93 protein-coding genes, 2 tRNA genes and 1 other RNA gene are annotated in these 100,802 nt (G+C 40.8%); 50 read left to right on the forward strand and 46 right to left on the reverse strand.

Translation table 11 applies throughout. The features are described 5' to 3' along the window. Positions 1-88 precede the first annotated feature (88 nt). Positions 89-511 (forward strand): hypothetical protein, encoded by a 423-nt coding sequence (locus tag J0X13_RS14550; RefSeq protein ID WP_207072120.1) that lies wholly within the window; start codon positions 89-91, stop codon positions 509-511. 6 nt (positions 512-517) lie between these two features. On the opposite strand, the gene xerD is transcribed toward J0X13_RS14550, so the two are convergent. Further along, entirely contained in the window at positions 518-1,414 is an 897-nt protein-coding gene (gene xerD / locus J0X13_RS14555) for a site-specific tyrosine recombinase XerD (RefSeq protein ID WP_207072121.1), read from the reverse strand. A 229-nt stretch (positions 1,415-1,643) separates the two neighbouring features. Here xerD and J0X13_RS14560 point away from each other — a divergent pair, with 229 nt between their 5' ends. The 3 genes from J0X13_RS14560 (at position 1,644) to aroQ (ending at position 3,195) form a co-directional block, all read left to right on the forward strand. Beyond that, on the forward strand, positions 1,644-2,168 hold the full coding sequence (locus tag J0X13_RS14560) for a hypothetical protein (protein WP_207072122.1): 525 nt from the start codon (positions 1,644-1,646) through the stop codon (positions 2,166-2,168). A gap of 79 nt (positions 2,169-2,247) precedes the next feature. After that, positions 2,248-2,712, forward strand: coding sequence for a hypothetical protein (locus tag J0X13_RS14565; protein WP_207072123.1), 465 nt, complete (start codon positions 2,248-2,250; stop codon positions 2,710-2,712). A 66-nt stretch (positions 2,713-2,778) separates the two neighbouring features. Next, the gene (aroQ, locus tag J0X13_RS14570) at positions 2,779-3,195 is read left to right on the forward strand and encodes a type II 3-dehydroquinate dehydratase (protein ID WP_207072124.1); all 417 of its coding nucleotides are present in this window, start codon (positions 2,779-2,781) and stop codon (positions 3,193-3,195) included. Here aroQ and J0X13_RS14575 read toward each other — a convergent pair. The 5 genes from J0X13_RS14575 to J0X13_RS14595 form a co-directional block, all read right to left on the reverse strand. Beyond that, positions 3,187-3,468, reverse strand: a complete 282-nt coding sequence (locus J0X13_RS14575; RefSeq protein WP_207072125.1) for a DUF3817 domain-containing protein — start codon at positions 3,466-3,468, stop codon at positions 3,187-3,189. The genes aroQ and J0X13_RS14575 overlap by 9 nt on opposite strands. Positions 3,469-3,471: 3 nt before the next feature. Next, the gene (gene lpdA, locus J0X13_RS14580) at positions 3,472-4,863 is read right to left on the reverse strand and encodes a dihydrolipoyl dehydrogenase (protein WP_207025622.1); all 1,392 of its coding nucleotides are present in this window, start codon (positions 4,861-4,863) and stop codon (positions 3,472-3,474) included. A 165-nt stretch (positions 4,864-5,028) separates the two neighbouring features. Further along, the gene (gene msrB / locus J0X13_RS14585) at positions 5,029-5,433 is read right to left on the reverse strand and encodes a peptide-methionine (R)-S-oxide reductase MsrB (protein ID WP_207072126.1); all 405 of its coding nucleotides are present in this window, start codon (positions 5,431-5,433) and stop codon (positions 5,029-5,031) included. Positions 5,434-5,449: 16 nt separating this feature from the next. Beyond that, positions 5,450-5,938 carry a peptide-methionine (R)-S-oxide reductase MsrB gene (msrB, locus tag J0X13_RS14590; RefSeq protein WP_207072127.1) on the reverse strand — a complete coding sequence of 163 codons (489 nt, stop codon included), beginning with the start codon at positions 5,936-5,938 and terminating at the stop codon, positions 5,450-5,452. A gap of 113 nt (positions 5,939-6,051) precedes the next feature. After that, the gene (locus tag J0X13_RS14595; RefSeq protein WP_207072128.1) at positions 6,052-6,630 is read right to left on the reverse strand and encodes a collagen-like protein; all 579 of its coding nucleotides are present in this window, start codon (positions 6,628-6,630) and stop codon (positions 6,052-6,054) included. A 161-nt stretch (positions 6,631-6,791) separates the two neighbouring features. On the opposite strand from J0X13_RS14595, the gene glgB reads away from it, so the two are divergent. The 4 genes from glgB (at position 6,792) to J0X13_RS14615 (ending at position 13,471) form a co-directional block, all read left to right on the forward strand. Further along, the gene (gene glgB, locus J0X13_RS14600) at positions 6,792-8,687 is read left to right on the forward strand and encodes a 1,4-alpha-glucan branching protein GlgB (RefSeq protein WP_207072129.1); all 1,896 of its coding nucleotides are present in this window, start codon (positions 6,792-6,794) and stop codon (positions 8,685-8,687) included. A gap of 96 nt (positions 8,688-8,783) precedes the next feature. Continuing rightward, entirely contained in the window at positions 8,784-11,183 is a 2,400-nt protein-coding gene (locus J0X13_RS14605; protein ID WP_207072130.1) for a glycoside hydrolase family 31 protein, read from the forward strand. A gap of 40 nt (positions 11,184-11,223) precedes the next feature. Continuing rightward, a complete protein-coding gene (locus J0X13_RS14610; RefSeq protein WP_207072131.1) occupies positions 11,224-12,033 on the forward strand; it encodes a M48 family metallopeptidase in 810 nt (269 codons plus the stop codon). 106 nt (positions 12,034-12,139) lie between these two features. Continuing rightward, positions 12,140-13,471 carry an MFS transporter gene (locus J0X13_RS14615; RefSeq protein WP_207072132.1) on the forward strand — a complete coding sequence of 444 codons (1,332 nt, stop codon included), beginning with the start codon at positions 12,140-12,142 and terminating at the stop codon, positions 13,469-13,471. 63 nt (positions 13,472-13,534) lie between these two features. On the opposite strand, the gene J0X13_RS14620 is transcribed toward J0X13_RS14615, so the two are convergent. The 4 genes from J0X13_RS14620 to J0X13_RS14635 are packed head-to-tail and all read right to left on the reverse strand — an operon-like array spanning position 13,535 to position 16,491. After that, positions 13,535-14,260, reverse strand: a complete 726-nt coding sequence (locus J0X13_RS14620; protein WP_207072133.1) for a head GIN domain-containing protein — start codon at positions 14,258-14,260, stop codon at positions 13,535-13,537. A gap of 32 nt (positions 14,261-14,292) precedes the next feature. Next, entirely contained in the window at positions 14,293-15,390 is a 1,098-nt protein-coding gene (locus J0X13_RS14625) for a DUF4097 family beta strand repeat-containing protein (RefSeq protein ID WP_207072205.1), read from the reverse strand. Beyond that, the gene (locus tag J0X13_RS14630) at positions 15,371-15,931 is read right to left on the reverse strand and encodes a hypothetical protein (RefSeq protein WP_207072134.1); all 561 of its coding nucleotides are present in this window, start codon (positions 15,929-15,931) and stop codon (positions 15,371-15,373) included. The genes J0X13_RS14625 and J0X13_RS14630 overlap by 20 nt, the downstream gene beginning before the upstream one ends. Positions 15,932-15,933: 2 nt before the next feature. Beyond that, complete coding sequence (locus J0X13_RS14635) at positions 15,934-16,491, reverse strand: RNA polymerase sigma factor (RefSeq protein WP_207025643.1); 558 nt, start codon at positions 16,489-16,491, stop codon at positions 15,934-15,936. 217 nt (positions 16,492-16,708) lie between these two features. Between J0X13_RS14635 and lon the strand changes: the two genes are divergently transcribed. Together lon and cmk are read left to right on the forward strand one after the other, a co-directional pair. Beyond that, positions 16,709-19,159, forward strand: a complete 2,451-nt coding sequence (gene lon, locus J0X13_RS14640; protein WP_207072135.1) for an endopeptidase La — start codon at positions 16,709-16,711, stop codon at positions 19,157-19,159. 49 nt (positions 19,160-19,208) lie between these two features. Beyond that, positions 19,209-19,901, forward strand: coding sequence for a (d)CMP kinase (gene cmk, locus J0X13_RS14645; RefSeq protein WP_207072136.1), 693 nt, complete (start codon positions 19,209-19,211; stop codon positions 19,899-19,901). 59 nt (positions 19,902-19,960) lie between these two features. Here the strand turns inward: cmk and J0X13_RS14650 are convergent, their stop codons facing one another. The 3 genes from J0X13_RS14650 to J0X13_RS14660 all read right to left on the reverse strand — a co-directional run bounded on the left by J0X13_RS14650 (position 19,961) and on the right by J0X13_RS14660 (position 21,711). Further along, entirely contained in the window at positions 19,961-20,251 is a 291-nt protein-coding gene (locus J0X13_RS14650) for a hypothetical protein (protein ID WP_207072137.1), read from the reverse strand. Positions 20,252-20,352: 101 nt separating this feature from the next. Further along, positions 20,353-21,141 (reverse strand): DUF6090 family protein, encoded by a 789-nt coding sequence (locus J0X13_RS14655; protein WP_207072138.1) that lies wholly within the window; start codon positions 21,139-21,141, stop codon positions 20,353-20,355. A 189-nt stretch (positions 21,142-21,330) separates the two neighbouring features. Continuing rightward, positions 21,331-21,711 carry a LysM peptidoglycan-binding domain-containing protein gene (locus J0X13_RS14660; RefSeq protein WP_207072139.1) on the reverse strand — a complete coding sequence of 127 codons (381 nt, stop codon included), beginning with the start codon at positions 21,709-21,711 and terminating at the stop codon, positions 21,331-21,333. Between the two features lie 259 nt (positions 21,712-21,970). Here J0X13_RS14660 and rpsA point away from each other — a divergent pair, with 259 nt between their 5' ends. From rpsA to ppk1, 8 genes are all read left to right on the forward strand, one after another. Then, complete coding sequence (rpsA, locus tag J0X13_RS14665) at positions 21,971-23,803, forward strand: 30S ribosomal protein S1 (protein ID WP_207072140.1); 1,833 nt, start codon at positions 21,971-21,973, stop codon at positions 23,801-23,803. 115 nt (positions 23,804-23,918) lie between these two features. Beyond that, positions 23,919-24,455, forward strand: a complete 537-nt coding sequence (gene pyrR, locus J0X13_RS14670; RefSeq protein ID WP_207025651.1) for a bifunctional pyr operon transcriptional regulator/uracil phosphoribosyltransferase PyrR — start codon at positions 23,919-23,921, stop codon at positions 24,453-24,455. 6 nt (positions 24,456-24,461) lie between these two features. Continuing rightward, a complete protein-coding gene (locus tag J0X13_RS14675; RefSeq protein WP_207025652.1) occupies positions 24,462-25,388 on the forward strand; it encodes an aspartate carbamoyltransferase catalytic subunit in 927 nt (308 codons plus the stop codon). Positions 25,389-25,390: 2 nt separating this feature from the next. Beyond that, entirely contained in the window at positions 25,391-25,723 is a 333-nt protein-coding gene (locus J0X13_RS14680; RefSeq protein ID WP_207072141.1) for a ribonuclease Z, read from the forward strand. Further along, positions 25,720-26,631: a ribonuclease Z gene (locus J0X13_RS14685; protein WP_207072142.1), complete on the forward strand. Its 912-nt coding sequence runs from the start codon at positions 25,720-25,722 to the stop codon at positions 26,629-26,631. Before J0X13_RS14680 ends, J0X13_RS14685 begins: the two co-directional genes overlap by 4 nt. A 65-nt stretch (positions 26,632-26,696) precedes the next feature. Continuing rightward, positions 26,697-27,344 (forward strand): pyridoxamine 5'-phosphate oxidase, encoded by a 648-nt coding sequence (pdxH, locus tag J0X13_RS14690; protein WP_207072143.1) that lies wholly within the window; start codon positions 26,697-26,699, stop codon positions 27,342-27,344. Between the two features lie 11 nt (positions 27,345-27,355). Next, positions 27,356-27,844 carry a SixA phosphatase family protein gene (locus J0X13_RS14695; RefSeq protein ID WP_207072144.1) on the forward strand — a complete coding sequence of 163 codons (489 nt, stop codon included), beginning with the start codon at positions 27,356-27,358 and terminating at the stop codon, positions 27,842-27,844. After that, positions 27,845-29,920, forward strand: a complete 2,076-nt coding sequence (ppk1, locus tag J0X13_RS14700) for a polyphosphate kinase 1 (RefSeq protein WP_207072145.1) — start codon at positions 27,845-27,847, stop codon at positions 29,918-29,920. Here ppk1 and J0X13_RS14705 read toward each other — a convergent pair. Beyond that, on the reverse strand, positions 29,917-30,498 hold the full coding sequence (locus J0X13_RS14705; protein WP_207072146.1) for a MiaE family protein: 582 nt from the start codon (positions 30,496-30,498) through the stop codon (positions 29,917-29,919). The genes ppk1 and J0X13_RS14705 overlap by 4 nt on opposite strands. 54 nt (positions 30,499-30,552) lie before the next feature. Further along, a complete protein-coding gene (locus J0X13_RS14710; RefSeq protein ID WP_207072147.1) occupies positions 30,553-32,310 on the reverse strand; it encodes a DNA polymerase III subunit gamma/tau in 1,758 nt (585 codons plus the stop codon). 108 nt (positions 32,311-32,418) lie between these two features. Here J0X13_RS14710 and rnpB point away from each other — a divergent pair. Continuing rightward, an RNA gene (gene rnpB, locus J0X13_RS14715) (RNase P RNA component class A) lies at positions 32,419-32,720 on the forward strand. On the opposite strand, the gene J0X13_RS14720 is transcribed toward rnpB, so the two are convergent. From J0X13_RS14720 to J0X13_RS14730, 3 genes are read right to left on the reverse strand one after another with little or no spacing between them, the layout of a single operon-like run. Next, positions 32,716-33,255, reverse strand: a complete 540-nt coding sequence (locus J0X13_RS14720) for an RsmD family RNA methyltransferase (protein ID WP_207072148.1) — start codon at positions 33,253-33,255, stop codon at positions 32,716-32,718. The genes rnpB and J0X13_RS14720 overlap by 5 nt on opposite strands. After that, positions 33,256-34,014 (reverse strand): DUF3822 family protein, encoded by a 759-nt coding sequence (locus J0X13_RS14725; protein WP_242535751.1) that lies wholly within the window; start codon positions 34,012-34,014, stop codon positions 33,256-33,258. A 56-nt stretch (positions 34,015-34,070) separates the two neighbouring features. Further along, positions 34,071-34,808, reverse strand: a complete 738-nt coding sequence (locus J0X13_RS14730; protein WP_207072149.1) for a hypothetical protein — start codon at positions 34,806-34,808, stop codon at positions 34,071-34,073. 107 nt (positions 34,809-34,915) lie between these two features. Here J0X13_RS14730 and J0X13_RS14735 point away from each other — a divergent pair, with 107 nt between their 5' ends. The 6 genes from J0X13_RS14735 to J0X13_RS14760 are packed head-to-tail and all read left to right on the forward strand — an operon-like array spanning position 34,916 to position 40,099. Next, positions 34,916-36,349 (forward strand): ATP-dependent DNA helicase, encoded by a 1,434-nt coding sequence (locus J0X13_RS14735; protein ID WP_207072150.1) that lies wholly within the window; start codon positions 34,916-34,918, stop codon positions 36,347-36,349. A 24-nt stretch (positions 36,350-36,373) separates the two neighbouring features. Beyond that, positions 36,374-36,946, forward strand: coding sequence for a DUF4126 domain-containing protein (locus J0X13_RS14740; protein WP_237685845.1), 573 nt, complete (start codon positions 36,374-36,376; stop codon positions 36,944-36,946). Positions 36,947-36,984: 38 nt separating this feature from the next. Continuing rightward, positions 36,985-37,698, forward strand: a complete 714-nt coding sequence (gene kdsB, locus J0X13_RS14745) for a 3-deoxy-manno-octulosonate cytidylyltransferase (RefSeq protein ID WP_207072207.1) — start codon at positions 36,985-36,987, stop codon at positions 37,696-37,698. Beyond that, the gene (locus J0X13_RS14750) at positions 37,689-38,393 is read left to right on the forward strand and encodes an HAD family hydrolase (protein ID WP_207072151.1); all 705 of its coding nucleotides are present in this window, start codon (positions 37,689-37,691) and stop codon (positions 38,391-38,393) included. The genes kdsB and J0X13_RS14750 overlap by 10 nt, the downstream gene beginning before the upstream one ends. Continuing rightward, positions 38,393-39,520, forward strand: a complete 1,128-nt coding sequence (locus tag J0X13_RS14755) for an iron-containing alcohol dehydrogenase family protein (RefSeq protein WP_207072152.1) — start codon at positions 38,393-38,395, stop codon at positions 39,518-39,520. Before J0X13_RS14750 ends, J0X13_RS14755 begins: the two co-directional genes overlap by 1 nt. 36 nt (positions 39,521-39,556) lie before the next feature. After that, entirely contained in the window at positions 39,557-40,099 is a 543-nt protein-coding gene (locus J0X13_RS14760) for a 1-acyl-sn-glycerol-3-phosphate acyltransferase (protein WP_207072153.1), read from the forward strand. A 1-nt stretch (position 40,100) separates the two neighbouring features. On the opposite strand, the gene J0X13_RS14765 is transcribed toward J0X13_RS14760, so the two are convergent. The 4 genes from J0X13_RS14765 to gcvT form a co-directional block, all read right to left on the reverse strand. Then, on the reverse strand, positions 40,101-40,811 hold the full coding sequence (locus J0X13_RS14765; RefSeq protein ID WP_207072154.1) for a YebC/PmpR family DNA-binding transcriptional regulator: 711 nt from the start codon (positions 40,809-40,811) through the stop codon (positions 40,101-40,103). 66 nt (positions 40,812-40,877) lie between these two features. After that, on the reverse strand, positions 40,878-41,165 hold the full coding sequence (locus J0X13_RS14770) for a 4a-hydroxytetrahydrobiopterin dehydratase (protein WP_207072155.1): 288 nt from the start codon (positions 41,163-41,165) through the stop codon (positions 40,878-40,880). Between the two features lie 49 nt (positions 41,166-41,214). After that, entirely contained in the window at positions 41,215-42,033 is an 819-nt protein-coding gene (locus tag J0X13_RS14775; RefSeq protein WP_207072156.1) for a sugar nucleotide-binding protein, read from the reverse strand. Between the two features lie 7 nt (positions 42,034-42,040). Further along, positions 42,041-43,129 carry a glycine cleavage system aminomethyltransferase GcvT gene (gene gcvT / locus J0X13_RS14780; protein ID WP_207072157.1) on the reverse strand — a complete coding sequence of 363 codons (1,089 nt, stop codon included), beginning with the start codon at positions 43,127-43,129 and terminating at the stop codon, positions 42,041-42,043. Between the two features lie 188 nt (positions 43,130-43,317). On the opposite strand from gcvT, the gene J0X13_RS14785 reads away from it, so the two are divergent. Next, positions 43,318-44,886 (forward strand): aminopeptidase P family protein, encoded by a 1,569-nt coding sequence (locus J0X13_RS14785; RefSeq protein WP_242535752.1) that lies wholly within the window; start codon positions 43,318-43,320, stop codon positions 44,884-44,886. Here J0X13_RS14785 and thrC read toward each other — a convergent pair. From thrC to thrA, 3 genes are read right to left on the reverse strand one after another with little or no spacing between them, the layout of a single operon-like run. After that, a complete protein-coding gene (gene thrC, locus J0X13_RS14790) occupies positions 44,883-46,178 on the reverse strand; it encodes a threonine synthase (protein ID WP_207072159.1) in 1,296 nt (431 codons plus the stop codon). The two genes, J0X13_RS14785 and thrC, sit on opposite strands and share 4 nt — an antisense overlap. Before the next feature lie 3 nt (positions 46,179-46,181). Continuing rightward, positions 46,182-47,105: a homoserine kinase gene (locus tag J0X13_RS14795; protein WP_207072160.1), complete on the reverse strand. Its 924-nt coding sequence runs from the start codon at positions 47,103-47,105 to the stop codon at positions 46,182-46,184. 3 nt (positions 47,106-47,108) lie between these two features. Then, a complete protein-coding gene (gene thrA, locus J0X13_RS14800; RefSeq protein WP_207072161.1) occupies positions 47,109-49,553 on the reverse strand; it encodes a bifunctional aspartate kinase/homoserine dehydrogenase I in 2,445 nt (814 codons plus the stop codon). Positions 49,554-49,811: 258 nt separating this feature from the next. On the opposite strand from thrA, the gene J0X13_RS14805 reads away from it, so the two are divergent. After that, on the forward strand, positions 49,812-51,347 hold the full coding sequence (locus J0X13_RS14805; protein ID WP_207072162.1) for an NAD(P)H-hydrate dehydratase: 1,536 nt from the start codon (positions 49,812-49,814) through the stop codon (positions 51,345-51,347). Between the two features lie 4 nt (positions 51,348-51,351). Here the strand turns inward: J0X13_RS14805 and J0X13_RS14810 are convergent, their stop codons facing one another. Beyond that, positions 51,352-51,771, reverse strand: a complete 420-nt coding sequence (locus J0X13_RS14810) for an STAS/SEC14 domain-containing protein (protein WP_207072163.1) — start codon at positions 51,769-51,771, stop codon at positions 51,352-51,354. Positions 51,772-51,925: 154 nt separating this feature from the next. Beyond that, the gene (locus tag J0X13_RS14815) at positions 51,926-54,484 is read right to left on the reverse strand and encodes an ATP-dependent Clp protease ATP-binding subunit (RefSeq protein ID WP_207072164.1); all 2,559 of its coding nucleotides are present in this window, start codon (positions 54,482-54,484) and stop codon (positions 51,926-51,928) included. A gap of 261 nt (positions 54,485-54,745) precedes the next feature. Here J0X13_RS14815 and gyrA point away from each other — a divergent pair, with 261 nt between their 5' ends. Continuing rightward, on the forward strand, positions 54,746-57,274 hold the full coding sequence (gene gyrA, locus J0X13_RS14820) for a DNA gyrase subunit A (RefSeq protein WP_207072165.1): 2,529 nt from the start codon (positions 54,746-54,748) through the stop codon (positions 57,272-57,274). 52 nt (positions 57,275-57,326) lie between these two features. Continuing rightward, positions 57,327-58,589, forward strand: a complete 1,263-nt coding sequence (locus tag J0X13_RS14825; protein WP_207072166.1) for a tetratricopeptide repeat protein — start codon at positions 57,327-57,329, stop codon at positions 58,587-58,589. A gap of 48 nt (positions 58,590-58,637) precedes the next feature. On the opposite strand, the gene J0X13_RS14830 is transcribed toward J0X13_RS14825, so the two are convergent. After that, complete coding sequence (locus J0X13_RS14830; protein ID WP_207072167.1) at positions 58,638-59,390, reverse strand: C40 family peptidase; 753 nt, start codon at positions 59,388-59,390, stop codon at positions 58,638-58,640. A 20-nt stretch (positions 59,391-59,410) separates the two neighbouring features. Further along, positions 59,411-60,586: an acetyl-CoA C-acyltransferase gene (locus J0X13_RS14835; RefSeq protein ID WP_207072168.1), complete on the reverse strand. Its 1,176-nt coding sequence runs from the start codon at positions 60,584-60,586 to the stop codon at positions 59,411-59,413. 113 nt (positions 60,587-60,699) lie between these two features. Here J0X13_RS14835 and J0X13_RS14840 point away from each other — a divergent pair, with 113 nt between their 5' ends. The 3 genes from J0X13_RS14840 (at position 60,700) to J0X13_RS14850 (ending at position 63,025) form a co-directional block, all read left to right on the forward strand. Next, entirely contained in the window at positions 60,700-62,736 is a 2,037-nt protein-coding gene (locus J0X13_RS14840) for an HD family phosphohydrolase (RefSeq protein WP_207072169.1), read from the forward strand. A gap of 113 nt (positions 62,737-62,849) precedes the next feature. After that, positions 62,850-62,933: transfer RNA gene (locus tag J0X13_RS14845), tRNA-Ser, on the forward strand. A 17-nt stretch (positions 62,934-62,950) separates the two neighbouring features. Beyond that, positions 62,951-63,025 (forward strand) — tRNA-Pro (locus J0X13_RS14850). Positions 63,026-63,348: 323 nt separating this feature from the next. Here J0X13_RS14850 and J0X13_RS14855 read toward each other — a convergent pair. The 7 genes from J0X13_RS14855 to J0X13_RS14885 all read right to left on the reverse strand — a co-directional run bounded on the left by J0X13_RS14855 (position 63,349) and on the right by J0X13_RS14885 (position 71,141). After that, positions 63,349-64,272 (reverse strand): TolB-like translocation protein, encoded by a 924-nt coding sequence (locus J0X13_RS14855; RefSeq protein ID WP_207072170.1) that lies wholly within the window; start codon positions 64,270-64,272, stop codon positions 63,349-63,351. After that, positions 64,269-64,733 (reverse strand): GNAT family N-acetyltransferase, encoded by a 465-nt coding sequence (locus tag J0X13_RS14860; RefSeq protein ID WP_242535753.1) that lies wholly within the window; start codon positions 64,731-64,733, stop codon positions 64,269-64,271. The genes J0X13_RS14855 and J0X13_RS14860 overlap by 4 nt, the downstream gene beginning before the upstream one ends. A 76-nt stretch (positions 64,734-64,809) precedes the next feature. After that, the gene (locus J0X13_RS14865; RefSeq protein ID WP_207072171.1) at positions 64,810-65,733 is read right to left on the reverse strand and encodes a PD40 domain-containing protein; all 924 of its coding nucleotides are present in this window, start codon (positions 65,731-65,733) and stop codon (positions 64,810-64,812) included. A 5-nt stretch (positions 65,734-65,738) separates the two neighbouring features. Then, a complete protein-coding gene (locus tag J0X13_RS14870; protein ID WP_207072172.1) occupies positions 65,739-67,520 on the reverse strand; it encodes a TolB family protein in 1,782 nt (593 codons plus the stop codon). Positions 67,521-67,556: 36 nt separating this feature from the next. Then, positions 67,557-68,900 (reverse strand): serine hydrolase, encoded by a 1,344-nt coding sequence (locus tag J0X13_RS14875; protein WP_207072173.1) that lies wholly within the window; start codon positions 68,898-68,900, stop codon positions 67,557-67,559. A gap of 56 nt (positions 68,901-68,956) precedes the next feature. Continuing rightward, positions 68,957-69,871, reverse strand: coding sequence for a leucine-rich repeat domain-containing protein (locus tag J0X13_RS14880; RefSeq protein ID WP_207072174.1), 915 nt, complete (start codon positions 69,869-69,871; stop codon positions 68,957-68,959). A 67-nt stretch (positions 69,872-69,938) separates the two neighbouring features. Then, positions 69,939-71,141: an alpha/beta hydrolase-fold protein gene (locus J0X13_RS14885; RefSeq protein ID WP_207072175.1), complete on the reverse strand. Its 1,203-nt coding sequence runs from the start codon at positions 71,139-71,141 to the stop codon at positions 69,939-69,941. Between the two features lie 279 nt (positions 71,142-71,420). Between J0X13_RS14885 and J0X13_RS15705 the strand changes: the two genes are divergently transcribed. Beyond that, positions 71,421-73,247, forward strand: a complete 1,827-nt coding sequence (locus tag J0X13_RS15705) for a helix-turn-helix domain-containing protein (RefSeq protein WP_207072176.1) — start codon at positions 71,421-71,423, stop codon at positions 73,245-73,247. Positions 73,248-73,517: 270 nt separating this feature from the next. On the opposite strand, the gene J0X13_RS14895 is transcribed toward J0X13_RS15705, so the two are convergent. From J0X13_RS14895 to J0X13_RS14905, 3 genes are all read right to left on the reverse strand, one after another. Continuing rightward, positions 73,518-74,684, reverse strand: coding sequence for an alpha/beta hydrolase-fold protein (locus J0X13_RS14895; protein WP_207072177.1), 1,167 nt, complete (start codon positions 74,682-74,684; stop codon positions 73,518-73,520). Positions 74,685-74,743: 59 nt separating this feature from the next. After that, positions 74,744-75,679 (reverse strand): MBL fold metallo-hydrolase, encoded by a 936-nt coding sequence (locus J0X13_RS14900; RefSeq protein WP_207072178.1) that lies wholly within the window; start codon positions 75,677-75,679, stop codon positions 74,744-74,746. A gap of 505 nt (positions 75,680-76,184) precedes the next feature. Then, a complete protein-coding gene (locus J0X13_RS14905) occupies positions 76,185-76,847 on the reverse strand; it encodes an FMN-binding protein (RefSeq protein WP_207072179.1) in 663 nt (220 codons plus the stop codon). A 346-nt stretch (positions 76,848-77,193) separates the two neighbouring features. Between J0X13_RS14905 and J0X13_RS14910 the strand changes: the two genes are divergently transcribed. Then, a complete protein-coding gene (locus J0X13_RS14910) occupies positions 77,194-78,843 on the forward strand; it encodes an ABC1 kinase family protein (protein WP_207072180.1) in 1,650 nt (549 codons plus the stop codon). Between the two features lie 51 nt (positions 78,844-78,894). On the opposite strand, the gene J0X13_RS14915 is transcribed toward J0X13_RS14910, so the two are convergent. Continuing rightward, positions 78,895-79,659: an exodeoxyribonuclease III gene (locus J0X13_RS14915; protein WP_207072181.1), complete on the reverse strand. Its 765-nt coding sequence runs from the start codon at positions 79,657-79,659 to the stop codon at positions 78,895-78,897. 256 nt (positions 79,660-79,915) lie between these two features. On the opposite strand from J0X13_RS14915, the gene J0X13_RS14920 reads away from it, so the two are divergent. From J0X13_RS14920 to J0X13_RS14950, 7 genes are all read left to right on the forward strand, one after another. Then, positions 79,916-80,545 carry a hypothetical protein gene (locus tag J0X13_RS14920; RefSeq protein ID WP_207072182.1) on the forward strand — a complete coding sequence of 210 codons (630 nt, stop codon included), beginning with the start codon at positions 79,916-79,918 and terminating at the stop codon, positions 80,543-80,545. Between the two features lie 100 nt (positions 80,546-80,645). Further along, complete coding sequence (locus J0X13_RS14925) at positions 80,646-81,422, forward strand: sigma-70 family RNA polymerase sigma factor (RefSeq protein WP_207072183.1); 777 nt, start codon at positions 80,646-80,648, stop codon at positions 81,420-81,422. A 5-nt stretch (positions 81,423-81,427) separates the two neighbouring features. Beyond that, positions 81,428-81,826 carry a hypothetical protein gene (locus tag J0X13_RS14930; RefSeq protein ID WP_207072184.1) on the forward strand — a complete coding sequence of 133 codons (399 nt, stop codon included), beginning with the start codon at positions 81,428-81,430 and terminating at the stop codon, positions 81,824-81,826. Positions 81,827-82,052: 226 nt separating this feature from the next. Then, entirely contained in the window at positions 82,053-82,928 is an 876-nt protein-coding gene (locus J0X13_RS14935) for a universal stress protein (RefSeq protein WP_207072185.1), read from the forward strand. Between the two features lie 197 nt (positions 82,929-83,125). Continuing rightward, on the forward strand, positions 83,126-83,812 hold the full coding sequence (locus J0X13_RS14940) for a WG repeat-containing protein (protein WP_207072186.1): 687 nt from the start codon (positions 83,126-83,128) through the stop codon (positions 83,810-83,812). A 382-nt stretch (positions 83,813-84,194) separates the two neighbouring features. Continuing rightward, positions 84,195-84,647 (forward strand): DUF2267 domain-containing protein, encoded by a 453-nt coding sequence (locus J0X13_RS14945; protein ID WP_207072187.1) that lies wholly within the window; start codon positions 84,195-84,197, stop codon positions 84,645-84,647. Between the two features lie 95 nt (positions 84,648-84,742). Continuing rightward, positions 84,743-85,192 carry a hypothetical protein gene (locus J0X13_RS14950; RefSeq protein ID WP_207072188.1) on the forward strand — a complete coding sequence of 150 codons (450 nt, stop codon included), beginning with the start codon at positions 84,743-84,745 and terminating at the stop codon, positions 85,190-85,192. Between the two features lie 332 nt (positions 85,193-85,524). On the opposite strand, the gene ppsA is transcribed toward J0X13_RS14950, so the two are convergent. Further along, on the reverse strand, positions 85,525-87,924 hold the full coding sequence (gene ppsA, locus J0X13_RS14955; protein WP_207072189.1) for a phosphoenolpyruvate synthase: 2,400 nt from the start codon (positions 87,922-87,924) through the stop codon (positions 85,525-85,527). Positions 87,925-88,174: 250 nt separating this feature from the next. Here ppsA and J0X13_RS14960 point away from each other — a divergent pair, with 250 nt between their 5' ends. From J0X13_RS14960 to J0X13_RS14975, 4 genes are all read left to right on the forward strand, one after another. Then, the gene (locus J0X13_RS14960; RefSeq protein WP_207072190.1) at positions 88,175-88,684 is read left to right on the forward strand and encodes a nicotinate-nucleotide adenylyltransferase; all 510 of its coding nucleotides are present in this window, start codon (positions 88,175-88,177) and stop codon (positions 88,682-88,684) included. A gap of 46 nt (positions 88,685-88,730) precedes the next feature. Beyond that, positions 88,731-88,937, forward strand: a complete 207-nt coding sequence (locus J0X13_RS14965; protein WP_207072191.1) for a dodecin family protein — start codon at positions 88,731-88,733, stop codon at positions 88,935-88,937. Between the two features lie 166 nt (positions 88,938-89,103). Continuing rightward, positions 89,104-89,745, forward strand: a complete 642-nt coding sequence (locus tag J0X13_RS14970; protein WP_207072192.1) for a class I SAM-dependent methyltransferase — start codon at positions 89,104-89,106, stop codon at positions 89,743-89,745. After that, on the forward strand, positions 89,742-90,149 hold the full coding sequence (locus J0X13_RS14975; protein ID WP_207072193.1) for an archease: 408 nt from the start codon (positions 89,742-89,744) through the stop codon (positions 90,147-90,149). Before J0X13_RS14970 ends, J0X13_RS14975 begins: the two co-directional genes overlap by 4 nt. Positions 90,150-90,246: 97 nt before the next feature. On the opposite strand, the gene J0X13_RS14980 is transcribed toward J0X13_RS14975, so the two are convergent. Further along, positions 90,247-90,882, reverse strand: a complete 636-nt coding sequence (locus J0X13_RS14980; RefSeq protein WP_207072194.1) for a phosphoribosyltransferase — start codon at positions 90,880-90,882, stop codon at positions 90,247-90,249. Positions 90,883-91,171: 289 nt separating this feature from the next. Between J0X13_RS14980 and J0X13_RS14985 the strand changes: the two genes are divergently transcribed. Next, positions 91,172-92,011: a universal stress protein gene (locus J0X13_RS14985; protein WP_207072195.1), complete on the forward strand. Its 840-nt coding sequence runs from the start codon at positions 91,172-91,174 to the stop codon at positions 92,009-92,011. A gap of 113 nt (positions 92,012-92,124) precedes the next feature. Then, the gene (locus J0X13_RS14990) at positions 92,125-93,426 is read left to right on the forward strand and encodes an erythromycin esterase family protein (RefSeq protein ID WP_242535754.1); all 1,302 of its coding nucleotides are present in this window, start codon (positions 92,125-92,127) and stop codon (positions 93,424-93,426) included. A gap of 454 nt (positions 93,427-93,880) precedes the next feature. Here J0X13_RS14990 and J0X13_RS14995 read toward each other — a convergent pair whose 3' ends face one another. Together J0X13_RS14995 and J0X13_RS15000 are read right to left on the reverse strand one after the other, a co-directional pair. Next, positions 93,881-94,954, reverse strand: a complete 1,074-nt coding sequence (locus J0X13_RS14995; protein WP_207072197.1) for a response regulator — start codon at positions 94,952-94,954, stop codon at positions 93,881-93,883. Continuing rightward, a complete protein-coding gene (locus J0X13_RS15000) occupies positions 94,926-97,505 on the reverse strand; it encodes a PAS domain S-box protein (protein WP_207072198.1) in 2,580 nt (859 codons plus the stop codon). Before J0X13_RS15000 ends, J0X13_RS14995 begins: the two co-directional genes overlap by 29 nt. A 246-nt stretch (positions 97,506-97,751) precedes the next feature. Here J0X13_RS15000 and J0X13_RS15005 point away from each other — a divergent pair, with 246 nt between their 5' ends. Continuing rightward, positions 97,752-97,913 carry a hypothetical protein gene (locus J0X13_RS15005; RefSeq protein WP_207072199.1) on the forward strand — a complete coding sequence of 54 codons (162 nt, stop codon included), beginning with the start codon at positions 97,752-97,754 and terminating at the stop codon, positions 97,911-97,913. Between the two features lie 117 nt (positions 97,914-98,030). Here the strand turns inward: J0X13_RS15005 and J0X13_RS15010 are convergent, their stop codons facing one another. Continuing rightward, a complete protein-coding gene (locus J0X13_RS15010; protein WP_207072200.1) occupies positions 98,031-98,495 on the reverse strand; it encodes an Hsp20/alpha crystallin family protein in 465 nt (154 codons plus the stop codon). Between the two features lie 192 nt (positions 98,496-98,687). On the opposite strand from J0X13_RS15010, the gene J0X13_RS15015 reads away from it, so the two are divergent. After that, entirely contained in the window at positions 98,688-99,530 is an 843-nt protein-coding gene (locus tag J0X13_RS15015; RefSeq protein ID WP_207072201.1) for a universal stress protein, read from the forward strand. Between the two features lie 111 nt (positions 99,531-99,641). Beyond that, entirely contained in the window at positions 99,642-100,505 is an 864-nt protein-coding gene (locus tag J0X13_RS15020) for a universal stress protein (RefSeq protein ID WP_207072202.1), read from the forward strand. Between the two features lie 50 nt (positions 100,506-100,555). Here J0X13_RS15020 and J0X13_RS15025 read toward each other — a convergent pair. Then, positions 100,556-100,802 (reverse strand): hypothetical protein (locus J0X13_RS15025; protein ID WP_207072203.1); only part of this gene is annotated, 247 nt, incomplete at its 5' end.

A 100,802-nucleotide genomic window follows, 5' to 3' on the forward strand; every position in this document is an offset into this window, starting at 1 on the left:
CAAGCCAACTTTTTTACTCACACTATATAGTCTATTGTTTTCTGGTCTAATACTGCGGGCTCAGAACCAACCTGGTAATTCCAATCCAATGGAGTCACCTGTTTACATAGAAGGATTTAATTATCCCAAATTTGATAAATTATCCCATTATGGTTGGTTCAATGTTGGTTATGAAGTATTTGAGGGAACAGAGCTGCAAGTCATAGGGGAACACTATCGAAGATATGACGCGGATAGATTTAGTTTGGGCGCGCAGTTTAGACAAAAAATTTCGGAGAAGCTATACATAATTGGTGGATATCAAAAAGAATGGGACCTCTACAACAAGGGACGGGGATATCCAAATCGAATCCCACGTCAAGAAATCTTTTTTGGCACGGATTACCAAGTTCGGGAGAATATGTTTATGGAAGTAAAAATGGTGCATCCTATTAAAGAATCAGATTTTTACAGCATAGGGCTTGAGGGTGTGGGAACTCGACTCGAAATGGGAACCCGGGTAAAATTTTGAGCGTTTTCACTTTCTAGGATGAAATTCTTGAAGCACCTGGGTTAAATGCTTCCGGTTTACGTGCATGTACACCTCGGTAGTGGTAATACTTTCGTGGCCCAGCATTTGTTGTATGGCCCTAAGGTCGGCACCATTCTCCAGAAGATGGGTGGCAAAAGAATGCCGAAAGGTGTGCGGACTTATATTTTTATCCAGCCCAATTGCTTCGGCCAAACGTTTAACAATGGTAAAAATCATGGCACGTGTCAATTGTTTGCCCCTGCGATTTAGAAAAACAAAATCCTCATGCTCCTTTTTAATGGGCAAGTGTACACGAACCTCTTTCCAATAAATATTGATGTATTTCTGGTTGATGTTGCTGATGGGAACAAAGCGCTGTTTGTTTCCTTTACCGGTCACTTTTATAAAATCTTCATCAAAATATAGGTCCGATAGTTTTAGATTAATGAGTTCGGACACCCGAAGGCCACAACCGTACAAGGTTTCCAAAATCGCTCTGTTACGTTCACCTTCGGGTTTGGATAGGTCAATCGCAGCGATTAATTGGTTAATTTCTTTCTCAGAAAGTGTGTCTGGGAGCTTTCTTCCAATTTTTGGGGTTTCTATCAGGTCCATGGGATTGTTCTCCCTATAATCCTCAAACACCAAATAATTAAAAAATCCTTTCAAACCGGAAATAATACGCGCCTGTGTCCTTGGGTTAACGATTTTGGCTACGTCATATATGAACTGTTGAACCGTTTCCCGATCAATTTCAATGGGCTTTTCTTCAAGGGATTGTTCTTCGAGATAACTCACAAGTTTTTGAATATCCATGGAATAGTTTAAAATAGAATTTTGGGAAAGCCCACGCTCTATTTTCAAATAATCCTGATAATCTTTTATTGCCTGCTGCCAGTTCATACGTTCAAATATAGTGAGATAACATTTTCAAAATTCACCATAAGTGTGCATTGGTCAACTCAGAAAGCACTTTTGTCAAACAAGATGGTATGGGAATTAATGGTTTGTATAATTTTCCGGAACCATAGTTGTCTTTAAATGAGATGGATTCGTGCCTTTGGTCGGAAATTCAAGACTTTGAGTACTTTTTTTACGATGATGTCGTTCTGATGTTAGTAAAATTTTAACAATGAAAAAAAAGACATTTGTGTTGGTGATCATAGCGTTGGTTGCCCATAGTTTTTCGTCAATGGCTCAACGAGTGGACCGAACGAATTTTAAAGCAGGAATTCACGCTGGTGTACCATTTGGTGATATTTCAGATTTTTCAAATTTTGAACTAGGCCTTGATTTAGGATATCATTGGGGGGTTTCGGAACTCATAGATGCAGGTATCTCTACTGGATTTATGAATGCCTTCATAAATAACGATACACTGGATTTTGGCCCTTTGGAAGTGCAAGGCGACTTTCCCAACATCCAATATGTTCCTGTAGCTGGAGCATTCCGACTTTATCCGACCTACGATTTTAAATTGGGAGCGGATATAGGTTACGCTGTTGGAATAAATGATGGAAATTCTGGAGGTTTTTATGTCAGACCTATGGTCGGGGCCAACATAAGTAGTACAACGGAAATAAATATTTCGTATGTAAAAGTAAGTGATGATTATGATTTCTCAATGGCAGCTTTGGGAATCTTATTTTTGTTTTAAAAAAGAAGAAGTAACTGTTTTTAACCCCAAATCTTACAGTTAAAACCATGAATATTAACCATTAATTACACTTTGAAAAATGAAAAAATTACTTTCAGTTTTTGCGTTTATCATGCTGGGCAATTTGGCTGTAAAGGCACAAACCAATTATAGGGCTGCCCTGGGGTTGGGCATTGACCTTTACGACGAGGCTACTTTTGTTGGTGCTACGGGAAAATATTTCTTTTCCGATAACCATGTAGGCCAGGCGGACCTGGGATTTGAGGACAATGCAACTATGGTCACATTCCTTTATTCCTATCATAAGGAATTTGTGGGGGCAAGAGGTTTGCGCTGGTATGCGGGGGTAGGACCAAGTATTATTTTTGTTAGAAATACAGACAATGTTTTTGCCCTACGTCCACATATGGGACTCGACTTTAAGATAGACGGAGTTCCAATGGTGCTTAATTTTGATTGGAGACCTTCTGTGGTTCTCAGTGATGTTGGGGACAACCAAGTTGCCGCTTTTGGCTTTGGACTACAGTTCGCTATCAATAATTGATATGTATAAAATATGAAATGAGGGCGGGTTTTCCCGTCCTTTTCTTTTTATTGTATTTTTGATTGCATGAAACTAATCATCATTAACGGACCCAATTTGAACCTTTTGGGAAAGCGTGAGCCCGAAGTATACGGGAGCACTACTTTTGAAGACTATTTTGAACAACTCCGAAAAAAGTTTCCCGACACGGAGCTGGAATATTATCAATCCAATATCGAGGGTGAACTTATTGGAAAAATACAAGAAGTAGGTTTTGATTATGATGGCATCATTTTAAATGCAGCCGCCTATACCCATACTTCTGTTGGTATTGGTGATGCCGTAAAAGCTGTGGAAACCCCGGTTGTTGAAGTGCATATTTCCAATACGCACCAAAGAGAGGATTACCGACATGTTTCTTATATTTCCCCTGCAGCCAAAGGAGTTATCCTAGGGTTTGGCCTCCAAAGCTATGATTTGGCCATACAGAGTTTTTTAGTCTAAATTCCTCAAGTATTTTTTATCGGCGTAGAACGTTCCAAAGGGAAGAAGGGATGCTATAAAAAGAATTATAAATCTTTTGAGTTTCCATTTTCTTTCCCAACAAAAAATTACGGCCACCACTACATACAGAATAAACAATATTCCATGTGCCATACCAACGGTCTGGTTAGGTTCGGGAATATCTGCCCAATGCTTTAATGGCATGGTCATCCCAAAAAGGAGTAGATAGGAAATACCTTCTAAAATAGCAGTGGCCCTAAAAAGTTTCAACATACCTTATAGGTGGATTACTTCGTCATAAGCATCGGCAACGGCTTCCATTACAGCTTCGCTCATGGTTGGGTGAGGGTGTACCGCCTTTAATACTTCGTGACCCGTGGTCTCCAATTTTCTAGCAACAACAGCTTCGGCGATCATGTCGGTTACACCAACACCGATCATATGGCATCCTAACCACTCACCGTACTTGGCATCAAAAATCACTTTTACAAAACCATCAGGAGTTCCAGCAGCTTTTGCCTTACCACTCGCGGAGAAAGGAAACTTACCAATTTTAAGGTCGTACCCTTGTTCTTTGGCTTGCTTTTCGGTCAAACCAACAGAGGCTACCTCAGGGATACAGTACGTACATCCTGGAATGTTGCCGTAGTCTAGTGCCTCAACATGCATGCCAGCCAATTTTTCCACACAAAGTATTCCCTCGGCAGAAGCTACGTGCGCCAATGCCTGTCCGGGAGTTACGTCACCAATGGCAAAGTAACCTGGAATGTTGGTCTGATAGTAATCGTTCACCAATATTTTGTCCCTATCCGTTGCGATTCCAACATCTTCCAAACCAATGTTTTCAATGTTGGTTTTGATGCCCACGGCGGATAGTACGATATCTGCTTCCAATACCTCTTCGCCTTTTTTGGTCTTTACCGTGGCTTTTACCCCATCACCTGAAGTATCAACTTTGGTTACCTCGGCAGAAGTCTTGATTTTTACGCCAGACTTTTTAAAACTACGCTCCAATTGTTTTGAAATATCCTCGTCTTCCACTGGAACTATATTGGGCATGTACTCAACAACAGTTACCTCGGTTCCCATGGAATGGTAGAAATAAGCGAACTCCATTCCAATGGCGCCACTACCTACCACGATCATTTTCTTAGGTTGTTTTTTCAAGGACATGGCCTCGCGGTACCCAATTACCTTTTCTCCATCTTGTGGAAGGCTGGGCAGCTCGCGGCTACGGGCTCCTGTTGCGATGATGATATTATCGGCCGAATACTCGGTGGTTTCTCCGTTTTCAGCTTTTACTTCAACTTTTTTGCCTGGTTTTACCTTTCCATATCCATTGATGACCTCGATTTTGTTCTTCTTCATCAAGAATTGAACACCTTTGCTCATTCCCTCGGCAACACCACGGCTTCTTTTAACAACCGCATCAAAATCATGGTCCACGTCTTTCGCACTCAAACCGTAATCCTCGGCGTGCTTCAAATATTCGAAAACTTGAGCAGATTTAAGAAGGGCCTTTGTTGGGATACATCCCCAGTTAAGACATACACCTCCCAAACTTTCTTTTTCTATAATGGCTGTTTTGAAACCTAATTGTGATGCCCTTATGGCAGTAACGTATCCACCTGGACCACTTCCCAAAACAATTATATCGAACTTGCTCATTAGATTTTGATTTTAGTTGTTAGATTAAAAAAACTGCCTTTGATTGGCAGGTGCAAAAGTACGCAAATCAATCTCCATTTCCCAAGTCGAAAAAATTCAAATATGGATTAGTTTGTGAAATAGGTGAAAACGGGTGTTCGCAATAAAAAAATATGGGGGTAAACCTTATGTTTCAGGGTCAAAATCAATGCTCACCGAATTAATGCAATAACGTTGTCCCGTGGTCTCTTTGGGGCCGTCGTTAAAAACATGCCCTAAATGACTGCCACAATTTGCACAGACTGTCTCGGTACGTATCATACCATGGCTGGTATCGCGAATATATTCAATGGCCCCCTCAACCGCCTGGTCGAACGAAGGCCAACCACAACCACTTTCAAATTTGTGCTCACTTTCGAATAATTTTGCATTACAAGCTTTGCAATGGTAGTCCCCGTCTTCAAAATGAAGGTCGAATTTGCCGGTATAGGGTCGTTCGGTCCCTTTTTGTCGCAAAACATAGTATTCTTCAGCGGAGAGTTCTTTTTTCCACTCTTCTTCGGGTTTGTTTACGCTGTATTTTTTGTCCATTGGATTTTTGGGCAATTTATTGGTTGTCGGGGATAAAATCAAGGGCTGCACCGTTAATACAATGTCTTTTCCCCGTGGTATTGCTCGGCCCATCATTAAAAACATGCCCCAAATGGCCTCCGCAAACTGCACAATGTTCCTCGGTGCGTGCCACGCCTATTTTGTAGTCCGTATCAAAAGCCACATTTCCTTCGATTTCCCTGTCAAAACTGGGCCATCCCGTTCCGGATTTAAATTTGTGCTCACTTTTAAAAAGAGGGGTTCCACAACCTGCGCACACGTAGGTGCCTTTTTCCTTATTATCCAACAAATCGCTGGAAAATGCATTTTCCGTTGCAGCTTTTCGAAGTACGTAATACTCCATATCGGTCAGTTCCGCTTTCCACTCGGCATCTGTTTTGTTTACTTTAAAAGTTTCCTTTGCAGTTTCTTTTTTCTCTTCTTGTGACGTTCCCTTGCATCCGGCAAATATTACCAAGGCAAGCAATAGCATTCTTTTTCCCATTCTTTTGTCTTTTATCTGTTTGGACGTATTTCTATTGAAATCCTTTCACTATAATGTATAAAAAAAAGTCCCATTGATGACCAATGGGACTTAAAATACTCTTTTTCAATCGATTAATTGACATCCAAGGTTGTAATGTGTTCTTCATCAATATTAAGATGGGACATTACACTTTCAATGTTCGAGGCATCAAAGTCGGGAGATTCGGCATATTCACTTGGCACAAATACAATCCTGAACAGCTGATTATCGGTGAAATCGGTGCTCAATGTAGAAAGGTCGAAGTTACCGTCAATAAATAGTTCCACATCCACAAAGGTGTGGGCAAAAACATATTGGATGGTACCTTCGTTCAAAAAGTAATTTTGGGGTATTTGTGTCCAAGCATCTGCAGTGGTCCCATCGTTGAGGTCAATTATACCGTCGTGTCTGTATACCAAAACAGCATCTGATTCAAATACTTCGAAGTCGGTGACATCGGAAAATGTAATCAGGGTGCTAAAAAGATTGGCCTCGGCATCGTAGCCAAAGTTCACGCCTTCGACTTCTACAACCTGTCCTTGAATGCCATCTGCCCCATCCAGTCCGTCAAGTCCATCGAGTCCATCAAACCCCGGAGGTCCTTGGGGCCCTTCGCATGCCGCGAATACAAAAACAATAACTGCTCCTAAAATTGTACTAAATTTATTCATGATTTTTGGATTTTGATTTGTGTTCATTTCATCTGTTGATGCAATAAAATCAAAAAGCGTTCCATTTTTAAAAAAAATGTTGTTTAAAACACCAAACCTGTTGTTATAATCGTATTCTTGCTCAAAGATGCTTATTATTGTATATGACTAAACCATCAAATATGTCCAAGGTAGTTTCACACAGTTTTTTTACGGAGTTTGATATCAATCTTTTTAAAGGGGGGAAGCACTTTCGCCTCTATAACAAATTGGGGTCGCACCTTACCGAAGTAGACGGTGTTAAGGGAACCTACTTTGCCGTTTGGGCCCCAAGTGCGAAATCGGTCAGTGTTATTGGAGATTTTAATTATTGGACCGCCGGTGAACATGAATTGAACGTTCGTTGGGACAGTAGTGGAATTTGGGAAGGATTTATTCCCGGAGTGGACAAAGGAACCAAATACAAGTATAAGATTCACTCGAACAACAACGATATCTGGACCGAAAAAGCAGACCCCTTTGCTCGTTTTTGTGAGCAGCCCCCACAAACCGCCTCTTTGGTTTGGGAGGATAATCATAAATGGAAAGACGATACTTGGATGGATACCCGAGAGGCGAAAAATGGTCTGGATAGGCCTTATTCGGTATACGAGGTCCATTTAGGTTCTTGGAAGAAAAAAAATGGTTGGGAGTCCTTGAGTTACCTCGAGCTGGCGGAACAGTTGGCAGATTATGTTGAGGAGATGGGCTTTACACATGTAGAGTTTATGCCCGTTATGGAATATCCTTACGATCCATCTTGGGGATATCAAATTACGGGATATTTTGCACCTACCTCACGCTTTGGAAAACCGGAGGACTTTAAAGTTCTGGTGGATGCCTTGCACCAGCGTGGTGTCGGGGTTATTTTGGATTGGGTGCCTTCCCACTTTCCCGAAGATGCCCATGGACTTGGTTTTTTTGATGGATCGCATTTATATGAACATCCCGATAGAAGAAGAGGTTACCACCCTGATTGGAAAAGTCTCATTTTTAATTACGGAAGAAATGAAGTGCGGGCATTTTTGATCAGCAATGCCATTTTTTGGCTAGATCAATACCATGTGGATGGCTTACGGGTAGATGCCGTGGCATCTATGCTTTATTTGGATTACTCACGGGAAGATGGCGAGTGGGAGCCGAACATGTATGGCAACAACGAAAATTTGGAGGCCATGTCCTTTTTACGGGAAATGAACCAAGAGGTTTATGCCAGTTTTAAAGGAATACAGACCATTGCCGAGGAATCCACTGCATTTACAGGCGTTACCAAACCTGTGCATTATGGAGGACTGGGTTTCGGTATGAAATGGATGATGGGATGGATGCACGATACCTTGGAATTCTTTAAAAAGGACCCCATACACCGTTCGTACGATTTAAATATGATCAGTTTTAGTCTCACCTATGCATTTACCGAAAACTTTATGCTGCCTTTTTCGCATGATGAAGTGGTATATGGTAAACAATCTTTGCTTTACCGAATGCCGGGTGATGAATGGCAACGATTTGCGAATCTACGGTTGCTGTTCGGGTATATGTTCACGCATCCTGGAGGTAACCTGTTGTTTATGGGAGGAGAGTTTGGCCAGTCTTCCGAATGGAATTTTCAGGAAAGTTTGGATTGGCATCTAACGCAATATGATTTTCATTCGGGAATACAGGAGGTGATCAAGGATCTGAACAAGATGTACAAGACCAATCCTGCACTATATGAAAAACAGTTTAATCCGGATGGGTTCCAATGGATTGAATACAACGACCAAGAAAATACAGTGATATCGTATATCAGAAAAGGCAACGACCCCAAGGATGATCTGATCATTGTTTGCAATTTTACTCCTGTACCACGCGAAAACTATAGGCTGGGAGTTCCAAAAACGTCTACCTTAAAATTGGTCTTTAACAGCGACGATAAAAAATACTCAGGTAGCGGGATGGGCAAAAAAACGATGAAACCATCCAAAACATCTTGGAATGGGTACAAGCAGTCAGTTTTGATGAATCTTCCACCTTTGGGTGTTGTCGTGTACAAATAAAGATACAACTACAACGTTGTAGTTAATTGCTTTTCAAAACATATTTTTATTTATTCGGGCTTTTGTGTTTCTTTTGTGAGCCTCAATCAATTATAGATGATAACCAATACTGAAATTGCAAAAACAGGGAACCAGTTCCCAAACCATATAGTCGATTTTAAACAAGAAAACGACAAATTATATTTTACCACTCAGAACGGTGTTATTTTACAAGTAACCATTTTAAGGGATAGCGTGGTCCGTTTCAGGTATGCCACCGAATATGTTTTTGAACCGGATTTTTCTTATGCGATAAGCGAAGATGTTAACCTCGGGTACAATGAGCTTACTGTGGAAAATGAGATACCGGAATATGTAATTACGACATCAAAAATCAAGATTTATATCAATAAGACCAACCTTAAGGTGCAAATTGTTGATATGGACGATGTGATTCTGGCCGAGGATGAACTGGGATTTCATTGGGAGGAGAATTTTGATTACGGGGGCAATGTGGTGAAAATGAGCAAGATTTCCCATTCGGGAGAGAGTTATTACGGCATGGGGGATAAAGCCTCACACACAAACCTGAAAGGAAAAAGGGTGAACAATTGGGTGACCGACTCCTACGCATACGGAAAGGACCAAGAGCCACTTTATAAATCCATTCCATTTTATATTGGACTGAAGGAAAGCATAGCTTACGGAATATTTTTCGATAATTCGTTCAGCACTTATTTTGATTTTGCTGCGGAAAAAAGAAATGTCACAAGCTTTTGGGCAGATGGGGGCGAAATGAACTATTATTTCTTTTACGGTCCCGAAATGAAGGAAGTAGTGGAGTCCTATACCGATTTGACCGGTGTTCCAGAACTTCCGCCACTTTGGGCTCTGGGCTTTCATCAATCCAAATGGAGTTACTATCCAGAGAAAAAAGTAAAGGATATTGCCAATACCTTTAGAAAATTGAACATTCCATGTGATGCCATTTACCTGGATATTGATTACATGGAAGGATTTAGATGCTTTACATGGGATAACAAAAAGTTCCCCAAACCTAAAAAAATGATTGAGGAACTCGAAGAAGATGGCTTTAAGACCATTACCATGATCGATCCCGGTATTAAGATAGATCGCGATTATTGGGTGTATCAACAGGCCATGGACAATGGTTTCTTTTGCCGAAGGGCGGATGGACCCCATTTTAAGGGAAAAGTATGGCCAGGGGAATGTAAGTTCCCGGATTTCACCAATCCTGAAGTGCGTGAGTGGTGGGCTGAACTATATAAGGAAATGATTGCCGATATGGGCGTTAGCGGTGTTTGGAACGATATGAACGAACCCGCCATCATGGAAGTTCCCACAAAAACGGCAAATTTGGATGTAAGGCACGATTATGACGGTCATCCTTGCAGTCATAGAAAAGCACACAATGTTTATGGGATGCAAATGGTACGGGCCACCTACGAGGGCGTTAAAAAGTTTATGTTTCCGCGTAGACCCTTTGTCCTAACAAGGGCAGCATATGCCGGAACCCAGCGCTATTGTGCCACATGGACGGGAGATAACGTGGCCACATGGGAGCATTTGTGGATTGCCAATGTACAGATGCAACGTATGTGCATGAGTGGATATTCCTTTGTAGGTTCCGATATTGGTGGATTTGCGGAACAACCCAATGGTGAATTGTTTGCCCGTTGGATGCAATTGGCTGTTTTCCATCCATTTTGTCGAGTGCATTCCAGCGGTGACCACGGTGACCAAGAACCCTGGTCTTTCGGCGATGAGATCACGGATATTGTAAGAGACTTTATTGAACTAAGGTACCAACTAATGCCTTACCTATATACGATGTTCTACAATTACATCAAGGAAGGCTTTCCAATGCTCCAATCATTGGTTTTTTATGATCAAGAAGATCCGCAGACACATTTCCGAACAGATGAATTCATATTTGGCAAACAAATGTTGGTTTGCCCTGTGCAAGAACCCAATGCCCAAGGTAGAAGAATGTATTTCCCTAAAGGGAACTGGTACAACTATTGGACCGATGAACTGACCGAGGGAGGAGTGGAACGTTGGGTGCCTGCCGAAATCCATCGGGTGCCTTTGTTTGTTAAAGAAGGAGCCATGATTCCCAAATATCCCGTACAGCAATATATTGGTGAAAAAGAAATAGAAAAGCTGGGGATTGATGTTTACTTTAAGGAGGGAACAGAAAATTCGAAGGTCTACGAAGACCAGCAAGAGGGCTATGATTATAAAAAAGGAAGGTATAGTCTGCGCCGTTTCAAATTAACGGGAAAAGAAAACGAACTTATCATCCAACAGTTCAAGGATGGTAACTTTATTACCCCTTACGATAATTTCAAAATGACATTCCATGGGCTTCCGTTTACCATAGAAACCGTGGAACTGGACAACGAAGAAGTTGATTTAAAGGATATCAAACTAAATGGTAATAACTCCATTGAAGTAAGCAAAGATTTCACGGAGCTCCATATTTTCGGAAAATAAAATTTTGTAATTTTCATAGGACAAAAACACGATTTACCATATGAAAAAGCTGAGTCTTACTTTGTTGGTGTTTATGGCTGTAATGGCCTGCAAAACCAATCCGTTTACAGGCAAAAGTACGTTGAACTTTTATGATAACAGTCAGATGTTTCCAATGGCGTTTTCCCAATACGATCAGTTTTTGAAAGAAAACAAGGTGATTACCGGGACTTCCGATGCACAAACTATCACAAGGGTGGGGCAGCGGATAGCTACAGCTGCAGAACGTTGGTTGGATGCCAATGGATACCCAGGATACTTGAAAGATTATCAGTGGGAATATAATTTGGTCGAGGATGAGGCGGTAAATGCATGGTGTATGCCAGGCGGTAAGATCGTTTTTTATACAGGTATTTTGCCGATAGCACAAAACGAGGCGGGCATAGCCGTTGTAATGGGGCACGAGGTAGCACACGCATTGGCCGATCATGGTGCCCAGCGTATGAGTGCAGGGACCTTGCAACAGATTGGGGCCGTAGCGGGAAATGTAGCTATTAAAGATGACAAGACAAGGGGCTTGTTTAACCAAGCTTATGGTGTTGGTTCAACAGTTGGGGTAATGTTGCCCTTTAGTCGAAACCATGAAACCGAAGCAGATAGAATTGGACTTCAGATTATGGCGATTGCCGGATATAACCCTGATGAAGCAGCTAAACTTTGGCAACGAATGAAAGCTAAGTCTGGAGGGCAGGCACCACCAGAATTTTTGAGTACACACCCGTCCAACGATACAAGAATCAGTAACTTGACCGCATGGGCCCCAGCCGCAAAACAAGAGGCACGAAAATTTGGGGTAACATCGTTTAAATAAAAGAACAACAACGTAAGAATGTCACTTTGAGCCAAATGAGAAATCCTATGAATGCGAAAGGGTTTTTCCATGGCATGCGAAGTGACATTTTTTCTTAATAAATAGCATGGCTCAAACACTGGCATTAAAAGGAAGCAAGAAACTGTTGAACGCCTGGGCATTTTACGATTGGGCCAATTCTGTGTATAGCTTAGTGATTTCATCTGCCATATTTCCCCTTTTTTATGGCTTGTTGTTCCGAACTGCTGGAATTGAGCAGATCACAATTTTTGGCGGTGAAATAGCTAGGGCACCCTTGATCAGCTATGTTACTTCTTTGGCCTTTGTTTTTATCGCCATTGTAACCCCACTTGTTTCTGGCGTGGCGGATTATTTGGGCAACAAAAAAGTGTTCCTCAAATTCTTTTGCTATTTGGGTGCAGCTTCCTGTATTGGATTATATTGGTTCTCGTTGGAACATATTTATTTTGGCCTCGCATGCTATTTCTTTGGCCTTGTGGGCTTTTGGGTGAGTTTTGCCATCAATAACTCCTACTTGCCGGATATTGCCTATCCAGAACAACAAGACCGTATTAGTGCCAAAGGTTTTTCTCTCGGTTATATAGGTAGCGTGATTTTATTGGTTTTCAATTTAGCCATGGTAATGAAACCAGATGTTTTTGGCATTACCGACAATGGTGGGGAAATCGCAGAATTAAAGGCCATGAAATATTCTTTTATTACTGTAGGTATATGGTGGGCACTATTCAGTCAATATACCTTTAAGCATTTGCCCAAAGGGTACAAACGTGAAGGAAAACGGGACCATATTATCCTGAATGGCTTTAAGGAATTAAAACTGGTCTGGCACCAACTTGGCGAGAATAGAAAACTGAAACGGTATTTAGGCGCCTTTTTCACCTATAGCATGGCAGTGCAGACCATTATGCTGATCGCCACCTATTTTGGAGAGGAAGAAATAGCATGGGGCTCCGATACGGAGCGAACCACTGGGTTGATTGTAAGTATTTTGTTGATACAAATTGTTGCTATTTTGGGGGCAACGGTCACCGCATGGGCTTCCAAAGCTTTTGGAAATATCAGAACCTTGGTGGTGATCAACGTAATTTGGGCATGTCTCTGTGTGTATGCCTATTTTCTTCAAACCCCAATGGACTTTTATCTTGCGGCCGGACTGGTCGGTATTGTGATGGGAGGAATTCAAGCCTTATCACGCTCCACATATTCTAAGTTTTTGCCGGAGACAACGGATACCACATCGTTTTTCAGTTTTTATGACGTGGCAGAAAAAATAGGGATCATTATCGGCACTTTTATGTATGGAATTGTTTCCCAGCTCACGGGTAGCATGCGTAACAGTACCATCTTTTTAGGACTGTTTTTTTTGATGGGAATATTTTTATTGCTCCGTGTAAATAAGGTGCAAACATCAAAATAACACATAAAAAAGCCCTGAGAATATCAGGGCTTTTTCAGTCTTTGATTGATGATAAACTCTAAATTATCCTTTGGTTATGTCTCCAGAACCAGAGGTTTTGGAGTTTATTTTTTTAGGATTTCCACGGTAATGGATATCACCAGAACCGGATACCCTCGCTTCAAGGGATTGGTTGGCGGTAACCTTGATGTCGGCAGAGCCCGAAACGGTTGCCTTTACAAAGTCAGCTTCTAAATCGTAAGCTTTAATATCTCCAGAACCGGAAACCGTAACGGTAAAGTCGGTTGCCCTACCGGATAGGTTGATGTCGCCTGAACCCGATAATGTAGCGTTCAACTCATCGGCGTCTACCATTAGCGTAACATCGCCGGATCCCGACATTGCGGTGCTGAAGTGGTCAGCTTTAATGGTTGTTTTTCCGACCAAGTCACCAGATCCTGAAAGGCTTACCGAATGCACTGATTCCACAGGTACTGTTACACGAATACCGTTTTTCCAGTTGGAAGACTTCAAATTGACGCCTTTTTCCTTTTTAATGACCAATTTTCCGTTTTTCACCTCGGTTATAATATATTCCAACAAGTTGGATTCTCCTGTTAAGGTAATTTCCCCTTCGGTACCCGATACCAGTTCCACATCGAACCATCCTGCCATGGCAATCTCGTCATAGTCGCTCACCGAACGTTCAATGGTAACTACATCTCCATTGCCCTTAATTCTTTTTCCCCATTGGGCATTGGTACAGGCCAACATTCCCAATGCCAGCGTAAGCGTGATAAATTTTTTCATGATTCTGTGTTTAAATTGTTTTTGATTTGATGTTAATTCTGATAAAATGATATGCCACCGTAGTCACTGGTAATGTTCACCCTGTTTCCGGAATTTGCTTGTCCGTAATAACCACTATAATATTTTTCATTGGATTTTTCTTCGCTGATATTAATTTCAAAATCGTCCTTGCCACTTACTCCGGCATATTCTGTTGAGATTTCAAAATCAAAATGATAACCGGTATCATAACCAATTTTTATTCCTGTGTAATCTGAACGTATTTCCAAATTACCGGCATCGGCTGCCATGCGGTCAATTCTTATAGAACCGTAGTCGCTCGTAAGGGATACATTGCCATGGACATTGCCCAATTTTACACCGATATAGTCGCCTTTACCGTCTACATTTTTTACATTTTTCACATCAATGGAACCGTAGTCACTGGAATATTGAAGGTTTTCCATTTCTTCTATGGTGGCATTGGTGTAGTCGGCCCTAATGTTTAGGTTGCCCGCTTTTTCAATGGTGAAACCAGAGTAGTCCGCTACAATTTCAGCACTGTTTACATAATCAAAAGTGGATCGAGAGGTATAGTCGAACCTGAGTTCGTTATTGCGTCCACGAAGTTCGCCTATTTCCAATTTACCGTAATCGCAGCTAATTTTGGCATGGCCATCAATACGGTCCAAGATAATGCTTCCGTAGTCGTTGCTTAGGTTAACACTGTTTTTTACGGGCAATTTAATCGTATAATTCACCTGTACGCTGACTTTTTTGCGTTTTCCCCAGCTCCATCCCCAGCTATTGCTGCGGTTTCCAAAATCGGTTTTGGCCGATACCATGCTGGCACTGTTCTCAAAATCCACATTGATTTCGTCCAATCGTTCTTTTACACGGTCTTCATCGTTGCCGTTGGTTTTTATATGCACCTCGATTACAACCCGGTTTTCGTTCCAAGAAGTTATGTTGAGGTTACCGTAGCTATTGTCAACCTTTAATAAAGCATCGGAATTAACATTGTATTCCTTTTTAATGGTTTTTTCCTTGGTATACCTGCCATTCAGCTTATCGTTGTCCATATGGGCACTCGCGACAAGGGGAATCAAAGCCAAGGCGAAAAAGATGTGTTTAAATTGTAAAGCTTTCATCATTTTGTGTTTTTAAATTCTTAATATTTTCTATTTGGCTCAAAACTTCTTTCAAAAGGTCGATTCGTGTTTGGAAATTTGTGATCATCGCGCTCAATATGATCTTGCTGTCACCACCGTCTACCAAATCTTGCTCAAGGGATTGGTAATCTTTGTCCAACCGTTGTAGTTGTGCCAAGGTGTCATCCACCAATTGGGCGGTTTCCGGTGTTTTTTCTTCTTTGAGCACTTCTACTTGCTGCTCTATAAGATTTGCAAAGTAGAACTCCGTTTCGGAAACTTCCGGGGCAATTTTCACCACCTGTTGTTTAATGTTCGGTTGAGGTCCGAAAGCTTGGTATCCCAAAATGGCAACCAGGGCTATAGATGCGGCAATGGACAAAGTTTTCCACCAAGATGTATTTTTTTTGTTTAGGGCGATGGTGCCCTGGTTTTGGTTCAGTTTTTCCAAAAACCGTTCTTGGTGTCCGCTTTGTGGCTCGGCTACATCGAACTCCCCTTGGAGTCTTTCAAACAAACTATCTAAACTATCCTTGCTCATAACTAAACATTTACGGTCAACTTTTTTCTAAGGCTCTGTTTGGCCCTCGAAATCATGGTTCTACAATTAGCATAGCTAATGTTCATTATTTCACTTATTTCTTCGTAATCGTACCCTTCAATTAAATGTAAGGTCAAAGAAACTCTGTAATTGTCTTTCAAACTTTTCATGGTTTCCATCACTTTTTGAGCCTTCAGTTCTGTGTAACCATTTTGATCCGAAGCAACTCCATCATTATCTTCGACCTTGTACATTACATCATCCAAATCGGCAGCACGTTTTTTCTGCTGCTTTTTGTAATGATAAATACTGTTATTGATCACGATCCGCTTCAACCATGCCCCAAAAGTGACGTCTCCTTTAAAGGTGTGCAGTTTGGTAAATGCGCTCAGGAACGATTCCTGCATCACATCCTCGGCTTCGGCAGTGTGTTTTACAATCCTAAAAGCAGTGTTGTACATTGCTTTGTAATAGCGGTTGTAAACCTCTAGCTGCGCACTTTGTTGCCCCTGCATGCACAATTTGAGCAGTGTGTCAATATGTTCATTTTGTTGGCTCAAAAAATGAATGGTTTGTCTTATAGATTATACAATTTACCATTTGTTACACTTTTTTCTTAAAATTTGATTTTTAATGGCACAGGAATTGCCAATTATTGGGTGATAATAAGTCTTCGATTCGCTATAAACATTGATTTTGAGGGGTTTGCGAAGACTCGAATGTTGAATTAAAATGTTGGTCGATCGTCTATTCTGACAAAATGACCGAAAAGATGATATGGGAGAGATGAAAATTACCAAATTTGACAATATAGATCTTCAGGGGCTTGATGAAGATGCGGAATTGATTCCGTTGTTGACCCCGGAGGACGAAGAACAGATGAACAGGGAGAGTTTGCCGGAAACTTTACCGGTACTGCCACTTAGGAATACGGTTTTGTTCCCTGGGGTTGTTATTCCTATTACCGCTGGGAGGGATAAATCCATCAACTTGATCAAGGACGCCAATAATGGTTCCAAGACCATTGGTGTAGTGTCCCAAAAAGATGAAAGTGTCGAAAACCCAGGTCCTGAGGATATCAATACCATGGGAACCGTTGCACGTATTTTAAGGGTGCTTCAAATGCCCGATGGAAACACTACCGTGATCATTCAGGGAAAGAAAAGGTTTAAAATAGACGCCGTTCTTACAGAGAAGCCTTATATGACCGCGAAAGTTAGTGAGGCCAAGGAAGAACGTCCCGATGAAAAAAGCAGCGAATTTGAGGCTATTATAGATTCTATCAAGGAATTGGCCTTCAAGATTATCAAGGACAATCCGAATATTCCGAGCGAGGCTACTTTTGCCATCAAGAATATTCAGAGCAATTCGTTCTTGATCAATTTTGTGTCATCCAACTTGAATCTTGCCGTAAAGGAAAAACAGCAACTTTTGGAAATGCCAAATCTTCAGGAAAGGGCTTTGGCCACCTTGAAGTACATGAACATGGAACTCCAAAAGTTGGAACTGCGCAACGATATACAAAGCAAGGTCCGTAGCGATATGGACCAACAGCAACGTGAATACTTCCTTCACCAACAAATGAAGACCATCCAAGAGGAACTTGGGGGGTTGTCTTATGAGGAAGAGGTGGACGAAATGGCCGAAAAGGCCAAAAAGAAAAAGTGGGGAAAAAAAGTGCAAGAGCATTTTGAGAAGGAACTCTCCAAAATGCAGCGCATGAACCCACAGGTGGCAGAGTATTCCATCCAACGGAACTATTTGGACCTGTTGTTGGATTTGCCATGGAACGAGTATTCCAAAGACAAGTTTGATTTGAAAAGGGCCCAAAAGATCTTGGACAGAGATCATTACGGTCTGGAAGATGTAAAGCGTCGAATTATTGAATATTTGGCAGTTCTGAAATTGCGAAACGATATGAAGTCGCCGATCCTTTGTTTGTACGGTCCTCCTGGTGTGGGTAAAACCTCTTTGGGAAAATCTGTGGCAGAGGCCTTGGGCAGGGAATATGTGCGCATGTCCTTGGGTGGTCTTCGTGATGAAGCGGAAATCCGCGGACACCGAAAAACATATATCGGAGCCATGCCGGGTAGGATTATCCAGAGCTTGAAGAAAGCAGGAACTTCCAACCCCGTATTCATTTTGGACGAGATTGATAAGTTGGCCAGTAGCCACCAAGGGGATCCATCTTCGGCCATGTTGGAGGTGTTGGACCCCGAGCAAAACAGCGATTTCCACGATAACTTCTTGGAAATGGGCTATGATCTATCCAAAGTCATGTTCATCGCAACGGCGAACAACCTGTCCACCATACAGCCAGCTTTGCGCGACCGTATGGAAATTATCAACGTGACCGGCTATACCATCGAGGAAAAGGTGGAGATTGCCAAGCGTCACTTGTTGCCCAAGCAGTTGGAGGAGCATGGGTTGTCCAAAAAAGATTTGAAAATCGGTAAGCGCCAATTGGAAAAAATCGTCGAGGGTTATACCCGAGAATCCGGGGTGCGAAGCTTGGAAAAACAGATAGCCAAGGTAGTGCGTTACGCTGCAAAGTCCATTGCGATGGAAGAAGAGTACAACGTTACCTTGACCAACGAGAATATTGAGGAAATTTTGGGCCCTGCCCGATTGGAACGCGACAAGTACGAAAACAATGATGTGGCAGGCGTTGTCACAGGCTTGGCGTGGACCAGCGTAGGAGGCGATATTTTGTTCATTGAATCCATTCTTTCTCAAGGAAAAGGGACTATGAACATTACGGGTAACCTTGGAAAAGTAATGAAGGAGTCCGCCACCATTGCCATGGAATACATCAAATCCAATGCCCATGAATATGGTATTGATTCCAGCGTATTTGACAAGTACAATGTGCATATTCACGTTCCGGAAGGAGCTACGCCAAAAGATGGTCCAAGTGCAGGTATTACCATGTTGACCTCATTGGTGTCCCTTTTTACGCAGCGCAAAGTGAAAAAGAGCTTGGCCATGACTGGTGAGATCACCCTTCGTGGTAAAGTGTTACCGGTAGGTGGAATCAAGGAAAAAATCTTGGCGGCGAAAAGAGCTCGAATCAAAGAGATTATTCTTTGTGCGGACAACAAAAAAGATATTGAGGAAATCAAACCGGAATATCTGAAAGGGCTTACTTTCCACTATGTTACCGATATGAGCGAGGTTATCGATATTGCCATTACCAAACAGAAAGTGAAAAATGCAAAGACACTTTAAATGACTTTGGTCATAACAGCATAAGACCTTTTCTGCCTATTTTTGGTATATGGGAAAAATAACGATAGCAATTGATGGATATTCCTCTACGGGAAAAAGTACGATCGCCAAAAGGTTGGCCTCTACCTTAAACTATATTTATGTGGACACAGGTGCCATGTACCGCGCCGTAACCCTTTTTGCGCTGCAACAAGGCATTATAAGTGAAAGGGGAGAGGTGGATGAAGCCACATTGATTGATAAATTATCCGAGGTGCACCTCAAATTTGTGCCCAATAAAGAAACAGGGAAGTCCGATATGTTCCTAAACGATGTGAACGTAGAGAAGGAAATCCGTTCGATGAAAGTGTCTAGACAGGTGAGCAAAGTATCAGCTATCAAGGATGTTAGGGAAAAGTTGGTGAAAATCCAACAAGAAATGGGCAAGGACAAAGGCATAGTAATGGATGGCCGTGATATTGGCACCGTTGTTTTTCCAGAAGCGGAGCTAAAATTATTTATGACGGCGTCTCCCGATAAGCGAGCGGCCAGGCGCTACAAGGAATTGTTGGAGAAAGGCGAGGAAGTTACCTATCCCGAAGTATTGAAAAATGTGGAGGAAAGGGATCGTATCGATTCCACCCGAACCATTTCACCCCTTACCAGGGCCAAAGATGCCATTGAGTTTGATAACAGTGACATGGGCTTGGAGGAGCAGTTTGAACGAATCCATGAGTTTGCCAAAAGGGTGATTGCGAAATAGGGTTAATGGGCCTATCACCTGTGCATGACCCAAGCATTGCTTTGAAGGGTATCGGTGAATTATTTTACTATGATTTTATCCTTCATCATTTCAGGTGGATATCCCATTATTCCGTCATGATGTTCATTACAGTAAAACCCATACTCGCTGCCGTCATGGGTTCCCAAATGTTTATGGATTTCAACGCATTCATCCAAATCAAGTCTTTGTGAGAGCGAAACAGCATCTATAAAGCAGTTGTAATACACCCACTCCCGACAATTATTTGACCACGCTTGCCCACGATACTTTTCTTTTATCTTTTTTTCTTGTATTATTTTTTCAATCGGCTGTAGGTGTTCACAAATCATTTGTTTTGTTTTAAAAATAGTTAATCAGGGGCAATGAATTATGGTCAAGTAATGAAGAGTAGCGAGTATTGATCAATGTTGTACTTCTATTAAAAAAAAAATCATTGATTGAATCTCCCCAACTCCTTACTAAGTTCTTCCAAAATTTCATAGATCTGTATATTTATTCTTTGGGTATATTGAAAATTTAGTTCAGCATCCGCTCCGATCAAAGTACTGACATGATATAAGGAACTCGAATCATTTTTAAAGCCCTCAATATCCATTTTAAAATCCTCCATAGCCTTTTGAGTAATAATTCTATCTTCTCTTCTGTTATGGTTTTTCCATAAATACGTCATAATCTCAGCATCAAAATATTTGTAGAGATGTGCATTGTACTTCTTCTTGAGTTCATGAGCTTCCATGAATAGAAATGAATTCGCGGAACTGATATTACTCTTATAGTTGGAGATTTTGGTTTTTAAATTTTCACTGGTTATTAAACTCAAATTTCCCGAAGATATGATTTCATCATAAGTGGGGGTATGGCTTTGAAACAACAAGGTTTTCCCGTTAAAAAACAAAAAGCTCACTAAAGAATCTGAGCGTAAATTGTTTTTTCCTCGTAAAAATAACTTTATCATCTTGCCATCATGTACTTTCAAATTTGTCAGCCAAGCTTGTGTGGCGATTGTACTACTGTCCTTTTTGAATTCTTTTTGCATTTGTTCCAACAGATAAAATTCCTTTTTGGAATTCTTTTTTACTTCATTCCAATTATTGATCTGTATGGCGATTAAAATCCCTATCACAACCAGAATAATTTCACCAATTGCATATTTCAGGTACTTTCCGGTTTTTCCCTCTGAAAGTAAAAATCGTCTAGTTTTTCTAAAGAATTTTATCATTGGTTTGTGATTGGTCATAGCACGACTATTGAATGAACATCGTATCAATGGATTTTACTGCAAGTTCAATGTCGTATGGAGTGAATTTAACAATTTTAACTCTAAGCTTAATAAACAAAAAACGCCCAAAGGGCGCTTTTTTAGTTTATAATGAAATACTGTTCCAGACAGTGCTCGAACTGTCAACTACTACAAATTCGGAATTACCAATACCTGATCGGGATGGATCACGTTCGGGTCTTTTAAAATATTGGTGTTCGCATCAAAAATTTTGGTGTATTTCATCGGGTCGCCGTAGTAATGCTTAGCAATCTTGCTCAACGATTCTCCGCTCTTTACCGTATGTCTGTGATACACGGAATCATCCTCCACGGTAATATTTGCTTTAATATCGGATGGGTGCTCCCCGCCAATTTCTTTGATCTTGTCCCATAACAGGTTCTTTTCATATTGGGTCTTGGTCATTCCCTTTATCTTCAAAATGTCGCCCTCAACATTTACATCGCCGTTTTTCACTTCCAACTTTTCACCTAAGTCGAGTACAGGTTGATACTTTGCTTTTACATTCATAAGGGTACTTTTTTATAGTTAATAATTAGAACATTCAAGATAATCAATCCGCGAATATTTTGCCATTAAATAATGGTAATACTTTTTTTGCGTAAACCTGGCTTGTAGGCTTTGTATATCAATATTTTAATTGTATTTTTGCACCCCTTTTGGCAAGGAGGCAAGAGAAAAAGGGAATTTAGAAAATCAATTTAAAACCACTTCCGCGGTAATTGTTCAACTCTTGTAAAACGTGGAATACAAATTTTAATCAGCAAGCATGGCTGAAGAAAAACAAAACGTTGAGGTAGAAGAAACTGCCGCAGCACCAGAAGTAAAAGAAACAGAGCCCAAACAAGATCCTCAGGAATTTCTTGAAAATTTTGACTGGGAAAAGTATGAAGAAGGAATTGAGCGCGTTGACGACAGCAAGCTTAAGGAATTCGAAACACTTGTAGAGGAAAACTTTGTGGACACTGCCGATGAGGAAGTAGTGGAAGGAGAAGTTGTTCACATGACAGACCGTGAGGCCATCATTGACATCAATGCCAAGTCCGAAGGTGTAATTTCCTTGAATGAGTTCCGCTACAATCCCGACCTAAAAGTTGGAGATAAAGTTGAGGTACTTATAGATATCCGTGAAGACAAAACCGGTCAGTTGGTATTGTCTCACAGAAAAGCAAGAACCATCAAGGCGTGGGAGCGTGTAAACAATGCACATGACAAAGAAGAAATTGTTACTGGATTCGTTAAATGTCGTACCAAAGGTGGTATGATCGTTGACGTATTCGGAATCGAAGCCTTCTTGCCAGGTTCTCAAATCGATGTGAAGCCTATCCGCGATTACGATCAGTATGTAGGTAAGACCATGGAGTTCAAAGTAGTGAAGATCAACCACGAGTTCAAGAACGTAGTGGTATCCCACAAAGCTTTGATCGAAGCGGACATCGAAGAGCAGAAAAAAGAGATCATCGGCCAATTGGAAAAAGGCCAAGTATTGGAAGGTGTGGTCAAGAACATTACATCTTATGGGGTATTTATCGACCTTGGAGGTGTGGATGGATTGGTACACATTACCGACCTTTCCTGGAGCCGAATCAACCACCCGAACGAGGTGGTGGAGCTAGACCAAAAACTGAACGTTGTTATCTTGGATTTTGATGATAACAAGTCCAGAATTCAGTTGGGTCTTAAGCAATTGGAGAAACACCCATGGGATGCCCTAGGTGATGAGATCAAAGTAGGTGACAAAGTAAAAGGTAAGGTAGTGGTGATCGCTGATTACGGTGCCTTTATCGAAGTTGCCGAAGGAGTAGAAGGTTTGATCCACGTTTCAGAAATGTCATGGTCTACGCACCTAAGGTCTGCTCAGGACTTTGTGAACGTAGGTGACGAAGTTGAAGCTGTTGTATTGACCTTGGATAGAGAGGATCGTAAAATGTCGTTGGGTATCAAGCAATTGACTCCAGACCCATGGACCGATATCACCACCAAATATCCTGTTGGATCAAGACACAAAGGAATCGTTAGAAACTTTACCAACTTTGGTGTATTCGTAGAGTTGGAAGAGGGAATCGACGGTTTGATCTATATCTCAGACCTTTCTTGGACCAAGAAAATCAAGCACCCATCCGAATTTGTTGCCGTAGGCGATACCTTGGAGGTGGAAGTATTGGAATTGGACGTGGAAGGACGCAAATTGAGCCTTGGTCATAAACAGACCACAGAAAACCCTTGGGACAAATACTCCGAGGAGTTTGCTGAAGGAACAATTCACAAAGCTGCCATTGCAGAGGTGGTTGATAAAGGAGCAACTATCAATTTCAACGAGGACATCGTTGGATTTGTTCCACAACGTCACATGGAAAAAGAAGACGGCAAAAAACTTGTTAAAGGTGAAGAGGCCGAATTCAAGATCATCGAGTTCAACAAAGATTTCAAGAGAGTTGTGGCCAGCCACACTGCGATCTTTAGAGAGCAAGAAGATAGAAATGTGAAGGCTGCCGCCAAGAAAAGAGCTGCATCTAAAGATGAAGCCGCTCCAACCCTTGGAGATGCCAACTCACAGTTGCAAGCATTGAAGGACAAAATGGAAGCCGATAAGAAAAAGTAATCGGACTTTTCAATGATACGAAGCCCCGCTGGAAACAGTTGGGGCTTTTTTATGTCCCGAACATTTTAAAGAATTGCTTACTTTTGTATTTAACCGAGTTGGTCGCACATAGCATATGAGTCAAAAAGTTCTGCTTACTTCAAAGGAAATCAACATCATACTGCACCGGTTGGCCTGTCAGCTAATGGAGAATCATTTGGATTTTAAGGATACGGCATTGATTGGTATTCAGCCCAGAGGCGTTTTTTTGGCAGAAAGATTAGTAAAGATTCTCAAAAAGGAATACAAGATCAAGCATATTGATCTTGGTTTCTTGGACATCACATTTTTTAGGGACGATTTTGGAAGAGGGGAGATCCTGAAGGCCAATTCCACACAAATGAATTTTTTGGTGGAAGACAAAAAAGTGGTGTTCATAGATGATGTACTATACACGGGAAGAAGTATCAGGGCGGCGCTAACGGCCATCCAATCCTTTGGTAGACCTAGCAATATAGAACTCTTGACATTGATCGATAGGCGTTTTAGTAGACATTTGCCCATACAGCCTACGTATCGCGGTAGACAAGTGGATGCCATAAACGAGGAAAAGGTTAAGGTAATGTGGGAAGAGAACGATGGAGAGGACAAAGTATATTTAGTAAGCAAATAAAAGATAATGAGCGAGTTAAGTGTAAATCACTTGTTGGGAATAAAGTATCTGAACAAAAAGGATATATCGCTCATTTTTGAAACGGCCGATCATTTTAAGGAAGTGATCAACCGATCTATCAAAAAAGTACCTACCCTTCGAGATATTACCATTGCCAATATCTTTTTTGAGAACAGCACCCGTACAAAATTATCTTTTGAACTGGCCGAAAAACGACTTTCTGCCGATGTGGTGAACTTTTCGGCGGGGCAATCTTCCGTTAAAAAGGGAGAGACTTTGATAGATACCGTGAACAATATCCTGTCCATGAAAGTGGACATGGTAGTGATGCGTCATCCCAATCCGGGAGCAGGAATTTTCTTGTCCCAGCATGTTAATGCCTCCATTGTGAATGCAGGGGATGGTGCCCATGAGCACCCAACGCAAGCGCTGTTGGATTCCTTTTCCATTCGTGAAAAATTAGGTGATGTGGGCGGAAAAAATGTTGTGATCGTAGGGGATATTTTACATTCCCGAGTGGCACTGTCCAATATTTTCGCCTTGAAATTACAAGGAGCCAATGTAAAGGTCTGTGGACCAAAAACACTTATTCCCAAGCATATTGAGTCGTTGGGAGTGGGGGTGGAGACCAATTTAAGAAAAGCCTTGGAGTGGTGTGACGTGGCCAATATGCTCCGCGTACAGAACGAACGGATGGATATCAGCTATTTCCCGTCCACAAGGGAGTACACTCAGCAATTTGGGGTCAACAAAGAACTTTTGAACAGTTTGGACAAACAAATTGTAATCATGCACCCTGGCCCTATAAACCGAGGGGTGGAAATTACCAGTGATGTGGCCGATTCCGATCAGTCCATTATTTTACATCAGGTAGAAAATGGAGTAGCCGTACGTATGGCCGTACTCTATCTATTGGCATCAAAAATTAAGTAAAGATGATTTTCGACAAAGACGGAACAACAACGATTGTTTTCCAGGAAAAAACCACACTTTCTGGTTTTCTGGAAAACCTCAATAAAGCGTATCCAAAACTCAAGCACGATAACATTGTGGTCAATCTTTTTTCTTTTGATAAACTGGGTATCAATGACATCTTGGAGTTTTTGGATCTATCCAACAGGCATAAAGCAGGAGGGCAATCCTTTGTTTTAGTCACCGATAAGCTAAGCTATGATGAAATTCCGGAAGAGATAAGTGTTGTGCCCACCTTGCAGGAGGCAAAGGACCTTATCGAGATGGAAGAAATTGAACGTGACCTGGATATATGAAACTTACTGTACTTGGTTGTTATGCGGCTACACCACGAACATTCACCAATCCTACTTCACAGATACTCGAGATAAAGAATCATCTTTTTTTGATTGATTGCGGTGAGGGAACCCAAGTACAGCTCAGAAAATACAAGGTCAAGTTTTCCAGGATCAACCACATTTTTATATCACATCTACATGGGGACCATTTTTTTGGTTTGCCTGGGCTCATATCCACCTTTAGGTTATTGGGCAGGGACAAGGAACTGCATATTTATGGTCCAAAGGGCATCAAAGAGGCCATTACTTTATTTTTAAAATTAGGTGATTCATGGACCAATTACCCCTTAATATTTCATGAGCTGAAATCCAAGGAATCGGAACTCGTTTTTGAAGACGAAAAAGTTACCGTTAGAACGGTTCCCTTGATCCATAGGGTGTATACCAACGGATATCTATTTAAAGAAAAGAAAGCTCCCCGAACGTTGGACATCACGGCTGCTCGAAAATATGGTGTGGACAAGAGCCAATTCAACAATATAAAAAAGGGAGTGGATGGAGTTGATACATCAGGAAAAACAATTCCCAATAAAAAACTCACCATTGATCCACCTGAGCCCAAAAGCTATGCTTTTTGTAGCGATACGGTTTATAATGAAGCTGTCTTACCTACAATAAAGGATGTTACTGTACTGTATCACGAATCCACTTTTTTGGATTCAGAGGAACATCTATGTGAAAAAACAAAGCACTCCACCTCCAAACAAGCGGCACAAATCGCTAAAAAAGCCAATGCGAGCCTTTTGATCTTGGGGCATTATTCCACACGCTATAAATCCATCGAACTATTTAAAAAGGAGGCAGAACAAGTTTTTCCCGTTGTGGAGTTGGCCGATGATGGCAAAGTGTTTGATTTTGGCAGCTAGGATTTTACAAAACTTTTCCAAACCCGATACTTTGAGGTGACCCTATTTTTGACGAACTTCACGTCATGCAAAAAGACCTTGGCGATTATAGAAAATCTTACGAGAAAAGTGAACTGACCGAAGCATCGGTAAAGGAAAATCCAATGGAACAATTTCAAAAATGGTTTCATGAAGTCGAAGCGGTGGATGGGGTTGATGAGCCCAACGCCATGACAGTCTCGACCATTGGTTTGGATGGTTTTCCAAAAAGCCGTGTGGTATTGATGAAAAAATTCACGTATGAAGGCTTCATTTTCTACACCAATTACCAAAGTGAAAAAGGTAAAGCCATAGCAGCCAATCCATCGGTTTGCCTATCCTTTTTCTGGCCGAATATGGAGCGTCAGGTGATCATAAAGGGAAAAGCTGAAAAAATTGCAGAAAACCTTTCAGATGGTTATTTTGAATCTCGTCCGCACGGCAGTCAATTAGGTGCCGTTGTCTCCGATCAGAGCGAAGTAGTTCCGACCCGAGACTATCTGGAAAACAAGTTGAAGGAACTCGAACAGCAATATGAGGGTAAGGAAGTGCCCAGACCCGAATATTGGGGCGGGTATCTTGTGCGTCCCGTTTCCATGGAATTCTGGCAGGGACGTCCAAACAGATTGCACGATAGGATACGATACTCCCTACAGGATGATCTGGATTGGAAAATAGAACGTTTGGCGCCATAAATCCCAAAAAAATGAAACAACTTATATTAATGAGACATGGGAAATCCTCATGGGAATACGATGTCTCCGACAAGGACAGACCACTAAAAAAAAGAGGGATAAACGATGCTCATTTAGTTGCCAAAACCTTTGGTCTGCATGCGCCTTTCATTGATTTTATCTATTCCAGCCCCGCCAACCGTGCCCTGCACACCAGTATGATCTTTGCAAGAAATCTGGAGTTTGATTTATCAAAATACGGCGTGGACGATGCCCTTTATGACTTTTCCGGCAACAGTGTTGAGCAATTTATACGATCACTGGACAATGATTTAGAAACCGTTGCGATCTTTGGACATAACTATGCCTTCACTTCACTTGCAAATACTTGGGGAGATCAGTATATTGAGAACGTTCCTACGGCAGGACTAGTCCACATTACATTTGGCGTGGACGATTGGTCCAAAATATCAGAGGGAACCACCAAGCAAATGGTCTTTCCAAAACACTTGAAAAAATAAATGGTAAAAACAAAGAACGAATATATAAATAGAGAAATCAGCTGGCTGCAATTTAATGCCAGGGTATTGCAAGAGAGCAAGGACCATAGGGTTCCGCTCATCGACAGATTACGATTTTTGGGTATCTTCAGTAATAACCTGGATGAGTTTTTTAAGGTTAGATATGCTACCGTAAAACGAATAGTCGATGCTGGGAAAACCGGTAAAAGTGTTTTGGGGGGCGAAAAGGCAAAAGACCTTTTAGAGGAAATCACCAAAATTGTAATTGATCAGCAGGCCCGAAGTCTGGAGGTTTTTAAGCAAATTGACAAGGAACTTCGTCAAGAAAATATTTTTATAATAAGGGAAACCGAAGTCAACGAAAGCCAAGCTGAATTTATTCGGGACTATTTCTTTAAAAAGGTAAACCAAGAGTTGATGACCATCATCTTGAACGACCTTACGGAATTTCCCCTTTTAAAGGATACCGCGGCTTATTTGGCCGTTAAAATCGTAATGAAGAATGGTTCTTCAAAAGGGATGCACAACCGATATGCATTGATCGAGATTCCCAAAGGTATCGACCGTTTTGTGGTGTTGCCCAAAGAGGGGGAGAAGGACTATGTTATAATGTTGGACGATTTGATTCGTTTTTGCTTGGACAGTGTATTCACCATGTTCGAGTTCGAGTCCATTTCTGCTCATATGATCAAGATTACACGTGATGCTGAATTGGACATCGACAATGATTTGAGCAAGAGTTTTATCGAAAAGATTTCCTCAAGTGTCGAGCATAGAAAAATAAGTGATCCGGTTCGTTTTGTGTACGATAAGAACATCGATAAGGACACCCTTCAATTCCTGAAGGAGAAAATGGATATCATGGATACCGATAGCGTTATCCCTGGTGGCCGTTACCACAATAGAAGGGATTACATGGGCTTTCCCAGTTTGGGAAGACACGACCTTATGTACGATAAAATTGAGCCCTTACCAGTAAAGGGATTAAGTATGAAGGGTAGTTTACTGGATATGATCGCCCATAAAGATTATATGATCTATGCCCCATACCATACATTTAGTTATGTGACCAAGTTTTTACGTGAAGCTGCACTGGATCCACAGGTACGAAGTATCATGATTACGATATATCGATTGGCAAGTGATAGTCAAATAGCCTCGGCTTTGGTCAATGCGGTCAAAAATGGAAAGCAGGTAACGGTACAGATTGAATTGCAGGCTAGATTTGATGAGCAGAACAATATTGAATATGCCAACCATTTACAGGACGAAGGGGTAAATCTGATTTTTGGTGTCCCTGGACTAAAGGTACACAGTAAGGTCTGCTTGGTGGAACGCGAAGAGGATGAGGGCATCAAAAGGTATGGCTTTATCAGTACAGGAAACTTTAACGAGTCAACTGCAAAAATTTATACGGATTACACCTTGTTTACGGCCCATCAAGGTATTTTAAAGGATATGAGCAAAGTGTTCGCCTTCTTTGAGACCAATTACAAAATCAATAAATACAAACACCTGATCGTATCTCCACATTACACCAAAGCAACTTTTATGAAGTTGATAGATAAGGAAATCGAATATGCCAAAGCAGGTAAAGAGGCTTACATCAAAATAAAGATGAATAGCCTAACTTCTTATAAGATGGTGGACAAGCTCTACGAAGCCAGCCGGGCAGGAGTTAAAATACAAATGATAGTAAGAGGTATTTGCTGTCTTATACCAGGTGTTGAAGGAATGAGCGAGAATATTGAGGCCATTAGTGTGGTGGATAAGTTTTTGGAACATCCCAGATTGTTCATTTTTGGTAACAATGGTGACCCAAAAATCTATATTTCCTCAGCGGATTGGATGACACGTAACCTAGACTTTAGGGTAGAGGTGGGTTGCCCTATTTACGACCCTGACATTAGACAAGAACTTCTCGATACTTTTGAGATATCCTGGAAAGATAACTCTAAGGCAAGGGTGTTTTCAGAAAAGCAGGACAACGCCTATAGAAAGCGAGCCAAAGGGGAACCTGAACTACGTTCTCAATTTGAGATGTACGATTACTATAAAAGAAAATTGGAGGCCTAGCCGTGCATGGTCTCCTTTTTTCCCAAGTCTTTCATTAGTTGTGCTTCGTAGTCCAAAAGGTCGTTCCATTTTTGGTCCACTTCCTCTTTGTTGCCATATTTTCGGGCAAATTTTAGGAACATGGTGTAATGGTTGGCTTCACTGACCATAAGGTTTCGGTAGAATTCGGATAATTCTTCGTCATCTATTTCTTCAGAAAGTAATCTAAAGCGTTCACAACTGCGGGCTTCAATTAGGGCGGCATATAATAGCTTGTGCACCAAATGGGTTTCTCGGCTGCCACCTTTAGGGAAGAATTTCATCAATTCAACAACATATTCATCCTTTCGTTCGCGACCCAAGACCCAACCGCGATTTATAATTTTATCATGCACCATATTGAAATGCCCCATTTCCTCACGGGCAAGAGCGGTCATTTCCTTTACCAATTCCGATTTTTCAGGAAAACCGATGATCAAAGAAATCGCTGTGCTTGCCGCCTTTTGCTCGCAATAGGCATGATCGGTCAATATTTCTTCGATATTCTTTTCAACAATGTTTACCCATCTTGGGTCCGTAGGTAGTTTTAGGCCTAACATGACTATGCTTTTTGAATGTTACAGGTGCAAAGATAAAAGTATTGTGCGGTAAGTTTAAAAATCGAGGTCAAACTCTTTTCTGAGCAAATCCAAATTTGGGTTTTTCTCTCTCAACTTTTCATATTTTTCTTCGGGAGTAAAGGCAAACTTTTTGGCAACCTCCTCGTTTACCGTAATGTAAAGAGAAATGGAATAGTTGTTCAATTTTTGTTTCAAGTAATCCAGCATCAGGCTTTGTTCCCGTTCTATTTCTTTTTTCATGGTGCCATTGGGGAGCTCTATCCAAATGGTATTCTCATTTTTTAGCTTGGGAACATCGGTTTGTAAATTACTGGCCAAAATCTTTCTGCCCTGCTTTTCCAATATGTTCACAAAATCATTCCAATGCTGCTGCATGTCTTTTTCCTCAAAGGAATCTTTGGGGAGATCCTTTTCGTCTACGCTTGGCGATTTCGTGTTCTCGTGAGCCTTTTTAACCTTAATGCTGGAAAGGGAGAGTCCTGAGACCCTTTTTTCCGAAGTCTTAATATTTATTTTTTTGGATTGATATGGTTCTTTTGGCTCGGTTACCTTTTCTTTTACCGCTTCCTTGGGCTCAGGGGCTTCTTTTGAAGTATTGGAAGGTATCGATTTTTCCACTGTTGGTGGTGGAGTGGCACCGTTGGTTTGAGGTGATGTGGATGTGCCGTTTGATGATGTTGTTTTTCCGGAAAAATAGGAGGCCGGAATTATGAAATTAGAGTTTTTTTTTTCTCCATCGAAAGTGATGGATGCCAATTTCATAAGCGTTAGTTCGACCAACAATCGCTGGTTTTTACTGGTTTTGTATTGCAGGTCACAATCGTTTGCCAGATCTATGGCTTTTAAAAGGAACTCTTTTGAAGCTTTTTTTGCTTGATCTTTGTATTGTTTGGTTACATCTTCGCCTACTTCCAGCAAATTTAAAGTGTCGGGGTGTTGACATACCATTAAATCCCTAAAGTGTGATGCCAAACCGGAAATAAAGTGATGACCATCAAAACCGAGGGACAGGGTTTTGTTGAAAAGAATCAGAAGTTCTGGTATGTTGTTCTCTAGAATTAAATCCGTGGCAGAGAAATAAATGTCGTAATCCAGAACGTTTAGGTTTTCGGTCACCGCTTTTCGGGTCAATTCTTTACCCGAAAAACTTACCACACGATCAAAAATGGATAGGGCATCCCGCATGGCACCATCTGCCTTTTGGGCAATGATGTTCAGTGCGCTTTCCTCCGCTTCAATACCTTGCTGCTCAGCGATATACTTTAGGTATTCTGCGGCATCCTTAACGGTGATGCGTTTAAAATCAAATATTTGGCATCGGGAAAGTATTGTCGGAATTATTTTGTGCTTCTCTGTGGTTGCCAAAATAAATATGGCGTGTTTTGGAGGTTCTTCCAATGTTTTTAAAAAGGCATTGAATGCCGATTGGGATAGCATATGCACCTCATCAATAATGTACACCTTGTACTTCCCCGTTTGAGGTGGGATCCGAACTTGATCTATTAAGCTACGAATATCGTCTACTGAGTTGTTGGATGCAGCATCCAGCTCAAAAATGTTGAAAGCAAAATCTTCATCCTCCCTTTCCGTGCCATCTTGGTTTATTTTTTTTGCCAGAATACGGGCGCAAGTGGTCTTCCCGACACCTCTTGGACCACAGAACAATAGAGCTTGGGCCAAATGGTTGTTGTCAATTGCATTGGTCAAGGTATTGGTAATAGAGGATTGGCCCACAACATCCTTGAATGTTTGGGGTCTATATTTTCTAGCTGATACTATAAAAGGTTCCAATGCTGGGAAATAATAGAATTACTACAAATATAAAAATAGGATTATGTAAAGTTACCTGCAAGAGGACAGTTAAGCTGTTTTTTATTAACAATTGGATTACCTTTGCAAACAGCAGGCCACCTTATCGCTGCAAGTAAGGGCAACCAAGCTTGAAGAGGAAAGTCCGGACACCACAGTGCGGCATAGCGGGTAACGCCCGTCCGCCGCAAGGCGAGGACCAGTGCAACAGAAAGCAAGTACAGTTCGGCTGTAGTGAAATCGGCAAACTCTATGCGGTGAAACGCCATGTAAACCAATGTTTGAGGGCTGCACGTCCGAGTTGGAGGGTAGGCGGTTGGAACACTTGGGCAACCATGTGTCTAGATAAATGATAAGGGTATACAGAATCCGGCTTATGGCCTGCTTTTATTCAACTTCAAAGAAACTGAAAATACTTCCACCATACTTTCTTTGCTCCGAAAATTTTGGATGTTCCGAAAGATTGGTTTGGTCGGAATGTTCAATAATCAGTAGACCCTCTTCCAGTAATAGTTCTTTTTCAAAAACCAAATCGGCAATGTTGAGAAATTGTTCGGTGTCAAAATCATAAGGTGGGTCTGCGAAAATAAGATCGTATTTTTCAGTGGTTCGCTCTAAAAACTTAAAGACATCGGATTTTACGGTATTTATGGAAAAATCCAATTCTTCAGCAGTTTTTGAAATATAGCGAACGCACCCCTGAAACCCATCTACAGCAGTTATTTTTTCTGTTCCCCTGGATGCGAATTCAAAACTAATGTTACCGGTGCCCGAGAATAGGTCAAGAACTTTGAGTTCATCAAAATAGAACCGATTGTTCAGAATATTGAACAGTGCCTCTTTGGCCATATCCGTGGTTGGGCGAACAGGTAACTTTTTGGGGGCAGTTAGTCTTTTGCCCTTATATTTTCCGGATATGATACGCATTTAGAGGGAGCTTAATATCGAAAAATCTATGCTCTCATTTTCCAATTGCTCCACTGGAAAAGATGGATTGCTGGGAACAAAAACAGAAACGTTTTTTATGTATTGGTAGCAGAGGTCATAAATGGGGTCTCCCTCTTCGACCGCACCAAAAAGTTTTAGGTTGACCTTTTCAAGGTCTAGTTGCATTTGTTCCAAACTAAATAGTAAGTAATATAGAAAGTCTTCTTTGTTGCTGTACTCGAACTGATTGTAGAATTTTAACTTCTTGTCGGAGATGACCATCATTTCCATCTCCCGTTCTGAAACCTGGACATAGCAAACAGGTTCCGATGCCGTCCTGTTTTGATTTAATAGTGTATTGAGAAGAACGGTTCCACTGTGTTTAAATTCAAATTCACCAAAAAGTTCAAATATATAATTGTTCACATTGGTATATGGAACATAAACATTGATAATTTCTTGATTGGGAATCTCGTCATACGCTATCAGGTCATTTGGCATGATCTTAGCGTTGAACTTTAGGTAATTTGGTAGCTCCTCCTTATTGAACAATGGTTTGGGAACCAATCCGAACATGTTGTTCTTGTGGATAACCATTACCTCTGAGAAGTTTGTTCCCACATCGCCTTGTTTGCTGAGTTTTTCCTTTAACTCCTTGAGCATTAGGTAGGGGGTGAGCGGTGTTTTAAAGCTCATACGCTCAAATGCGAGAATCTTATTTGTAATAGTATCCACTACACAAAAAGAAAGTCCATTCAAGCCAGCTTGAATGGACAGTTTTCTATAAGTGCTATTTGATTCGTTCTGTGCTATAGCTAGTTCTTCTTTTTCCTATCGTAGATAGGTGGCCAGTTACCGTTTGTACTAACTTCGGTCAAGGAACCTACTTTTATTTCGGTACCATTGACCTCCTCTACGCTTTGATATGATTTTTCTTTTTCAAGTAAATCTTCCGGCTGATCGTAAAGAACAACTTCTTTCTTCACCTTTGCTTCAAAAACGGGAGCGCTGTATCCACTTTTTTCGATGATGTCCGCCTTCATTTCAAACTTTTCATTGTTTTGAGCGTAAGGAACGTTCATCATGGTTTTGTAACGGTCGTCAGCTCCAAAAAGGGAATCTTTTACCTTAACAGTGCCCAAGGTGTCAATAATTATTGTATCCTGTTGCATTTCGATCTGATACACTCGGTCATACCTCATAAACGAGGAGTCGCGCTGTGTAGTAATGGTATAGTTTCCGGTATCGATGAATTTGATCAAGCTTTCAAAATCACCAGCGTACTTGCCGTTTACAGTTTTATAGGCTTCTTGTGAATCCCTGATATCCTTTAGTTTGTTGATGACCTGGGTGAACCTTTCGTTTCTTACCTTATTGAACTCAATGGGGGCGTTGATGGAATCGTATATTTTAAACCCAAGGTAAATACTTAGAATTCCAAATAGAATTACTAATACAGGCTTTACTTTTTGAGGTAAAAATCTATCGATCAAGAAAACAAGCCCTATGGTCACAAGGCATATTAAAACAACAATAAGAATTAAGTTTAACATATCTGATACTGTCTTTCAAAGTTAATTTAGTGGTTACAGACAAATCTACAATATTTTTTTTATTGGGAAACTTTTTGCTTTAAAAAAGACCACTATATTTAGCACTCATGAAGGATTTTAACGCACCTGGATTTTTAAAGATTTTAACCGAAAAATTTCCCCATACACCTACCCGAAAACAAGGTATTGCCCTTAATAAGCTGGCTAACTTTGTTTTAGAGGGCAAAAAGGATGAAGTATTCCTTTTAAAGGGTTTTGCCGGAACTGGGAAAACAACACTTGTGGCCACTTTGGTCAGCAGTCTGTGGAAAGTAAAAATGAGTTCCGTTTTAATGGCTCCCACTGGAAGGGCGGCAAAAGTTATGTCTGTGTATTCGGGGAACAAGGCCTTTACCATTCATAAAAAAATATATTTTCCAAAGAAACAATCCGGTGGAGGCATTCAATTTGTTTTGGCTCCTAACAAGCACCGTAATACGGTATTTATTGTAGATGAAGCATCTATGATTCCCGACACGCCGGCTGATTCGAAACTGTTTGAAAATGGTTCCCTTTTGGACGATTTAATGTATTATGTACACTCTGGCCATAATTGTAAATTAGTATTGATTGGCGATACCGCACAGTTGCCCCCGGTAAAATTGGAGCTTAGTCCAGCCCTTGATGAAAACCGTTTATCCTTAAATTATGATAAGGAAGTGGAGTGTTTGGAGTTGGATGAGGTTATGCGACAATCGGACGATTCCGGTATTCTTCACAATGCAACGAACCTTCGGGAGCAATTGCAATCGGAGTTTTTTGATGATTTTAAATTTGATCTACATCAATATAAGGATATTGTCCGTTTGATCGATGGCAACGAGATTCAAGAGGCTATCGATTCCTCTTACGGTCAAAATGGGAAAGAACAAACCGCTATTATTGTTCGGTCTAACAAAAGGGCCAACCTTTACAATCAAAACATAAGGGAGCGCATCCTATTTTTGGATAACGAAATTTCCGTGGGCGACTATATGATGGTCGTAAAGAACAATTACTTCTGGTTAAAGCCCAATTCCGAAGCTGGCTTTATTGCCAATGGGGATATAATTGAGGTATTGGAACTTTTTGCCATCAAGGAACTTTATGGTTTCAAGTTTGCCGAGGTGAAGGTGAAAATGGTGGATTATCCCAATCAAAAACCATTTGAGACGGTTCTGCTTTTGGACACAATAACAGCCGAGACGCCATCGCTATCCTATGAAGATGGAAACAAACTTTATCAAGAAGTGATGAAGGACTATGCACATGAAAAATCCAAATACAGAAAATTCTTGGGGGTAAAGAACAATAGGTTCTTTAATGCTCTACAAGTAAAGTTTTCCTATGCGATAACATGTCACAAATCCCAAGGAGGGCAATGGGATACGGTTTTTGTGGAACAGCCCTATTTGCCCAATGGTGTGGACAAAGATTACCTAAGATGGCTTTACACGGCGGTAACAAGGGCAGAGCGACAACTCTATTTAATAGGTTTCAAGGATGATTTTTTTCTTGACTAGGAAAAACCTATTTTAGACATCGACATGAATATTGAACCGGATACCATAATAAGTTTGTTCCTCGGAATCGGATTGGCCGCTTCCGTTGGTTTTCGTGTTTTTCTACCTCTTTTTGCCCTTAGTTTTGCGGCTTACTTGGGAGTGTGGGACCTAAACGAGAACTGGCAATGGATAGGAAGTTTAACGGCGCTCATCACCTTGGGTGTTGCAACCATTGTTGAGATTTTTGCCTATTTCATCCCGTGGGTGGACAATGCTTTGGACAGTCTTGCCATTCCTTTAGCTGGAATAGCGGGCACCGCTGTAGTCGTATCCACTGCTGCGAATTTGGACCCGGTGGTTACTTGGTCTTTGGCCATTATTGCCGGGGGCGGAACAGCGACGGCCATTAAAGGGGCCAATGCCGCAGGAAGACTCACTTCTACAGGAACTACAGGTGGTTTGGCCAATCCTCTGGTATCTACAGTGGAAACCGGTGCGGCCGTTGCCGTGAGCACAGCGTCGATTTTGGTGCCGCCCATAGCCGCAATCCTTGTGATTATCATATTATTGATCATATTCAGGATCTATCGAAAAATAAGACCAAAAGCTAAATAACCTAATCATCCAAAAGCCTAAAAGTGAAAATAATTTCCATGATTCCCGCTCGTTATCAAGCCTCCAGGTTTCCTGCAAAACTAATGCAGGACCTCGGTGGTAAGCCCGTAATTGTACGAACGTATGAAGCGGCGGTGAACACGGAACTTTTTGATGAGGTATATGTAGTGACCGATAGCCCTATAATTTCCGATGTGATCCAGGGAATAGGAGGAAAGGTCATTATGAGCAAAAGAGCACATGAGAGCGGCAGCGATAGAATTGCCGAAGCAGTGGAGGACATGGATGTTGATGTAGTGATCAATGTGCAAGGTGACGAACCCTTTATTGATGCCGAAAGCTTGGGTAAGATCATCAAAGTCTTCAAAAACGATACAGAAAAAGAGATTGACCTTGGGTCATTGATGACCCCAATAACCGATTGGGAAGAAATATCCAACCCTAATACGGTAAAGGTAGTTGTGGATCATCAGGGTTTTGCACTCTATTTTTCACGTTCCCCGATTCCTTACCCGAGGGACAAGGAGGTGGAGGCAACCTATTACAAGCACAAAGGGGTCTATGTTTTTAGAAAACGGGCATTGATGGATTTTCAAAAATTGTCCATGCTGCCTTTGGAGGCAAAAGAAAAAATTGAGGCTATACGTTTTTTGGAGTATGGCAAAAAAATAAAAATGGTGGAAACCCACGTCACGGGCATCGAGATAGATACCCCTGAAGATTTGGAACGTGCAAGAAAAGTATGGAAGTAGATTTCTCCAACATAAAGACCATTGGCTTTGATGCGGACGATACCCTTTGGGTAAACGAGACCTATTTTAGGGATACGGAAGAAAAGTTTGCGGAATTATTGGAAAACTATGAGACCAAAAATAAGATAGATCAGGAGCTGTTTAAAATGGAAATGGACAACTTGGATATATACGGATATGGCATAAAAGGATTCATGCTTTCCATGATAGAATCGGCCTTGGACCTCTCCAATAACAAAGTGTCACAAGAAACCATTGGAGAAATAGTAAAGCTCGGAAAAAGGATGATATCGCATCCCGTGGAATTGCTCGATGGAGTAGAGGAAGTCCTGTCCAAATTGATGGGAAAGTACCGATTGATCGTACTTACTAAGGGCGACCTTTTAGATCAAGAGCGGAAACTGGAAAAGTCGGGATTATCAAAATATTTCCACCATGTTGAGGTATTGAGCGATAAAAAAGAAATTAATTACAAGAATTTGTTGGACCATTTGAATATTGATGTCAATGAATTTTTGATGATAGGCAATTCCCTAAAGTCGGATGTATTGCCCATATTGAATATTGGGGCAAAGGCGGTACATGTGCCTTTTCATACCACTTGGGCCCATGAGATGGTGGGTGAAGACGAAATGGTGAACAATCACCTAAAATTGAATAGCCTCAAAGATATTTTGAAGTATTTGGACAACTAATGAAGACAGAAGATAATTTGAAGAAGCAAGGAACTACACCGACCCATAAAACTGCGTTCAAGAACTTCCCAATGGTACCCAGGGTAATTTTTGGGGCGGGATGTTTTACGCAACTGGGAGATATTTTGTTACCCATGCGAAAGAGTTCGGAAGCACCATTTATATTTTTGGTGGACGATTTCTTCGAAAATGAGGAGTTTTTGGCCAAGGTTCCGTTAATGTTCAACGATGAGGTCATTTTTATATCCGCAGAGGAAGAACCCAAAACAGCCCAAGTCGATGCCCTGGTGGCCCGGATAAGAGAAAGATATAACGAACTTCCTTCTGGAGTGATAGGTATTGGCGGTGGAACATTGTTGGATTTGGCCAAGGCTGTTTCTATTCTATTGAACAATAATGGATTGGCCAAGGATTATCAAGGTTGGGACTTGGTGAACAAACCCGCGTTGTATCATGTGGGCATTCCTACGATCAGTGGCACTGGAGCAGAGGTCTCCCGTACCACCGTATTATTGGGACCGGAAAAAAAACTGGGAATCAATTCGGACTTTACTCCGTTTGATCAAGTACTGTTGGATCCTGATTTTAGTAAAACGGTGCCCAAGGAACAATGGTTTTACACTGGAATGGATTGTTTTATCCATTGCGTGGAGTCGTTGACAGGAACTTATTTAAACGCCTTTAGCCAGAGTTATGGCGAAAAGGCCATGGAACTTTGTAAACAAGTGTTTCTCGAAGACATAGCTCCAGAAGAATCTAGGGATAAACTCATGATGGCGTCTTGGCACGGTGGAATGAGCATTGCTTACTCTCAAGTAGGTGTGGCGCATGCCATGAGTTATGGGCTTTCTTATCTTTTAGGGGTTAAACATGGAATTGGCAACTGTTTGGTATTCCAGCATTTGGAAGAGTTTTATCCGGAAGGAGTGGCACTTTTCAATAAAATGATGGAAAAACATCATATCAAATTGCCAAAGGGCATTTGTGCAGAACTTACTCAAAACGATTTTGATGTAATGATAAATATTTCCTTGAGCCTTCGACCGCTTTGGGAAAATGCTTTGGGAAAGGATTGGGAAACTATAATGACACCTGAACGGCTTCAGGCCTTATATCAAAAAATTTAAAAGTCTGCTTACTAAAAAACAGATAACCACTACTCCATGCAAAGGCTGGCTAAATTTATCTATTTTAAAATTTTGGGATGGAAACTGAAAGGCTCTTTTCCCGAAGTGGATAAATGTGTTGTGATTGTTGTGCCCCACACACACTGGTTGGATTTTTTTATGGGACTATTGATTCGGAAAGTGATTGACCAAGAAATCAATTACATCGGAAAAAAGAGTCTTTTTAAACCGCCTTTTGGATGGTTTTTTAGATGGACGGGCGGTGCTCCTGTGGACCGATCTAAAAACTCCAACACGGTAGATAGTATCGTGCAGATTTTCAATGAAAGAAAAGTATTTCGATTTGCCCTTGCCCCCGAAGGAACCCGTAAAAAAGTAGAGGCTTTAAGAACTGGATTTTATCATATTGCAAAAAAAGCCAAAGTTCCCATAGTTATGGTGGCCTTTGATTTTGGTAAAAAAGAAATCAAAATAGCAGAACCGTTTCTACCCACGGAAAATCAAGAAAATGATTTTCAAAAAATCCACAACTTTTATAAAGGGGTCAAGGGAAAAGTCCCTGAGTATAGTTTTGAATAGCCTACTCCTTCATGCTGTGGAAAACATTCTGTACATCATCGTCCTCCTCAATTTTCTCAAGTAATTTTTCCACATCGGCAGCTTCCTCTTCATTAAGCTCTTTGGTTACTTGTGGGATACGGTCAAAGCCTGAGGAAATGATTTCGATTTCCCTGGATTCCAATTCTTTTTGAATGGCCCCAAAATTTTCGAAAGGAGCGTAGATATGGATGCCATCTTCATCCACAAAAACCTCTTCGGCACCAAAATCGATCATTTCAAGTTCTAGCTCTTCAGGGTCAATGCCATCTCCGTTTATGGTAAAGTTGCAAGTGTGGTCGAACATGAACTCCACCGATCCCGATGTGCCTAAACTTCCGTTGCATTTATTAAAGTAACTACGAATATTGGCAACGGTCCTGGTATTGTTGTCTGTTGCGGTCTCGATTAAAATGGCAATCCCATGGGGTGCATAGCCTTCAAAAAGAACCTCCTTGTAGTCACCCTGACTTTTGTCCGAAGCCCTTTTAATGGCACGTTCAATATTGTCCTTGGGCATGTTCACAGACTTCGCATTCTGAATCACGGCACGTAGCTTGGAATTGGCGTCAGGGTCGGGACCACCTTCCTTAACAGCCATTACAATGTCCTTTCCAATTCTGGTAAATGCTTTGGACATTGCTGCCCAACGTTTCATTTTTCGTGCTTTTCTAAATTCGAACGCTCTTCCCATAAAATCTTAAATTCTGGATGAAGGCAAATTTAGCAAAAAAAGCACCTTTGTCAAGTTGAATATTTTTCAAGCTTGGGCCATAATGTCTTCAATGGTTTTTGCCAGGTCAATATCCTTTTGGGTAACACCACCAGCATCATGCGTGCTGAGTTTTATGGTAAGACTGTTGTAGACGTTTTCCCAATTGGGATGATGGTTTTGCTTTTCACATTCAAAAGCGATATGTGTCATCACGGAGAAGGCCTCTTTAAAGTCTTTGAAAGTGAACGATTTCTCGATCATTTCATCTTTTAGGGCCCAACCTGATAGATTTTTTAATGCCTCTTCAATTTCATTGGTGTTCAACTTCTCCATACATCTGTGTTTTTCTTAAAGTTAACCAATAACAAATGGAATGGAAAACTTATACAGGAAGATGATGTTCAATTATCTCTTGGCAACTAATACGTAGGTTTTTCGGGAGAATGTTGTCCTTGGGCAAAGCAGCTAAATATCGGTCTTCATTGGTGGTATAGACTCTTTTGTATACGGGATGATAGTTCCCCAAATGCGCAATGACCTCTTTGATGAATTCCTCGTGCTGGATAAGGTCGCTACTGCCCAAATGATAAATGCCTGTTTTGTTCCTGTTGATGAGGTAATGGATTTGTTGTGTAAGCCTGTCGTCGTTGGTTACGTTTATGATCAAGTTCGGAAAAACTTCAATAGGCTCGTTGTTCGCTATGTTTTCCTTGATTTCCTTGATTCTTGGCGAGGAGTTGCCAAATACCATGGGCACCCTCAAAATAGCGGATTTTCCTTTAGGCAACCGCATCATCATGTTCTCGATCTTGATTTTTAACCGACCATATACACTCAACGACAAGGTTTTGTCATGCTCGTAGGATGGGAACTTGCTATAGGCATCAAACACATTGGCCGATGAAATAAAGTACAATTTGGCATCTGTCTTTACCAAGTACTCCATCAAATGCTGATGTGCCTGTACCTGGGCAGGAAAATTTCCACGAAGCGCGGATACGATAATATCGGGTTTTACTTGCTCGAGCACCCGAAAAATATCATCCTCTTCTAGATCGTACCTTATAAATTGCTTGTTTTCGGCAAAAGAGCGGTTGGAATAATAGGTGCCGTAAGTATCAAAATAGGAGCAGAGTTCTTTGTATATGGCATTGCCAACAAATCCACTTGCTCCTAATATCAATATCTTTTTTTTATCCAAAGGCTAATTAGGTGTTTTTATAAAATGGGAGTTTTACTACGGTCGCCAAAACACTGTTTTTCCGTATTTTGATATGAATAGGTGTGTCAACTTTCGAAAATTCAGTAGTTACATAACCAAGTCCGATTCCTTTTGAAAGGGAAGGGGACATGGTACCAGAGGTCACTTTTCCAATTTCGTTGCCATCGGCATCCAAAATAGGGTATCCGGCTCTTGGGATGCCTCTCTCTTCCATTTGAAATGCAATCAATTTTCTTTTCGAACCTTCGGCTTTCTCCTTGGCAAAGTTCTCGCTGTTCACAAATTCCTTGGTGAATTTGGTGATCCAACCCAAACCGGCCTCAAATGGAGATGTAGTATCATCAATATCATTTCCGTATAGGCAGTAGCCCATTTCTAAACGCAAAGTATCACGTGCGGCCAAACCGATGGGCTTAATGCCATAGTCGGCACCAGCTTCCAATACTTTGTCCCACACTTGTTGGACGTCGGAATTTTTACAATAAATTTCAAATCCACCGGAACCCGTGTATCCCGTTGCTGAAATAATGACGTGCTCGATCCCTGCAAAATCACCTACAACAAAGTTGTAGAACTTGATGGACGATAAGTCTACCGAAGTCAAAGATTGCATGGCCTCTACCGCTTTAGGGCCCTGAATGGCCAGTAGCGAATAGTCATCGGAAATATTTCGCATCTCTGCACCGATGGCCTTGTTGTACTTGGAGATATGTTCCCAATCCTTGTCAATGTTGGAAGCATTCACTACCAAAAGATAGGTTTCTTCCTTGATCCTGTAAATAATAAGGTCGTCCACGATACCTCCGGTTTCGTTGGGCATACAACTATACTGCGCTTTACCTACGGTCAATTTGGAAGCATCGTTGGTGGTCACTTTTTGAATAAGTTCCAAAGCTTTTGGTCCTTCGATCAAAAACTCGCCCATATGGGATACGTCGAACACCCCGACCGCCTTGCGAACAGTCTCGTGTTCAATGTTCACACCCTCATAAGAAACGGGCATATTGTAACCCGCAAACGGTACCATTTTGGCTCCCAACGCTTCATGCGTTTTAGTAAGTGCAGTATTTTTCATTGACTTTATTTTTAAGATGGGCAAATTTATAGAATTAATTGAGGATACCCTTACTTTAGGGTATTATGATTTTGCTAAAACCACATCGGGATACTCGTTGCAATATGTCCAAAATTCGTATTTTGAGAAAAAATAAACGCATGTCAAAATTAACCGTTAGCCTCTTATCGATTTTATTTCTCGCTACAATGGCGATATCACAGGATTTGCCCACCGATTATTTGCCTGCCGATTTCCATAAGGAAAGAAGGGATGCCGTGAGGGAGAAATTACCCCCCAAAACCGCAGTGGTGCTTTTCGCCAATGCGGAACGAAATCGGTCAAATGATGTTGACTATGTGTATCATCAAGATCCTAATTTTTATTATTTGACGGGTTATAAAGAGCCCAATGCGGTATTGATCATTTTTTCGGAAGAGCAGACAGATGCCTCAGGAAACACTTTCGATGAGATTTTTTACGTTCAGGAAAGGGATGCAAGAGCAGAGCAATGGACCGGTAAGCGATTGGGAGTTAAAGGGGTTAAGGATAAATTGGGCTTCAAAACCGTATATAATGGCAGTGAGTTCGAAAACTTTCCGTTGGATTTCACTTCATTTGACAATGTATCCTTTGTGGATTTTCATAACGATTACAGGGATAAATCAGGCAAGGCAGATTTGTTTGATTTGATTAAGACATTTAAGATAAAGGCCAACTATCCTGCGGATTATAATCCTGTCCGAAACAGTCTTTACAGTAGAATATCCTCTGCCAATTCGCAAAACAGCAATGATGTTGTGGCCACCATTGAGCGCTATCTGGAACGTTATCCAGAGTTGCAGGACGATGATATATTAAATGATTTTGTAGCGGCCAACAATGACGAGATACGATATGAAATCAAAAACCAGGTACTCGTAATTCAACGTTCCAATAATTTGGATTCCAGTATTCTGCCAAAGGTGATGGCGGAATTGCGCCAAGATAAAACCCCGGAGGAAATGAAACTGTTGAAGAAAGCCATTGAAATCTCAGCAGTTGGTCAAATAGAGGTCATGAAAGCCATGCACCCCAATATGTCCGAAACTGAAATACAAGGGGTGCACGAATATGTATATAAAAGATATGGAGCCGAGTACGAGGGCTATCCATCCATAGTGGGCGGAGGGCATAATGGTTGCATACTTCACTACATTGAAAACAACAAGACCAAAGTGGGCGATGATTTGGTGCTGATGGACTTGGGGGCGGAGTACCATGGGTATACAGCCGATGTAACCAGGACCATACCTGCCAATGGGAAATTCTCGCCAGAGCAAAAAGCCATTTACGATATCGTATACAACGCCCAGGAAGCTGGGATTGCCGCAAGTGTGGTCGGGGCTTCTTTCCGGGAGCCACACAAGGCGGCATACGATGTGGTTGCCAAAGGATTAAAGGATTTGGGCATTATTAAAGATTCCAAAGAGGCCAGAACCTATTTTCCGCACGGTACTTCACACTATTTAGGGTTGGATGTGCACGATGCGGGTACTTATCAAGCATTCAAACCCAATCAGGTAATTACCGTAGAACCTGGTATTTATATCCCAGAAAACAGTGATTGCGATGAAAAATGGTGGGGCATTGCCGTTAGGATCGAGGATGATATCTTGATTACCGAGGATGGGCCCGTAAACCTTTCAGGATTGGCACCGCGGACTACCGAAGCCATTGAGGAGGTAATGAAGCAACCCAGTCCCTTGGACAGTTTTAAACTGCCCAAGTTGGATTAATCGTTCAGGAGGAATTGCTTTAATTCTTCATAAGTGGCAATGTTATGTGATTTTTTGTCTTTGTCCATAACCTTCATAATCTGAGGAGGAATTTTTGGGCTAACCTCCAAGGTTTCCTCCACCACATCCAAAAATTTGACGGGGTGCGCCGTTTCCAAGAAAATACCATAGGTGTCGAGATGGGATTTTTGATATTCTTTTAGTCCCAAATATCCTACGGCACCATGTGGGTCCATAACATAGCCTGTTTTGGAATACACCTCTTTCATGATTGCCTTAGTGGCATCATCCGTAAACGAGTAGGAGGACAGGCTTTCCTGTAGTTTTTCCAAATTATCTTGGTACAAATGCCTGATGCGGACAAAATTACTGGGATCACCTACGTCCATAGCATTGGATATGGTCGCGATGGAAGGCGTGGGTTCGTACACACCATTTTCCATGAACTTGGGTACTACGTCATTTACATTGGTAGAGGCCACAAAATGTTTGACCGGCATTCCCAATTTTTGTGCCACCATTCCGGCACAGACATTTCCAAAATTTCCTGATGGCACGGAAAAGACAATTTCCTTTCCCTTAGATTTAGCCTGTTTATAAGCAAACAAAAAGTAGAACAGTTGTGGCAGCCATCTGGCTACGTTGATACTATTGGCCGAGGTCAATTTTTTATGGTCCGTGATATCGGTGTCCAGAAAAGCGGTCTTGACCATACGCTGGCAGTCATCAAAAACACCATCCACTTCCATGGCCTCAATGTTTTGACCCAAGGTAGTCAATTGTTTTTCTTGTATCTCGCTTACTTTTCCGCTAGGGTAGAGAATGACCACTTTTACACCATCGACCCCTAAAAAGCCATTGGCCACGGCACCTCCAGTATCTCCCGAAGTGGCTACGAGAACTGTTACATCTTGTTTTTCTCCCTGTGAGAAGTAACCGAGGCAGTTGGCCATAAAGCGAGCGCCAACATCTTTAAAAGCCATGGTTGGACCATGAAAAAGTTCCAATGCCCCCACATTTCCCTCAATATCGACCACTGGGAAATCAAAATCCAAGGTGTTCGCGATGATCACTTTCAATGCATCGTCGGGAATGTCTTCCATTACAAATTGATGAATGGCCCGAAAGGCTATTTCCGGATCGGACAACTCTTCGATGTGTTCAAAAAAATCAGCAGGAAGAGGTGTAATGCTCTCTGGAAAATAAAGCCCCTTGTCCGGAGCGATTCCAGCAATGACGGCCTCTTTGAACGAAGCCTGTATATTTTGATTGTTTAGACTATAGAATTTCATGGATCAAGCAATTTTCTTTACGCCTTGGCTGTTTACTTTGGAAATATGGATATCGAAATCCACTCCAATATTTTGATAGGTGTTTTTCATGGACTCCGCCACCTTTTTGGCGGTATCCTCGCCTTTGCTCAAGGCAAAAATCGAAGGTCCCGACCCTGAAATTCCACTTCCCAAAGCACCTGCTTTTAAAGCATTGGCCTTAATATCGTCAAATGCTGGAATTAAAATGGAACGGATAGGCTCAACTATATAATCGTGCAAAGAGCGTCCGATAAGATCGTAATCATTTTGGAAAAGTCCTGCGACCAATCCGCCCAGGTTGCCCCACTGTTGGATGCCCTGTTGCATGGAAATCGTGGTTTTTAAAATTTTTCGGGAGTCCGAGGTTTTGATCTCGATCTGTGGATGGATTACCGTTGCATACAATTCCGATGGCGTCGGTATCGGGATAATGTCCAGAGGTTCGTAACTACGGACTAAAGTGAATCCTCCGTAAATGGCAGGGGCAACATTATCGGCATGGGCCACATCGCTGGCCAGTTTTTCCCCTTGCATGGCAAATTCCACCAGTTCCAACTTGGAAAAGGGCTTGCCCAATAATTCGTTCATGGCCCAAACAGCCCCTGTGGAACTTGCAGCACTGCTACCAATGCCACTACCGGGCTTTATGCGTTTGTCTATTTCAATTTCAAAACCACCTTCATAATCACTCTTTTCCAATAGGGCCAAACCCGCTACACCGGCCACATTGTTTTCCGTTTCTAGCGGAAGTTTCTGGCCAATTATTTTGGTGATGTGAATCCCTTTGTCGGAAGTTTTGCGAACTGTCATTTGATCTCCTACCGAATCCAGTGCCAATCCAAGTACATCAAATCCGCAGGAGACATTGGCTATGGTTGCCGGGCAAAATACTTTAATTTCCTCCATCCCTTAAAAATTTCCGATTCGAACGATATCCGCAAAGATACCCGATGCGGTAACATCGGCTCCTGCTCCGGCACCTTTTATGATCAAGGGCTGGTCAACATAACGGTCCGTAAAGAACAGCACAATGTTGTCACTTCCCTCCAAATTGTAAAAATCGTGTCCTTTTGGTATTTGTTGTAGGCCTACTTTGGCCTTTCCATCTTCGAACTGTGCGACATATTTTAGTTTGCTATCCGCTTCTGCAGCATCTTTGTACAATTTTTGAAAGTCAGCCTCATATTTCTTCAGGCTTTCAAAAAATGCTTCGTTGGAGTCGGTCTCCAAGCTTTCCTTGGGTAGGAATGCCTCGTTTTCGATATCCTCAATATCCAATTGATAACCGCTCTCCCTGGCCAAAATAAGAATCTTTCGCATCACGTCCACTCCGCTGAGGTCAATAGTGGGATCAGGTTCGGTGTAGCCTTCTTCCTGAGCCTGTTTCACCACATCGTGAAAGGTAGTGGAATCATCAAACGTATTGAAGACAAAATTCAAGCTACCGGATAGCACCGCCTGTATTTTTCTCACCTTGTCCCCCGAGGCGATGAGATGTTTTAAGGTATCGATAATAGGGAGTCCAGCGCCCACATTGGTCTCGAATAAATAAGGTGCATTGTATTGCTTTGCCAATTGTTTCAATTCCTTGTAGTATTCATAATCCGAAGAGGATGCAATTTTATTGCAGGTGACCACGGATATACTATTCTTTAGATAGCTCGAATAACTTTTGGAAACTTCTGCACTGGCCGTATTGTCCACAAAAATACTATTGCGATAGTTCAGTGAGTTGATGCGGTCAAAAAATACTTCTTTGTCCGCCGGTTCACCAGAATCCAAGATGTTTTCCCAATCTTTAAGGGAAATTCCATTTTCATCAAAGGCCATTTTTCTTGAATTACTGATGCCGATAACACGAACGTTGAGCTTTAGCTCTTCCTTTAAATATTTTTTCTGTTGACGGATTTGCTGCAAGAATTTGGAACCTACATTGCCTACGCCCATCACGAATAGGTTGAGCTGTTTGATGTTCTCCTCGAAAAAAGTCTCGTGCAACGAGTTCAGGGCTTTTTTCACATCTTCCTTTTTGATGACGGCCGAAATGTTACGTTCGGATGCCCCCTGGGCGATGGCTCTTATATTCACGTTGTTTTTACCAAGTGTGCTGAACATTTTACCGCTAAGACCTTGATGACTTTTCATATTGTCCCCGACCAACGCAACAATGGTAAGGTCTTTTTCAACAATGACGGGTTTGATCTTATTCCTTGAAATCTCGAATTCAAAGGTCTCGTTCACTGCCTCGGCCGCCAAATCCACATCTTCATCGGCAATACCCACACAAATGGAATGCTCTGAAGATGCTTGGGTGATCAAAACAATACTGATGTTCTTGACCGAAAGCGTTTCAAAAAAGCGCTTGGATATTCCAGGGATACCTATCATGCCCGGCCCTTCCAGTGAAAGTAGACTAATATTGCCTACATGGCTGATGCCGCGAACTGTTTTTCCATTTCCGTTATTGTTCTTAGCAATCAAAGTGCCCGGGTTTTCAGGGTCGAAGGTGTTTTTAATAGCGATCGGGATCGCTTTGCCCAATACGGGTTGAATGGTTGGCGGATATAGTACTTTGGCTCCAAAATGGGAAAGTTCCATAGCTTCTTGGTAGCTGATATGGGATACGCATTTGGCCTGTTTCACCAATTTTGGATTAGCCGTGTACATGCCGCTAACGTCGGTCCAAATCTCAAGAATATCCGCATCTATGGCAGCTGCGATTATGGCGGCGGTATAATCCGAACCTCCTCTGCCCAAGGTGGTCAAATCTCCACTCTTACTGGAGGCAACGAATCCTGGTAAAATTGTTATTTGTTTTTTTGTGGATGAAAAATAGGTTTCACAATTTGCATTGGAAATGTTGAAATCTACATTGGCCTTACCAAAATTGTTGTCGGTTTTAATGAGTTCCCTGCTATCTTTATAGACAACGTCCAAACCTTCGGATTTTAGGAATTCGCTGATGATGAAGGAAGATAACAGCTCGCCATAGCTTACAATTTTGTCGGATAGTTTGGGAGTCAGCTCACCAATCAGAAAAGCACCCTCCAGCAAGGTCTCCAAAATATTGAGTTCACTTTTCACCTTGCTCAGTGCCGTACTTTGTGAGGTGACGGGAATCAATTCCCTAATGGCGGAAATATGTTTGTCCTCGACTTCCTTGAGGCTGTTTTTGTAGCTTACATCTTGCTCGGATGCCGAACGGGACGCGTTAAGAAGCAGGTCTGTTACACCTCCAAAGGCCGATACGACCACAGCTATTTGGTCATTTTTTTGATTGGCAAGGATGGATTTGACCTTATTTATATTTTCTGGATTGGCCACCGAAGTGCCTCCAAATTTTAAGACTTTCATAAAGGACTAGTGTTGAAAAAAATTCTAAATAGATTGAAAAACGGACGGAATTATATATAGCAGACTTACCCCAAAGGGGTGGTAGTGGTAATAGTGAAGGTAGATGAAAAAGGATTCATCAAATTAAGGTTACTATCCGTTTGTTTTAACTTCATTGCTCTGTAATGAGGTGATAAATGTAGTACTTTTGTGTACTTCATCAAATCATTGGTGTTGTTTTTTGCGAAATCCTTATGAATAACCAATTTTTATTGCTGAATGAAAATATTTTCCGCCGAACAAATCTATCAAGCTGATAAATCCACAATTCAAAAAGAGAAGATAAAGAGTGAGGAACTGATGGAGCGCGCAGCTACACAGCTTTTCGAATGGATGCATTCCCGTTTACGTGGTACCCAGGTCAAGATCCAGTTGTTCTGTGGTATTGGGAACAATGGTGGGGATGGTTTGGTGCTGGCCAGAAAATTGAATGAGCACGGTTATTCCATTAAAGTATATGTGGTCAACTATAGTGATAAAAGATCGGAGGACTTTCTGCTAAATTTGGAACGTTTGAAAGATGGGAAGGTATGGCCTGATTTTATCAACGAAGAAAGTGAGTTGCCCAAGATTTCACCCAACGATATTGTGGTGGATGCCATTTTTGGAATCGGTCTCAACCGAGCTCCGGATGAGTGGGTGGGCAACTTGATCAAGCACATTAACAATTCTCGTGCTTTCACCTTATCCGTAGACGTGCCCTCGGGCTTGCCTGTTGATAGGGGGCCTTGGGAGCCTTCGTATGTGATCAATTCCAGCTATGTGTTGAGTTTTCAGGTGCCTAAATTGGTTTTCTTTTTGCCCCGAACCGGAGTGTATGTAAATCAATGGGAAATCCTTGATATCGGCTTGGACCAAGATTATATTTCCAACACGGAAACGGATTTTGAACTGATCGGACGCCCTGAAGTATTGCCCATGTACCGACCGAGGCTCAAATTTTCACATAAAGGCAATTATGGACATTCGGTGATTGTTGGTGGTAGTTATGGCAAGATAGGTGCCGTACAATTGGCTGCTAGCTCCTGTTTAAGCGTGGGTAGTGGTTTGGTGACCGCATTTATTCCCAAATGCGGGTATAATTCCCTGCAAACCGCTATTCCAGAGGTAATGGTTTTGACTGGGTCTCGAGAGAAGAATATTTCAGGCATAGAAATTCCATTTGAGCCTTCCGTTATTGGAGTAGGGGTTGGTATCGGTCAAGATGATGATACAATTTCTGCCTTTGGCACTTTTTTGAAAAAGATGGATTCTCCCATGGTGATAGATGCCGATGGACTGAACATTTTATCCCAAAACCCTGAAATGCTCAGCGATGTTCCCGAGTTATCGGTACTTACACCTCATCCGAAGGAATTGGAGCGATTGATCGGGCACTGGTCTTCCGATTTTGAAAAGTTGGAAAAAGCCAAAACGTTCGCTGCTCAATACAATTTGATAGTAGTGATAAAAGGAGCGCATACAGTTACCCTTTTTAATGGTAAAGGTTATGTAAATACGACTGGAAACCCAGGTATGGCCACAGCAGGGAGCGGCGATGTGTTAACAGGTATGATCACCGGGCTTATTGCCCAAGGCTATTCAACTGTGGAAGCTTCAATATTCGGAGTGTACCTGCACGGTTTGGCAGGAGATTTGGCTGCAAGCACAAAGGGTTATGAGGCGCTCAAGGCATCCACTCTTGTGGAACATATTGGAAGTGCCTTTTCAGAACTGTTCCGTCAACCGGAGATGGAACAGAAGGATAAAAGTTAGTCTTTTAGGCGCTATTCCTTCCTTTTTTTGCTTCAAGTTTTTTTTGTGCCCACGCCAAGGCATTGTCAAACTCTATAAAAAACTCCATAGGCTTTTTATAGAACATTTTTTCAATATTGAAATTGTGCATGTCTATCTCCTTTTTGGAGACGATAGCGAAGGCTTTGAGATTGTCCATGCCTCTGAGGTAATTGTATACCGTCGGGTCTACGGCATACGAATTTTTTCTTAAGCTGATATAGGCAAAATCTTTATCCCTAAAATGGATTTCCGATATACCGATCATTTGGTAAGCCCTTTCAAGGGTGATGGTGGTACCTTCATTAAAAGAAGCAACCATATAATTTTTGAAAACCTGAACGGTTCCTATGTCCAGTTGATACTCGCGTACCACTACGGTCTTCTTTTTAGAAGTTATTTTCATTCCCAAGTGTAATTATAGTGTCTCAGGAATAAAATTATTAGGTAATGGCTGTTAACGAAAAAATAATAGATTAAACGCTAAAATATCGTATGTACGGTAATTCCAAGGCATAAAAAAAGCTGACGACAGTCAGCTTTTTAAAGTTTATCTTAAATTACTTTTCAGCTTCGGGCGATTTTTCAGCCTTTTTTATTTTAATGGTGAGCTCTTCTTTCTTCTCATCCAAATCCATAAAAATACTGTCACCTTCTTCCAATTTGGAGTTTACGATTTCTTCGGCAAGCGCATCCTCAATATACTTTTGGATGGCCCTCTTCAGTGGTCGTGCTCCGTATTGCTTATCGAAACCTTTATCGGCAATATAATCCTTGGCTTTATCGGAAAGATTCAAATCGTAACCGATTTCCTTGATTCTCTTGTACAACTTGTTCAATTCTATATCGATGATTTTGTGGATGTCCTCTCTTTCCAAAGAGTTGAAGACCACAACATCATCTATTCTGTTCAAGAATTCGGGAGCAAATGCTTTTTTCAATGCATTTTCGATTACACTTTTCTGGTGACTGTCCGCCTGTGCTTTTTTGGCTGCAGTTCCGAAACCAACGCCTTGTCCAAAATCCTTTAATTGTCTTGCTCCGATATTGGAAGTCATGATGATGATAGTGTTCCTAAAATCTATCTTGCGACCCAGGCTATCGGTCAGGAATCCATCGTCCAATACCTGTAGCAGCATGTTGAACACATCTGGGTGTGCTTTTTCCACCTCGTCCAATAATATTACGGAATAGGGCTTGCGACGTACTTTTTCCGTCAATTGTCCACCTTCTTCGTAGCCTACGTATCCTGGAGGCGCACCTACCAATCGCGATATGGCAAATTTTTCCATGTATTCGCTCATATCTATACGTATCAACGCATCTTCGGAATCAAAAAGTTCCTTGGCTAAGATTTTGGCCAATTGGGTTTTACCAACTCCCGTTTGTCCTAAGAAGATAAACGAACCAATAGGTTTGTTCGGATCTTTAAGACCGGCACGGTTTCTTTGGATGGCCCTTGCCACTTTAGATACAGCTTCGTCTTGGCCGATGACGAATCCTTTGATAAGGTTTGGCAGTTCGGCCAATTTGTTGCTTTCAGTTTGTGCTATTCTGTTCACGGGGATTCCGCTCATCATGGAAACTACATCGGCTACATTGTCTTCTGTAACGGTTTCCCTGTGCAGTTTGCTTTCTTCTTCCCAGCGTTCTTGTGCGGAAGCCAATTCTTTTTCGAGACGTTTTTCATCGTCCCTGAGCTTGGCTGCTTCCTCGTACTTTTGCTTTTTAACGACACTGTTCTTTAGTTCACGAACATCTTCCAGTTGTTTTTCAAGCTCCAAAATTTGTTTTGGAACGTCCATGTTAACAATGTGTACTCGTGACCCAGCTTCATCCAAGGCGTCGATTGCCTTATCTGGTAAAAAGCGGTCCGTCATGTAACGGTTGGTCAATTTCACACAGGCCAAAATGGCTTCGTCGGTATAATTTACATTGTGGTGCTCTTCGTACTTGCCTTTAATGTTCATCAAAATCTCAATGGTCTCTTCCACGGAGGTGGGCTCAACCATTACCTTTTGGAATCGACGTTCCAATGCACCATCTTTTTCTATGTATTGTCTGTACTCATCGAGCGTAGTGGCTCCTATACATTGAATCTCGCCCCTTGCCAAAGCGGGTTTGAACATGTTGGAAGCGTCCAAGCTTCCTGTTGCGCCACCTGCACCAACAATAGTGTGAATCTCATCAATGAACAAGATGATGTCGTCGTTCTTCTCCAACTCGTTCATTACTGCCTTCATACGCTCCTCAAACTGGCCACGATATTTTGTGCCGGCAACCAAAGAAGCTAAATCAAGGGTTACTACGCGTTTGTTGTAAAGTATTCGTGAAACCTTCTTGTTGATGATGCGCAAAGCCAAACCTTCGGCAATGGCACTTTTACCAACACCTGGCTCACCAATCAGTAAGGGGTTGTTCTTTTTTCTTCTACTCAATATTTGGGAAACACGCTCAATTTCCTTTTCTCTGCCCACAACAGGGTCCAATTTGTTCTCTTCGGCCAAACGGGTAAGGTCCCGCCCAAAATTGTCCAAAACAGGGGTCTTGGATTTTTTGCTTCCTTTTTGGGAAGCGCTTCCAGAGCCGAAAGAACTTTCTTTACTATCTCCCATATCGTCTGTGTCCCCAGGGAAGGATTCCGCTTGGGGTGTGTCTATGTAGTCATCGTCACTGGTGATCATGGATTTGAACTGTTCCTTGACATTGTCGTAGTCCACTTTCAGTTTGTGCAATAACTTGGTTGTTGGATCATTCTCGTTCCTAAGGATACAGAGCAACAGGTGCGCTGTATTGATAGAAGAACTTTGGAAAAGCTTTGCTTCCAAAAACGTGGTCTTCAACGCCCGTTCCGCTTGGCGGGTCAGGTGAAGATTCTTTTTGTCCTTCTGAATTGTTCCGGTATTAGGGTTCGCGGGACTCAGAATTTCCACCTTTCTGCGAAGGTGGTCCAAATCCACATCGAGTGCATCCAATATATTTATGGCCTTGCCATTTCCGTCTCTTAAAAGACCTAGCATCAGGTGCTCAGTACCAATAAAATCATGGCCCAGTCTAAGGGCTTCTTCCTTGCTGTATGCTATAACGTCCTTTACGCGGGGGGAAAAATTATCGTCCATACGTTTCTTTTTCAGCAATTAAAATTAATAAAACTATCGTTACGGTGGTCAAATACCGTACCCTTATTCGATAAAGTAGTGGTAAATGTCGGAATATTTACCATTTTCTGACTATTTAACAAAGCTTTATCACCACATTTTTGATAATACCTGCAATGTTGATAATTTTTTTAATAAAGTATTCGCAAAGCGTTATAGAGGCTGCTATTTTCTGTATATTGCCATGATAATTTAACCACAAAAAAACAATAATAAATAAGCATGGCGGAAGGAGAAAAGTTAATTCCCATTAATATTGAGGATGAGATGAAATCTGCCTACATTGATTATTCAATGTCGGTCATTGTGTCACGTGCCCTGCCAGATGTTCGTGATGGTTTAAAGCCTGTTCACCGAAGAGTGCTCTATGGAATGCACGATTTGGGGGTCAGGTCCAATAGTTCGCATAAGAAATCTGCCCGTATTGTTGGGGAGGTACTGGGTAAATATCACCCCCACGGTGATTCTTCAGTATATGATACCATGGTACGTATGGCCCAAGAATGGAGCCTTAGGTACATGCTTGTGGATGGTCAAGGTAACTTTGGCTCCGTAGATGGCGATAGCCCTGCGGCCATGCGTTATACCGAGGCCAAAATGCGCAAGATAGCAGAAGAGATGTTGGCCGATATCGATAAGGATACGGTAGACCATCAACTTAACTTTGATGATACCATCGAAGAGCCAACGGTACTGCCTACCCGTATTCCCAACTTGTTGGTGAACGGAGCTTCTGGTATTGCCGTGGGTATGGCAACCAATATGCCACCCCATAACTTAACGGAAGTGGTAGATGGCACGGTAGCTTATATAGATAACCATGATATTGAGATAGATGAGCTGATCACACATATCAAAGCTCCTGATTTTCCTACAGGGGGAATCATTTATGGGTACGACGGAGTAAAAGAGGCTTTCCATACAGGTCGAGGCCGTGTGGTAATGCGTGCCAAGGCAACCATTGAAGAGGTTCAGGGCAAAGAATGCATCGTTGTTACCGAAATCCCGTATCAGGTGAACAAGGCGGACATGATCAAAAAGACTGCCGACCTGGTCAACGATAAAAAAATAGAAGGGATCTCGAACATTAGGGACGAGTCCGATAGAAATGGAATGCGTATCGTTTATATTTTAAAGCGTGATGCCATTCCTAACATTGTACTCAACATGTTGTACAAGTACACGGCCCTTCAATCCTCGTTTAGTGTCAACAACATTGCATTGGTCAATGGTAGACCTGAACTATTGAACCTAAAGGATATTATCCACTATTTTGTGGAGCACAGGCACGAAGTTGTTGTTCGCAGAACCAAGTTCGAACTGAAAAAAGCTGAGGACCGTGCCCATATTCTAGAAGGACTTATAATTGCTTCTGACAATATTGATGAAGTAATTGCCATCATTAGAGGTTCTTCCAACGTTGAGGAAGCCCGTAACAAATTGATCGAGCGCTTTAAACTGACAGAGGTTCAGGCCAAGGCCATTGTGGAGATGCGCTTGCGCCAACTTACAGGTCTGGAGCAGGACAAATTGCGCGAAGAACATGCCGAGTTGTTGAAGACCATAGAAGATTTGAAAGACATTCTTGATAAAAAGGAGCGTAGAATGCAAATCATAAAAGATGAGCTTCTTGAAATCAAAGAAAAGTATGGAGATGACAGAAGGTCAGAAATCAACTATGCAGGAGGGGATTTGAGCATTGAGGATATGATTCCTGATGAGCAAGTGGTGATTACCATTTCCCATGCCGGTTATATCAAAAGAACGTCCCTTACAGAATATAAGACCCAAAATAGGGGAGGGGTCGGACAAAAAGCATCGTCTACCAGAAACGAAGATTTCTTGGAACACTTGTTTGTGGGTACCAACCACCAATATATGTTGTTCTTTACCCAAAAGGGAAAATGTTTCTGGATGCGCGTATTCGAAATTCCCGAAGGAAGCAGAACGTCCAAGGGTAGGGCCATCCAAAACTTGATCAATATTGAACAAGATGATAAGGTAAAGGCCTTTATCTGTACCCAAGATCTGAAAGATGAAGACTACGTAAACAGTCACTTTGTGATTATGGCCACCAAAAAAGGTACGGTCAAGAAGACTTCTTTGGAGCAGTACTCGAGACCTCGTCAAAATGGTATCAATGCGATAACCATTCGAGAGGGTGATGAGTTGTTGGAAGCTAAGTTGACCACAGGTACCAGTCAAATATTCCTGGGACTGAAGTCTGGAAAAGCCATTCGCTTTGAAGAATCCAAAACAAGACCGATGGGAAGGAACGCTTCCGGTGTAAGAGGTGTAACTTTGGCAGATGATAATGATGAAGTGGTTGGAATGGTATCTGTTCACAATTTTGAAGATGACATTCTTGTGGTATCCGAAAGAGGTTATGGAAAACGCTCCAATATAGAGGACTATAGAATCACCAATAGGGGTGGAAAAGGGGTGAAAACAATTTCCATTACCGATAAAACCGGAGGTCTTGTGGCCATCAAAAATGTAACCGACACGGATGATTTGATGATTATCAACAAATCAGGAATCGCCATCCGCATGGGAGTTGAAGATCTTAGGGTGATGGGAAGAGCCACACAAGGGGTTCGTTTGATCAATCTGAAAGATAATGATGCCATTGCGGCAGTTGCCAAAGTGATGAAGGAAGATGACCCGGTCGATGAAGCCGATATCAGGGATATCGAAGTAAAAGGAGAAGATGGCACGGCTATTGATGATAATACGGACGAAAAAGAATAATTAATTTAGATTAAGCAATAATCGATAAATACTAAATAATTTCAATTTTAACATGAGAACAAGAATATTAATACTATTAGCCTTAGGAGTATCCACGATGGGTTTTGCCCAGAAGGATGAGATGAAGACGGCTGAAAGGGCTTTGAAGGACGGTGATGCAGCAGCGGCAAAAGCTGCTTTGGTAAGCGCTGCCTCCCTAATCGATTCGGCCAAGGAAAAAGATCAGGCCGAGTATTATGCGCTTTTAGGGAATGCGAACTACGAATTGGCAAAAAAAGGAGATGCATCTTCCTATGAGTCTGCATTGGAGGCTTACAAAAAAGTAATCGCTGTTGAGGAAGCAAGTGGAAAGTCTAAATATACTTCCGTTGCCCAAGAGAAAATGGGACAAATGACAGCTGATCTGGTAAATTCTGCAGTAGAGGACAACAACAACAAAAAGTTCAGTGAGGCTGCCGAGAAATTGTACATGAGCTATACATTGAGCCCAAAGGATACTGTTTATCTTTATTACGCTGCAAGTAGTGCAGTAAACGGCCAGGACATGGAAAAGGCCCTAAAATATTATAAAGAACTGAAGGATCTTGACTACAACGGAGAATCTGTAACCTACACAGCTGTTAATGTGGAGACAGGAGAAACCGAGAGCATGGACAAAGCGACTCGTGACCTTTATGTAAAGGCTGGAACACACAAAGATCCAAAAGAAGAGGTTAGCCCATCCAAAAAACCAGAAATTGTTAAGAACATTGCTTTGATTTATCAGCAAATGGGAGAAAATGAAAAGGCCATTGAAGCTTATGCCGATGCCAGATCGGAAAATCCAGACGATGTAAACTTGGTATTGGGAGAAGCTAACTTGTACTATGCTATTGGAGACAAAGAAAAATTCAAGGATTTGATGGGGCAGGCATCTGCAATGGCTCCTGACAATCCAGATTTGTTGTACAATATCGGTGTGATCAATATGGAGCAAGGTAACTTGGAAGAAGCAAGGGATGCCTACAAAAAAACATTGGCCATTGACCCAGGTTACATCAATGCCCTGTTGAACCTTTCCACAACTTATGTGAACGAAGGGAACGGCCTTATTGACGAAATGAACGTATTGGGAACTTCCAAAGCTGACATTGCAAAATACGACGAGCTTAAGGAGAAGAAAGATAGCTTGTTCAGAGAAGGAGCAGCTGTTTTGGAAGATGCGCTTCAGTCCAACCCGGACAACGAAAGTATCTTGACCCAGTTGAAAAACATTTATGGAGCCTTGGGAGACAATGAGAACTTCATGAGAATCAAAAAGCTTTTGGGAGAATAATCAAGCCTTATTCCCCAAAAAAAAGCCCCGATACGTTCGGGGCTTTTTTTATATCACTTTTTTTATGACCCGTAATTGATGGGTATATAATTTTTCCTCGGAATTAAATATGCCGGTGTGGTCAATTCTATCAATACGGACGTGGCCGTTTACGTGAATAATGTAATTGTCCTTTAAAATAATGCCAACATGGTCTATAATACCTTCGTTGTCATCAAAAAAGGCCAGATCACCGGGCTCGCTTTCTTCAATAAAACTCAAGGCTTCTCCTTGCTTTGATTGTTCCTCGGCAGTTCGGGCCAAGGCGTATCCGTTGATTTTGTACACCATTTGGGTAAACCCGGAGCAATCGATCCCAAACGGCGTTTTTCCGCCGGCTAGATACGGAGCCTTTAAATACATGATAGCTGTATCGATTAAACGGTCTTTAGGGTTTTTATCAGTCGAGATATGGCCCTCAAATGTATGTTCCAATAGTTCCGGGGAATTGACCATAGAACCCATTATAATGGGTTGTAACATCCCATCCCTTGTACAGATATGCGATACCACATCCGCACATATTTTTTGAGGTTCTAGGGCTTCAATATGTTTATAAACATCTTCTGCAATAAGTTTAAGTTGGTTGTTTGGTATCCAGCCTTCAAAATTGTCATAAGCCGTTCTGATTCTGCTCCACTTTTTCCTGGCCTCGAGAACCTTAAAATGCTCCCCGTACAACAATTGGGATGACATTTCGGCACAATCGTCCGGATTTGTTCTAATGGGAACAATACTTAGAGGACAAATTCCATATTGCATTTACTGTACAGATTGAATCACTAATTTCTTTCCAAAACAATGGATGAAGCTCCCCCACCACCATTGCATATGGCGGCAGCTCCTAATTTGGCGTTGTTTTGTTCCAATATATTCAACAATGTTATGGTAATTCGAGCTCCTGAACAACCCAGGGGGTGTCCCAAGGAAACCGCACCACCATTTACATTGACATTTGAGTCGTTTAGCCCAAGAATTTTCATATTGGCCAGACCCACTACTGAAAATGCCTCATTGAATTCAAAAAAATCAATATCCTCAATGGATACTCCTGCCCTGTCCAATGCTTTTGGGAGGGCTTTTGCAGGAGCTGTGGTAAACCATTCGGGCTCTTGGGCCGCATCGGCATATCCTTTAATTGTGGCCAAAGGGGTCAACCCAAGTTCTTCGGCTTTTTCTTCGCTCATCAGCACAACTGCCGCAGCACCATCGTTAATGGTGGAGGCGTTGGCAGCGGTAACCGTTCCATCTTTGGAAAAGGCAGGTCTTAAAGCTGGAACTTTTTCCAGTTTTACGTTCTTAAATTCTTCATCTTCATTCACTACAATAGGTTCTCCTCGGCGCTGTGGTACTTCAACAGGAACTACCTCGTTATCGAATTTGCCACTCTTCCAAGCTTCAGCAGAACGTTTATAGGATTGAATGGCATAGGCATCTTGGTCTTCTCTACTAAATTTATATTCCGTAGCACAGGCATCGGCACATACGCCCATGGCATTCTGGTCATAGGCATCCACCAGACCATCTTTCTGCATACCGTCAATCAATGTGGAAGGGCCAAATTTGGTTCCCTTTCTCATGTAGGCATAATGCGGTATCAAGCTCATGTTTTCCATACCCCCGGCAACAACTATGTAGTTTTCGCCCAAAGCAATGGATTGTGCACCTTGCATGATGGCTTTCATTCCAGAGGAGCACACTTTGTTTACCGTTGTACACGGCACGGTATTGGGAATGCCTGCGAAAATTGCAGCTTGTCTCGCTGGTGCCTGACCTGTTCCGGCCTGCACTACATTGCCCATCAAAACTTCCTCGACAAGTTCGGGTTTTAGATCTATTTTATCCAAAGCTCCTTTTATGGCCACAGCACCCAATTTTGGGGCGGGAACGCTGGATAGGGCTCCCATAAAACTTCCAATGGGTGTTCTTGCGGCAGAAACTATAACTACTTTTTTCATATGTGCATTTTTACTCCTGCGAAAATACTAAATTTAAATGCAAAGCGATAAGGAACTTGGGCAACGTACTTCTTATATATATTTTCTATTTTTGAAGCTAACAGTTTTATGGAATGGGGAAAACCTTGGATAATGTATACAAACATCAATCACTGGTCTACAAGTATTTCCTGTATGTGGTATCGGTAGCCCTGATTGTATTTTTTTTCCCAAAGGGAGGCAAATTTAAATATGAGTTTCAAAAGGGGAAGCCTTGGCAGTATGAAAATTTATATGCGCCTATAGATTTTTCGATAAAAAAGACCCAAGAGGAGATTCAAGAGGAGCAATCCTCGATCCGAACCAATAAAACAGATTACTACACTTTTAATGCTTCGCTCGTTTCCGATGTGAAAAATGAGGTTTTGGAAGAATTGAACATCGTTTTCCAATCAGGAGACTTTTCTTCATCGGAGCGACAATCCCTCAGAAGTATTTCCGAAGCTGTTATTGATGAGGTCTATGTGCATGGTATTTTTCAAAATTTGCCCCAATCAGAATCCACGGTCGTAGTGCGGAACAACGAGGCGCAACCCATTGCTCCGAGCGATTATTTGAGTCTTGAACAAGCAAAAAAAAATATTACAGAGCTTTTGTCGGATGCAAATGTTGATGGTTCGGTACGTCTTCAGTCTATTATCAAAAATAGTCTTAAGGCCAATCTTTTTTATGATGAGGTACTTACGGAAAGTGCGTTGAACGATGAGCTCTCCAAAATTTCATATACCCGGGGTGAGGTGGACCAAGGCAAACTGATTATTGCCAAGGGGGAAATTGTGGAGAACGAAGATTTTAAAGTATTGAACTCCCTCAAAGATGAATATGAGTCGGAACTATGGATGGGGAGCAACTACTATTTTATTTTATTGGGATACACCATTTTGGTGGCTTTGGTGCTCATAATGCTGTTTTTGTTTTTGAAAAGATACAGGAACGAGATTTTTCAGAACAACAACAAGGTCACTTTTATTTTCTTCAATATTTTATTGATGGTCATTGCCACCACCCTTATGGTAAAACACTACGAAAGTTATATTTATATGGTTCCGTTGTGTATTCTTCCATTGATATTGAAAAACTTTTTTGATGCACGATTGGGATTATTTGTGCATGTGTTAACGGTATTGATTCTTGGTTTTATAGTGCCCAATAGTTTTGAATATATCTTTTTACAGATCATTGCGGGTATAGTTACAATTTTAACGGCTTCAGAACTGTATAAGAGAGCAAATCTCTTTATTTCCGTAGGACAGATTACGTTGATATATATCGTGGGTTATTTTGCCTTCCACGCCATTCATGAAGGTAATTTGGAAAACATTGAATGGATTTTGTTCGGTGTATTTGTTTTGAACGGCCTGTTGACCCTTTTTGCCCAACCGCTGATTTATATGTTCGAAAAAATCTTTGGACTTGTCTCTGATGTGTCCTTGTTGGAACTGTCCGACACAAATTCCAAATTGCTCAAAGAACTTTCGGATAAAGCGCCAGGAACATTTCATCATTCCTTGCAAGTTGCCAACCTTGCGGAGGCTGCAGCCAATGAAATAGGAGCGAATGCCATGCTGGTCAGGGTAGGGGCATTGTACCACGATATTGGTAAAATGGAGAACCCGACTTATTTTACGGAAAATCAAATAACCAGTGTTAACCCTCATGATGACCTTCCGCCAAAAGAGAGTGCTAAAATCATCATAGACCATGTTATCCACGGTATTGAGATAGCCAGAAAAAATAATTTACCTGATCGTGTAATCGATTTTATCAGAACTCACCATGGAACAACCACCGTCTATTATTTCTATAAAAAACAACAAGAGTTGGATCAAGAGACGGATGTGGAGGACTTTAAGTATCCTGGCCCAATACCTTTTTCCAAAGAAACTGCAATTTTAATGATGTCGGATGCTGTTGAGGCTGCCTCCAAGAGTTTGAAGAACCCTACATTTACCATCATTGACGAGTTCGTCGAGAAGATAGTAAAAGGGCAAATGCAGGCCAACCAGTATTTAAATGCCAATATTACGCTCAAGGAAATAGAAATGGTTAAAAAAGTACTTAAGCAAAAGCTCACTAACATCTATCATTTAAGGGTGGAATATCCTGAATAGCAGAGGAGTGATAAAAGTTCCGATAAAAAAATGAAAAAATAGTTGCGATCTTACATCTGAAAAGGTACATTTGCATCCGCATTTTTAGAGTGCACGTTCTTAAGAATTTAATAGGAGAGGTGCCGGAGTGGTAACGGAGCAGATTGCTAATCTGTCAGCGCGTAAGTGCTGCCCGGGTTCGAGTCCCGGTCTCTCCGCTTTTTCCAACATACTTCGGGGTGTAGCGTAGCCCGGTTATCGCGCCTGCTTTGGGAGCAGGAGGTCGCAGGTTCGAATCCTGCCACCCCGACTTGAAAAACGTTTCATTTGATAATAAATGAGAATGTAAATTATTAAAAACCAGAAAATATTAATTTTCTGGTTTTTTTTTTGCCCAAATTTAACCAAGGATAAAGGTTTTCTTTAGGGTGTCCTGTTTTTATCCAATATCGTCAGACTTCGCGTCAATAGTGGGATTCAGTGGTTAGGTTCTAATCGGTTCTGGATTTAAACCAAAGAACACCCAGTAGCAGTCTTGTTTCATTTTTTTTGGGACAATAAAACCATGAGAATTTTTCAAAAGTAGGCGAGAACAAGCAATTACTTATAGCGATTTACGGTAAATGTTTAATCCTATTTTGTATTGAAGAGTACATCAGCTTTCACCCAATAAACTTCACCTTTTTCAACACCTGCCCATCCTTTTTTTTCAGGCTTGTTAAATCTTCTGGAGTAGATAAAATATTTTCCATCAGAGGACATGTATGGACAATAATAGTGCCAGTTGCTTTCATATTTTAATGGAACTTCTTTCGGTTTTGTCCATTCACCATTATCATTGAAAGTTATTTGAAATTTACCATGTCCATTAGTAATTGCATACCGTTCATCCGGTGAAACATAAGTTATTAGTTCGTTTTTCTCTGTTTTAGTAGGTATTAAAACAGGCGCTTCAAATTTTTCATTTCCTAAATATTGTGCACGATATGTATGCATTCCTCCTTCATCACTTGGTCTATTTGAACGAAAATATAGACTCCCATCCGCCGTAACAACAGGATAGGTTTCTACATATTCGGAGGAAACTGAAAAATCCACTTTAGTAGCTAATTCCCACTTACCATCCACTTTTTTACTCATATAAATGTCTGGGGGTATTGTGTAAAGTTCTTTTCGAGTAACATCATTTTTGTGAAGCTTTGGGTCTACACCAAGAAAATACATTGTCTTTCCATCTTTGGTAATTGTGGGGTCACAAGCAACTGAAACCAAAACATTATGGTCATACATTTTAATGGGTTTAATGTTGGACCACTTACCATTGATCAGTTCAGAATGATGAATAACGAAGCTGTTATCTACAATTCTTGAAAAGAACATTTCTGTATGGTCATAGTTAAAAACTACATTAAGTTCGATATTATCGGTATTAACAATTGATGGTGCAAATAACTTAGGAATTGAAGAAGGAGGGTCTTGGTCGAAATATGAAATCGAGTAGTTTTTGCAACCAAAAAACAGTGCGATAATTAAGCAAATGGATAAAAGTTTATTCATTGTTGAAAATGTATTTTCATTCCTTGGTGAGAGGCCCTAAAACCCAAATTTTCATAAAAACGGATAGCATCTGGACGTTTTTTATCGGTGGTTAATTGAAGGAGGTGGGCACCGCGTTCTTTTGCTCTTTCAATGGCCCATTCGAACATCTTGGTGCCCATTCCTGAGCCCCGCTGATTTTTGTGAATTCGAACTGCTTCAATTTGTGCCCTGATCCCGCCTCGATATGTCAAGTACTGTATGAATGATAATTGTAAAGTCCCTATAATTTCCGAGTTGTCGTTTTCAACCATAATGAGCTCTTGATTAGTATCCTTGTTTATGTTTTCAAAAGCAGTATAGTACTCTTCTGGTAAGGGTATTTGGAAATTCTCCCTGGTTTTCCCCAATGCGTCATCGGCGATCATTTCCACAATTGCCAAAACATCTTTTTGGGTTGCTCTTCTAAATTTCATTTTCATTTAATCCTTATTTAATTTGTTTGATAATTATTGACCAACACCCAATTACTTCCAAATTTAAAGTCATTGTCCTTATCTAGAGATTGGTAGGTTTTAACTCTTGAATGACTTCTGCACTCACCCAATATATGTTGGAAAGGTCACCATTTTCGTTGTACCTGCTAAAAAACAGATACTTGCCATCCGGCGAAATACTGGGACATGTTTCATTGAAATCGGAATTCACCGCATTTCCAAGATTGATCGGTTTGGACCAGGTTCCATTTTTCTTTTTGAAACTGACATAAATATCCCTGTCCCTTGTTTTGTCATTTTCCTTTGGGGCATCTACCAGAATAAAATCTTGTTTTGGTGAAATAAAACCATGGATGCCAAATTCGATTTCTACTTCACGTACTTCTTCATACTTGCCATTTTTATAGGGTGAATAGCACATTTTTCTTTTCGAAATACTCGTGTAGTAAAGATCTCCGTTCAGTGCTGTGTTGGGATAAAAAACAATATCGTTATTGATGGGTGAATCGAGTTTATCCGCTTTGGCCCAAACATTTTCCAAACGTTTGGTAAACCAAATCTTCTCATCTGAAAAAATGGAATCATATGCGGCAAAAAACAGTCCATTGCCAGAAGTGTCAACAAATGCTTCAAATTCATTTTTTTTCTTTCCTTTTGTGAGCTGCAATGGTTCAGGATTCGTCCATTTCTTGCCATCGAGTCCTGAGTAATAGACCTTCTGATTTTCGCCTTCTTTTTCGCCCGTAAAATACATTTCGCTTAAATCGGGAGAGAAGGAAACTGCATATTCATACCTGCCGGTCACCGACACTATACCCGGTGCAAAAATTTTGGCGACCCTGCCAGGGGGATGTTGTCCAAAATAAGTTACGACTTGATCATTCTGATCATTTTTATTCTGCCCAATAGTAACACAAGAGAGAAAAACCAGCGCCAATAGTAATGCAGGTGCTATGTAAACTTTATTTCCCAATTCTTTATTCATTGGAATCAATGTACATCAAATAATCTATGCTTAAGCCTTTGGTTAGCTGTTTTCACCCATGAGGATTGTACACTATTGGCAATAATTTTTCTTATCGAGGAACCATCCATATTCATACTATAAATATCCCAGTCACCATCGTTGTTCGTTTTTGATCCAAAAATGATCTGAGAACCATCAGGCGACCAGCATGGATACCAATCATCAACATCATTATTTGTTAATCTTTTTTGATTGGAACCATCTATGTTCATCACATAGATCTCATGATTTCCATCCCTGTCGGACATGAAGGTGATTTGCTTGCCATCAGGTGAAACCTCAGGGTGCTGCTCCTCGGCTTCGCTATTTGTCAACTGAATGATGTTACCCCCATCAATATCCGCTATGCTTATATTACTTTTGTTATTTTCTGATTCTGAGTGAAAGGCGATTCTACCATCTGGTGCAAAATGTGGACCGCCGCCTCGTAGTGATTTTATTTGAGACTGCTCACTTCCATCGGAATTCATGATCCAAATTTCTGGATGCCGGTTATTTTCCGAGTCTTTATATTCCCTTGAAAAAACTATTCTTTTTCCATCGGGCGACCAGGTTGGGGAGTTATCCCATTTGTATTTTTCATGTGTCAACCTTTTCCAATTGGTTCCATCGCCATTTATGGTATGAATCGACCAGGTTTTTTTATCGTCATATTTTGCATAAAAAGCGAGGTGTTTTCCGTCTGGGGACCAAGCTAAATAGCCACCTCCACTTTGAGGCGGATTTGTGATCCGAACTTTTGATGTCCCTTCCATATCGGTCAGATAAATTTCTCCATCAGACGAATAAGCTCCTACATGGGAAGTGCGTTGCTCAATTCGTTTTTTCAATAGCTCGAAATCTATCCAATGGATATTTCCATATTCTTCATCATCGGAGACAAGACCTCTGTGAAAAAACAAATACTTGCCATCCGGAGAAACACTTGCCGTGAACTCACAAAGTTCCGTATTCACCAAAGGCCCTAGGTTTTGGGCTTCTGTCCAGGTACCATTCTTATTGAAACTGATATATAGATCACAGCTACCAAACCCGCTAATGTCACTTTTACCATCAAATATGATAAAACTTTCATCGGGAGCAATGTAAGGGTGGGCAATCGACTTAAGTCCTTTTAAGTTCACCTGGGGCCCAAGCTTATGAATACTTTTATAATTGCCATCTTCATTGATTGAAGAATAAATTCCTTCATCTTTAAATTCTCCATTTTCATTTATCCAAGAAGTAAAATAGAGATTACCGTTCTCAGCGGAAGTCAGATACATAGCAGTTTTTTCTATAAAGGGTCCATTTAAAGGAATTGGATTGCTCCAACCGCTCTCTGTTTTCTCACAGTACCATTGGTGCAATCCGGTCCCTTTTGTAGCATTGGGCAATGGGCGTAAACTTCCAAAATAGAGTCGATCTCCTTGTGGGTTGATGTGTGGTTCAAAATCCCATCCTTCTTCTGCCTTAAAGAAGGCAACCTCTGGTTCTGACCAGCGACCATGTACCAATCTCACGGTATAGATTTCATTTTCCGCTTCTGGCTTTCTGCGGGTAAAGAACAGTTCGTCCATTTCAGGATTTAAAGTAATGGCAAACTCAAAAGCATTGGTTGACACAATTCCTGGTGCGAAAATCAAGGCAGAATCAGTCGGGGTCTGATTGCTGAGCAGGGCAAGATTCGAATTCTTACTTACTTGACAGTAAGCGGTAAAGGCCAGTAGGTATATTATGAGGAGTATTGATTTTGATTGTTTCATGTTCAAAGCTTTAGCTTTTATATTATTCTAAGACAGTTACTCTTTGGTAAATATGTAGGCATTGGCCACACCTATTTGTATAAGGGACATTTGACCTGTTTCGGGATTGAAAATGAATTCAGCACCATTTTCCTCCATGAAAAATTTATGCTTCCCTTTGTATACCAGAGGGTTGGCAGGTGAGTCGTTCAATTGTGAATGGAGTACACCATCCTTTTGGGTCACCGTGAATTTACCACCCCCGGTTCCGGTGTAAATCCCCTCATATTTTTCAAGTTCATCGGGCGATATTTCTACTGCGTTGAAGTTTGGGAGCGAAAAGGGTTCACCAAAATAACATTTGGCCACATCTCTTACCAGACCAGCAAAGTTGTAATCAATGGCATTTGAAGTAAGAGCGATTGCCAAGCTATCTTCTGGGAAGTAAATCGCATAGGATTTAAAACCTTCAATAATCCCACCATGCCCAAATCCTGATTTGTTCTCCACATTGAACGGCAATATTCCCATTCCATGATTATCCTTTATGGTGGTCATCGCTTCAAGACTTTTTTGAGAAACGATCTTTAGATCAAAAAGACCCTCTAGAAATCTTGTCAAATCACCGGATGTTGAAACCATGCCGCCAGCACCCATTGCAGTGGAAAGATCGGTTTCAATTTCTTTGATCCACTCGGTCGAGTACGTGTAAGAGTTGGATTCATTGTTGGCCAGATCTATTTTACTTCCATAGTAGGTGTCTTTTAGGTCAAGTGGCGCACAGATTTTTTCAATCAATAAATCACCGAAAGGCTTTTCATAAACGCTCTCGAGCATAACGGATAATAGAAAGAAATTGGAGTTGCTGTACTCCGCTTTGGTACCTGGTTCAAAATCACTTTGGTAGTTTGTGATGATTTCAAGCATCTCATCCGAAGATTTGTAGTCCGTTCTGTAAGCGAAGTATGCAGTGTCTTTTGTGAAACTATGGATGCCGCTTCTGTGGTTCAATAGATTGGCAATGGTTATTTTATTGGCATTTTCTATATCAGGGAAGTATTGATCAATAGTTTGCTTAAGGTTCAATTTATTTTCCTCAATTGCCTTAAAGACCAATGTAGCCGTTAGCATTTTGGAGATCGACCCAATCCTGTATTTGGAGTCCACTGTTGACTTCTTTTGAGTTTCAATATCATCGAAGCCGTAGGCTTTCGAATAGATTGTATTCCCCTTTTTTGAAAGGGAGACACTCCCCATGAACTTATCATTTTCATGGAGTAAATTAAGTAGGCTGTCCAGTTTTGACTTGTTGAAACCTGAATTATCCGATAGGGTGTTTTTATTGTTTCCACAGGAAAAAAGTAGTGTAGAAACTACGGCTATAAGTAAAATAGATCTCATATTGTTTATTTATAAATATGTTTTAATTATTTGAACAAGGTCTTAAATCAACCATCTTAATTGCATTGATCATTCAATTCCTGGTATTCCGATAATGATAATGAAGGAATCTCTTGGTCTCTTTGTATTTGAATACAGGTCAGACCCGGATTTCTATCCGCCCTCAGATCAGTCAATGCTTGATTGTTACTTACATCAAGGCCTGTAAGTGCGTTACTTGAGATATATAAATAGGACAACTTAATATTTTGCTCAAGATTGATATTGGAGAGATTGTTGTCTGAAATCATCAAGGTCTCCAATTGCATATTGGTCCCAGGGTCAATGGTGGCAAGTTCATTAGTTGTCAACATTATATTTTTAAGGCTTAGGGCACTTTCAAGATCAATGGATTGCAGCAGGTTATGAGTCATGAATAGATCCTCCACAGATTCGTTGTTGATACTCACTTCTTCAAAGTCATTGAAGGATAAGTTCAGTTTTTTCAAATTTTCCGCATTCGATAATCCTGTTAGAGTATGCAACCTATTGGCCTGGACATCCAATAATACAAGATTCGTATTTTTATCAATGTCAATATTTGTTAGGAGGTTTCCACCCAAAAATAAAGTATCCAGTTTAGTATTGAAGCTTAAGTCAATATCCTGAATATCCTGTCCTGTTGCGGACAAAAATGTAAGATTGATAAAACCTTCGATTCCATTCAAATCACCAATTATACCGGTATTTTCTGTCAAATTCAGATTCAAATGGGTCACCTGCTCCGCATCCGACCTTAAGATCTTATGGTTTATAGCGCCATCAGAATCCACACCCAACTCAATCAATTTTGATTCAAAAACGGAGTCGGGAATGCTTACAAATGTTTCTATTATCGTGCTAGGGGGAATTTCTTCGTAGGCGCAAGAAGAGTATAATAGAGCTGTAAGCGATAAGGCCACTAAGTTGATAGTTTTCAATATTAGTTTCATAATATCAAAGTTTAAGTGAGGTTTTCTCCTTTAGATGGTTGGCAACTTTTGATATACTTGGATGATTTTATTTCTTCAATCTTTTAATCTCCATGTTAAAATCTTCTTCATGGCCCAGCTTATATTTTTTTGAAACCTCAATACCTTCAGTGTAGGTTGCTATTGCTTCTGATATTTGGTTTGTTTGCTCGTATAACTGAGCTAAATATGTAAATAACCCTATGTAGTTGGGGTAAGCTTCTGTTGCTCTTTTAAGTATGGTTATGGCCCCTGGCAGATTTTCTTTTTCCACCTGCAACATCACTAAATCGACATACTCTTTTGCCGGTCTTCTGACATTCTTACCATATTTCTCTTTCAGTTGTTCTTCACCTGATAAAAAAGATTCATCAGAATACTTTGTGCTCAATTCCTCCGGCATACGCAAATCAGAGCATACAAATTTTAGCCCATAATAATTGAGTAAGAGGCGGGAGGAATCATGATCTTCATCGCCCACTTCTTCATGTAGCCAGTTAAAATTTTCTGGAGTGTGTTGTTTGATCACTTCGACATATCGAAGGAGTTCTTGTCGCATCCCCCAACCATCTCCACCGCCTATTCCAAAGTAAACAGACTTATTCAGTATTTCATTTTCGGAAAAAAACACTTTTGCTTTTTCCGTCATTTCTTCACCATTCCACCAAAGTGCTGGAGCTTCGATAATAAATGCATCAAAAGTTTCCGGACTTTCCATCAACGTAAAAACACTAAATAACCCACCAAAAGAATGCCCTTCCAGTATTCGAAAAGAATAAGTCCTGTAATTGCTCTCTACATAGGGTATGAGTTCTGTTTCAATAAACTGAAGGAAAGCAGGAGCACCGCCACTCTGTGGAATTCCTGAATTACCCGTTCCTCCATAGGTGTTTTGTCCCGCATTTGAAGGAGTTAAGTCCCTAGCTCTATCCAGACTTTCTATGCCAACAATTATCATCGGGGGAATCAAACCTGTTTCACTCAGCATTTCCACCGTACCAATAGTATGCTTAATATTTCCCAACCCGTCCAGTAGATACAATACCGGATAATTGGCATTGTTGTCTTCATAGCCCACGGGAAGCGAAATAATGATTGGGCGGTCTTCCTTTAGTATTTCTGATTTTAAGATATGCTTTTGTCCCAGACCAATGAGACGATTGTCTTCTGTGAGCTCAATTTTATTCGCCAATTGGCCATATGTGCTTAGTTGAAATAAAATGTAGGTAAAAAGAATAAATACTTTTTTCATGTCATTATGTTTTATAAGCTAGTGATCTGCATAGGTTTGCAGCGGTAACATTCACTGTCCAAACAAGTAGTTGGGAAGCCAATTAGGATATATATCTGAAGGATTGACCAATGAGCACTGCAATTATTACGTTACTTTCTTATGATGATGAAAGCAACAAAACTAAAAAGGACGTAAAACCAAATCGTCCTGAATTAAGATTCCGAACCTTTAATGTGAGATTCAGGACTCTTTTTATTTGCAAAACCCATTGGATTTTTTTGAGTGTTTAAAAAACTAGTGGAAATTCCTATCTTTGGTTACTCTGTTATCCATAGTCCAATTATATCCTTAAACTTGCGCACTCCTAGGTCAATAGTTGTCCTCCCTTTTGAGAATATAAGCCCCGATCCTGAAAATGATTATTTTGCCGATGGGGTTACGGAAGAAATTATAAATGCACTCAGTAAAATAGAGGGACTTAAGGTGACTGCTAGGACTTCTTCGTTTGCTTACAAAAACAAATCCAAGGACATTAGGATCATTGGTAACGAGTTGGGTGTTTCCACGGCTCTTGAAGGGAGTATCCGAAAATCGGGTAATCTTATCAGGATTTCTACACAATTGATACGTACCGATAATGGATTTCAAGTATGGTCAGATAGTTTTAATCGTGATCTTACAAATATTTTTGAATTACAGGATGAAATAAGTTTGTTGATAGCAGACAAAATCCGAGAAAATTTTGGACACCTTGAAATCAACGATCATCTTGTTACTTCCCAGACCAATAATATTGAAGCCTACACCTTGTTCCTAAAAGGTCGCTATTTTCAGCTTCGCTGGAATGTTGATGATTTTTTAAAGGCTACGATTGAATATGAGAAAAGTATTCAACTTGATCCAAAGTTTTATAAACCATATTTCGGTTTGGTACAGTGTTATGCCCTTATGGCTGCTTGGGGTTTTACAACAGATAGATTGGTAGCACTGGAAAAAGCTAATTATTATCTTACTGAAGGCTTAAAAGTCAATAACCAATCTTCAGAAGCCCATTTTGCGTTGGCAACTAAATCTTTGTGGGTAGAATGGAAACCCTATGAAGCTTTAAGTCATTTGACCAGATCTTTGGCAATTAACCCAAACGACTCGGAATCTCTCGAAGCTGCAGCGGAGGCCCACATTGCCTTAGGTGAATTTGAGGATGCAACAAATTATATAAAAATGGCATTGGAGGTTAACCCCTTATCTGCCAATCATCATTTCACCATTGGAAATATCCATTATTTGCAGCAAGATTATTCCAAAGCATTGAAATGTTTTGAACGTTCACTGGAAATCGATCCCAAATGGGATTTTTCACTTCAGGTAAGTGCCTGCTGTTTTGTTCTTATGGGCCATAAACAAGCTTTAGATTCCCTATTGGATGAGCATAAAGATTTAAAAGATGGCTATTTGTTCACTCACCTTTATGATGCTATACATAATGGTAAACCTATTGATATCAATGCTTTGCCAGAAATAAACGACACCTATTTTTCGTGGAAACTATGGACCCTTATCTATGCTAACGAAATTGAGGAAGCATACAAACATCTTATAGTATGTATTGAAAGCAAAGAAGGACAGTATTTGAATTTTCAACGAGAACCTCTAAACAATCCATTAAAGGCATCTAAGAAATATGAGTCCATTGTTCAGTCTGTATTTGATAGACCCATATATGAAACTCAGCAAACAAATGAGTATAAATCCAAAGTACCGATGACAGAAGAGGAACAGGTTTATTATAAAACAAAGTTGGAAGAGGTAATGCTAGACTATCATCTATATGCTTCGGAAAATATGACTTTGCGTAGTCTAGCTGAAAGAATTGGCCTTCACGCCAATAAACTGTCCTGGCTCTTAAATGAAGTTCTGGGTAAAAATTTCAATGAGTACATTAATGGTCTTAGAGTTGAAGCTTTTAAGAAAAAAGCTTTAGAGGCTGCTTTTAGCAACTACTCCTTGTTAGGAATAGCGTATGAATGTGGTTTTAATTCAAAGTCTGTTTTTAATGATTTTTTTAAAAAAACGGTAGGCATGACACCCTCCAATTGGCTGAAAAAACAAAATAAAAAGCAGTGATTTGATTATAGTAAAAACCACTTGAATTACACGAGCTGATGACCAGAATACAGCAAATGACAAATTTCCTTTCCTATTGAAACACGAGCGGTCTAGATTACTATTTTGACCTATTTTTTAAGTACCTCCATAAGTCGACTTTGTTTTTTGGTCCGTCATCTTTTTTAATGGAGTTTCAACACGACCTTGATGGATTCAATATCCAGTTATGTTTCTTGCCTTGTTCAGATTTTTCAAGATGTCATGGAAGCCTATCGGCAACCATGTTCATCAGCTTTTCAGTTCCGATAATTTCATCAAGGCATGTTCGTTCTTTGGATTCAGTTCAAGGGATTTTTCATAGTTGTCGATGGCCTTTTTCTTATCTCCAAGAGCTTCATAGGCTTCGCCCAGACTATCAAAAGCATTAAATGAGTTGGGGAAATTCTCCGTATTCAGGATAAAGTATGACAAGGCCGTGGACTTATCATGACCATTCCGACTTCGAAGCAAGCTATAACCAATTCGATTGACCAGCTGTTCCGGTGGCCTAAAGTCCCAAGAAAGTCGTCTGGAAATCGACTGAAAATGCTGAATCAATTGTTCCTTGCTCTTCACCTCCCGATAAGATATTCCATAACCTTCGAATATGTTGGAGATGCCATTGTAAAAAGCTATTGGTGCCACGGAAGCATGGTTTTCATTTTCAAAATACTCCATTTTTGCCAGAAAAGGACCTTCACATTTGCTGTTCAGCCCTTCAAATAATCTTACATGACGATCACGGTTTCTGATATTTCTCTTTCCCCAGTTCGCTGTGGCCAGATAAAAGTACCTTTTAAAGGATCGATCGGTAACAGCTTCCAACTTTTTGTCCATGGTTTCCACATCCCATGTGCCAAAACTGGGATCCACTGCAATAAAAGCGCTAAAAAGGGATTTTTCCTTCATATAGGCATAGGTGGTCAATAAAGCACTTAAGGAATGTCCAAAAAGAATTCGGTAAGGGGCGGTTCTATAATGGCTGTCCAATTCGGGAATCAGTTCATCTTCCAAAAAGCTCAGAAATCTTTCACCTCCCCCTGAATTGTTCTCTCTTACAGTAATGACTTTATCAGGGGTATAGTCCCTTCTACGATCTACATTGGTAACACCCACCACGATCATTTCCGGAATTTTCCAACTTCGGTACGCATCTGAACTCAGATAATTCACCACCCCGACTATACTTTTAAAATGTATGTTCCCATCTAGAATTATGAGTACTGGATAGCGCTTGTGGGATGATCGGTCATCATTGTAAGAATCTGGCAGGCTGATCCAATACCCTCTGTCCTCATTCAAGATATTGGAGTGGAGCGTATGTTTTGTACCCAACATAATGGATTCGGTATCCTGAGACTTGATCTGGCCAATGCCCATGCATAAAAAAAGTAATACAATAAGGTTTTTGTTCATTTGTTGATTTTTTAAAATCGGTATGGACCGCTGTTTTGCTCTTTGTTTTTTGAAAGACTTTATTGCTGCAAACGATACATCAGTTTGACATACCGTTCAATCTCAGTTTCAAAATCTTGATAAAGTGCTTTGTATTTTGGCGCCAGATCAGCCTTGACAAGCAATAATGTTTTATTGGATTTCATACCATTTTTATGGTCCGTAGAAATCCGTTCCCAAACAGTCGATAATAATTCCGCATCCCTTATTATTGCCTTTACACTCGTTGCTTTACCGTGTCCCGCTAAGACTATACTTGGGCTTAGCTTTGCAATTTTATGAAGGGTATCAATCAAGTTTGGAACATTGCCGTGATCGGTAATCATGGGCATCCAATCGGAACTCACTACATCTCCCCCGAATATAATTTTTTGTTCAGGCAACCAGATTAAAATATCCCCGGGTGAATGCGCCCCATTACTGAAAATAAATTCAACATCCACCCCTCCGAAATTACGTTTTTGTCCTTGATTTAATAATAGGTCGGGATACTTGAGTTGCGTGGTCCCGATTGTGCCATTGGTTACCTTGGCATAAAACTCAACATCGTCTTGACCATATTTTCTCATGGTTGCAACAGCTTGTTCACTTGCAATGATTTCCACTACCGTATCGGCAAATGCCGCATTGCCCAACCAATGATCTGCATGACTGTGCGAATTGATCACCCAGCGGACAGGAAGGTCGGTAACCGTTTTAATGGCTTTTTTAATATGGTTGCCTATTGTTTCCGATGAACCGGTATCAAAAAGGAGCACGCCCGTTCGGGTGACAACAAAATGGACATTCGAATTCCAGCCCTTATTTTCGGGGGTGGGCAATCCTATAGACGGTGAAACGATGCTATACACGTTTTTGGCGATGGCGGTAACCACAAAACCGGATTGAATGTCCCTTGCCATGGAGTTTTGGATAATCAGCAGAAATATGCTGATAATGAAAAGGAGTTTTTTCATTTGCTTCATGATCTTTTCATTTTTTGGTGTTTGCAATGGAGACTGTACAAAGCGAAAAAATGTTACAATGGAATCTTATAAAGATGATTATCGGGCCCATTTTTGGATCATAAGGGATTGGTATCTAATAACTCGACTTAAATCACCTATTTTTTGTTTATATATAATTCATTTGGTATTAGAAAGTTATATAAGTAATACCCTGGTAACTTAAACAGGATCTACAAGTCCAATATAGTTCTATATTATTTTAGATGCCATTATAAGATTAAATAGGTGGCTTAATATTAATTGAAATCATTTGAAAAATAATTGTCTACTTTTAATTTCAGAAGGATTAAAAATCGCACAGGGATGTCCTATAGGGTGTCCTTTTTTTAATCAACACCTCCAGACTTCCCGTCAATAGTAGGATTCAGTGTTTAGGTTCTAATCGGGTCATACTTTGTTATTGAATATGAAAGTATTATCTTATTCTTAACTACCTACAAGGGCCAACATCTTTTCACTCAAAAAACACCTTATATTTTTTAAGGTTATCGTTTATCATTTCCACAGTTAGCCTTGAGGTAATGGTGGCCCCTGAAATTCCATCGACAAGCTTGCTTCCCGGTATTATAATCTTACCATTTTGTTTTAATCCATAGGTATTCGTCGAAAAATTTACCTTGGTACCCTCGAATTGACTTTCAAAGGTTGATAATGTAATAGCCGCGCCATATCCTTCCGATTCTGCCACATGGTCAAACTCAACTTTCTTGATTTCCAAACTGCTTTTATCTATCAGAAAAGCACCCCGAATGTTGCCTCCAAACCCCTGGTTGGACATAATGACCAGAACTTCTTTTCCTGTTTTAGTTCCAAAAATGGGGTAAACATCACTTTTTCCTGTTTTAGAAATTTTTTTAAATAGATTGATCGCATTGGAAACATCTACATTTGCAACGTTTTCATTTTCATCAATGGTCCAGCAATGAAACTGACTCTCAATATCGACCGAATCTGAAAGTGAAATTCCTAAGTATTGTGATATACTTTCCATTTCTTGAGATTGTTTGCGTGGTTTTTCAACTTCTATGGAAATTGGGCCAGGAGTACTCTTTTTATCCTGTTGCTTACAGTTCCACATGCCAAGTAGAACTAGCGGAATTAAATATGTTGCTTTCATCTTCATACGGTTTTGCTCATTATTTTTATGGTTTTACCAAGCCTTTGCCCTTTTGCATGCTCAAATTTGGAAATATTGATGCACAAAAGGAATGATTACCATCATATTGGGATATAGGTTTGATAATAGCAAGGCTTTTCTGCTTATAGCCTCATTGAATATTGATTGCGAAGCGCTGCACATTTGGTCATCGAGATGATTTTGGTCATACTGAGCCTGTCGGGAAGGATTTAACTTTGAAATGAACAAAGGGGAAGGAGACATCGCATAAAGCGAGGTGACTTGTTAGGTCTGTCTTATCCTTCATAATGGCAAGGGATGGAACCCAAAGGCAAAAAGCAGTACGATGAATAGGAATGCTACAAAACTAAACCGGTTTTTGAAGGTAACCTCGGTTTTTACCAAATATGGCTTTGAAAATATATTGGCAAGTCAAAGCATTAAAAAATGGATTCCAAAAAAGCTTCTTAAAAAGAATGAAAAAATAGAGAGACATCTTTCGTATTCGGTGTATGAGCGGATCAGAATGGCATTGGAAGAGTTGGGGCCCTCTTATGTGAAATTGGGACAGTTGTTCAGTGATAGGGAAGATTTATTGCCAAAAGAACTCACCATTGAACTTAAAAAACTACAGAGCAATGTAGGGCCACAAGCACTTGATGTAAGAAAGAAAATAGAGGAGGAACTTGGCATAATACAGGAAGAACATTTTTCCTGTATCGAAGAACATCCTTTTGCATCGGCGTCCATCGCGCAGGTATTTAAGGCGGAGCTGATAGATGGGACCAAAGTTGCCGTAAAAATCAAAAGGGAGCAAATTGCCCAAATTATTGAAGCAGACCTTTTGATCATGAAAGATGTGGCCAAGATTTTGGAGGATCAAAATGAAGAGATTAAGAAATTCAACCCAGTTCAAATGGTGTCGATTTTTGAAAGATCGATTCATCTTGAACTATCCTTTATGCACGAACGCGAGAATATTGATCGTTTTTCCAGAAATTTTGCAGAAGACCCAAGGATTTATTGCCATAAAGTTTTCAACGGGCTTTCCAACAACAATATACTCTGTATGGAGTTCGTCGATGGCATAAGTGTTACGGATATTGAGGGTCTTGCACAATTAGGAGTAAATCCGAAGACCGTGGCTCAAATCGGATTTGATCTTTACATGAAACAGGTGCTGGAGCATGGTTATTTTCATGCAGACCCACATCCAGGCAATATCTTGGTAACAAATGAGGGAAAGCTTGCTTTTATAGACTTTGGAAATATGGGCGCTCTAATGCCTTCGGATAAGGAACATTTGGAAGATTTTGTTTGTTATCTGGTCCAGCGGAATGCCAAAGGAATCATTACCACACTCAAGAAAATGACCTTGCATAGGTCTATCGGTAACGAAAGGGAACTTCAACGTGATATTTATCGGATTTTTGAAATAATCGATCAAGATTCCATTGGTAAAATTAACATTTCAAGTATCATAGGTGAGTTAAAATCAATTTTTCGAAAGAATGTCCTTGTATTCCCGGAGTATGTATATCTGTTAATGAAAGGACTGGTCCAGATTGATGGAATCGGAAGAAAATTGGATTCCGATTTAAATTTTTATGGTACTCTGGAGCCTTATGCGAAAAAAATCATCAAGAAAAGAATGTCACCATTACATAGAATTCGGGAGGGTTTTAAAAATATTGGCGAACTATCGGAAACCTTGACGGATATTCCTGGTGAGGTTTTGGGTCTACTTCAGCAAGTCAAAGATGGGAACCTTAAGGTTTCACATCAAATAAAGGGGTTGCCAGAAATAAAAAAAGCCATGGATCGCTTGGTATTGGCCCTAATCATTTCTGCATTATCCATAGGTTCTGCTATTTTGGTACTTGCCAATATGCCGCCAAAGATTTTCGGGGTTCCCTTGCTGGGGCTCATCGGCTTTACGGCATCATTTTTAATTGGGCTATGGATTGTGCTGTCCATGTTGAAAAGGAAAAATTAAAAATACTTTCTACAGTTGGCCGCGGCCCATTTTGCAAATAGCTTACTTGAATCATACATCGATTTCCATAAGTATTGGACAATGGTCGGAGCCAATGATCTCGGATAATATGTTGATAGCTGTTATCTTGGGCAACAATTTAGAGCTGACCAAAAAATAATCTATGCGCCAACCGATATTTCGTTCCCGTGCCTTAAAGCGATAACTCCAGTAAGTATAAGCCACTTTATCTGGGTGACGCTGACGAAAAACATCCACAAATCCCGCATCAAGAAAATTGTCCATACCATCGATTTCGATTTGCGTGTAACCTGCCGTTTTGTTGTAATTGGCCTTGTCGTTCTTCAAGTCCATGGCCTGGTGCGCTACATTGAAATCACCACATATGATCACGGGCTTGGTAGCTTCCAAATCTTTTAGATACTTTAGAAAATCCGTATCCCAGGTCTTACGATAGTCCAACCGGTCCAGTTTTTGTCCTGAATTTGGGACATAGACATTGACAAGGTAGCATTGATCGTATTCGGCACATTGTATCCTTCCTTCGGAATCGTGCTTAGGATTTCCCATATCATTATTGAAGGTCAAGGGATTTTTTTTACTCAGAATCGCGGTACCTGAATATCCCTTTTTAAGGGCCGAGTTGGAGTACAGTGTATAACCAGTTAAAACGGACAGTTCCTTTTCCGTTTCATGATCTTGCGCCTTGGTCTCTTGAATACAGATGATATCCGGGTCCAGTTGCTCGATATTCTTTATGAAATCTTTTTTCATAATGGCCCTAATCCCGTTTACGTTCCAGGAAAGAATCTTCATATCCGTTTATTTTAACCTAAATATAGCGGATTGAAAGCATCTTGTAAAAACCTGCGGGACAAACTTAAAGGGGAGACCAAAGCAAATCGTTTTCAATGAAGTATGGCTGGCAAGAAAATATGCCATATTACCACCCTGACACCTTTTACATCAAAAAATATTTAAGCTATTATCGTTTTATTTGATGGAGGTTGACCGGTATCATTTTCAATTCACAGTAGCGACCATAACTTGCATTGAGATAAAAATAGATGTTATGAGAAAAATAGTTGCATGGTGCTTGGTCTTGTTGCTGGCCTCATGTTCAAGCACTCGATTTGTTGATAGCTGGAAGAATAACGAAGTTACTGTATTCAGCCCCAAAAAGCTGTTGGTCATTGGTATTACCGATAACTTGACGGCCAGGAAAATCTTTGAGGAAGAGTTGCGATTGGCATTTATCAGGAAAGGCATAAATGCATTTGAGAGTACCGAAATCATTGATGAATCATTTTCGGATACCAAAAGGTCGGAGGAAGAGATACAGGATATGACGGATGAAATAATAGAGCAAGGTTTTGATGCGGTGGCCATAACGGCCATTAAAGGAGTGGACGATAAAGTGGATTATCGTTCCGATTATTATGATATAAGATATAGTTGGTACCGTTTTGGCCGGTATTGGTACTTATATCAGGATGTGTACCATACTCCGGGATATTATTCCCAATATAAGGTCTATCATGTAGAAACCGCAGTATATGACCTGCTTGGGGAGGAAAATCATGCTTTGGTCTGGGTAGGGTCTTTTGATATTATGGACCCAACAAGTATAACGATTACCGTGGATGATTATGTGGAACGCATAATAAAGCAGATGGAACGGGATGGCCTGCTGTTAAAGTAATGGAGGCTGTTCACTCCCGTTAAGGGCAATGATTTAGATCATTTGAAGTAATAAGTACATTACGGATATTTAGGTATTGATAATCAATATCTCATGTACCATGGAAAAGATTAAAATAGATAGTGGGCAGGAGCTTCCCTTTCAGGAAAGGGTAGCAGAAGCTTTTTCGGAATTGAGACAACTGAAACAGCAAGATGACACGCATGCCTTTGGCAACCATCTTATTGCCATTTTGCCCGAAGTGAGAAGCTATATGACAAAAAGATTCAATACCGCCTTGGGAAAAGGAATGCTCCCCAAAGGAAAATACAAGATTGATGATTTTATCGATCAGCTCTTTTTGGAAGCGTTTGAGCATTTTGATGAGGTGACCAATAAATGGGACCTAAATCCATGGCTTTTTAAAAAGGCGGATATGCTTTTGGATGAAGTGATCGAGGAAGAGGAGTTCGACGAGGTTTTCTTTGAGAACATTGATACGTATTCACAGTTGGAATGGAAATCAATGGAGGAAAAGTTCAGTACGGATGGTGATGGTGACTATGTGATGTTGGAAGAATTGGATGATATCTCCTACCATGGTCGTGATTATTTGCTCAAGAATATTTTTCTTGACGAGGACAAAAAGGACCTCATGGCAAAACTTGATCGACAACAGGAAAGGGACACCATTGCCAAACATATTGACTTGGTACTTTACCATATGTCGGAACAGATGCAGTCCATTTACCAACTTTATGCGGAACAAAGGTTTGGTGTTCGTGAAATCGCCAGAATCAAGAATATTGCAGTAGAGGAGGTACAACAGCTTTTAAACAAGGCCAAGGAGCATTTGGAAAGCAGCTTATATTACAGGTTTTTAACGGATAATGTTTAAATAAAATGGAACGAAACCCCAATACGGAACTATTGCTGGAAGCCAGTTTGGACAGCCTACACCGGGAGAGTAGGGAATGGCTCGATACCGTTGCCTTTTGGAAGGACGAGACCCGTTTTTTCAGGGATTTGTTGGAAAATAAAAAGAAAAGCTTTGGGAACTTGTCCGAGTATGGAAAAATCCTTGAGGATTTAAATCAGCTCCACGAAGGTTTATATGATTATTTGGTCGATGATATTTCAGAACATGAAATATTTTTGGGTAAGGTGTTGAAAACGGAAAAGGGCATTGCGGATGCCGAATATCGTGAGAAACATCAAAAACTGAAATCAAGAATAAATATTTTCGAACGTGATTTCAGGGCCTTCAAACGGATGGTGTTCGGTTATGTAAAAGCATTGTAACAAGGTTGCTGTCGCAAAGAATTATTTGGTTCCAAGAAAAATCAAAAGCCCATTTCAAGTGGTTTTACGACTTTGTGAAAGTCAATATCAAGATCAGGGATGGTCAAAAACGTTCCATTGGATATAAAAAATGAACCAGACTTTGTATTTCGAAAGTTTCGATGGGCTGAATCATGGGCCATAGAATTGAAATGGCAGTTTTGAAAATGTATAAAACAATGACCTAGTGAAAACGATAGTGTATGCCACCGACTATTCCCCTGCATCCATTGCAGCTCTTTTGTATGCCGACGGAATTACAAAAGTATTGGGAGTTCGTATGGTTTTGACACATGTGTACCAGTTATCCGCTATTTTGGGGTCTACTGCGGAAAAAGCTTTTCCGGAACTTTCAACGGCATCCAAAAACCAAGAGCGTAAAAAATTGAAAAACTTCTATGAAAAATATGTCGGCAAGGTCGAGGACGGTTCATTGGTTCGGTTTGAGCCCGTTGAGCATACATCAGTGGTTAAAGGAATTGTCACCAAGGCAATGGATTGGCACGCTTTTGCCATTTTCATGGGAATGAAAATGGAAAATAAACTTCGGGAAGTCATTGTGGGGAGTACGATTAGATCACTTTTTGGAACGTCGCCCTGTCCTGTATGGGCCATTCCGAGCGATACGATATATGCACCATTGGAAACCATTGTTTACGCTTCCGATTTTGAGGAAGAAGATATTTATGCCATCCGTAGTCTGGCAAAAATGGCCAGCCCTTTTAGGGCCGAGATACGGATAGTCCATATTGCTACGGAACAAGAATTTACCGGGGCTACCCAAATGGACTGGTTTAGGGAGTTTTTAGGAAAAGAGCTATCCTACAAGCATATTAGATTTGAATTACTTCTTTCCAACAACGTTCAAAATCGTCTGGTGAGCTACCTCAAAGAAGAGGATGTTGATCTTTTGGTCATGCTGGAACGTGAAGATAAAAGTTTTCTTAAAAAATGGTTGCGAACCGATATGGTCAACAAAATGGAATCCTATGGGAAGATACCTTTATTGGTATTTCGAGAGCAGAATCATCAAATATTTTATTTTACGCCGTCGTATGAATAACTGTCCGGCATAAATACATACCTGTCCTCCTTTCTCCAAAAACCGGTTGACGGCGTACAAGATTCACGATGTTTTTTGGGGATACTGCCATTGTTCTTTACATGATTTATTTGATCCAAAACCCATACTGATCTGGGTCATTGGATAGGGCTCGATGGTAACCTAACTTGCTTGATATCATCTAAAAGACATGAGCTATGAAACGAATATATCTACTACTGCTGTGTGGGATTTTGTTTTCTTTTATGGGAACATCACAAACCATTGAAACCATCAATACCCCCATCATCAAAGGATTGGACGAAGTGGCCCCCTTCAGCGAAGGTTTGGCGGCTGTGCGACAAGGAGAACTATGGGGCTTTATTGACAAGACCGGTGAATTGGTCATAGATTTTAGGGACGATGTGGTGTGGAACAAAAACCCAGATCCCGACCGAACCGATATCAAAGGAATACGATATCCGAGGTTCAAGAATGGATTATGTCCCATCCAGCAAACCAAAGATGAAGGCATCGTATATTATGGTTTTATGGATTATCAAGGGCAGGTCGTGATAGAACCGGAATACTTGAATGTTACCGAGTTCAATGATAACAGGGCCGTGGGAATCTATTGTCGAAAAACCTTCCGGGGCAAAAACAGTTTTCAACTGAATATTTATGAGTACACCTTTACAGAGGCAATTTTGAATACCGAAGGGGAAATTGTGTGGCCGATAAAAACGAGGGATGGCATTTCAATGATAAAGAAAAGGTATGAGATGCCCGAATTGACGGCCTCTTTGATTTCATCAGATCTTATCGCTATTAAAACCAAGGACAATGATTTTGAAATCAGCCTTATAAAAACCCTGGATCAAAATCATGAAAAGCTTGAGAGATAAAGTGGCCGTGTGACTGGAGGGGCTTCGGATCAAAGCAGATACGTTACCGGTGGTACCTATGTGGTGGACAGAGGTATGCTCGTAGCATGACATGTTCCAACGGTTCAAAGGGTTTCAGTTAAATTCCCGAGTTTATTACAAACCGCTTTGGCAATAGCCAACAAGACCTCATTACTAATCCCGCCATTGAGACTATTGGGGGGCCTAGCAGCACTTGCATGCTCTTATCTTCATTCCCACGCACGATGACATTACAGCAAGCATTGTATCAATTTTAAGCGCAACTATTTTTTGTACTTGAAATTCCACAAGGTTGACCGAGATCATTTTAAAAGTGCCTTTTATATATCAACTTTAGGATTATATTTTAAAAACTGGAATTATGGCACTGGACTTTAACAATTATGCAGCTGCTGGCAATGCTTTTCTGAAAGAATATGCCAGACACCTGGGCCTTGGAGATGATACCGATAAGGCAGGCAGGATTTTTGTTTCGATTATGCATGCCTTACGTGAAATTATTTCCATGGAAGAATCTTTGGACCTTTTGGCCCAATTGCCCATGTTCTTAAAGGCAGCCTATGTCAATCAATGGAACCCCAAAAAAACGAGACCCGAAATCAAACACATGGATGAGTTCGTTGAATTGGTAAAAGAAATGGATGGCAAGACGGCAATCATTGATTATGGTGAGGAAAATGATCTTGCAGAGACCTATATCGATACCACATTTATCTATCTAAGAAAATATGTATCGCTGGGAGAAATGGAGGATATCCGTGATGGGCTTCCCAAAGACCTTAAAAACATGATCTATTCCAACTTGATGTTTTAGGTTTTTATCACATTGATTACGCACGGAAGACTCAAGTGTTCCCGTATGGGTTTCGGAATGGTTTTATGTGGAATGTAACCCTAAAAAATGGTATTATGGACAACTATGGAATCAGACCCCTTGACAACTATATTTTCGAGGCCGATTGGCAGCAACTGTACATACTGACCGAACATTGGCTCTCAGATTTATATTTTTATAGGGACGATCTCAGGTTTTTACATCATTTGATCGATAATTACTTCAAATGGCTAACAAAAGCTGAAAACATCAATAAAGTTGTGGCCTTGGAAACAAGCTTGCTTGTTTTGGAAAAACAAGGGGTTGGACTGATCCAACGTGTAAAAAAGCACCTGGAACACCTGTCAGGGTTGATCGATGATCCCTTTAAGTATGATTCACATACATTTAGACAGGAACACCAACAATTGGAAAATGATCTTTCAAGTTTTGTCAAGGATTTTAGAGTCCATCGAAAAAGTGTATTTGAGATAACAGAGTACTTGATGGATGCCGATGAGGTGAAAAGTCATCTTTTGAAATAAGGTCAGGAAAATGTCCTTACCAATAAAAAGAAACCGGAACACCTAAATGTTCCGGTTCCAAAGAAGAAATTACTCTATCCAATGACCACTTACACTGGAAACTACTCAGATTTATCGCTAAACCTTTTCACAACTCAAAAAGTATAAAGAATATCTGTAGCTTCTCCTTTTATCTTTATTCCTTCGTTCAATTGTCCTACCCATTAAAGTTTAATGAGCTTAACAATGATGGTTCTAAATTACAATATGAGATCAGGCTTTGAAATGACCCAGATCAGTTCAAGTCATTATTTTAAAGTTTTAACATTTGTTCAACACATCCTAAGGTAAGATCAGTGGATTGCTCCTTCTGTCTTTTTGTGCTCGTTTAATGCTATTTCGGCCTTGTAAATATTGTCGATGCCCTGTAGCAGGGCATCAGGGTTAAAGGAAATACTGTCTATGCCCTCTTTTACCAAGAATTCTGCAAATTCAGGGAAATCGCTGGGGGCCTGTCCGCAAAGACCTATTTTGGTGTTGGTCCGTTTTGCGGAGGCAATGGCCATGGAAACCATCTTTTTGGCAGCAGGATCGTTTTCATCAAAGAGATGTCCCATGATTTCCGAATCACGGTCAATGCCCAAGGTCAGTTGGGTAAGGTCGTTGGAACCGATGGAGAAGCCGTCAAAGATTTTTGCAAATTCATCCGCCAAGATAACATTGCTGGGTATTTCGACCATGGTGTAGACTTCCAGTCCATTCTCACCTTTTTTCAACCCATATTCCTCCATGATCTGAAGTACTTTTTTGCCTTCGGATACCGTGCGGCAGAAGGGAACCATAACCTTTAAATTGGTGAGCCCCATGACGTCCCTTACTCTTTTTATGGCTGCACATTCCAAGGCGAACCCTTCTTTGTACCATTCGCTGTAATAGCGGGAAGCTCCCCTGAAACCGAGCATGGGATTTTCTTCCTCAGGCTCAAAATCCTTTCCACCGATGAGGTTGGCATATTCATTGGTCTTAAAATCGCTTAACCTAACAATGACTTCCTTTGGATAAAATGCAGCTGCAATGGTAGCAATGCCCTGGGAGAGTTGATGGATAAAATATGCTGTCTTTTTTTCATAACCCTTGGTCAGTTTTTCAATCTTGTTTGAGGTTCGCTGATTTTTGATGTCATTGAACCTTACCAAAGCCATTGGGTGGATTTTCACAAAATGGGTCACAATAAATTCCATGCGAAGAAGTCCTACGCCATAATTGGGATAGAACGAGAGTTGGAATGCATTTTCGGGGTCGGCCAAAATCATCTTTACCTCAGTTTTGGGCATGTGAATATTTGAAAGATCAACTTTGGTTCCTTCAAATTTCAATGTCCCGCTATATACATACCCAGTTTTTCCCTCCGCACAGGACAAGGTGATGGTTTGGCCATCCCGTAAAATCGTGGTGGCATTGCCACAGCCAACAATGGCAGGCACTCCCAGTTCCCGGGCCACAATAGCGGCATGACTGGTTCTGCCCCCTTTATTGGTAATGATACCGCCGACTTGCTTTAATAATGGGTCCCAATCAGGGGTAATGTTATCGGTAACGATAAAATGTTCGGTTGTCAAGTTTTTACTTTCCTTGGGTGATTGTAGCCGAAGGACCTTTCCATTTTTTATTTTTGAACCTACTGCATTTCCTGAAACCAGGGCAGTGCTTTTTTCAAGAAGTTTGTACTCGATGTAGACCTTCTTTTCCCTTCCCCTATGAACGGTTTCGGGTCTTGCCTGGATAATGTACAGTTCATGGGTCGTCCCATCTTTTACCCACTCAATGTCCATGGGTTTTTTATAATGTTCTTCTATGGTCAACGCCCATTTTGCCAATTGTATGATTTCATTGTCCGAGAGTACAAATTGTTGCTGTTTTGATTTTGGAGTTTTGATATTTATGGTAGGACTACCCCTTTTTTCTGTATTGTAGACCATGGTCAATTGCTTGTCACCTCGTTTTTTTTGAAGAATTGGAAAATGTTTACTTCCCAGTGTGGGCTTAAAAATGTAGAATTCATCGGGAGTTACATTGCCCTGTACAATGTTCTCGCCCAAACCCCAAACCCCTGAGAGCAAAATTATGTTTCCAAATCCGGATTCTGGTTCAATGGTGAATCCCACACCGGAACAACCTTCATCGGCACGAACCATTTTTTGGATACCGACCGATAGTGCCACATTACTATGTGCAAAGCCTTTGTCATTCCGGTATTTAATGGCCCTATCGGTATAAAGGGATGCAAAACATTTTTTTACGGCCTCCAAAACATCTTTTTTGCCCTTTACGTTCAAAAAGGTGTCGTGTTGTCCGGCAAAACTGGCATGGGGAAGATCTTCTGCCGTTGCACTGCTCCGAACGGCTACTGGGAGAGCGGCATTTTCACAAAGCCTGTCATAGGCTCTCATGATTTCATCGGATATGGGTTTGGATATGTGGCCTGATAGGATAAGCTCCCGAGCTTTTCTCCCTATTTCCTTTAGGTTGATATATGTACCGGTATCCAAACGGTTAAGGATTTCCTTGAGGGAAATCTTTAGGCCATTGTCATCTAGAAAATGCCAAAAAGCATCTGATGTTGTGGCAAAACCATTCGGAACACGAACACCTTTCCCTGACAATTGATTGTACATTTCACCTAAAGAGGCATTTTTTCCGCCTACTATCGGTACATCATCAATAGTAATGTCGTTGAAAAACTTGATATACATGATCGGGTATTGTTTTAGTACACCAATTTCACAATCAGCGACGCCTTATACAATGATCTACGTCAAGTCTTTTAGGTCCAATGACATCAATGAAATTTTATAAAAATCTGTTTGTCAGTTGTTTGTGTTGTTTTATTGCAGGTGATTGGAATCATTGTCAAATGGGGGGCAGTGGCATAAATTCATATAATATCAAAAGGGGAATTATTGATTTTCCCAAAAAAACAGTATTAACGAAAACACTAAAATCATGAGAAAAATTCTATTTGGTCTTTTGACCATTGGGCTTGTAATTCCGTTGCAGTCCCAAATCACAAAAACAGAAGAATTATCCGAAGTGGTTGTCCATGCAACCAATTACAAGTACTTGAATAGCCTCGATACTGAAGAGGAAGCTTCCATCTCCGTTGAATTATTGCGACGAAAAGTAGCTGCTTTCGATGTGAAGGGATCGGACTTTTATCAAGATGATTATGAGGTGTACAACGTGGACTTCTTTATTCCAGAAGGTAAAATTTTGGCGGCCTATGATAAGGATGGCAAAATTATACGTACTGTGGAAAAGTTTAAGAACATTAATCTTCCATTAGCAGTAAAAGAAGCCATATTGGACAGGTTCCCAGAATGGACCATCACCAAAGATGTTTATCTCGTTAGATATCATGAGGGCAAAGATGTTAATAAGAGGTACAAGTTGAAGTTGGAAAATGGAGATAAGGTACTTCGAGTTAAGGTAGATGAAATGGGAGGTTTCCTATAAACATTTGCTTTAAGCAAACAATAAACAATGACAAAATAACAATATCATGTCAGTATTAAAAGTAGTAGAGATTTTAGGAAACTCCACAGTAAGTTTTGAGGACGCCATAACAAACATTGTTGCGGAGGCATCAAAAACAATCCGGAATATCAAATCTGTATATGTAAAGGATATGCAAGTATGTGTCAAGAATAATAGCATATCGGAATACCGTGTAAATGCCAAAGTGACTTTCGGAGTTGTGGAGGAATAAGGATCTATCTGTTTTGGTTAGTCGCTATGGTCCGGATAGGTTCGTTGCCTTTTCGGGCCATATGTTTTTATCACTTGAAAAACTCTAGTTAAAAAAACAAATGGGTGATCAGCGTCATTGTAAACAAGTGGTGTTACCATTAAATTAATATGAAATTCAATTAGTTATGGCAAATATTATAGAAACATTCGATGAATACGTGGCACAGTACGAACAGTGGTATGAAGATCACCCCGAAGTCTATCGATCAGAACTGCTTGCACTGCAACAACATTTTCAGGAACTTCCACAAAACTTAAGAGGTATTGAAGTCGGTCTGGGTACTGGAAGGTTTTCAGAGCCCTTGGGAATCAAAGAAGGTATAGAACCTTCTATTGAGATGGCGAAGAAAGCCCTTCAACGAGGAGTAGAGGTAATGAAAGGAAAAGCTGAGCACCTGCCCTATGCCTCAATGCAATTTGACTTTGTGCTGTTTGTCACAATATGCTACTTTAGGAACCTAAAAAGAGCCATATCCGAGGCATATAGGGTATTAAAACCCGGTGGGGCCATTATTGTGGGTTTTTTGGATAAGGAACAAAACATTGCGCAATCTTACATGGACAAGCGCAACAGAAGCAACTTCTATAAACAGGCGACCTTTTATTCGGTGGAAAGAGTAGAGGAGTTGCTCAAAAAGTCCGGATTTAGAAATTTGACATACAATCAAACCCTTTTTGGGGAACTTGGGGAAATCAAAGAAGTACAGACGCCAAAGGACGGGCATGGCGAGGGGTCTTTTATAACCGTAAAAGCTGTGAAGTCATGACTGAATTGATGCAACATAAGGTGGGCAATGAAATAAAGGTTTTGGCCCCAACACTTGGTAAACTTTTCAGGGACAATCTTGGAGTTCTGAACGATATTTTGAAGGAAAGGGCCTGTGATAAAGTAACCCATTTTGATTGCTTGATGCGATTCGAGCTTACCGCAACCGATACGACCGATCTTTTACTTCAATTTCTTTCAGAGGTACTTTCTTTGGGCTATCGACAAAAGGCTCTTTTCTGTAATGCATATTTTCCCGAATTGACGGAAAAAAAAGTGGATGTACGATTATTTGGAATATGGACGGGCCCATTAGATGAGAACATTAAAATAAGTTGCGACGATGCTTATGTAAAGAAAAATGGGGACGACATCTGGGAAAGCCGAATCCTTTTTGATCTGTAGTTTGGTTGGCAAAAAACGGTATTGTGGATTTCCAACATAATATTCTCACCCTGAAAGCAAACGATCCTTGTTTCCCGTATGACTTCGAATCGTGGGATCAATGGTCGGGCACACCATTCAATTCTTCCAACAATTCAATCGCTTCCTCTTCGGAAACTTGTTCGAAATTCGAATAGAATTGTCCCACGGCCCTGAAATTATGAGGTGTTTCCAAACAGATGACCTTATCTATAAAGTTGGAACCTTCAAGATTCTGAATTGCTCCAAGGGGAGCAACGGGAATGGCCACGATTGTTTTTTTTGGATGTTGACCATGGACCAATTCGGCAGTAACCTTTAAGGTATTCCCAGTGGCCACCCCATCATCCACGATAATAATGTTCTTGCCTTGCAATGCTATGGGAGGACGGCCCTTGTGGTATAGGTCATATCTTTTTTGTAGCTTCTTCCGAATGTTCTGTGTTTCTTCGGCGATATACTTTTCGGGGATATCAAGATGCTCGTTGATAACCATATTTTCCAAACTTACCGCGCCTATAGCATATTCCTTGTTGAACGGGTGCCCTATCTTTTTTGATAGTACAACATCCAATGGTGCGTTCAATGTCTTTGCAATGATAACCCCCAAAGGAAGCCCGCCTTTCGGGATGGCAAGTACCACAACGTCTTTGCCCTTAAATGCTTTTAGTTTTTCTGCCAGCTGTAGAGCGGCGTCAATTCTGTCTTTGAACATTTTCCTTCATTTTTTCGACTCATTTTATAAAAGTGGGTCAGTGGATATTTTATTCCTTGGTTTTACAATTTTTATACCATGAAGCTAGGGTATACGACCTTAAACATCAATGATATACATCATTCAGGATATGACTTTTCAAGTGATCCTGATCATTTCCGGCACTTGCTGCTTTTTCTACTTTTATTGTATTGATCATAGTTTTTAACAGCTATGAAGAACTTGAATTCCCTTTTGTTTGAAGATACCAAGGACACCTTGCCTTAAATAACTGATAAATCTATGTATTATGAAAAAAGTACTGCTTCCCACCGATTTTTCCAGCAATGCTTACAATGCCATTGTATATGCGTTGAAGCTCTATGGAAACACTGAATGCGTTTTTTATCTGTTACATACCTATATGGTACCTGTTTATACCTCGGAGTACAATATGGCAAACCCCTTGGGTATGGATTTGCTCGAGGTCTATGAAAAGCAGTCCATGGACCAGTTGATCGCACTAAAGGAAGAACTATTGATTCACCATAATAATCCAAAACATCGATTTGAGGTCCATAGTGCTTTTGGCATCTTAACAGATGAAATATGGCAGCTAGTGGAAAAAGAGGGAATTGATGTGGTTGTCATGGGGACCCAAGGAGCAACAAGTGCCGAAGAAGTTTTGTTGGGAAGCAATACGGTACACACCATAAAAAAGGCCAATTGTCCGGTCATTGCTGTACCTGAGGACTTTGCTTATGAAAATCCCAAGCAAATTTTATTCCCAACGGATTTTGAAGTGGACTACAAAGCCCAGGGAATTGAAGAGTTACTGTATTTGGCCAAGGAACATATAGGGTTTATCAATGTCCTGCATGTGGGAAGAGGCATTAAAATGAAAGATTTTCAAAATAAAAACAAGGAACTCCTTGATCAACGGTTAAAACCTGTTGCACATCTATTTCATGAAGCCCCAAAAAATGAAGTTGTTGAGGGAATCAATGAATATCAACTGAAAAACAAGGTCAACTTATTGGTGATGATGATGAACAAGCACACTTTTTTGGAAAGCCTGTTCATCAAACCTGTAATACGGAATATAGGGCTGCATCTCCATATCCCCTTTATGGTCATTCCGCAATTATGAGAGGAGTTGAGGTGAAATGTGGAAGAATAGACCGATGAGGCCATTTATGGGCAATTTTCGGTAGTTATTAAGTAAATGAAAAAAATGGAACCATGACTTCAAAAATTTCAGAAATGAATAATAGCATAAAAGCATTGGCAAGTGTGAGCAAGACGTTGGAGGGAATATACGACTTGGATGCACTGATCGAAAACCTATCCAGGTCCAGACTTGTATTACTTGGAGAGGCTTCACATGGAACCCATGAGTACTATACATGGAGAACTGCCATCAGCAAGCGCCTCATTGCCGAACATGGCTTCAATTTTATTGCTGTGGAAGGGGACTGGCCAGACTTCTACACTGTTAATCGCTTTGTTAAGCATCATGCAGAAGCTGGGGCCGATGCGGTTCAAGTATTAAAAAAGTTTAATCGATGGCCTACATGGATGTGGGCCAATTGGGAAATTGAAACCTTGGTAAATTGGCTTCATGAGTACAATGGAAAACTTTCAAGTTTTGAAAAAGTCGGCATCTATGGTCTGGATGTATACAGCCTTTGGGAGTCCATGGAAGCCATGATCGACTATCTAAAGGACCATGATCCTAAGTTATTGCCCGAAGCCAAAAGGGCCTTGGGGTGCTTTGAACCCTTTGGGGACGAGATGGGCATGGCCTATGCAAGGTCACTGCATAGGTTAATACCAAAAACCTGTGAAAATGAGGTAGTGTCCCTGTTGAGAAGTATCAGGCAGCGGATGGCCAATTTCAATACCGATATGGAGGCCTCGCTGAACATGGAACAAAATGCCCATATAGCCAAAAATGCCGAAAAATATTATCGTTCCATGGTTTCGGCGAACCAAAGTTCCTGGAACCTCAGAGACAGGCACATGATGGAAACATTACGGCGGTTATTGGATTTTCACGGACCTGATGCCAAAGCCATCGTTTGGGAGCACAACACCCATGTCGGCGATGCGCGAGCAACCGATATGGTGCAAGAAGGGTCTATTAACCTAGGACAGTTGGTCAGGGAAGAACTGGAAATGTTCAACCCTAAAATTGTAGGTTTTGGTTCTTTTTCTGGAACAGTAGTGGCCGGGTCGGAATGGGGTGCCCCCATGAGAAACATGCATGTGCCAAAAGCAAGGGAAGGTTCTTGGGAATATCTATTGCATTCGACCGGAAAAGGAGATCAAATAGTATTTATGGATGAACTTAAGGAAAGCTCCATGTTTATGGACCCCATTCCACACCGGGCAATAGGAGTGGTCTACCATCCTCATTACGAACATGTTGGAAATTATGTACCGTCAATAATGCCAGAAAGATATGATGTGTTTATACATTTGGATGTCACCACTTCCGTCCACCCTATGAGGATGTTTTTGGATAAGTCACAATTGCCCGAAACCTATCCCTGGGCTTTTTAAATAGCAGTTGATTGGAGTGTTCCCGATCGGATAGAAAGCATAAGTAAGGACCGCTTCCATTTTTTAGGAAAATTTTAACAAAAAAAGAGTACGGAACTGATCTGGGTCATCTCCCAGGACAGTTATATGGATTACTTTAGTGCAACATTTGATATTCAAAAGATATTGAATGTAAAGGTTCTTAAATCTTGTGAAAGACTTGAGAACTGGTGGAGATAAAAAATTGTTCATTGAACCTTTTGATTTTTGAATCTGTTTGGCAACAAACTTGTTCGGATTTTAATGTAAGTGGTAATTGACAAATTTTTATTTTCACGGAACTGGGGTACGCAAGTGCCCCAGTTTTTTTATGACCATACCCGATATATCAAAAAAGACAATTCATGACCGGATGGTATGTTCCTTGGCATAAGAGGTAGCATCACTTGCCATATTTCGGGCGTCCTTTCTCCTTTTAGTCTTCAAAATCCGCTATGCGCTGGAGTTTCTCTTTATCCAATAATGTGAGCTTTTTTCTGCTGTCCGTCCCGATAAGCCCAATTTCTTTAAATTTTGTAAGTGTCCTGATAGCGGTTTCTTTGGCGACCCCTATCATTGAGGCTAGGTCTTCCCTAAGGATATCCACTCCTTTTTGGTTTTCATCCTTCAATATACCCTTTTCATGAAGTTCCAATAGTGCTTTGGCGGTACGTCGATTAACCGATGAGTAAGCAATGTCAATCAATTTTTCTTGTAAGTGTACCGTATTGCTGGAAATAATTTCAAGGAACTTATTGGCAAGTTCCATGTCGTGGTGGATCAAATTGACAAAATCTTGCTTGGGTATATCCAACACTTCGGCATATTCCATTGTGATGGCAGATTCAATATAAATGCCTTCCTTACCAAGTAGGGAAAGTTGACCAAAAAAATCACCTGGACCATACCAACCGGTAACTATTTCCTTTCCGCTTTCGGCTACCCTATAGGTTTTTACATTGCCTTTTTCTACAAAATAAAGATGATGGGCGGCATCCCCTTCCCGAAATATGATATCCCTATCCTTGAAGTGCTTGTTTTCTCTGCTGCTTGAAAGAAGTTCTTCATCCAGATATGCTGAAGCTTCCTTTAAGAATAAATTGAGTCCCTTGGTGTTCTTATCGACCCTTTGTCGCAAAAAGGCGTTTTTTTTCAGACGAATCTCCAAGGCCTTTAAAAGTTCTTCCGTTTTAAAGGGTTTGTAAATGTAATCATCGGCTCCAAGGCTCAAACCCCGTCTAATATCCTCCTTTTGGTCTTTGGCAGTGAGAAAAATAAATGGGATGCCCGCTGTCCTTTCATTTTGACCCAATACTTCCAGAACCGTATATCCATTTGCTTCGGGCATCACGATATCACATATGATGATATCGGGAAGTGCTGTCATGGCCATTTGTATACCCACTCTACCATTTTCTGCTGCAATAACCTCATAATCGTACAATTCGAGAAGTTCCACGGTGTTTTCCCGGAACTCGGGATTATCTTCGATGATCAGTACCTTTTTCATTTTTTTTCATGTTTTTCGGAAGTTCCAATTCAAAGGAGCTTCCCCTGTTTTCTTCGCTTTCAAAACGTAAGGCACCCTCCATCAGCTCGGTATATGACTTGATAATATGCAATCCAAGACCTGTTCCAGCAATTTCCAGACTGTTTCGTGCCCTGAAAAACCTTTTGAAGATATATTGTTTCTCTTCTTCCGGTATCCCTATGCCTTGGTCCCTTACACGTATGATTACCTTTTGGTCCTTCCCATAGATTTGTAACAGGATAGGTTGTCCTTCGTTGGAGTACTTGATGGCGTTGCTCAATAGGTTCAAAACGATATAGCGAATCAGTTTGGGATCCAGATACACTTCCAGTTTGGTAACATTGCATTCCAATTCCAGTGTTTGCCCCTTCTTTTTATCAATGCCCACTTCTTCCAAAAGGGTTTTGGACAATTCCAATAGGTTAAAGTATTTGGGTGTTGCCCGGGTCGCCCCTTCTTCTAGTTTGGTCAATGAAAGAAAGTCGTTCAATAGGTCTGTCAGATGCTGAACATTGGATTTTATACGTTCCAAATGGAACATACGCCTTTCAATTTTTTCAGGAGTGTCAAGCTTCTCGATAAGAGAAGCGGAGGAAAGAATGATGCTTAGTGGCGTTCTGAACTCATGGGATGCTGTACTTATAAAGCGGCTCTTAAGTTCGCTGAGCTCTATTTCTTTGATGAGATTGTCCTGGATGGTTTTTTCATTTCGTTTTCTTTCCGAAATATTGAACAAGACCAAAAGAGCGAGAGATGCCTCCCCATTTTCTTTGAATAGGGGCGTGGTGTTGACCATATAGCTGTCCATTGCATCTTCAAAATCAAAACTGAGGTGTTTTCCCTTCAAGGTTTGATCGATATGCTGTTGGAGCAGTGATCTATTTTTTTGGGATATACCTTTCAGGTCATGGATTCTGAGCGCTTCATTTGTTTCTATTTGGTCCTGTAAATGTTTGAACGCTGTACCTTCGAAAAAGGTAATCTCCATTTTTTGGTCGACCAAAAGGATAGAGCCTTTTGGGAAATTTTGAGCAATATTCAGTAGAATTGTCTCATGGATCTCCAATTTCTCTTCGGCCATTTTGGTCTCTGCTATCTGCGTGATGAGGTCAAAATTGGTCTCTGTCAATTTCTTAAGGGTTTTTTTTAAATCCTTGTTTCTCCGTAAAACTTTTTTTTCCAATTCTTTGGAATACCGCTCCAATTGTTTGCGACTTAGGATCAAGTTTTCCTGAACTCTTTTTTTTTCAATGGCCAAACCGGCCAAATTGGCCATCTCCTCTATAAGTTTTCCCATTTTGGAGCCTGTACGGAATGGACCTTGACGAAAAATGGACAATATCCCGAGCACATTGTTTTCAGCGTCCAACAAGGGATAGAAACAGGTCCATTGGATACCACTATGTTTGAGGACATCCCTGTATTTTGACCATGTAGGTTCTTTGAAGATATTGGGTACAACTTCTCTTTTTTTGGATTGTACCGCCCTTAAAGAGATACACGAAGCAGACTCCGATGTAATTTGGTCCAGTGTTTGCTCGAAAAGCTTTGAAGCCGACCTACCGGAAATCCGCTGCAGTTTATGTTCTGTTTCATCATATTCAGCAATTGTTATGATACCGACACTGAGTTGTTGCTCCAAAACTGATTTCATACGGTCGAATATCCGTGTCAAACTCCTTTTTTCAAGAATCATTTCCAATACCTCATTCTTTATTTTTCGTATGAATTCAAGGTTCTTTTTTTCGGTAATATCGTTTTGGACACCTATAAAATGGGTTACTTCGCCTGTTTCGTTCCGTATCGGGGTAATGGAGAGTTGATTCCAAAACATGCTGCCGTCCTTTCTGTAGTTTCGTATCTCGACACGGCATGGAGATTTGGACTTCAATGCTTCACGTATGTCGATTATTTCCCTTTGGTCTCGATCGTCATTTTGAAGGAAATTGCATTTTCTTCCAATGACTTCATCGTGGGTATATCCGGTAATACTTTCAAAAGCTTTGTTTACATAGATGATTGGAAATCCTTCCAACTGCGCATTGGATATAATTACCCCATTTTGGACTTCGTCAAGTGCCCTATCCCTTATGATGTTGATTTTTCCCCCTGTAATTTGTTCTGTGATATCTTGAATGTATCCCTCTAGGAAAATGGTTCCTTTTTTGTTTTGGATCGCGACCCCGGTTTCGTTCACCCAGTGTACTCTTTGGTCCGTGTCCAAAACTCTGTAGGTATGTCGAAATTTCGTTTTATTGTCCAAGGCTTTTTGGATAGTGTTCTGAACATTTTCACGATCCAGTGGATGGATGATATCCGTCCAGGAAACTCCATCGGTCGTACAAAATGCTTCGGGCTTATGTCCCGTGACCCATTGGCATTCCTCGCTTATATAGAGCATGGTCCTTCTAGGATCATTTTTGCACTTAAAAACAATACCAGGTAGGTTTTCCACAAGGGTGCGCAACTTCCTATCCCCTTCAAATAAAGGGGAATAGTCTTGTTTCTTATTGAAGTTTTGCCCCTGCATAACCTTCTTTTTTTGAGGCTATACCATACTACAAATGGTTTCACTTGCTTTTATGATCCCGGATAGCATCGGTGTTCTCCTTTAATGGGCTGATATCCTCTTCCAGCTTAACCAAAAGAGAACTTAAGTATAATATGAACTAAAAGTAAGTGTTTATAGTGGTGTACACCATGATGAAAATCAACTTGTTGCTGATTTATTGGAATGGAATTGTTCTTAAGGACGGGATGTTTTCAAAGGATAAGAATGACTCATGTTCGTGTTCAACATGTGATTCCGATTCGTTTTAAAAATTGGGAAACTATCAACGAAATACCTCCAAATAAAAGTGGCCAACCCATCTCCGACCATGATATCCTTACCAAGGAGAGTGCCCTTGCCATTACAGGGGAAAAATATGCATTGTGATGGGTAAGGTTCATCCCTTAAAAATTGTTCAGTTTACAATTAGAAATAAGGTATCCCCATTGGTCATCACCTTTTTTGTTAGTGAAACGGCAATGGGGATACCAAAAAAATCGAAATCTAGGAGACCTTTATTACTTTTGGTTGTTGTTTTTTGGCTTCCTCTTTCTTGGTCAATTTGAATCTTAGAATCCCATTATCATATTTTGCCTCTACAGCCTCATCTTTAATACTATCGGGCAGTTGGAGGGAGCGTTCAAAAGATTCGTGACTGAATTCTTGTCGTGTATACTCTCCTTCTTTTTCCTCTTTTGTCGCGGACTTTTCTGCAGAAATGTTCAAACACCCATTTTCCATGGTAATGTTGAAATCCTTTTTGTCATAACCAGGTGCGGCCATTTCAACCTCAAAGTCGTCATCGGTCTCTTTGATATTTATGGCAGGGACAGAGGTTTTTCCGTTCCAAAATCTTCCTTTCCACGTTTTTGGGTCCCAAATGCGATCTTCGAAGAAATCATCAAGGTCGAAAAAATCCGGACCTATAAGTCTTCCAAGGGGTCTTCGTTTAAATTTTACCAGTGACATAATTCAATTTTTTTAGTTATACACTATCCATTAACGGTACCTAAATTAAAATACGCTTTTCTGAAGTAAAATGACCTGGGTCACCATGGGGCACAATTCGGATGGGATTCTACATATGTATTTATACTGTAGGGATTGATGAAAATCATTTCTTTTTATGTGGATTACCGATAAGTTTATATCAAAACAAAAATGAAGTCCATTGTCTGTGCCACGGATTACTCGTCAGGTTCGGTTTCCGCACTGAAAATGGCGCATGTGCTAAGCGATAAACTTCATGCGAAATTGGTGGTTCTGCACGTATTTGATTTGAATATTGCCTTATTGACACCGTTGAGCATGACCTATCAAAAAGTGGTGAACGAGGAATTCGGCAAACATTATGAGCGGCTAGAGGATTTTTGTAAGGCCCATATAGGATTGGATTCCTCCACTAAAGAGCTTGAACTTGTTGTCAGGGAAAACCCTATAATTAGCGAAGCCATCACGGATGTGTTCATTGGTTTTGAAGCATTCCTTGTGGTCATGGGAACAAAAGGTACAAGTGCCCTAAAGAATTTGATCATGGGAAGCAACACTGCGGCCATGATTAAAAAAGGCTCATGTCCCTTAATGACCGTACCTCCAGACCTAAGTAGTTTTTCCTTGGAAAGAATCGGTTATGCTACAGATTATGATGATGGTGACATCCCTGTTTTATCATGGCTTGTCAAGCACATTGTGGCTCCTTTGGGGAGTTACTTACATGTCCTCCATGTTCATTTGCGGGATGTTGAGGCGGGGGAAATTCAAATGAATCGGTTCAGAGCCTTGTTGAAACAAAAGATTCCATATAACAAGATTGGATTTGAGTTAATGTATGCCAAACACATTTCCGATGCTTTGATGCAATATCTTGAACGGGGGGAGGTCGATATTTTAATCATGTTGGAGCGAGGCAAAAAAGAAACATTCGCTCATATCAACATGGTCAAAAAAATAATGAGACAAACCGCTATTCCATTGCTCAGTATAAACGAGTCCATGGTTCAATGAAATAATGTAGTGATATCTACCCTAAAAAAGGAAGGCGAAAATGTCAACTATTGGTGCGATCGAGAGTGGATTGCTTAGCGGATGATGTTCGAAACAAATAATTAGTACCTAATGAAAAATATATTATTGCTCACCGATTTTTCAACAAATGCATGGAACGCTTTATATACGGCGGTAAAGTTATATGCTGCATGGGATTGCAAATTTTATCTTCTGCACACCTTCGAGCCAAAGGATTGGAAGATGGTGCATAATCAGGGCGACTCGGAAGATTTTGAAATTAATTCTCCCGTTGAGCATGACTTAGAAGAGCGTATGGAAGAAACCAAAAATTATCTTATTAAACATAACGATAACAGTAATCATTCCTTTGAGGCATTACTTATGGCTGGCAGTTTGGTCGATACGGTTAGGGTATTGATTTCAAGATATGATTTGGATTTGGTCGTGATGGGGACGCACGGGAAGACAGATTCCAAAAAAGTATTTGCTGGAAATAATGCCCTAAATGTACTAAGACAAGTAATGAACTGTAATATATTATTGGTTCCAAATTCCTTTGACTTTCAAAGATTGAGAACTGTTGTATATCCTACAGAGTTTAAACATTTCACTCCTAAATATGTACTGACACCCTTGATTGAATTGTTGCAAAAATGGCAATCAGAGGTACATGTTGTACATGTGGCGAAGGACTTCAGATTAACGGAACAACAAAAAATGAACAAGGTCACCCTGAAGAAAAGACTCCAAGGATTACAGGTTAACTTTGATCAAGTAAACCAGTCCGCTTCGGTAATAGAAGATATACTTGGGGAAACCAATTTCGTTGGATCGGATATGATTGTTGTTACAAAGTACTCCCATGGATTGTTTGAAAGTTTGATACATGAACCTATACTTAAAAAGATAGGCTCCAAGACGAATGTCCCCTTATTGGTGATGCCTGATTTCGAACCTCAATGGAAGGGTTGATAGTAGATTATTGGAGTATTGAGTATATTTTAATACGGATAACCATTTGTTCAGAGATCGGTGTAGGATAGGACAATATTATTTGTAGTAAGCATAATCCATTGCTTGAGGTATCTTGTTTGGGAGGTTTTTAGCCCCATGGTGACAAATAGAAGTATAAAAAAACCTCCAGTTCTGGAGGTTTTTATTTTTAGTTGTGCAAAGACAATATTTATAACGACCAAGCTTTTCCGCCGGTCAATGTCTCTAGGTCGCCACAGGGAACGTACTCCCCGGGAATGGGCAAATAAGCCAATA

This window comes from [Muricauda] lutisoli (nom. illeg.), assembly GCF_017313105.1.
GTDB lineage: Bacteria > Bacteroidota > Bacteroidia > Flavobacteriales > Flavobacteriaceae > Flagellimonas > Flagellimonas lutisoli.

What these genes read in the sequence shown, in the direction of transcription:
- J0X13_RS15010 (WP_207072200.1), bottom strand. Translation starts at nt 98,495, where the DNA reads ATGTCACTGGTAAAATTTAAACGAAGACCCCTTGGAAGACTTATAGGT.
- J0X13_RS14985 (WP_207072195.1), top strand. Translation starts at nt 91,172, where the DNA reads ATGAAAAAAGTACTGCTTCCCACCGATTTTTCCAGCAATGCTTACAAT.
- J0X13_RS15020 (WP_207072202.1), top strand. Translation starts at nt 99,642, where the DNA reads ATGAAAAATATATTATTGCTCACCGATTTTTCAACAAATGCATGGAAC.
- glgB (WP_207072129.1), top strand. Translation starts at nt 6,792, where the DNA reads ATGTCCAAGGTAGTTTCACACAGTTTTTTTACGGAGTTTGATATCAAT.
- J0X13_RS14655 (WP_207072138.1), bottom strand. Translation starts at nt 21,141, where the DNA reads ATGATAAAATTCTTTAGAAAAACTAGACGATTTTTACTTTCAGAGGGA.
- J0X13_RS14855 (WP_207072170.1), bottom strand. Translation starts at nt 64,272, where the DNA reads ATGAATAAACTTTTATCCATTTGCTTAATTATCGCACTGTTTTTTGGT.
- J0X13_RS14965 (WP_207072191.1), top strand. Translation starts at nt 88,731, where the DNA reads ATGTCAGTATTAAAAGTAGTAGAGATTTTAGGAAACTCCACAGTAAGT.
- J0X13_RS14865 (WP_207072171.1), bottom strand. Translation starts at nt 65,733, where the DNA reads ATGAATAAAGAATTGGGAAATAAAGTTTACATAGCACCTGCATTACTA.
- J0X13_RS14735 (WP_207072150.1), top strand. Translation starts at nt 34,916, where the DNA reads ATGAAGGATTTTAACGCACCTGGATTTTTAAAGATTTTAACCGAAAAA.
- J0X13_RS14990 (WP_242535754.1), top strand. Translation starts at nt 92,125, where the DNA reads ATGAATAATAGCATAAAAGCATTGGCAAGTGTGAGCAAGACGTTGGAG.
- J0X13_RS14870 (WP_207072172.1), bottom strand. Translation starts at nt 67,520, where the DNA reads ATGAAACAATCAAAATCAATACTCCTCATAATATACCTACTGGCCTTT.
- J0X13_RS14730 (WP_207072149.1), bottom strand. Translation starts at nt 34,808, where the DNA reads ATGTTAAACTTAATTCTTATTGTTGTTTTAATATGCCTTGTGACCATA.
- J0X13_RS14805 (WP_207072162.1), top strand. Translation starts at nt 49,812, where the DNA reads ATGAAAATATTTTCCGCCGAACAAATCTATCAAGCTGATAAATCCACA.
- J0X13_RS14980 (WP_207072194.1), bottom strand. Translation starts at nt 90,882, where the DNA reads ATGTTCAAAGACAGAATTGACGCCGCTCTACAGCTGGCAGAAAAACTA.
- cmk (WP_207072136.1), top strand. Translation starts at nt 19,209, where the DNA reads ATGGGAAAAATAACGATAGCAATTGATGGATATTCCTCTACGGGAAAA.
- J0X13_RS14675 (WP_207025652.1), top strand. Translation starts at nt 24,462, where the DNA reads ATGAGCGAGTTAAGTGTAAATCACTTGTTGGGAATAAAGTATCTGAAC.
- J0X13_RS14620 (WP_207072133.1), bottom strand. Translation starts at nt 14,260, where the DNA reads ATGAAAAAATTTATCACGCTTACGCTGGCATTGGGAATGTTGGCCTGT.
- xerD (WP_207072121.1), bottom strand. Translation starts at nt 1,414, where the DNA reads ATGAACTGGCAGCAGGCAATAAAAGATTATCAGGATTATTTGAAAATA.
- thrC (WP_207072159.1), bottom strand. Translation starts at nt 46,178, where the DNA reads ATGAAATTCTATAGTCTAAACAATCAAAATATACAGGCTTCGTTCAAA.
- J0X13_RS14920 (WP_207072182.1), top strand. Translation starts at nt 79,916, where the DNA reads ATGAGAAAAATAGTTGCATGGTGCTTGGTCTTGTTGCTGGCCTCATGT.
- J0X13_RS14880 (WP_207072174.1), bottom strand. Translation starts at nt 69,871, where the DNA reads ATGAAACTAATATTGAAAACTATCAACTTAGTGGCCTTATCGCTTACA.
- J0X13_RS14915 (WP_207072181.1), bottom strand. Translation starts at nt 79,659, where the DNA reads ATGAAGATTCTTTCCTGGAACGTAAACGGGATTAGGGCCATTATGAAA.
- J0X13_RS14740 (WP_237685845.1), top strand. Translation starts at nt 36,374, where the DNA reads ATGAATATTGAACCGGATACCATAATAAGTTTGTTCCTCGGAATCGGA.
- J0X13_RS14895 (WP_207072177.1), bottom strand. Translation starts at nt 74,684, where the DNA reads ATGAACAAAAACCTTATTGTATTACTTTTTTTATGCATGGGCATTGGC.
- J0X13_RS14595 (WP_207072128.1), bottom strand. Translation starts at nt 6,630, where the DNA reads ATGAATAAATTTAGTACAATTTTAGGAGCAGTTATTGTTTTTGTATTC.
- gcvT (WP_207072157.1), bottom strand. Translation starts at nt 43,129, where the DNA reads ATGAAAAATACTGCACTTACTAAAACGCATGAAGCGTTGGGAGCCAAA.
- J0X13_RS14930 (WP_207072184.1), top strand. Translation starts at nt 81,428, where the DNA reads ATGGAACGAAACCCCAATACGGAACTATTGCTGGAAGCCAGTTTGGAC.
- J0X13_RS14885 (WP_207072175.1), bottom strand. Translation starts at nt 71,141, where the DNA reads ATGAAAAAAGTATTTATTCTTTTTACCTACATTTTATTTCAACTAAGC.
- J0X13_RS14875 (WP_207072173.1), bottom strand. Translation starts at nt 68,900, where the DNA reads ATGAGATCTATTTTACTTATAGCCGTAGTTTCTACACTACTTTTTTCC.
- J0X13_RS14615 (WP_207072132.1), top strand. Translation starts at nt 12,140, where the DNA reads ATGGCTCAAACACTGGCATTAAAAGGAAGCAAGAAACTGTTGAACGCC.
- J0X13_RS14960 (WP_207072190.1), top strand. Translation starts at nt 88,175, where the DNA reads ATGAGAAAAATTCTATTTGGTCTTTTGACCATTGGGCTTGTAATTCCG.
- J0X13_RS14560 (WP_207072122.1), top strand. Translation starts at nt 1,644, where the DNA reads ATGAAAAAAAAGACATTTGTGTTGGTGATCATAGCGTTGGTTGCCCAT.
- J0X13_RS14550 (WP_207072120.1), top strand. Translation starts at nt 89, where the DNA reads ATGGAGTCACCTGTTTACATAGAAGGATTTAATTATCCCAAATTTGAT.
- lon (WP_207072135.1), top strand. Translation starts at nt 16,709, where the DNA reads ATGGGAGAGATGAAAATTACCAAATTTGACAATATAGATCTTCAGGGG.
- J0X13_RS14760 (WP_207072153.1), top strand. Translation starts at nt 39,557, where the DNA reads ATGCAAAGGCTGGCTAAATTTATCTATTTTAAAATTTTGGGATGGAAA.
- gyrA (WP_207072165.1), top strand. Translation starts at nt 54,746, where the DNA reads ATGGCGGAAGGAGAAAAGTTAATTCCCATTAATATTGAGGATGAGATG.
- J0X13_RS14650 (WP_207072137.1), bottom strand. Translation starts at nt 20,251, where the DNA reads ATGATTTGTGAACACCTACAGCCGATTGAAAAAATAATACAAGAAAAA.
- J0X13_RS14925 (WP_207072183.1), top strand. Translation starts at nt 80,646, where the DNA reads ATGGAAAAGATTAAAATAGATAGTGGGCAGGAGCTTCCCTTTCAGGAA.
- pdxH (WP_207072143.1), top strand. Translation starts at nt 26,697, where the DNA reads ATGCAAAAAGACCTTGGCGATTATAGAAAATCTTACGAGAAAAGTGAA.
- J0X13_RS14720 (WP_207072148.1), bottom strand. Translation starts at nt 33,255, where the DNA reads ATGCGTATCATATCCGGAAAATATAAGGGCAAAAGACTAACTGCCCCC.
- J0X13_RS14905 (WP_207072179.1), bottom strand. Translation starts at nt 76,847, where the DNA reads ATGAAAGCAACATATTTAATTCCGCTAGTTCTACTTGGCATGTGGAAC.
- J0X13_RS14660 (WP_207072139.1), bottom strand. Translation starts at nt 21,711, where the DNA reads ATGAATGTAAAAGCAAAGTATCAACCTGTACTCGACTTAGGTGAAAAG.
- J0X13_RS14765 (WP_207072154.1), bottom strand. Translation starts at nt 40,811, where the DNA reads ATGGGAAGAGCGTTCGAATTTAGAAAAGCACGAAAAATGAAACGTTGG.
- J0X13_RS15015 (WP_207072201.1), top strand. Translation starts at nt 98,688, where the DNA reads ATGAAGTCCATTGTCTGTGCCACGGATTACTCGTCAGGTTCGGTTTCC.
- kdsB (WP_207072207.1), top strand. Translation starts at nt 36,985, where the DNA reads ATGATTCCCGCTCGTTATCAAGCCTCCAGGTTTCCTGCAAAACTAATG.
- J0X13_RS14970 (WP_207072192.1), top strand. Translation starts at nt 89,104, where the DNA reads ATGGCAAATATTATAGAAACATTCGATGAATACGTGGCACAGTACGAA.
- J0X13_RS14910 (WP_207072180.1), top strand. Translation starts at nt 77,194, where the DNA reads ATGAATAGGAATGCTACAAAACTAAACCGGTTTTTGAAGGTAACCTCG.
- rpsA (WP_207072140.1), top strand. Translation starts at nt 21,971, where the DNA reads ATGGCTGAAGAAAAACAAAACGTTGAGGTAGAAGAAACTGCCGCAGCA.
- J0X13_RS14840 (WP_207072169.1), top strand. Translation starts at nt 60,700, where the DNA reads ATGGGGAAAACCTTGGATAATGTATACAAACATCAATCACTGGTCTAC.
- J0X13_RS15005 (WP_207072199.1), top strand. Translation starts at nt 97,752, where the DNA reads ATGACTCATGTTCGTGTTCAACATGTGATTCCGATTCGTTTTAAAAAT.
- J0X13_RS14605 (WP_207072130.1), top strand. Translation starts at nt 8,784, where the DNA reads ATGATAACCAATACTGAAATTGCAAAAACAGGGAACCAGTTCCCAAAC.
- J0X13_RS14900 (WP_207072178.1), bottom strand. Translation starts at nt 75,679, where the DNA reads ATGAAAAAACTCCTTTTCATTATCAGCATATTTCTGCTGATTATCCAA.
- J0X13_RS14750 (WP_207072151.1), top strand. Translation starts at nt 37,689, where the DNA reads ATGGAAGTAGATTTCTCCAACATAAAGACCATTGGCTTTGATGCGGAC.
- J0X13_RS14755 (WP_207072152.1), top strand. Translation starts at nt 38,393, where the DNA reads ATGAAGACAGAAGATAATTTGAAGAAGCAAGGAACTACACCGACCCAT.
- J0X13_RS14575 (WP_207072125.1), bottom strand. Translation starts at nt 3,468, where the DNA reads ATGTTGAAACTTTTTAGGGCCACTGCTATTTTAGAAGGTATTTCCTAT.
- J0X13_RS14950 (WP_207072188.1), top strand. Translation starts at nt 84,743, where the DNA reads ATGGACAACTATGGAATCAGACCCCTTGACAACTATATTTTCGAGGCC.
- J0X13_RS14940 (WP_207072186.1), top strand. Translation starts at nt 83,126, where the DNA reads ATGAAACGAATATATCTACTACTGCTGTGTGGGATTTTGTTTTCTTTT.
- ppk1 (WP_207072145.1), top strand. Translation starts at nt 27,845, where the DNA reads ATGGTAAAAACAAAGAACGAATATATAAATAGAGAAATCAGCTGGCTG.
- J0X13_RS14860 (WP_242535753.1), bottom strand. Translation starts at nt 64,733, where the DNA reads ATGAAAATGAAATTTAGAAGAGCAACCCAAAAAGATGTTTTGGCAATT.
- pyrR (WP_207025651.1), top strand. Translation starts at nt 23,919, where the DNA reads ATGAGTCAAAAAGTTCTGCTTACTTCAAAGGAAATCAACATCATACTG.
- J0X13_RS14610 (WP_207072131.1), top strand. Translation starts at nt 11,224, where the DNA reads ATGAAAAAGCTGAGTCTTACTTTGTTGGTGTTTATGGCTGTAATGGCC.
- msrB (WP_207072126.1), bottom strand. Translation starts at nt 5,433, where the DNA reads ATGGACAAAAAATACAGCGTAAACAAACCCGAAGAAGAGTGGAAAAAA.
- J0X13_RS14835 (WP_207072168.1), bottom strand. Translation starts at nt 60,586, where the DNA reads ATGAAAAAAGTAGTTATAGTTTCTGCCGCAAGAACACCCATTGGAAGT.
- msrB (WP_207072127.1), bottom strand. Translation starts at nt 5,938, where the DNA reads ATGGGAAAAAGAATGCTATTGCTTGCCTTGGTAATATTTGCCGGATGC.
- J0X13_RS14945 (WP_207072187.1), top strand. Translation starts at nt 84,195, where the DNA reads ATGGCACTGGACTTTAACAATTATGCAGCTGCTGGCAATGCTTTTCTG.
- J0X13_RS14995 (WP_207072197.1), bottom strand. Translation starts at nt 94,954, where the DNA reads ATGAAAAAGGTACTGATCATCGAAGATAATCCCGAGTTCCGGGAAAAC.
- lpdA (WP_207025622.1), bottom strand. Translation starts at nt 4,863, where the DNA reads ATGAGCAAGTTCGATATAATTGTTTTGGGAAGTGGTCCAGGTGGATAC.
- J0X13_RS15000 (WP_207072198.1), bottom strand. Translation starts at nt 97,505, where the DNA reads ATGCAGGGGCAAAACTTCAATAAGAAACAAGACTATTCCCCTTTATTT.
- J0X13_RS14815 (WP_207072164.1), bottom strand. Translation starts at nt 54,484, where the DNA reads ATGGACGATAATTTTTCCCCCCGCGTAAAGGACGTTATAGCATACAGC.
- ppsA (WP_207072189.1), bottom strand. Translation starts at nt 87,924, where the DNA reads ATGTATATCAAGTTTTTCAACGACATTACTATTGATGATGTACCGATA.
- J0X13_RS14975 (WP_207072193.1), top strand. Translation starts at nt 89,742, where the DNA reads ATGACTGAATTGATGCAACATAAGGTGGGCAATGAAATAAAGGTTTTG.
- J0X13_RS14705 (WP_207072146.1), bottom strand. Translation starts at nt 30,498, where the DNA reads ATGTTAGGCCTAAAACTACCTACGGACCCAAGATGGGTAAACATTGTT.
- J0X13_RS14685 (WP_207072142.1), top strand. Translation starts at nt 25,720, where the DNA reads ATGAAACTTACTGTACTTGGTTGTTATGCGGCTACACCACGAACATTC.
- J0X13_RS14795 (WP_207072160.1), bottom strand. Translation starts at nt 47,105, where the DNA reads ATGGAGGAAATTAAAGTATTTTGCCCGGCAACCATAGCCAATGTCTCC.
- J0X13_RS14680 (WP_207072141.1), top strand. Translation starts at nt 25,391, where the DNA reads ATGATTTTCGACAAAGACGGAACAACAACGATTGTTTTCCAGGAAAAA.
- J0X13_RS14810 (WP_207072163.1), bottom strand. Translation starts at nt 51,771, where the DNA reads ATGAAAATAACTTCTAAAAAGAAGACCGTAGTGGTACGCGAGTATCAA.
- J0X13_RS14565 (WP_207072123.1), top strand. Translation starts at nt 2,248, where the DNA reads ATGAAAAAATTACTTTCAGTTTTTGCGTTTATCATGCTGGGCAATTTG.
- J0X13_RS14825 (WP_207072166.1), top strand. Translation starts at nt 57,327, where the DNA reads ATGAGAACAAGAATATTAATACTATTAGCCTTAGGAGTATCCACGATG.
- J0X13_RS14625 (WP_207072205.1), bottom strand. Translation starts at nt 15,390, where the DNA reads ATGAAAGCTTTACAATTTAAACACATCTTTTTCGCCTTGGCTTTGATT.
- J0X13_RS14785 (WP_242535752.1), top strand. Translation starts at nt 43,318, where the DNA reads ATGGCGATATCACAGGATTTGCCCACCGATTATTTGCCTGCCGATTTC.
- aroQ (WP_207072124.1), top strand. Translation starts at nt 2,779, where the DNA reads ATGAAACTAATCATCATTAACGGACCCAATTTGAACCTTTTGGGAAAG.
- J0X13_RS14630 (WP_207072134.1), bottom strand. Translation starts at nt 15,931, where the DNA reads ATGAGCAAGGATAGTTTAGATAGTTTGTTTGAAAGACTCCAAGGGGAG.
- thrA (WP_207072161.1), bottom strand. Translation starts at nt 49,553, where the DNA reads ATGAAAGTCTTAAAATTTGGAGGCACTTCGGTGGCCAATCCAGAAAAT.
- J0X13_RS14770 (WP_207072155.1), bottom strand. Translation starts at nt 41,165, where the DNA reads ATGGAGAAGTTGAACACCAATGAAATTGAAGAGGCATTAAAAAATCTA.
- J0X13_RS14830 (WP_207072167.1), bottom strand. Translation starts at nt 59,390, where the DNA reads ATGCAATATGGAATTTGTCCTCTAAGTATTGTTCCCATTAGAACAAAT.
- J0X13_RS14695 (WP_207072144.1), top strand. Translation starts at nt 27,356, where the DNA reads ATGAAACAACTTATATTAATGAGACATGGGAAATCCTCATGGGAATAC.